Origin of the sequence: Comamonas sp. SCN 65-56 (assembly GCF_001724135.1) — a bacterium.
GTDB lineage: Bacteria > Pseudomonadota > Gammaproteobacteria > Burkholderiales > Burkholderiaceae_C > Comamonas_C.
The window spans coordinates 1-112248 of record NZ_MEDS01000004.1 but is presented as its reverse complement, the minus strand read 5'-3'; the positions used below and the strand labels follow the sequence as shown (position 1 = coordinate 112248).

General features: G+C 66.0%; 105 protein-coding genes, 1 tRNA gene and 1 pseudogene (1 of these 107 only partly in view). 52 read left to right on the top strand and 55 right to left on the bottom strand.

What is annotated here, in order from left to right; translation table 11 throughout:
- From ABS45_RS03040 to ABS45_RS03015, 6 genes are all read right to left on the bottom strand, one after another.
- Positions 1-297, bottom strand: the 5' portion of a protein-coding gene (locus tag ABS45_RS03040) for a hypothetical protein (protein ID WP_291552821.1). The gene continues 192 nt to the left of window position 1, outside the view; only the first 297 of its 489 coding nucleotides appear in the window; its start codon is at positions 295-297; its stop codon lies off the left edge, out of view.
- Entirely contained in the window at positions 281-1129 is an 849-nt protein-coding gene (locus ABS45_RS03035) for a 3-hydroxybutyryl-CoA dehydrogenase (protein ID WP_291552819.1), read from the bottom strand. The genes ABS45_RS03040 and ABS45_RS03035 overlap by 17 nt, the downstream gene beginning before the upstream one ends.
- Before the next feature lie 168 nt (positions 1130-1297).
- Positions 1298-2098, bottom strand: a complete 801-nt coding sequence (locus ABS45_RS03030) for an ABC transporter permease (protein WP_291552817.1) — start codon at positions 2096-2098, stop codon at positions 1298-1300.
- A 156-nt stretch (positions 2099-2254) separates the two neighbouring features.
- Positions 2255-3205, bottom strand: coding sequence for an ATP-binding cassette domain-containing protein (locus tag ABS45_RS03025; protein WP_291552815.1), 951 nt, complete (start codon positions 3203-3205; stop codon positions 2255-2257).
- A gap of 3 nt (positions 3206-3208) precedes the next feature.
- The gene (locus ABS45_RS03020) at positions 3209-4690 is read right to left on the bottom strand and encodes an AMP nucleosidase (RefSeq protein WP_291552813.1); all 1482 of its coding nucleotides are present in this window, start codon (positions 4688-4690) and stop codon (positions 3209-3211) included.
- 245 nt (positions 4691-4935) lie between these two features.
- Positions 4936-5382, bottom strand: a complete 447-nt coding sequence (locus tag ABS45_RS03015) for a MarR family winged helix-turn-helix transcriptional regulator (RefSeq protein ID WP_291552811.1) — start codon at positions 5380-5382, stop codon at positions 4936-4938.
- A gap of 260 nt (positions 5383-5642) precedes the next feature.
- Between ABS45_RS03015 and ABS45_RS03010 the strand changes: the two genes are divergently transcribed.
- The 9 genes from ABS45_RS03010 to ABS45_RS02970 are packed head-to-tail and all read left to right on the top strand — an operon-like array spanning position 5643 to position 15242.
- The gene (locus tag ABS45_RS03010) at positions 5643-6620 is read left to right on the top strand and encodes a PDR/VanB family oxidoreductase (RefSeq protein WP_291552809.1); all 978 of its coding nucleotides are present in this window, start codon (positions 5643-5645) and stop codon (positions 6618-6620) included.
- 22 nt (positions 6621-6642) lie between these two features.
- On the top strand, positions 6643-7986 hold the full coding sequence (locus tag ABS45_RS03005) for an aromatic ring-hydroxylating dioxygenase subunit alpha (RefSeq protein WP_291552805.1): 1344 nt from the start codon (positions 6643-6645) through the stop codon (positions 7984-7986).
- Positions 7983-8465, top strand: coding sequence for an aromatic-ring-hydroxylating dioxygenase subunit beta (locus tag ABS45_RS03000; protein ID WP_291552802.1), 483 nt, complete (start codon positions 7983-7985; stop codon positions 8463-8465). Before ABS45_RS03005 ends, ABS45_RS03000 begins: the two co-directional genes overlap by 4 nt.
- An 18-nt stretch (positions 8466-8483) precedes the next feature.
- On the top strand, positions 8484-10064 hold the full coding sequence (locus ABS45_RS02995; RefSeq protein ID WP_291552800.1) for an ATP-dependent acyl-CoA ligase: 1581 nt from the start codon (positions 8484-8486) through the stop codon (positions 10062-10064).
- A 1-nt stretch (position 10065) separates the two neighbouring features.
- Entirely contained in the window at positions 10066-11241 is a 1176-nt protein-coding gene (locus tag ABS45_RS02990; RefSeq protein WP_291552799.1) for a thiolase family protein, read from the top strand.
- Positions 11238-12491 (top strand): SDR family NAD(P)-dependent oxidoreductase, encoded by a 1254-nt coding sequence (locus tag ABS45_RS02985; protein ID WP_291552797.1) that lies wholly within the window; start codon positions 11238-11240, stop codon positions 12489-12491. The genes ABS45_RS02990 and ABS45_RS02985 overlap by 4 nt, the downstream gene beginning before the upstream one ends.
- A gap of 3 nt (positions 12492-12494) precedes the next feature.
- The gene (locus ABS45_RS02980; RefSeq protein ID WP_291552794.1) at positions 12495-13304 is read left to right on the top strand and encodes a cyclase family protein; all 810 of its coding nucleotides are present in this window, start codon (positions 12495-12497) and stop codon (positions 13302-13304) included.
- Positions 13305-13316: 12 nt separating this feature from the next.
- Positions 13317-14039, top strand: a complete 723-nt coding sequence (locus ABS45_RS02975; RefSeq protein WP_291552792.1) for an SDR family oxidoreductase — start codon at positions 13317-13319, stop codon at positions 14037-14039.
- Between the two features lie 36 nt (positions 14040-14075).
- Positions 14076-15242, top strand: a complete 1167-nt coding sequence (locus tag ABS45_RS02970) for an ABC transporter substrate-binding protein (RefSeq protein WP_291552789.1) — start codon at positions 14076-14078, stop codon at positions 15240-15242.
- 63 nt (positions 15243-15305) lie between these two features.
- Here the strand turns inward: ABS45_RS02970 and ABS45_RS02965 are convergent, their stop codons facing one another.
- The 6 genes from ABS45_RS02965 to ABS45_RS02940 all read right to left on the bottom strand — a co-directional run bounded on the left by ABS45_RS02965 (position 15306) and on the right by ABS45_RS02940 (position 22219).
- Positions 15306-15944: a 3-oxoacid CoA-transferase subunit B gene (locus ABS45_RS02965; protein ID WP_291552788.1), complete on the bottom strand. Its 639-nt coding sequence runs from the start codon at positions 15942-15944 to the stop codon at positions 15306-15308.
- Position 15945: 1 nt separating this feature from the next.
- Positions 15946-16653: a CoA transferase subunit A gene (locus tag ABS45_RS02960; protein ID WP_291552785.1), complete on the bottom strand. Its 708-nt coding sequence runs from the start codon at positions 16651-16653 to the stop codon at positions 15946-15948.
- Positions 16654-16810: 157 nt separating this feature from the next.
- Positions 16811-19453, bottom strand: a complete 2643-nt coding sequence (locus ABS45_RS02955) for an EAL domain-containing protein (protein WP_291552782.1) — start codon at positions 19451-19453, stop codon at positions 16811-16813.
- Positions 19450-20538 carry a TRAP transporter substrate-binding protein gene (locus ABS45_RS02950; protein ID WP_291552779.1) on the bottom strand — a complete coding sequence of 363 codons (1089 nt, stop codon included), beginning with the start codon at positions 20536-20538 and terminating at the stop codon, positions 19450-19452. Before ABS45_RS02950 ends, ABS45_RS02955 begins: the two co-directional genes overlap by 4 nt.
- A gap of 146 nt (positions 20539-20684) precedes the next feature.
- On the bottom strand, positions 20685-21521 hold the full coding sequence (locus tag ABS45_RS02945) for a TatD family hydrolase (RefSeq protein WP_291552777.1): 837 nt from the start codon (positions 21519-21521) through the stop codon (positions 20685-20687).
- On the bottom strand, positions 21518-22219 hold the full coding sequence (locus ABS45_RS02940; protein WP_291552774.1) for an SDR family NAD(P)-dependent oxidoreductase: 702 nt from the start codon (positions 22217-22219) through the stop codon (positions 21518-21520). The genes ABS45_RS02945 and ABS45_RS02940 overlap by 4 nt, the downstream gene beginning before the upstream one ends.
- A 92-nt stretch (positions 22220-22311) precedes the next feature.
- Between ABS45_RS02940 and ABS45_RS02935 the strand changes: the two genes are divergently transcribed.
- A complete protein-coding gene (locus ABS45_RS02935) occupies positions 22312-22680 on the top strand; it encodes a carboxymuconolactone decarboxylase family protein (protein WP_291552771.1) in 369 nt (122 codons plus the stop codon).
- A 60-nt stretch (positions 22681-22740) separates the two neighbouring features.
- Here the strand turns inward: ABS45_RS02935 and ABS45_RS02930 are convergent, their stop codons facing one another.
- From ABS45_RS02930 to ABS45_RS02920, 3 genes are all read right to left on the bottom strand, one after another.
- On the bottom strand, positions 22741-23853 hold the full coding sequence (locus tag ABS45_RS02930; protein WP_291552769.1) for an aromatic ring-hydroxylating dioxygenase subunit alpha: 1113 nt from the start codon (positions 23851-23853) through the stop codon (positions 22741-22743).
- Positions 23854-23974: 121 nt separating this feature from the next.
- Complete coding sequence (locus ABS45_RS02925; protein WP_291552766.1) at positions 23975-24946, bottom strand: PDR/VanB family oxidoreductase; 972 nt, start codon at positions 24944-24946, stop codon at positions 23975-23977.
- Positions 24947-25016: 70 nt separating this feature from the next.
- Positions 25017-25283, bottom strand: coding sequence for a hypothetical protein (locus ABS45_RS02920; protein ID WP_291552875.1), 267 nt, complete (start codon positions 25281-25283; stop codon positions 25017-25019).
- On the opposite strand from ABS45_RS02920, the gene ABS45_RS02915 reads away from it, so the two are divergent.
- Positions 25179-26957 carry a sigma-54-dependent Fis family transcriptional regulator gene (locus ABS45_RS02915; RefSeq protein WP_291552872.1) on the top strand — a complete coding sequence of 593 codons (1779 nt, stop codon included), beginning with the start codon at positions 25179-25181 and terminating at the stop codon, positions 26955-26957. The two genes, ABS45_RS02920 and ABS45_RS02915, sit on opposite strands and share 105 nt — an antisense overlap.
- Here the strand turns inward: ABS45_RS02915 and lolD are convergent.
- Together lolD and ABS45_RS02905 are read right to left on the bottom strand one after the other, a co-directional pair.
- Positions 26934-27635, bottom strand: a complete 702-nt coding sequence (lolD, locus tag ABS45_RS02910; protein ID WP_291552762.1) for a lipoprotein-releasing ABC transporter ATP-binding protein LolD — start codon at positions 27633-27635, stop codon at positions 26934-26936. The genes ABS45_RS02915 and lolD overlap by 24 nt on opposite strands.
- Positions 27628-28881, bottom strand: coding sequence for a lipoprotein-releasing ABC transporter permease subunit (locus tag ABS45_RS02905; RefSeq protein WP_291552759.1), 1254 nt, complete (start codon positions 28879-28881; stop codon positions 27628-27630). The genes lolD and ABS45_RS02905 overlap by 8 nt, the downstream gene beginning before the upstream one ends.
- Positions 28882-28943: 62 nt before the next feature.
- Here ABS45_RS02905 and ABS45_RS02900 point away from each other — a divergent pair, with 62 nt between their 5' ends.
- The 16 genes from ABS45_RS02900 (at position 28944) to ABS45_RS02825 (ending at position 48130) form a co-directional block, all read left to right on the top strand.
- Positions 28944-29864: a phosphoglycerate mutase gene (locus ABS45_RS02900; protein ID WP_291552756.1), complete on the top strand. Its 921-nt coding sequence runs from the start codon at positions 28944-28946 to the stop codon at positions 29862-29864.
- Positions 29861-31582 carry a single-stranded-DNA-specific exonuclease RecJ gene (gene recJ, locus ABS45_RS02895; RefSeq protein WP_291552753.1) on the top strand — a complete coding sequence of 574 codons (1722 nt, stop codon included), beginning with the start codon at positions 29861-29863 and terminating at the stop codon, positions 31580-31582. Before ABS45_RS02900 ends, recJ begins: the two co-directional genes overlap by 4 nt.
- Positions 31583-31671: 89 nt before the next feature.
- On the top strand, positions 31672-32541 hold the full coding sequence (locus tag ABS45_RS02890) for a 3',5'-nucleoside bisphosphate phosphatase (protein ID WP_291552750.1): 870 nt from the start codon (positions 31672-31674) through the stop codon (positions 32539-32541).
- 10 nt (positions 32542-32551) lie between these two features.
- Complete coding sequence (locus tag ABS45_RS02885; protein WP_291552747.1) at positions 32552-33187, top strand: L-threonylcarbamoyladenylate synthase; 636 nt, start codon at positions 32552-32554, stop codon at positions 33185-33187.
- A 36-nt stretch (positions 33188-33223) separates the two neighbouring features.
- On the top strand, positions 33224-33898 hold the full coding sequence (locus ABS45_RS02880) for a site-2 protease family protein (protein ID WP_291552870.1): 675 nt from the start codon (positions 33224-33226) through the stop codon (positions 33896-33898).
- A gap of 7 nt (positions 33899-33905) precedes the next feature.
- The gene (locus ABS45_RS02875) at positions 33906-35207 is read left to right on the top strand and encodes a tryptophan--tRNA ligase (protein WP_291552746.1); all 1302 of its coding nucleotides are present in this window, start codon (positions 33906-33908) and stop codon (positions 35205-35207) included.
- A gap of 80 nt (positions 35208-35287) precedes the next feature.
- On the top strand, positions 35288-35992 hold the full coding sequence (locus ABS45_RS02870) for a response regulator transcription factor (protein WP_291552743.1): 705 nt from the start codon (positions 35288-35290) through the stop codon (positions 35990-35992).
- Between the two features lie 89 nt (positions 35993-36081).
- Positions 36082-37050 (top strand): DUF808 domain-containing protein, encoded by a 969-nt coding sequence (locus ABS45_RS02865; protein WP_291552741.1) that lies wholly within the window; start codon positions 36082-36084, stop codon positions 37048-37050.
- A 112-nt stretch (positions 37051-37162) separates the two neighbouring features.
- Positions 37163-38851, top strand: a complete 1689-nt coding sequence (locus ABS45_RS02860; RefSeq protein ID WP_291552739.1) for a FecR domain-containing protein — start codon at positions 37163-37165, stop codon at positions 38849-38851.
- A 32-nt stretch (positions 38852-38883) separates the two neighbouring features.
- Positions 38884-41166 carry a CHASE2 and HATPase_c domain-containing protein gene (locus ABS45_RS02855; RefSeq protein WP_291552736.1) on the top strand — a complete coding sequence of 761 codons (2283 nt, stop codon included), beginning with the start codon at positions 38884-38886 and terminating at the stop codon, positions 41164-41166.
- Positions 41167-41297: 131 nt separating this feature from the next.
- A complete protein-coding gene (locus ABS45_RS02850; protein WP_291552733.1) occupies positions 41298-42104 on the top strand; it encodes an ABC transporter ATP-binding protein in 807 nt (268 codons plus the stop codon).
- Positions 42094-44070, top strand: coding sequence for an AMP-binding protein (locus ABS45_RS02845; RefSeq protein WP_291552730.1), 1977 nt, complete (start codon positions 42094-42096; stop codon positions 44068-44070). Before ABS45_RS02850 ends, ABS45_RS02845 begins: the two co-directional genes overlap by 11 nt.
- Positions 44067-44945, top strand: coding sequence for a branched-chain amino acid ABC transporter permease (locus ABS45_RS02840; RefSeq protein WP_291552727.1), 879 nt, complete (start codon positions 44067-44069; stop codon positions 44943-44945). The genes ABS45_RS02845 and ABS45_RS02840 overlap by 4 nt, the downstream gene beginning before the upstream one ends.
- 12 nt (positions 44946-44957) lie before the next feature.
- The gene (locus tag ABS45_RS02835; RefSeq protein ID WP_291552725.1) at positions 44958-46031 is read left to right on the top strand and encodes a branched-chain amino acid ABC transporter permease; all 1074 of its coding nucleotides are present in this window, start codon (positions 44958-44960) and stop codon (positions 46029-46031) included.
- 45 nt (positions 46032-46076) lie between these two features.
- Positions 46077-47342, top strand: coding sequence for an ABC transporter substrate-binding protein (locus ABS45_RS02830; RefSeq protein WP_291552723.1), 1266 nt, complete (start codon positions 46077-46079; stop codon positions 47340-47342).
- Complete coding sequence (locus tag ABS45_RS02825) at positions 47339-48130, top strand: ABC transporter ATP-binding protein (RefSeq protein WP_291552721.1); 792 nt, start codon at positions 47339-47341, stop codon at positions 48128-48130. Before ABS45_RS02830 ends, ABS45_RS02825 begins: the two co-directional genes overlap by 4 nt.
- Before the next feature lie 9 nt (positions 48131-48139).
- Here ABS45_RS02825 and ABS45_RS02820 read toward each other — a convergent pair whose 3' ends face one another.
- On the bottom strand, positions 48140-49210 hold the full coding sequence (locus tag ABS45_RS02820; protein ID WP_291552718.1) for an ADP-ribosylglycohydrolase family protein: 1071 nt from the start codon (positions 49208-49210) through the stop codon (positions 48140-48142).
- Between the two features lie 26 nt (positions 49211-49236).
- A complete protein-coding gene (locus tag ABS45_RS02815; protein ID WP_291552715.1) occupies positions 49237-50364 on the bottom strand; it encodes an alcohol dehydrogenase catalytic domain-containing protein in 1128 nt (375 codons plus the stop codon).
- Between the two features lie 154 nt (positions 50365-50518).
- Here ABS45_RS02815 and ABS45_RS02810 point away from each other — a divergent pair, with 154 nt between their 5' ends.
- Complete coding sequence (locus ABS45_RS02810; protein ID WP_291552714.1) at positions 50519-51991, top strand: NAD-dependent succinate-semialdehyde dehydrogenase; 1473 nt, start codon at positions 50519-50521, stop codon at positions 51989-51991.
- Between the two features lie 2 nt (positions 51992-51993).
- Here ABS45_RS02810 and ABS45_RS02805 read toward each other — a convergent pair whose 3' ends face one another.
- The 16 genes from ABS45_RS02805 to ABS45_RS02730 form a co-directional block, all read right to left on the bottom strand.
- Positions 51994-52998, bottom strand: a complete 1005-nt coding sequence (locus ABS45_RS02805; RefSeq protein WP_291552711.1) for a 2-dehydropantoate 2-reductase — start codon at positions 52996-52998, stop codon at positions 51994-51996.
- Positions 52999-53002: 4 nt separating this feature from the next.
- On the bottom strand, positions 53003-54640 hold the full coding sequence (locus ABS45_RS02800) for a thiamine pyrophosphate-binding protein (RefSeq protein WP_291552708.1): 1638 nt from the start codon (positions 54638-54640) through the stop codon (positions 53003-53005).
- 59 nt (positions 54641-54699) lie between these two features.
- A complete protein-coding gene (locus ABS45_RS02795; protein WP_291552705.1) occupies positions 54700-55455 on the bottom strand; it encodes a class II aldolase/adducin family protein in 756 nt (251 codons plus the stop codon).
- On the bottom strand, positions 55452-56300 hold the full coding sequence (yghU, locus tag ABS45_RS02790) for a glutathione-dependent disulfide-bond oxidoreductase (RefSeq protein WP_291552703.1): 849 nt from the start codon (positions 56298-56300) through the stop codon (positions 55452-55454). The genes ABS45_RS02795 and yghU overlap by 4 nt, the downstream gene beginning before the upstream one ends.
- 24 nt (positions 56301-56324) lie before the next feature.
- Positions 56325-57122, bottom strand: a complete 798-nt coding sequence (locus ABS45_RS02785) for an HpcH/HpaI aldolase/citrate lyase family protein (protein ID WP_291552701.1) — start codon at positions 57120-57122, stop codon at positions 56325-56327.
- A 6-nt stretch (positions 57123-57128) separates the two neighbouring features.
- Complete coding sequence (gene hpaH / locus ABS45_RS02780; protein ID WP_291552700.1) at positions 57129-57944, bottom strand: 2-oxo-hept-4-ene-1,7-dioate hydratase; 816 nt, start codon at positions 57942-57944, stop codon at positions 57129-57131.
- A 3-nt stretch (positions 57945-57947) separates the two neighbouring features.
- Positions 57948-58406, bottom strand: coding sequence for a 5-carboxymethyl-2-hydroxymuconate isomerase (locus ABS45_RS02775; protein WP_291552698.1), 459 nt, complete (start codon positions 58404-58406; stop codon positions 57948-57950).
- 24 nt (positions 58407-58430) lie between these two features.
- The gene (gene hpaD, locus ABS45_RS02770) at positions 58431-59354 is read right to left on the bottom strand and encodes a 3,4-dihydroxyphenylacetate 2,3-dioxygenase (RefSeq protein WP_291552695.1); all 924 of its coding nucleotides are present in this window, start codon (positions 59352-59354) and stop codon (positions 58431-58433) included.
- A gap of 42 nt (positions 59355-59396) precedes the next feature.
- Positions 59397-60866 (bottom strand): 5-carboxymethyl-2-hydroxymuconate semialdehyde dehydrogenase, encoded by a 1470-nt coding sequence (gene hpaE / locus ABS45_RS02765; RefSeq protein ID WP_291552692.1) that lies wholly within the window; start codon positions 60864-60866, stop codon positions 59397-59399.
- Positions 60867-60885: 19 nt separating this feature from the next.
- Positions 60886-61665 carry a fumarylacetoacetate hydrolase family protein gene (locus tag ABS45_RS02760; protein ID WP_291552690.1) on the bottom strand — a complete coding sequence of 260 codons (780 nt, stop codon included), beginning with the start codon at positions 61663-61665 and terminating at the stop codon, positions 60886-60888.
- Complete coding sequence (locus ABS45_RS02755; protein ID WP_291552689.1) at positions 61662-62360, bottom strand: fumarylacetoacetate hydrolase family protein; 699 nt, start codon at positions 62358-62360, stop codon at positions 61662-61664. The genes ABS45_RS02760 and ABS45_RS02755 overlap by 4 nt, the downstream gene beginning before the upstream one ends.
- Before the next feature lie 3 nt (positions 62361-62363).
- The gene (gene hpaR, locus ABS45_RS02750) at positions 62364-62834 is read right to left on the bottom strand and encodes a homoprotocatechuate degradation operon regulator HpaR (RefSeq protein ID WP_291552688.1); all 471 of its coding nucleotides are present in this window, start codon (positions 62832-62834) and stop codon (positions 62364-62366) included.
- Between the two features lie 108 nt (positions 62835-62942).
- Complete coding sequence (locus tag ABS45_RS02745) at positions 62943-63680, bottom strand: ABC transporter ATP-binding protein (RefSeq protein ID WP_291552687.1); 738 nt, start codon at positions 63678-63680, stop codon at positions 62943-62945.
- Complete coding sequence (locus tag ABS45_RS02740) at positions 63677-65506, bottom strand: branched-chain amino acid ABC transporter ATP-binding protein/permease (RefSeq protein WP_291552686.1); 1830 nt, start codon at positions 65504-65506, stop codon at positions 63677-63679. Before ABS45_RS02740 ends, ABS45_RS02745 begins: the two co-directional genes overlap by 4 nt.
- Positions 65503-66531 carry a branched-chain amino acid ABC transporter permease gene (locus ABS45_RS02735; protein WP_291552685.1) on the bottom strand — a complete coding sequence of 343 codons (1029 nt, stop codon included), beginning with the start codon at positions 66529-66531 and terminating at the stop codon, positions 65503-65505. Before ABS45_RS02735 ends, ABS45_RS02740 begins: the two co-directional genes overlap by 4 nt.
- Positions 66532-67051: 520 nt before the next feature.
- The gene (locus ABS45_RS02730; RefSeq protein ID WP_291552684.1) at positions 67052-67945 is read right to left on the bottom strand and encodes a LysR family transcriptional regulator; all 894 of its coding nucleotides are present in this window, start codon (positions 67943-67945) and stop codon (positions 67052-67054) included.
- A 214-nt stretch (positions 67946-68159) separates the two neighbouring features.
- On the opposite strand from ABS45_RS02730, the gene ABS45_RS02725 reads away from it, so the two are divergent.
- The 3 genes from ABS45_RS02725 (at position 68160) to ABS45_RS02715 (ending at position 71299) form a co-directional block, all read left to right on the top strand.
- The gene (locus tag ABS45_RS02725) at positions 68160-69371 is read left to right on the top strand and encodes an FAD-dependent monooxygenase (RefSeq protein WP_291552683.1); all 1212 of its coding nucleotides are present in this window, start codon (positions 68160-68162) and stop codon (positions 69369-69371) included.
- Positions 69372-69376: 5 nt separating this feature from the next.
- Entirely contained in the window at positions 69377-69994 is a 618-nt protein-coding gene (locus ABS45_RS02720) for an NAD(P)-binding domain-containing protein (RefSeq protein ID WP_291552682.1), read from the top strand.
- A 144-nt stretch (positions 69995-70138) separates the two neighbouring features.
- Positions 70139-71299, top strand: a complete 1161-nt coding sequence (locus tag ABS45_RS02715; protein ID WP_291552867.1) for an ABC transporter substrate-binding protein — start codon at positions 70139-70141, stop codon at positions 71297-71299.
- 138 nt (positions 71300-71437) lie between these two features.
- Here ABS45_RS02715 and glmS read toward each other — a convergent pair.
- Positions 71438-73264 (bottom strand): annotated as a pseudogene (gene glmS, locus ABS45_RS02710) (glutamine--fructose-6-phosphate transaminase (isomerizing)); the annotation flags it as partial.
- 133 nt (positions 73265-73397) lie between these two features.
- Between glmS and ABS45_RS02705 the strand changes: the two are divergent.
- The 3 genes from ABS45_RS02705 (at position 73398) to ABS45_RS02695 (ending at position 75347) form a co-directional block, all read left to right on the top strand.
- A complete protein-coding gene (locus ABS45_RS02705) occupies positions 73398-73949 on the top strand; it encodes an Lrp/AsnC family transcriptional regulator (RefSeq protein ID WP_291552681.1) in 552 nt (183 codons plus the stop codon).
- A gap of 71 nt (positions 73950-74020) precedes the next feature.
- On the top strand, positions 74021-75007 hold the full coding sequence (locus tag ABS45_RS02700; RefSeq protein WP_291552680.1) for a DnaJ C-terminal domain-containing protein: 987 nt from the start codon (positions 74021-74023) through the stop codon (positions 75005-75007).
- A 1-nt stretch (position 75008) separates the two neighbouring features.
- Positions 75009-75347, top strand: a complete 339-nt coding sequence (locus ABS45_RS02695) for a MerR family transcriptional regulator (RefSeq protein WP_291552679.1) — start codon at positions 75009-75011, stop codon at positions 75345-75347.
- On the opposite strand, the gene ABS45_RS02690 is transcribed toward ABS45_RS02695, so the two are convergent.
- The 3 genes from ABS45_RS02690 to tyrS all read right to left on the bottom strand — a co-directional run bounded on the left by ABS45_RS02690 (position 75348) and on the right by tyrS (position 78932).
- Positions 75348-76106 carry an ATP-binding protein gene (locus tag ABS45_RS02690; RefSeq protein WP_291552678.1) on the bottom strand — a complete coding sequence of 253 codons (759 nt, stop codon included), beginning with the start codon at positions 76104-76106 and terminating at the stop codon, positions 75348-75350.
- Between the two features lie 163 nt (positions 76107-76269).
- Positions 76270-77703: a bifunctional UDP-N-acetylglucosamine diphosphorylase/glucosamine-1-phosphate N-acetyltransferase GlmU gene (glmU, locus tag ABS45_RS02685; RefSeq protein WP_291552677.1), complete on the bottom strand. Its 1434-nt coding sequence runs from the start codon at positions 77701-77703 to the stop codon at positions 76270-76272.
- The gene (gene tyrS, locus ABS45_RS02680; protein WP_291552676.1) at positions 77700-78932 is read right to left on the bottom strand and encodes a tyrosine--tRNA ligase; all 1233 of its coding nucleotides are present in this window, start codon (positions 78930-78932) and stop codon (positions 77700-77702) included. The genes glmU and tyrS overlap by 4 nt, the downstream gene beginning before the upstream one ends.
- 187 nt (positions 78933-79119) lie before the next feature.
- Between tyrS and ABS45_RS02675 the strand changes: the two genes are divergently transcribed.
- Both ABS45_RS02675 and ABS45_RS02670 read left to right on the top strand, forming a co-directional pair.
- The gene (locus tag ABS45_RS02675) at positions 79120-80487 is read left to right on the top strand and encodes a M23 family metallopeptidase (protein WP_291552675.1); all 1368 of its coding nucleotides are present in this window, start codon (positions 79120-79122) and stop codon (positions 80485-80487) included.
- Between the two features lie 32 nt (positions 80488-80519).
- Positions 80520-81647, top strand: a complete 1128-nt coding sequence (locus ABS45_RS02670; protein WP_291552674.1) for an anhydro-N-acetylmuramic acid kinase — start codon at positions 80520-80522, stop codon at positions 81645-81647.
- 75 nt (positions 81648-81722) lie between these two features.
- On the opposite strand, the gene erpA is transcribed toward ABS45_RS02670, so the two are convergent.
- The 6 genes from erpA to metE all read right to left on the bottom strand — a co-directional run bounded on the left by erpA (position 81723) and on the right by metE (position 86777).
- The gene (gene erpA / locus ABS45_RS02665) at positions 81723-82064 is read right to left on the bottom strand and encodes an iron-sulfur cluster insertion protein ErpA (protein ID WP_291552866.1); all 342 of its coding nucleotides are present in this window, start codon (positions 82062-82064) and stop codon (positions 81723-81725) included.
- An 81-nt stretch (positions 82065-82145) separates the two neighbouring features.
- Positions 82146-82544 (bottom strand): polymer-forming cytoskeletal protein, encoded by a 399-nt coding sequence (locus ABS45_RS02660; protein WP_291552672.1) that lies wholly within the window; start codon positions 82542-82544, stop codon positions 82146-82148.
- A 54-nt stretch (positions 82545-82598) separates the two neighbouring features.
- Positions 82599-83318, bottom strand: a complete 720-nt coding sequence (locus ABS45_RS02655; RefSeq protein ID WP_291552671.1) for a DUF6776 family protein — start codon at positions 83316-83318, stop codon at positions 82599-82601.
- Between the two features lie 163 nt (positions 83319-83481).
- Complete coding sequence (gene rpsI, locus ABS45_RS02650) at positions 83482-83874, bottom strand: 30S ribosomal protein S9 (protein WP_291552669.1); 393 nt, start codon at positions 83872-83874, stop codon at positions 83482-83484.
- A gap of 11 nt (positions 83875-83885) precedes the next feature.
- Positions 83886-84314 carry a 50S ribosomal protein L13 gene (rplM, locus tag ABS45_RS02645; protein ID WP_291552667.1) on the bottom strand — a complete coding sequence of 143 codons (429 nt, stop codon included), beginning with the start codon at positions 84312-84314 and terminating at the stop codon, positions 83886-83888.
- Positions 84315-84473: 159 nt separating this feature from the next.
- Entirely contained in the window at positions 84474-86777 is a 2304-nt protein-coding gene (gene metE / locus ABS45_RS02640; RefSeq protein ID WP_291552665.1) for a 5-methyltetrahydropteroyltriglutamate--homocysteine S-methyltransferase, read from the bottom strand.
- A gap of 101 nt (positions 86778-86878) precedes the next feature.
- Between metE and ABS45_RS02635 the strand changes: the two genes are divergently transcribed.
- Complete coding sequence (locus ABS45_RS02635) at positions 86879-87778, top strand: LysR family transcriptional regulator (RefSeq protein WP_291552663.1); 900 nt, start codon at positions 86879-86881, stop codon at positions 87776-87778.
- On the opposite strand, the gene ABS45_RS02630 is transcribed toward ABS45_RS02635, so the two are convergent.
- Genes ABS45_RS02630 through ABS45_RS02620 form a run of 3 tightly spaced genes read right to left on the bottom strand, consistent with a single transcriptional unit; the run spans position 87756 to position 91369 of the window.
- Positions 87756-89141 carry an ATP-binding protein gene (locus tag ABS45_RS02630; protein ID WP_291552662.1) on the bottom strand — a complete coding sequence of 462 codons (1386 nt, stop codon included), beginning with the start codon at positions 89139-89141 and terminating at the stop codon, positions 87756-87758. The genes ABS45_RS02635 and ABS45_RS02630 overlap by 23 nt on opposite strands.
- Positions 89138-89794 carry a response regulator transcription factor gene (locus tag ABS45_RS02625; protein ID WP_291552660.1) on the bottom strand — a complete coding sequence of 219 codons (657 nt, stop codon included), beginning with the start codon at positions 89792-89794 and terminating at the stop codon, positions 89138-89140. Before ABS45_RS02625 ends, ABS45_RS02630 begins: the two co-directional genes overlap by 4 nt.
- Before the next feature lie 45 nt (positions 89795-89839).
- Positions 89840-91369 carry a DegQ family serine endoprotease gene (locus tag ABS45_RS02620; RefSeq protein WP_291552658.1) on the bottom strand — a complete coding sequence of 510 codons (1530 nt, stop codon included), beginning with the start codon at positions 91367-91369 and terminating at the stop codon, positions 89840-89842.
- A gap of 141 nt (positions 91370-91510) precedes the next feature.
- On the opposite strand from ABS45_RS02620, the gene ABS45_RS02615 reads away from it, so the two are divergent.
- The 3 genes from ABS45_RS02615 to ABS45_RS02605 all read left to right on the top strand — a co-directional run bounded on the left by ABS45_RS02615 (position 91511) and on the right by ABS45_RS02605 (position 94973).
- The gene (locus tag ABS45_RS02615; protein WP_291552655.1) at positions 91511-92398 is read left to right on the top strand and encodes a MaoC family dehydratase N-terminal domain-containing protein; all 888 of its coding nucleotides are present in this window, start codon (positions 91511-91513) and stop codon (positions 92396-92398) included.
- 71 nt (positions 92399-92469) lie between these two features.
- On the top strand, positions 92470-93636 hold the full coding sequence (locus ABS45_RS02610; RefSeq protein WP_291552654.1) for an acyl-CoA dehydrogenase family protein: 1167 nt from the start codon (positions 92470-92472) through the stop codon (positions 93634-93636).
- A 155-nt stretch (positions 93637-93791) separates the two neighbouring features.
- Complete coding sequence (locus ABS45_RS02605; RefSeq protein ID WP_291552652.1) at positions 93792-94973, top strand: CaiB/BaiF CoA-transferase family protein; 1182 nt, start codon at positions 93792-93794, stop codon at positions 94971-94973.
- 194 nt (positions 94974-95167) lie between these two features.
- Here the strand turns inward: ABS45_RS02605 and ABS45_RS02600 are convergent.
- A tRNA-Ser gene (locus ABS45_RS02600) sits at positions 95168-95257 on the bottom strand.
- 31 nt (positions 95258-95288) lie between these two features.
- A complete protein-coding gene (gene serS, locus ABS45_RS02595; RefSeq protein ID WP_291552651.1) occupies positions 95289-96605 on the bottom strand; it encodes a serine--tRNA ligase in 1317 nt (438 codons plus the stop codon).
- A 54-nt stretch (positions 96606-96659) separates the two neighbouring features.
- Here serS and ABS45_RS02590 point away from each other — a divergent pair, with 54 nt between their 5' ends.
- Complete coding sequence (locus tag ABS45_RS02590; RefSeq protein WP_291552649.1) at positions 96660-97334, top strand: CBS domain-containing protein; 675 nt, start codon at positions 96660-96662, stop codon at positions 97332-97334.
- 19 nt (positions 97335-97353) lie between these two features.
- On the opposite strand, the gene ABS45_RS02585 is transcribed toward ABS45_RS02590, so the two are convergent.
- Positions 97354-98781, bottom strand: a complete 1428-nt coding sequence (locus ABS45_RS02585; protein WP_291552647.1) for a short-chain fatty acyl-CoA regulator family protein — start codon at positions 98779-98781, stop codon at positions 97354-97356.
- A 175-nt stretch (positions 98782-98956) separates the two neighbouring features.
- On the opposite strand from ABS45_RS02585, the gene prpC reads away from it, so the two are divergent.
- The 4 genes from prpC to ABS45_RS02565 are packed head-to-tail and all read left to right on the top strand — an operon-like array spanning position 98957 to position 102956.
- Positions 98957-100111: a 2-methylcitrate synthase gene (prpC, locus tag ABS45_RS02580; RefSeq protein ID WP_291552645.1), complete on the top strand. Its 1155-nt coding sequence runs from the start codon at positions 98957-98959 to the stop codon at positions 100109-100111.
- Between the two features lie 4 nt (positions 100112-100115).
- Positions 100116-100631, top strand: coding sequence for a GIY-YIG nuclease family protein (locus tag ABS45_RS02575; protein ID WP_291552644.1), 516 nt, complete (start codon positions 100116-100118; stop codon positions 100629-100631).
- 5 nt (positions 100632-100636) lie between these two features.
- Positions 100637-102088 (top strand): bifunctional 2-methylcitrate dehydratase/aconitate hydratase, encoded by a 1452-nt coding sequence (locus ABS45_RS02570; protein WP_291552642.1) that lies wholly within the window; start codon positions 100637-100639, stop codon positions 102086-102088.
- A gap of 4 nt (positions 102089-102092) precedes the next feature.
- A complete protein-coding gene (locus tag ABS45_RS02565) occupies positions 102093-102956 on the top strand; it encodes an isocitrate lyase/PEP mutase family protein (RefSeq protein ID WP_291552641.1) in 864 nt (287 codons plus the stop codon).
- Here the strand turns inward: ABS45_RS02565 and ABS45_RS02560 are convergent.
- From ABS45_RS02560 to ABS45_RS02550, 3 genes are all read right to left on the bottom strand, one after another.
- On the bottom strand, positions 102947-104266 hold the full coding sequence (locus ABS45_RS02560; RefSeq protein ID WP_291552639.1) for a hemolysin family protein: 1320 nt from the start codon (positions 104264-104266) through the stop codon (positions 102947-102949). The two genes, ABS45_RS02565 and ABS45_RS02560, sit on opposite strands and share 10 nt — an antisense overlap.
- Before the next feature lie 112 nt (positions 104267-104378).
- Positions 104379-105377, bottom strand: a complete 999-nt coding sequence (gene ispH / locus ABS45_RS02555; RefSeq protein ID WP_291552864.1) for a 4-hydroxy-3-methylbut-2-enyl diphosphate reductase — start codon at positions 105375-105377, stop codon at positions 104379-104381.
- A gap of 2 nt (positions 105378-105379) precedes the next feature.
- Entirely contained in the window at positions 105380-105850 is a 471-nt protein-coding gene (locus tag ABS45_RS02550) for an FKBP-type peptidyl-prolyl cis-trans isomerase (RefSeq protein WP_291552637.1), read from the bottom strand.
- Positions 105851-106179: 329 nt separating this feature from the next.
- Between ABS45_RS02550 and radC the strand changes: the two genes are divergently transcribed.
- Genes radC through ABS45_RS02530 form a run of 4 tightly spaced genes read left to right on the top strand, consistent with a single transcriptional unit; the run spans position 106180 to position 109091 of the window.
- Complete coding sequence (radC, locus tag ABS45_RS02545) at positions 106180-106890, top strand: DNA repair protein RadC (protein ID WP_291552636.1); 711 nt, start codon at positions 106180-106182, stop codon at positions 106888-106890.
- Positions 106891-106894: 4 nt separating this feature from the next.
- The gene (locus ABS45_RS02540) at positions 106895-108049 is read left to right on the top strand and encodes an esterase-like activity of phytase family protein (protein ID WP_291552635.1); all 1155 of its coding nucleotides are present in this window, start codon (positions 106895-106897) and stop codon (positions 108047-108049) included.
- Complete coding sequence (locus ABS45_RS02535) at positions 108046-108696, top strand: Smr/MutS family protein (RefSeq protein WP_291552634.1); 651 nt, start codon at positions 108046-108048, stop codon at positions 108694-108696. Before ABS45_RS02540 ends, ABS45_RS02535 begins: the two co-directional genes overlap by 4 nt.
- On the top strand, positions 108696-109091 hold the full coding sequence (locus ABS45_RS02530; protein WP_291552632.1) for a DUF1232 domain-containing protein: 396 nt from the start codon (positions 108696-108698) through the stop codon (positions 109089-109091). Before ABS45_RS02535 ends, ABS45_RS02530 begins: the two co-directional genes overlap by 1 nt.
- 269 nt (positions 109092-109360) lie before the next feature.
- On the opposite strand, the gene ABS45_RS02525 is transcribed toward ABS45_RS02530, so the two are convergent.
- Entirely contained in the window at positions 109361-109735 is a 375-nt protein-coding gene (locus ABS45_RS02525) for a winged helix DNA-binding protein (RefSeq protein ID WP_291552631.1), read from the bottom strand.
- 269 nt (positions 109736-110004) lie between these two features.
- Here ABS45_RS02525 and ABS45_RS02520 point away from each other — a divergent pair, with 269 nt between their 5' ends.
- The 3 genes from ABS45_RS02520 (at position 110005) to ABS45_RS02510 (ending at position 112186) form a co-directional block, all read left to right on the top strand.
- Entirely contained in the window at positions 110005-110268 is a 264-nt protein-coding gene (locus ABS45_RS02520) for a thioredoxin family protein (protein WP_291552628.1), read from the top strand.
- 121 nt (positions 110269-110389) lie between these two features.
- The gene (locus ABS45_RS02515; RefSeq protein WP_291552626.1) at positions 110390-110803 is read left to right on the top strand and encodes a heavy metal-responsive transcriptional regulator; all 414 of its coding nucleotides are present in this window, start codon (positions 110390-110392) and stop codon (positions 110801-110803) included.
- A 168-nt stretch (positions 110804-110971) separates the two neighbouring features.
- Positions 110972-112186, top strand: coding sequence for an MFS transporter (locus ABS45_RS02510; RefSeq protein ID WP_291552624.1), 1215 nt, complete (start codon positions 110972-110974; stop codon positions 112184-112186).
- The last annotated feature ends 62 nt before the right edge of the window (positions 112187-112248 follow it).

Genomic DNA, 112248 nt, shown 5'->3' with positions numbered 1-112248 from the left:
CGCCAGGCGCGTGGCGTATTCGTCCGCCAGCAGCGCGATGCGCTCATGTTCCTGCAGATAGACCCTGGCAGCCCAGCGCGCCTCCAGGGGCAGATGCGGCAGCAGTTCGCGTTCTTCGACCGCGATATGGGCAGACAGCGCAGTGCGCCAATCTGCCAACCGGGCTGCCGCCTCTGCAAACTCGCCGCCGATCACCGCCAGCAGGTGCGCTTGCAACTGCGCCTCCAGCCGCTCGTGCTCGCGCACGAAAAAGCGCGCCGCGTCCAGCGGCGCAGGTGAGTCAATAGGTGTAGACACCCCGCCCCGTCTTGCGCCCCAGGTGGCCGGCGGCGACGTATTCGCGCAGCAGCGGGCAGGGGCGATATTTGCTGTCGCCAAACTGCTCCAGGTACACCTCCATCACCGCCAGACAGACGTCCAGGCCCACCATGTCGGCCAGCGCCAGCGGGCCGATCGGGTGGTTGCAGCCCAGGCGCATGCCGGCGTCGATGTCCTCGGGCGTGGCCAGGCCCTCGGCCAGCACGAAGAAGGCTTCGTTGATCATCGGCACCAGGATGCGGTTGACGACGAAGCCCGGTGCGTTCTTCACCGTGATCGGGCTCTTGCCCAGGCGCAGCGCCAGGTCCTTGACGGCGTCGTGCGTCGCATCGCTGGTCTGCAAGCCGCGGATGATCTCCACCAGCGCCATCATGGGCACCGGGTTGAAGAAGTGCATGCCGACGAAGCGTTCGGGGCGCTGGGTGACGGCGGCCAGTTGCGTGATCGAGATCGACGAGGTGTTGGTGGCGATCAGGACCTCGGGCGCGAGCAACGCGTCGAGCTGCTTGAGGATCTTGTTCTTGAGCTCGTGGTTCTCGGTCGCGGCCTCGATCACGAGCTCAGCGCCCTTCAAGTCGTCGTAGCTGGTCGAGCCCTTGATGCGCACCAGCGCCGCGGCCTTGTCGGCCTCGGTGATCTTTTCCTTGGCGATCAGGCGGTCCAGGCTCTTGGCGACGGTCGCCAGGCCCTTGTCCACAGCGGCCTGGGCGATGTCGATCATCACGACCTGGATGCCCGAGACGGCGCAGGCCTGCGCGATGCCGTTGCCCATGGTGCCGGCGCCGATGATGCCGACGGTGTTGATGTTCATGGTCTGCTCCACAAGAGTGTTCGATGGGGAAAGCGTGGATGGTAGCCGCGCGCCTGTACGCGCCAGGTTCCGGCCTTCTTGCCTGCGGCTTGGATCACACCCAAAAATTCAAGCAAAAAATGGCTACAGCGCTTTTGTATCAAGCGCTGCAAGCTATCAAATTATGAATCAGCGCCTGAAACGCTGACGCGTGAGCGCCAGCGCTACCCACAGCCCGACGACGGCAAACGCAGCCAGCAGCGCAGACCAACGCCAGGGCTGCGCCGGCCACTGGCCGAGGAACAGCGGGCGCGCCAGCTCCACCGCGGCCGTGAGCGGCAGCCAGTCGGTCACCACGCGTGCGGCCTCGGGCAGTTGCTCGCGCGGGAAGAACACGCCCGAGAGAAACATCATGGGCGAGAGCACCAGCGTGAAGTAGTAGTTGAAGAAATCGTAGCCCGGCGCCTTGGCGTTGAACACCAGCGCCATCGCGGCAAAGGTGATGCCCGACGCGAGCAGGATGGGCACAGCCAACCACATCAGCGGTGCACGGCTGATGTCAAGCAGCCAGATCACGCCCAGGATGATGGTGACGGAAAACAGCGCCTTGAAACCGGCCCAGAGCATCTCGGCCAGCACCACGTCGTCGAGCTGCACGGGGGTGTTGAGGATGCCGTCCCAGGTTTTCTGCACGTGCATGCGCGAGAAGGCCGAGTACAGCGCCTCGAAGCTCGCGGCGTTCATCGCGCTCATGCAGACCGAGCCGCTGGCGAGGAACAGGATGTAGGGCACGTTCTGCCCCAGCGTGGGTACCTGCCCGATCATGCTGCCCAGGCCGTAGCCGAAGGCCACGAGCCAGATCAGCGGCTCGACGATGTTGGCCAGCAGGCTGGGGATGGCGAGCTTGCGCCAGACCAGCCAGTTGCGCAGGAACACCGGCCACCAGCGCACGGAGAGGCGCGGCGGCGCCCAGAGGGAGGGAGCGCTCATGCCAGCCTTTCGCGGATTTGCCCCCTCCCCCTCTGGGGGAGGGAGGGGTGGGGGCCAGCGGTGCCCAACAAGGCTGGCTGTTGCAGTGGAGTGCAAGCCCCCATCCCGGCCTTCCCCCAGAGGGGGAAGGAGTGAATTGCAATGCGCCGGTACATGTCAGCCATCGTCCCTGATCTGGCGCCCGGTGAGCTTCAGGAACAGGTCTTCCAGATTCGCCGGGCGGTGCAGCGTGCGCAGCTGCGGGTGCGCCTGAAGCGCCTGCAAGAGCGCGCGCGCCTGGCGGGTGTAGAAGAACACCGTCTCGCCGCTGGTCTCCACGCGCTCGGCGTGCGCGGTCAGATCCGACTGGGCCAACGGCAGCGCGCCATTGCCATAGACCTCGACCACCTCTGGCTCCAGGTGTTCGGCAATCAGCGCGCGCGGCGACCCTTCGGCGATCTTGCGGCCGTGGTCCATCACCAGCAGGCGCTGGCACAGGCGCTCGGCTTCGTCCATGAAGTGTGTGGTCAGCAAGATGGACTTGCCCTGCGCCAGCAGAAGTTGCAGGCGCTCCCACATCAGGTGGCGCGCCTGCGGGTCCAGGCCGGTGGTGGGCTCGTCCAGCAACAGCAGATCGGGGTTGTTGATGAGCGCACGCGCCAGCGACAGGCGCCGGCGCATGCCGCCCGAGAGCTCGCCCGGCCGTGCGTCGGCCTTGTGCGCCAGCGCCGCAAATTCCAGCAGTTGGGGCACCCGCTCGGCCAGCTCGGCGCGCTGCAAGCCAAAGTAGCGACCAAAAACGAAGAGGTTCTCCGCGCAGGTGAAATCGGGGTCGAGAGAATCGAACTGCGACACCACGCCCAGGCGCGCCTTGATCGCCAGCGCATCGCGCGGCATGGCGAGGGCCGAGCCGACCGCCTCCGCGCCCTCTTGCACGAAGTAGCGAATCTCGCCGCCGTCGGGCGCGGTCAAGCCCAGGCACAGGCGGATGGTGGTGGTCTTGCCCGCGCCGTTGGGGCCGATCACGCCCAGGCATTCGCCCGGCGCGATGGCCAGCGACACGCCATCGACGGCGAGCGCCCCGCCATAGCGCTTGCGCAGGCCGGTGACCTGAAGCAGTGCAGCCATGGCTTACTGAAACGCCACCTCGGCAAAGCTGCGCAGCTTCCTGCTGTGCAGCCGCCCCACGCCGCCGGCCTGCAGCAGCTCGATGGCGCGCATGCCGATGCGCAGGTGCTGATCGACGCGCTCGCGGTAGAAGTGGTTGGCCATGCCGGGCAGCTTGATCTCGCCGTGCAGCGGTTTGTCGGAAACGCACAAGAGCGTGCCATAGGGCACGCGAAAGCGAAAGCCGTTGGCGGCGATGGTCGCGCTCTCCATGTCCAGCGCCACCGCGCGGCTCTGGCTGAAGCGCCGCTGCGGCGTGTTGTCCGGCAGCAGCTCCCAGTTGCGGTTGTCGGTGCTGGCCACGGTGCCGGTGCGCATGATGCGCTTGAGCTGGTCTTCGGGCATCTGCGCCACGTCGGCCACGGCTTGCTGCAACGCCACCTGGATTTCGGCCAGCGCCGGGATCGGTACCCAGATCGGCAACTCCTCATCGAGCACATGGTCTTCGCGCACGTAGGCGTGCGCCAGCACATAGTCGCCCAGCTGCTGGCTGTTGCGCAAGCCCGCGCAGTGCCCCAGCATCAGCCAGGCGTGCGGGCGCAGCACGGCGATGTGGTCGGTGATGGTCTTGGCATTGGCCGGGCCGACGCCGATGTTCACCATGGTGATGCCGCCGTGCCCCTGGCGCACCAAGTGGTAGGCCGGCATCTGCGGCAGGCGCGGCGGCGCGACCCCGAGCGCATCGCCCGGCTCAGCCGCCAGGCCCGTGCGGCGCGTGAGCACATTGCCGGGCTCGACAAAAGCGCTGTAGGGGCTGGCAGCATCCTGCATCGCCGCATGGCCCAGGCGCACGAACTCGTCGATGTAGAACTGGTAGTTGGTGAACAGCACGAAGTTCTGGAAATGCTCGGCCCGCGTACCGGTGTAATGGCGCAGGCGCTGCAACGAATAATCCACGCGCGGCGCCGTGAAGAGCGACAGCGGATGCGCCTCGCCGGCGCGCGGCTGCCAGGTGCCGTTGGCGATGCCGTCGTCCATCGCGGTGAGATCCGGCAGGTCAAACAGGTCGCGCAGCAGCAGGCGCTGCTGATGATCGAGCGTGCCTTCCAGCGGGTCGTCAGCGTCGAGCGCAAAGTAGACCGGAATCGGCTGCGTGCTGGTGCCCACCTCCAGCGCCACTGCGTGGTTGTGCGTCAGCAGTTCGAGCTGCTCCCGGTAATAGTGGGCGAACAGGTCGGGGCGGGTGAGCGTGGTTTCGTAGCGCCCCGGCCCTTGCACAAAGCCGTAGGCCAGGCCGGAGGATGCGCGTGCCACGGTGCTGGTGTGCAGGCGCACGAAGGGATAGAAGGCGCGCACCGGCGCCTCGGGCGTCTCGCCCGCGACAAAGCGCTGCATCGCGTTGCGCAGGTGTGACGTCTGCTGGGTGTAGATGCGCTGGATCTGCGCCAGCGCCTCGGCCGCATCACGGTGGTGCGAGGGAGCGATGAAATCAGGTGTCAAAGGCATGCCGCGATTGTCCACGCAGCCTCGCTCCCCAGCCCGCGATGCGACGCGCGCAAGCAACTATTTCAGCAGCGCACCAGCGTGGCTCAGAGGTTGAGAGTTTTTTGTCCGTGCCCGAAAGGCGCACCAAAACGCACCGGATCGAGGCGCAAAACGCAGCCATAGCTCGGGCTATGGCGAGTATTTGCAACGCGGAGCCGGGGTGTTTTGGGGTGCAAGGCGGGCATGAGTGAAAAGCTCTCAACCTCTCAGTGCGGCAATTGCACCAATTTGCGCAACAGGGCGATCAGCCGCGCGGCATCGCGCGCGCCCAGCGGCTTGACCACTCGGGACTGGTGTTCGAGCGCCAGCCGGGTGTGGCCTTTGGCTACCTCTTTGCCTTTGGCGGTCAGCGTCACCAGCGTCTGGCGCCGGTCAACGGCGGTATCGCTTCTGGCGACCAGCCCCTGGCGCTCCATGCGCTGCACGATCTTGCTCAGCGTCGGCTGCTTGGTCAGCGTGAGCTCGCTCAGGGCGCCAATGGTCTCGCCCGCGCTGCCGGACAGGCTGGCCAGCACGCGCCACTCGGTCACGGACAGGCCGGCGCCTTCCACCGCATGATGAAAAACACCCGAAACGCGATGGCTGGCCTGCGCCAGCAGGAAGGCCAGGTACTCGTCCACGAAGCGCGTCGTCCCGGCATCCGCGGCGGGCACAGCTCCGGACCGCGCAGCCGGGCCTTCGCCACGGCTGGGCAGAGAGGGGTTTGCGGCGGCTTTGGTCACTGTTCAAGCATAGCGCGCAGCGCTGAAATTTCACCCATGAAAGCTAGGGGTTTTCCCGTAATTTTGTATGATTTTTCATGTTTTTTATTGACATTTAAAGCATTCATTTCTACAGTCCGCATTTATCAACCTTCCCGTTGTCGCGCCCATTGCGCAGCGGCGGGCAGGCGCCACTTCCCACAAAGGTCCCCATGTCCGGTCCCTTGCTCCAGGTTTCTGAAATCCGCGCGGAAACGCCGCTGATTCGCCGCATCCGCCTGGTGGCGCCGCAAGGCGGCACCCTCGCGCCGCTGGCTTCGGGCACACATCTGCAATTCATGCTGCCTGGCGTTGCCGATCGGCGCTGCTACTCCATCGTGCAGCTCACGGCCGCCGAGGCGACCGACCCAGCCCCCACCGCCTGGTGGATCGCGGTGCGGCGCGAGGAAGCCAGCCGCGGCGGCTCGGCCTTCATGCACCAGCTCAAGGTCGGCGACACCATCGCCACCAACGAGCCGCGCAACGAGTTCCCGCTGCATGCAGCCACTGCGGGTGAGGCACCGACGGTACTGATCGCCGGCGGCATTGGCGTCACACCGCTGGCCAGCCACGCGGCAGCACTCAAGGCGGCCGGGCGTCCCTTTGCCCTGCACTACAGCAGCCGCAGCCGCGACCAACTGGCGATGGTGGACGAGTTGCAGGCGCTGTGCGGCGACGCACTGCATCTGCATGCCGACGACGATGCGGCGACGCGGCTCGATCTGGCGGTGCTGCTGAAGACCCTCAAGCCCAGCCAGCATCTGTACGTCTGCGGCCCCAAGGGCATGCTCGACGCGGCGATCGCTCTGGCCACGCAACAGGGCTGGCCCAAGGACCATGTCCATGTCGAACTGTTCGTCGAAGCCGGGACGCTGTCGGGCGACCAGCCGTTCGAAGTCGAGCTGCGCCAGTCCGGCAAGGTGTTGCAGGTACCGGCCAACAAGACCATTCTCGAGGTGATGGAAGAGGCTGGTCTTGATCCCATGTTCGATTGCCGCCGCGGCGAATGCGGCGTCTGTCAGGCCACGGTGCTCGAAGGCATTCCGGACCACCGCGATTACGTCCTGAGCGACGAAGAACGCGCCTCAGGCAAACTCATTCAGATTTGCATCTCGCGCGCCAAATCGCCGCGCCTCGTGCTGGATTTGTAGACCCCGCTGCAAGGAGATTCACATGGGCCGATACACCGACAACCCCGCCGCGATCCGCGCACTGGTGCGCGAGGCGGAGGTGCACAAAGACACCTACGTCGATCCCGAGATCTTCGATCTCGAGATGGAGCACCTGTTCGCCAACACCTGGGTCTACGTGGGCCACGCCAGCCAGGTGCCGAACAAGGGCGATTTCTACACCACCACCGTCGGCACCGAGCCGGTGGTGATGGTGCGCCACACCGACGACAGCATCCGCGTGCTCTACAACCGCTGCCCGCACAAGGGCGTCAAGGTGGCGGCCGAGACCTGCGGCAACACCGGCAAGTTCTTCCGCTGCCCCTACCACGCCTGGACCTTCAAGACCGACGGCTCGCTGCTCTCGGTCCCGTTCAAGAAGGGCTACGACAACACCGGCTTCGATTGCTGCGAGGCGAGCGGCGGCATGGCTGCGGTGCAGGCGGTCCATGTGTACCGCGACTTCGTCTTCTGCCGCATGAATCCCGAAGGCATCTCGTTCGAGGACTACTTCGGCCAGTCGCTGTCCACGATCGACTTCATGGTCGATCGCTCGCCCGTGGGCAAGCTCGAGGTCGTTGGCGGCGTGCTGCGCTACATCAACCGTTGCAACTGGAAGATGCTGGTGGACAACCAGACCGACACCACCCACCCCATGGTGGTACATGAATCGTCGGCCGGCACGGCCGCCTCGACCTGGAGCCAGGTACCCGACGGAACGCCCAAACCCATGGCGGTCGAGGTATTCACCCCCTTCGTCAGTTCCTATGAATTTTTCGATGAATCGGGGCTGCGCGTCTGGCCCAATGGCCACGGCCATGACGGCGTGGGCCGCTCCATCCACTCGGACTATTCAGGCATCCCCGGCTACACGGAAGCCATGGTGGCTGCCTATGGCGAGGAGCGCGCCCATGCCATCCTCGGCGAGGCCAGGCACAACACCATCCTGTTCCCCAACCTGACGATGAAGGGCCCCATCCAGACCATGCGGCTGTTCAAGCCGATCGCGGTCGACAAGACCCTGGTGGAATCCTGGACCTTCCGGCTCGTGGGCGCACCCGACAAGCTGCTGGAGCGCACGCTGATGTACAACCGCCTGATCAACGCGCCCACCTCGGTCGTCGCACACGACGACACCGAGGTCTACGAGCGCGCGCAGGAGGCGCTCAAGAGCCGCGGCCGCGACTGGATGAATCTGTACCGCTCGTACGACCCGAAGGAGCCGCGCAACGAGGCGCACTTCGAGACCAACGGCACCAACGAGTTGCAGATGCGCAACCAGATGCGCGCCTGGTCGCATTTCATGACCGTCAGCATGGAGCAAAAAAACCAAGGGAGCGCAGCATGAGCCAGATCACCGACAGCCAACTGATCGACTTCGTCTACCGCGAGGCCGATCTGATCGACACGCAGCAGCTGCACGAGTGGGAAGCGCTGTTCGCCGACGACGGTTACTACTGGATGCCACTGACCCACGGCCAGACCGATCCCATCCTGCAGGGTTCGCTGATGTACGAAGACAAGCTGCTGCTCAAGATCCGCATCGAGCGCTTCTTCGGCAAACGCACCTTCTCGCAGCAGCCGCACACGCGTTGCCACCACCTGCTGCAGGCCCCGCGCGTTGTCGCGCGCGACGACGCGGCCGGGCGCTACACGCTGCGCACCGCGTTCCACTTTGTCGAGACCCGCGTGGACGACCAGCTGTTGCTCGCCGCCTGGGCCACGCACGAGCTGGTGGTGGTCGATGGCCAGTTGCGCATCCGCCTCAAGCGCGTGGATTTGCTCAATTGCGACGCGGCGCTGCCCAACATCCAGTGCTTCATGTGACGAAAGACTGAGATTCCCATGAGCGACGCGATTGCCCGTTTTGCCCCTGCCGAGCGCACCCTGCCCGCCATGCTGGCGCAGCAATGCGCACGCTTTGCCGAACGCACCTTGCTGGTCTGCGGCGAGACGCGCTGGAGCTATGTCCATGCGTTGGGGGTCGCGCAGCGCATGGGCGCGCTGCTCAAGGCACACGGCATTCAGGCGGGCGACCGCGTGGCGCTGATGTGCGGCAACCGGCCCGAGTTCCTCCAGGTGTTCCTCGGCTGCGCCTGGATCGGCGCGATCACCGTGCCGATCAACACCTCGGCGCGCGGTGCCAACCTGCGCCACATCCTGAGCAATTCGGGCGCGCGCCTGTTCATCGGCGAGGGGGCCACGCTGCCCGCTCTGGCCGGCCTGGAAGGTCGCGAAAGCCTGGCACTGCAAGCCGTCTGGAGCGTCGATGGATCAAGCATCGCCAACGCGCAGCCCATGCCCGCACTCGGCGATGCGCTGACCGATCCCGCCGCCATCACGCCCGGCCACACGCTGGCCATCCTCTATACCTCGGGCACTACGGGTCTGTCCAAGGGCGTGTGCTGCCCGCATGCGCAGTATTACTGGTGGAGCCGCTATTCCAGCGAGCTGCTGGGCCTGCGCGATGGCGACGTGCTGCTCACCACACTGCCACTGTTTCACACCAACGCGCTCAACGCCTTCTTTCAGGCGCTGCTCACCGGCTCCACGCTGGTGGCCGAGGCGCGTTTTTCGGCATCAGACTTCTGGGCCGCCCTGGTGCGTCACCAGGCCACGGTCACCTATGTGCTGGGCGCCATGGTGCCCATCCTGCTGTCGAAAGAGTCCACGCCGCAAGATCGAGCGCACCAGGTGCGGATCGCGCTCGCGCCCGCCATTCCCACGCGTTTTCATGATGTCTTCAGCCAGCGCTTCGGCATGGCGCTGCTCGACGGCTACGGCTCGACCGAGAGCAACTTCGTCATCGGTCTTCATGCGGAGCAAAAGCCCGGCAGCATGGGCCGGCTCGTGCCCGGCTTCGAAGCGCGCGTGGCCGATGAATGGGACGAAGAAGTGCCCGACGGTACGTCCGGCGAGCTGCTGCTGCGCGCCACCGAGCCCTTCGCCTTTGCCTCGGGCTACTTCGGCATGCCGGAAAAGACCGTCGAAGCCTGGCGCAATCTGTGGTTTCATACCGGTGACCGCGTGGTGCGTGACGCAGACGGCTTCTACACATTTCTGGATCGGCTCAAGGACGCCATCCGCCGCCGCGGCGAGAACATCTCCTCCTACGAGGTCGAGCAGGTACTGCTCAGCCATCCGGCGGTGGCGCTCGCTGCCGTCTTTCCGGTGCAAAGCGAACTGGCCGAGGACGAAGTCATGGCCGCCATCGTCGCGCGCGAGGGCCAGGTGATTGACCCGGTGGAGTTGATCCGCTATTGCGAGCCGCGCATGGCCTACTTTGCCGTGCCGCGCTTTCTCGAATTCATGACCGAGCTGCCCAGCACCGAAAGCGGCAAGATCCAGAAATTCAAGCTGCGCGAACGCGGCACCACCGCCACCACCTGGGACCGCGAAGCGGCCGGCATCAAGGTCAAGCGCTGACATGGCCCATTTCCTCAAGCGCAAGGGCTACGAAGGCGTGGCCGTCACTGTGCCCGTCACCGTGCCCTATGAGCGCTATTCGACGCGCGGTGCGCACTGGTTCCTGGGCCAGGCGGTGCGCGCACTGGTGCAGCAATCGGGCCTGGCCAAGGAGCAGATCGACGGCCTCACGGTCAGCAGCTTCTCGCTCGGCCCCGACACCGCCGTCGGCGTCACCCAGCACCTGGGCCTGTCACCGCGCTGGCTCGATCACATCCCCACCGGCGGCGCCTCGGGCGTGATGGCACTGCGCCGCGCAGCGCGCGCGGTGCAGGCGGGGGACGCCGAGGTGGTGGCCTGCGTGGCCGCAGACACCAACCATGTGGACTCGTTCCGCCACACGCTGGGCGCGTTCAGCCATTTTTCACGCGACGCCAGCTACCCCTATGGCGCGGGTGGGCCGAACTCGATGTTCGCCTTCATCACCGCGCACTACATGCGCACCTATGGCGCGAAGCGCGAAGACTTCGGCCGTATCGCAGTGGCGCAACGCAGCAATGCACTGAAGAATCCGAATGCATTGTTCAAAAAGCCACTGAGCCTTGAGGAATACATGGCGGCGCGGCCGGTGTCCGACCCGATCCACCTGTTCGACTGCGTCATGCCCTGCGCCGGTGCCGAGGCCTTTCTCGTGATGTCGCCCGAGCGCGCGCGTGACCTGGGTCTGCCGCATGTGCTGCTGCGCGGCGCGATCGAGCGGCACAACGCCTTCAGCAGCGATCCGGTGATGGTCTGTGGCGGCTGGGCGATGGACCGCGACGACCTGTACGCGCAAGCGGCCGTCAAGCCGCAGGACATTGATGTGCTGCAGACCTACGACGACTACCCGGTGATCGTGATGATGCAGTTTGAAGACTTGGGGTTTTGCGCCAAGGGCGAGGGACCCGCCTTCGTGCGCAGCCACGACCTGACGCATGCGGGCAACTTTCCTCAGAACACCGGCGGCGCGCAACTCTCCTGCGGCCAGGCAGGCGCGGCCGGTGGTTTCATCGGCATGACCGAAACCATTCGCCAGCTCACCGCGCAGGCGGGCGAGCGCGCCGTGAAAAATGCCCGCTATGGCATGGTCGGCGGCTTCGGCATGGTGACTTACGACCGGTGCCTGTGCACCGGCGCGGTGATACTGGAGGCCGCATGACCGAGCCCCTGCAACGCCCGCCGCGCAAGAACCCCATTCTGCGCACGCCGCAGATGAACCTGCCGCCGAGCCAGCGCGGACGCGTGGCGCTGGGTATCACCGCCGGGGCGGCCGAGGGTCGCTTCGTACTGCAGGTATGCGCCGAATGCGGCGCAACCCAATATCCACCGCGCGAAGCCTGCTATCAATGTTTATCCCCAGAACTGCGCTGGCAGGCGCAGGACGGCCAGGGGGAGCTGCTCGCCGAGACCACGCTGTCCCACAGCAATGACCTGTACTTTCGCGAGCGCCTGCCCTGGCGCCTGGGCATGGTGCGCCTGGATGCCGGCCCCAGCGCCATGGTGCATCTGCATGGTGAAGTGGGGCATGCACCGGCACGCGTGCGTGTCGTCACGCGACTGGACCGCTCAGGGCAGGCGGTGCTGATCGCGTTGCCCGAAAAAGGATCCCCGCATATGCACGACGACCCCATGCTGCGCGAGATGGCGTGTGACCCGAAGCTGCGCAAGGTGCTGGTGACCGATGGCAAATCACCCGTCGGCCAGGCCATGGTGCGAGCGCTGATCGCAGCCGGCGCCGAGCATGTCTGGGTGGGCGCTGCCGAGCCGTGGAAGCAACCGCCCGGCTTCGCCGAGCGATCGCAATCGCCACAGGTCACCGTGGTGGCGCTGGACGTGCGCGACGAACGCTCGGTGCAGGAGACGGCCAGCCTGATTGGTGCCAAGGTGGACATCGTCATCAATACTGCCGAGATGCACCGCAGCGGCGGCATCACCCACCGGCGCGGTGTCGACGTGGTGCGCGAGGAGATGGACGTCAACTACCTCGGGCTGCTGCGCCTGGCGCAGGCCTTCGGCCCGGTGCTGCAAAGCCGTGCGGCCGATGGCAGCCTGCATGCCTGCGCCTGGGTCAATTTGCTGTCCATCTTCGCGCTGGCCAACCACCCGCCGGACGGCACCTTCTCGGCCTCCAAGGCTGCCGCGCTGTCGCTGGCGCAATGTCTGCGCGCGGAGATGCGTGGCGCGGGCATACGCGTGGTCAATGTTTTCCCGGGGCCCATCGACGACGAGTGGAACCAGAACCTGCCGCCGCCCAAGCTCGCCCCCAAGGCAGTGGCTACGGCCATCGTCAAGGCCTTGCAGAGCGGTGTCGAAGACGTCTATCCCGGCGACATCGCACAGGACTGGCTGGCGCGCTGGCGCGACAACCCCAAGGTGCTCGAACGCGAGCTGGCCGCCGGAGGCATGTAAGCGATGAACCCCACGACCTCCTCCGATCTGCTCGCCGGCTTTTCGCTGGGCCTTGCCAGCGGTGCAGTGCGCATCGTCGATCTTTCGCACACGCTGAGCACCGACTTCCCCACGCTCGGCCTGCCGCCCGAGCTCGGCCAGTGCGCGCCGTTTCGCGTCGAGCAGGTCTCGCGCTACGACGAACGCGGGGCAGCCTGGTACTGGAACAACATCTCCTGCAGCGAACACACCGGCACGCACTTTGACGCACCCATCCACTGGATCACCGGGCGCGATCTGCCGAACAACGCGGTGGATGCCATCCCTGCCAAGCACTTCATCGCGCCCGTCTGCGTCATCGACTGCAGCGCGCAGGCCGCCCAGAATGCCGACTATCTGATGACCGTCGGCGACATCGAGACCTTCGAGGCCGCGCACGGTCGCATTGCGGCCGGTGCCTGGGTTTTCATGCGCACCAACTGGTCGCACCACTGGAGCCACCGGCGCGATGCGCGCGCCTACCAGAACTACGACGCCAGCGGCCAGCACACGCCGGGGCCGAGCGTGGAGGCGGTGCGCTTTCTCGTCGAGCAGCGCGACGTGCTCGGCTTTGGCTCGGAAACCATAGGCACCGACGCCGGCCAGGCCGCGCACCTGCTGCCGCCCTACCCCTGCCACACGCTGATGCACGGGGCGGGCAAGTACGGACTTCAGTGCCTGGCGAATCTGGAACAGCTGCCGCCGACGGGCGCACTCATCATTGCCGCGCCGCTCAAGATCGAACATGGCAGCGGCAGCCCGCTGCGCGTCATCGCGCTGGTGCCGGGTCAGTAAGGAGACATTGCCATGCACTACACCGCATTGGTCACCGGCGGCTCAGCCGGCATCGGAGCAGACATCTGCCAGCGCATGCTGCAGGATGGCTGGAAGGTCATCAGCCTGGCACGCCGCGCGCCGCAGTGGTCGCACGCCAACTTCACCACCATCAATGTCGACCTGCTCGATGCCGCCGCCACCGCGCAAGCCGCGCAGGAAATCGTCCAGCGCTTTGAGGTTTCGCATTTCATCCACAACGCCGGCGTGATCTGGCCCCACCTGCTGCAAGACGCCACCGTGGACGAGCTGCAGGGTCTGACGCAAATCCACCTCGGAAGCGCTCTGACGCTGATGCAGTCCGTGCTTCCAGCTATGGAAAAACAAGCATTCGGGCGCGTGGTGCTGATGTCCTCGCGCGGCGCGCTGGGCCTGGCCACGCGCACCAACTACTCGGCGACCAAGGCCGGCATGATAGGCATGGCACGCACCTGGGCCCTGGAGCTTGCGCCCAAGGGCATCACCGTGAACGTCGTCGCGCCCGGCCCGATCCAGACACCGATGTTCTACGACGTCGTGCCCTCGGGCAGCGAGCGAGAGGCCAAGCTGGCAGCCAACATCCCCGTCGGCCGCATCGGCCGCCCGGACGACGTGACCCGCGCGGTGATGTTTTTCTCCGATCCCGCCAACAGCTTCGTCACCGGCCAGACCTTGTACGTCTGTGGCGGCGCGAGCGTGGGCACACTGACCATTTGATTTCCCAACCCTCCACAACACGACAGGAGACATTGCATGCGCATCCCACGCACACTCAAACTCGCCGCCCAGGCCGTGGCGCTGTCCGCCGCCCTGGGGCTGGGCAGCGGCGCCGCCGTCGCCCAGATCAAGGTTGGCGTCATCTATTCCGGCACCGGAGCCACCTCCTTCGTCGGTATCCCGCAGGGCAACACCATTGCTTTGTTGCCACAGAAGATCGGCGACTACACGGTGCAGTACATCGGCCTGGATGACGCCAGCGACCCGACGCAGACCGTCACCAACGTGCGCAAGCTGATCGACGAGCAGAAGATAGACGCGCTGATCGGGCCCAGCGGTTCGCCCAACGCCATGGGAGTGATCCAGTTCATCGCCGAAGCCGGCATTCCCATGCTGGCACCGGTGGGCACCGCCGCTGTCGTACAACCCATGGACGACAAGAAAAAATGGGTCTTCAAGACCACGCAGAACGACGAAATCATCGGCGCGGCGCTGTTCGACCAGATGAGCAAATCGGGGGTCAAGACCATTGGCTTCATTGGTCTCAACGACCCCTATGGCGAAAATTGGTACCGCGTCTCCACGGCTCTGGCGGAAAAGCACGGCATCAAGATCATCGCCAACGAGCGCTTCGCGCGCACCGACGCCTCGGTCACCGGCCAGACGCTCAAGCTCATCGGTGCCAAGCCGGATGCCGTCCTGATCGCCGCTGCCGGCGGCCCCACCGTGCTGCCCGAAGTGTCGCTGCGCGACCGCGGCTACAAGGGTCCCATCTACCAGACACACGGTGCGGCGCTGCCCGCCTTCATCAAGCTCGGCGGTGCCAAGGTTGAAGGCACCATCATGGCCGCCAGCCTGATGCTGGTGCTACCTGAAATCGCCGACAGCAACCCGTCCAAGAAGGTCGCCCAGAACTACATCGACGCCTACAAGAAGCAATACGGCGAGCCGCCAGCCACTTTTGGTGCCAACGTGTTTGATGCCGGTCTGCTGCTGCAAAACGCCATTCCCAAGGCCGCAGAAAAGGGCAAGCCTGGTACACCGGAGTTCCGCTCTGCGCTGCGCGATGCGCTGGAGCAGACCAAGGAACTCGTGGGCACGCAAGGCGTTTACAACATGACGCCCCAAGACCACAGCGGGTTTGACCAGCGTGGGCGTGAACTCATCACCGTCAAGGACGGACAGTTCCGCTTGCTCAAATAATCAGAGCACCGTACATAGAAAAACCGGGCGCCAGGCCCGGTTTTTTCATGGTGCCTGTCAGCTTCAGTTGAGCAGCTTCACACCCGTCTTGGACTGGATTTCGTCAAAGCTCACGTCCGGCGCCAGTTCGACGAGCTTCAGGCCCTGCGGCGTCACGTGCATCACGCCCAGGTCGGTGATGATCTCGTGGATCACGCCCACGCCCGTGAGCGGCAGCGTGCACTGCGGCAGGATCTTCAGATCGGTCGTTCCGTCCTTCTTCTTGGCCACATGCTCCATCAGCACGATGACCTTGGGAACGCCGCCGACAAGGTCCATCGCGCCGCCCATGCCCTTGACCATCTTGCCCGGGATCATCCAGTTGGCCAGATCGCCCTTCTCGCTCACCTGCATCGCGCCGAGGATGGCGAGGTTGATCTTGCCGCCGCGGATCATCGCGAAGCTGTCATGGCTGCCGAAGATGGCCGAACCGGGCAGCGTGGTCACGGTCTGCTTGCCGGCGTTGATCAGGTCTGCGTCCACCTGGTCTTCCGTCGGGAAGGGGCCGATGCCGAGCAGTCCGTTTTCCGATTGCAGCCAGACTTCCTTGTCACCGGTGTAGTTGGCCACCAGCGTCGGGATGCCGATCCCCAGATTCACGTAGAACCCGTCCTGCAATTCCTGGGCGGCACGCGCCGCCATCTGTTCCTTGGTCCACGGCATGTCAGGCTCCTGCTTTCTCGGTGATGGTGCGTTTCTCGATGTGCTTGCTCGGGTTGGTGTTGAGCACGATGCGGTGCACGTAGATGCCCGGCAGATGCACGTCGTCGGGCGCGAGTTCGCCTGGCTGCACGATTTTTTCGACTTCCACAACGCAGATCTTGCCCGCCATGGCCACCGCCGGATTGAAGTTGCGCGCGGTGAGGTTGAAGCGCAGATTGCCGGTGGTGTCGGCCACGGCGGCATGCACCAGCGACACACCGGGCACCAGCGAGCGCTCCATCAGATAGGTGTGGCCGTCGAACTCGCGCGTTTCCTTGCCCTCGGCCACGATGGTGCCCACGCCGGTGCGCGTGAAGAAGGCCGGAATGCCGGCGCCACCCGCGCGCAGCTTCTCGGCCAGCGTGCCCTGCGGGGTGAACTCCAGCTCCAGCTCCTTGGCCAGGTACTGGCGCTCGAATTCCTTGTTCTCACCCACGTAGGAGCTGATCATCTTCTTGATCTGGCGCGTGTTGAGCAGCTTGCCCAAGCCCACGCCGTCGATGCCGGCATTGTTGGAAATTGCGGTGAGGTTTTTCACGCCGGAAGCGCACAGCGCCTCGATCAGCGCCTCGGGAATGCCACACAGGCCGAAGCCGCCGACGGCGATCAGCTGGCCGTCGTGCACGATGCCCTTGAGGGCCTCGGCCGCGGAGGGATAAATCTTGTTCACAAATGTTTCTCCTGAATCTGAAGCGACTGCCCTACGATACTGCGAGTTCAATTTTGTTGCGTTGCACAATGGGTGTCAACAGCCGCGCAACGGGGTTATCCCTGAGTCTTGTGCGGCGCCTGCGCACCCGTCGCGCACACTAAGGCCGGGCGCCCGCTCACGCCGGGCGGGGCACGCCCAACTGCTCCACCGGCACGGGGCGAGAGAACCAATAGCCTTGGAACAGCAGACAACCGTGCGCGGCCAGAAAATCCCGCTGCGCCGCGGTTTCCACTCCCTCGGCGATCACCTCCAGCTCCAGCGTGCGCGCCATCGCGATGATGGTCTGCACGATCACGTCGGCCGCTTCCTGCCGACCGATCTGATGCGTGAAGGATTGGTCGATCTTGAGTTGGTGCAGCGGCAGTTGCGTGAGGTAGGCGAGCGACGAATGCCCGGTGCCGAAATCATCGATGGCGAAGCGCACGCCCTTGGCTCGCAGCTGGTGCATCTTCGCGATCGAACCCTGCATGTCTTCGAGCACCAGCGACTCGGTCAGCTCCAGCACCAGCTTTTGCACCGGTGCGCCGGTGCGCTGCAACGCCTCGACGGTCTGCGCAACAAAGTCCTCCTGGCGAAACTGGCGCGCACTGACGTTGACGGATACCTGCCAGTCCTCGCGGCCGGGCTCGCGTGCCCAGGCAGCCAGCTGGCTGCACGCCTGCTCCAGCACCCACTGCCCCAGGGCGACGATGAGACCGCTGTCCTCGGCTACCGCGATGAAGGCACCGGGCGCGATCAGGCCACGCTCGGGATGCTGCCAGCGCAGCAAGGCCTCCACACCCACGGTGCGGCCGTTGTGTGCAAACTGGGGCTGATAGTGCAGCACGAACTGCCCCCGCTCCAGCGCCGTCTGCAGGTCGGCCTCCAGCGCGGCACGCTGGTTGATGCGCTCCTGCATCTGCGGGTCAAAAAAGCACAGGCCATTGCCGCGACGCTGCTTGACCTGGTACATCGCGATGTCGGCGCGCTTGAGCAGCTCCTGCGCATCCAGGCCCGCCGCGTCGTCGTGGCCGAACAGGGCTACGCCCACGCTGCAACTGCTGCGCTGCACCTGCCCATCCAATTCATAGGGCTCGCCCAGGCTGGCCGTCAGCTTGTCACCCACGCGCCGTGTCTGCTCGGCCGCGCGTCCAGGCTCGGCGGCCAGCTGCGACAGCATGACGACAAACTCATCCCCGCCCAGCCGCGCCACGGTGTCGCAGCCACGCACCGCGGCTTGCAGGCGCTCGCCCACCTGGCGCAGCAGTTCATCGCCTACCTCGTGGCCGCGGGTGTCGTTGAGCAGCTTGAAATGGTCCAGGTCAATGAACAGCAGCGCGCCCATCTGCCGCTCGCGCCGCGCCTGCGCCACCGCCTGCGTGAGCCGGTCCAGCAGCAGGCGCCGATTGGGCAGATTGGTCAACGGATCGAAGAACGCCAGTTGCGCGATCTCGGCCGTGGCCTGGCGCAACTCGGTCACGTCGTGGTAGCTGATCATCAGGCCGCTCTCGGGAGCGGCACGCTCGCTCACCTGGATGCGGCGGCCCGTGGGCAGCTGCAGCTCATGGGTCGCGGCATCCCGGCGTTCCTGCCTCGCCAGGCGTTCACGCACCCAGTCGGCATGCGCCTCGGGTTGCGCATCCGGCATGTATGCCTGGGCCGAGGCGTCCAGCACCGCATGAAACGGCATGCCCACGCGCATCGCTGACTGCAGCCACGGGAACAGCTCAACAAAGCGCCGGTTCCACTGGACGACGTTGCGCTGTGCGTCCAGCAGCAGAAAGCCGCTGACGATCGCGCCCAGAGCCTGGTTCAGCATGGCACGCGAGCGCGCCGCTTGCCGGCGTGCCCGCTGCAGCCGCAACACGTAGGACTGCAGCAGCACACCCGTGACCACCAGCAGCGCGGCAAACAGCAGCGCCGCCGCCAGCACCGCGCGCATGTCCCGCCGCCAGCGCGCCAGCGCCGCCTGCTCGGGCAGGCTGGCGGTGATCCACAACTGCGGGTACAGCGTCGGCTGGGCCACCACCAGCGCGTGGCTCCCCGAAAGGCGCGCGCGCCCGCCCGAAGCATCGCTTTGCCGCAGCGGCGCAGCGCCCGCGGGCAGCCGCTCGGCCAAGGGCACGCCCAGCAGCAGCATGCCCCCCGTGTGCTCCAGGGTGACCTCCAGGCCCGGGATGTCAGCGCCCTGCATCAGCACCGGTTCCAGCCCCGCCAGCGGCACCTGGGCCACCATCAGCAGCCGCGAGCCGTCGGTGACGGGCACGGGCCGCGCCATGTAGACCACCCGCTCGGCACTGGCAAAGCTGACCTGGGGCTCGCTGATGACCATCGCCGGCACGATCTGCGCCAGCGCCTGGGCGGCAAAGCCCGTGGGCAGATCCACCGTCAATTGCTGGCCTGCCTGCTGGGTTGACGCAAGCACTCGGCCCTGGCCATCGAGCAGCGCCACGTAACGCACCAGCAGGTTCTGGCGCACGGCAACCTGCATGAAACGGTTGGCCTGCGCGGCATCGATGCCGGCGCCACCGGCGCTGCGCAAGCCTGGCAGGTCGTGGACGTTGGACAGCAGAACGTCAAGGCCCAGCAGTGCGCGATTGATGGACGCCCGCGCGCCCGCGGCAAAGCGCTCGGTCTGGGCGCGGCCATCGTCCAGCGCGCCCTGGCGCAGCGCCAGCGCCAAGCCACCGATAGCCAGCGCCATGATCACCACCAGCACCCCCACCGCGGACCAGATGCTGAACTTGACACGCAGGGCGGCGGGGGCGGCAGCGTTCATCGCGGCGCGGAGAGGTGAATGCCGGTCTCGGCGGCCAGCGTGCGGTCCCAGACCTGTGCGCAATCCGTCGCACAGCGCGCCACCCAGCGCGGCAGCACCACGGTTTGCAGGATTTCGCGGCGCAGCTGCGTATCGTGCAGCGACAGCGGCACCACCGTCATCTGGCCCTTGTCGTTCTTGCGGCATGCCGGCGCGCCGCTGTTGCAGACCACGCCCTCGGCGGTATCGCGCTCGGCTGCTGCCCAGATGTCACGCTCCAGCCGGGGCAGCTCGCGCCCGAGCAGCTCGCGCAAATCAGGCGGCAAGGCATCCCAGGCGGTCTGATTGGCGCCAAAGATGGCCAGCCCCCAGGTCACGGGCAGCGGGTAGAGATAGCGCGTGACCCGATACAACCCCAGCGAGTGGCCCGACATGGTGCCGGTGATGGCGCACTCGGTATCGCCCGACTCCAGGCTGCGCATGAGCTGCGCAAAACCAGTGTGCACCGGCACGCCGCCCAGCGCATCAATGAAGTCCGCCTGCCCCACCGAGGACACACGCACCCGCCGCCCTTTCAGATCCGCCAGCCGCGTCAGGGACCTCTTGCAGAACACCACCTGCGCCGGATAGACGTAGATGGCCAGCGTGCGCACGCCATGGCGCTCGCGCAGGGCGTTTTCCAGCCAGGGGCGAAACGCCGTGACGTTGGCGCGCAATTGCGGCATGTCGGCGCTCAGACCGGGAAGATCGATGGCCGCGTACTCCGGGTACTGCATGGTCGTCAAGCTCAGCAGCATGGTGCCGAAAGGCACGACGCCCAGCTCCATCAAGCGCAGCATCTCGGCGCCAGGCACCCCGGCGCGGTCAAACGGCACGATGTCCGCGCCATAGCGCCCACCGCTCAGGCGCGCCAGCTCCCTGGTCCAGAAGGGCTGCTCATACTCCTGATATTGCGTCAACCCCGCCAGGCCGCCGACGATTTGCAGCTTGAGTGCCGCCGCCTCGGATGGCGCGCTGGCTGCCGCCAATGGCAGCAGGCCGGCCAGCGCCAGCACGCCCGCACGAATCAGGCGCTGCAAGGGGCGACGAGGACGGGTGAAGGGCATGGGCAAACACCAGGGCGCGACATGTTCAGCCGCGCTGCAGCATACAACGCCAAACCCCTGTCCGTCACCAGAAAACCTACCAAAAAGCGAGCGCCCGACGCTGTGCATGCCAACGCCTCGGCACCAAAGAAGAGGGAGGCCAGGAGTCAGGATCGCTGCACGGCCAGCCGCCGACCCAGCCGCGGCAGCGCCGCGCCGGCGTTGCGCCAGCTGGCCTCGGCCAATGCCTCTGGCGCCATGCCGCGCAGCCCGGCGATCACGCCCGCGATGCGTGGCAGCTCGGCCGGGCTGTTGCGACCCTGGGGCACACCACCCGCACGCGCGGCGGCGTCGCGGTACAGCCAGTGCGGCGGAATGTCGGGCGCATCGGTTTCCAGCACCAGCGCCGAAAGCGGCAGCTCTGCTGCCAGGCGGCGCAGCTGCAGCGCGCGCTCAAACGTCACCGCGCCGCCGAAGCCGAGCTTGAAGCCCATGGCCATGAAGGCCTGTGCCTGCTGCAGGCTGCCGTTGAACGCGTGGGCGATGCCGCCCGCCACCGGCAGCTCGCGCAGCGCCTTGAGCACCCGGTCCACACTCCTGCGCACATGCAGCAACACCGGTAGATCAAAGCGCCGCGCCAGGCGCAGCTGCGCGCGCAACAGCCGCTCCTGGTGCGGGCCATCGAGCCCCGGAACGAAATAATCAAGACCGATCTCGCCCACGGCGACAAGATGCGCGTCCTCGCCGCAGGCGTGCATCAGAGCCCCGAGCGCGTCGATATCCGCATCGGTGGCATCCGGCGTGCACATGGGGTGTATGCCCAGCGCATAGCTGTCGCCCCACGCATGGGCCAGCGTGCGCACCGCACCCCAGTTGGAGCGCGCCACCGCCGGGATCACGCAATGCACCACTCCCACGGAGCGCGCTGCCGCGCGCATGGCCGCGCGGTCGGTGTCGAACTCCGCTGCGTCCAGATGGCAATGGGTATCGACGAAAACCGTCACACCCGGCCCAGCACCGGCACCAGCGCGCCATGCACCGCGCGTGCCGCGTCCGAGGCCAGAAAGCCGATGATCTCGGCCAGCGCCTCGGGCGCGACCCAGCGCGAAAAATCCGCATCGGGCATGGCAACGCGGTTGGGCAGCGTGTCGATGATGGAGGGCAGCACGGCATTGACGTTGATGCCGTCGTCGCGCAGTTCGGCCGACATGGATTCCACCAGGCGCATGAGCGCGCTCTTGGATGCGGCATAGGCTCCCGTCGAGGCACCGCCCTTGAGCCCCCCGGCAGCCCCGACCGCCACGATGCGGCCGCGCGTTTGCCGGCGCATGTGCGGTACGACGGCAGCCGCCATGTGGATGAAGCTGCGCGCGTTCAGGTCCATCATGAAATCCCAGGCACTGGCTGGTGTCTCGTGCACCGGCTCACCCATGTGAAAGCCGCCGGCGAGGTGGCACAGCACATCAATGTGGTGCACCCGCGGCAATGCCTGCGCCACGGCCTGCACCAGCGCGTCGCGATCGAGCAGATCGACTGGCAGCAGCAGCGCATCGGCCAGTCCACCGTAGCGCGATTGCAGCGCCTGGGCATCGCGGTCCAGCAGCACCAGGCGCGCACCCTGGCGTTCAAACCATGCGGCGGTGGCCACTCCCAAATTGCCGGCCGCGCCGGTGATGCAGACCACGTCTCTATCGGTACCCATGACATTCCTCCAGCTGAGACTGTGGATCATAGAAGCGGCGCCGGTCGGCTACGCTTGCGCTCTCGCCCATTTCTTTTTACCGAGGAGCTCCGATGACCGCCGCACTCACCACCACCGATTACAAGCAGCTGACCAGCACCATCTCCGCCAACGTGCGCACGCTCAAGGACAGCGTGCCGGACGTGCTGGCCGGCTTCAACGCCATGGGCAAAGCCGCGCTGGCGCCCGGTGCCATTGATGCCAAGACCAAGGAATTGATAGCACTTGCCATCGGCGTGGCCGCGCGTTGCGATGGCTGTTTGGGTTTTCACACGCAGGCGCTGGTGCGCCTGGGCGCCACGCGCGAGGAAGTCCACGAAATGCTCGGCGTCGCCGTTTACATGGGCGGCGGGCCTTCGCTGATGTACGCGGCCAGCACGGTGGCCGCGTTTGACGAGGCCCTGGCGGCCAGGAAGGCCTGAGCTTCGAGGCGGCCGGGCCTCGGGCTCCCACGCACCCGTGGGGTCGAGGCGCCACGAGGCCTACGCCGCGACCTTGCCCGACGCCGCTGTCCGGGTCTGCTCTTGCACGATGGCCGCTTCCAGTGTGCGACGCATGCGCACGGCAGCCACATCGTTGCTCATCAGCACCGGACTCATGGAGAAAAAGTCATCCACGTCGTGGCTCACGCCCATGCGCTCTTGCACGGCTTCGGCCAGCGGCACGTCTTCGTCGACGAAAGCCTTGCGCATGGCGTCGATCTTGAATTGGTTGAATTCCGCGTCATCGACATTGTGGTTGCGCCGGGTGACGAAGAAGTAATGGGTGCTCCCATTGGTTTCAGGGGTCACCGTGTGCAAGTCGTACTGGCCCGTGGTGCCAACCAAATCGAGGGGCGCACCCGCGTCTTGCGTGGCACCGACGGACAGCTGGATGTTGCCGGGCATCAGGTAGGTGATGTCGAAGAAGTGGCGCGCTGCGGCCTTGGGGTCTGGCAGGAAGCCGGCAAAAATCATCATTGCCGGGGTCTGAGACCATTCCCAGCGCGCGGCGAAAGCGTCTCCCACTGGACGCACCTGCGGCACCAGCGGCGAGAGCTGACCGCGCGTGGTGATGATCTCGCCGTGGACATGGTCGATATGGCTCAAGTCCATGACGTTGTCCAGGATGAGCTTGTAATTGCATTTCACGTGGATGTGGGTGTAGCCCACGCCGCTTTCCGGCCCTTCGGTCAACGGACTGAAATCGTGCAGCTTGGCTTCGTCGGCGGGTGCGTCACCCATCCAGATCCAGATCAGACCATTGCGCTCGCGCAGCGTGAAACTGGGCACGGTGGCCGCCGCAGGAATATGCTGGTTACCATGCGGATTGTGGGTGCAGGCTCCGTTGCAGTCGAACTGCAGACCATGGTATTTGCAGGTCACGGTGTCGCCGTTGCGATCACCCATGTGCAGGGGCAGGAAGCGGTGCGGGCAGCGGTCGAGCATGGCGACCGGTTCGCCACTGCCCTTCTTGCGGTAGATGAGGACAGGGGTGTCCAGCAGCGTGCGATGGAACAGCGCTTCTGCATCGACTTCCGTGCTGAGCGCTGCCACGTACCAGGCGTTCATGAGGTAGGGCTTGGGCTGGGTCAGCGGCTGGGCGAGATTGGACATGGGGGTCTCCTGAATTTTCAAACGTCAAATTGAAAGAAACTGTGGCGTGCCGCCGCAACACACGGCCGTTCACCACGGGCGATGCCTGCTGCGCCGTACCCTGGGCCACGGCGCGGCAAACCTAGATGCGCTCCAGAACGAGGCGCGTTGATCTGGAGCGCGAACAGCAGGGCGTGAAGAGCCCGCTCTGGTGTTCACTGTCGGTGAAGAACATGTCGCGGTGGTCTGGCTCGCCCGACACCACGCGCATGGCGCAGGTGCCGCAAATGCCTTGTTCGCAGGACATGGACAGCTCCACGCCTTGCTTGGTGAGGCATTGCAGGATGCTTTGGTCCGGCGCAACCGTGAAAATCCCATCCACCCCTTGCACTACCACTTCAAAACGGTCGCCCGGATCGCAAGCGGCTTGAGGGTCGGCGCTGAAGCGTTCGAAATGAATCTGTGCGTCGTGCCAGCCTTGCGCGTGCGCGGCGCCGCACACGTAATCGATGAACCCCGCCGGACCGCAAACGTAGAGCCGAGCGTGTTGCGACGGACCCGCCAGCACGCGCCCGGCATCCAGCTTCTGCCCGGCTGCGCCATCATCCTCGTGCAGATGAACGCGATCCGCGTACGGGCGCGCACTCAATCGGTCCAGAAACGCTGCACGGTTACGGCTCCTCACGCAGTAGTGCAGTTCGAAGGATTGGCCAGCGGCATGCAGCTGCTCAGCCATCGCCAGCAGCGGCGTGATGCCGATACCCCCAGCCAGCAGCACCGTGTGCTCAGCCGGCTGCAGCGCAAAGTGGTTGCGCGGGCCGCGCACACGCACGCGCGCACCCACGGTCAGATCTTCATGCACGCTGCGCGAGCCGCCCCGCCCGCCCGGTTCCAGCAGGATGCCCAGCTCGTAGCGATAGACATCGCCAGGCGCATTGCACAGGGAAAAATTGCGCACCACACCTGCCGGCGTTTCCAGGTCGATGTGCGAGCCAGCGTCAAACGCTGGCAACCTGTCTCCGCTCGCGCTGCGCAGCTCCAAACCAACGACCTGCTCGGCAAGCGCCTGGTGTGAGGTCACCACAAGTTCAAACCAACCGGCATCTGACTGCATGACTGTCTCCTTGTTCTTTCAACCCTACGCAGGGGTTGATGAGCAATCGACGTGCCACGCCACAGAGGTTTCATAAGTCATTGATTTTCAATGATAATTTATTCACAACCATCCTGCCGACTCTCATCTGGCTTGGAAATTTCACCTGTGCATTAATATTTGAAGGAAATTTCTCTTCAGGCGAAATTTCAGCCTCAACACCAACAGATGCGCCATGAAGCCACGCACCGCCATCCCTGTTGCCGACCCTGACGCACAAGACTTGCTGCGCAACTTGCAGTTCACGCCAGAGACCGGTGAAGTGCACTTTCTGGGTCACCGCATGCTGCTGCTGCACGCAAGCTCCCTCGACGAGTTGCGCCATGGGCTGATAGACCGGCTGGGGTCGGACGTCACTCAGGAGCTGTTCATGCGCATGGGCTACCAGCAAGGATTCGCCGACGCCCTCAAGATCAAGGAACTGCACGGCTCGGAACCACTTTCAAGACAGCTCGCCCTCGGTCCGCGCGTGAGAGAGCTTGAGGGTTTCGTAAAGAACCTGCCCATCGAACACATGGAACTGGACTCCACCAACGGCGCCTTCCGGGGCGACTTTTTTTGGGAACATTCGTGGGAAGCCACGGCCCACCTGAACCACTTCGGCCTCAGCGGCTCGCCGACCTGCTGGATCATGACCGGCTACGCGAACGGATATTGCACGGCGATCACCGGCGTTCCCATTCACTGGCACGAAGAAGAATGCTGCGCGATGGGCCACGCCCGCTGCCGCGTCATCGCCCGCCCGTTGGCCGAATGGAAGAACCTCGGCGAGACCGAGATCGCCTACCTTCGGACCAGCCAGCTCACTGCCGGCACGGAGGCAGGCAGCGCGGCACCGATTCAACGCAAAGCCACCTCCAAGGGCGAACCGTCCGCCGCCAATGCACCACCGCCGCAGGCGATGAACCTCCCGGGCTTTGAAGACATGGTAGGCACGTCAACAGGGTTTCTTGCAGCCGCCGCGCTCACCAGCCGTGTTGCGCCGACCAATGCCACCGTGCTGCTCAATGGAGAAACCGGCACCGGCAAGGAAGGCTTCGCGCGCGCCGTGCACCGGCTGAGCGAACGCAGAGACGCAACGCTGGTAACAGTCAATTGCGCCGCCATCCCGAGCGAACTCGTGGAGGCAGAACTGTTCGGCGTTGAACGCGGCGCCTACACCGGTGCCACAACATCCCGCGAAGGCCGATTCGAACGCGCCCATCTCGGCACGCTGTTCCTCGATGAGGTGGCCAGCCTGCCGTTGGCGGCCCAGGGCAAGTTGTTGCGTGCGCTGCAGCAGCAGGAGATCGAACGGGTCGGCGGTACGCAGGTCTTCAAGGTCGACGTGCGCCTCATCGCCGCGGCCAATCGCGATCTCTACCAAGAGGTCCTGGCCGGGCGGTTCAGAGAGGATCTGTACTACCGGCTCAACGTCGTTCCGGTGCAGATTCCGCCACTGCGTGAGCGGCGCAGCGACATTCTCTTGCTGGCTTCGGTTTTCATGCAGCGCTTTCAGCACCAGCTCAACAAGCATGTGCACGGCCTGTCGCCACGCGCCAGCGATCTGCTCCTGAAATACGATTGGCCCGGCAATGTCCGCGAACTTGAAAACACGATGGAGCGCGGCATCGTCCTGGCCAACCCCGGGGGCGTCGTCGACATCCAGCATCTGCTGCTGCCGCAGGAAGTTGACAGCCCGCAGGACTCCCAGCTCCAACACCGAGATGCCAGAAGCAGCGCAAGCCCCAGCGCCGCTGCACGGGAGAGCTCCGAGCCATCGCCTGCCACGCTGATCGATGCGCTGCTGGCCGATACTCCTCGGTTCGAGGATATTGAGCGCCTCGTCCTCTGCCGCACCCTGGCCTTGTGCAAGGGCAACATCTCAGCCACTGCGCGCGCTTTGGGTTTGGGCCGCGCGCAAGTCGAATTCCGCTTGAAGCGCCACGGCTTGCACGCCAGCAAGTCGTCAGGCGAGGGGGGCGCCGCCTGAGCCCCAGCGCAACACGCCAGCGACCAGCGGCACGGTCTTGTCGCACTGCGCCGCCAGCTGCTCATCGTGCGTCACCACGATGAAGGCCGTGCCTTGTTCGCGCGCCAGGCGCAGCATCAGCGCAAACACCTGCTGTGCGGTGCTGCGGTCCAGGTTGCCCGTGGGCTCATCGGCCAGCACGCAGGCCGGGCGCGTCACCAGCGCGCGAGCGATGGCCACGCGCTGACGCTCGCCACCCGAGAGCTCCGCCGGGCGGTGCGCCAGGCGCTCGGCCAGGCCGACCTGGGCCAGCATCTGCGCCGCCTGGCGCATGCACTCAACCTGTGGCAAGCGCCGGATGCGCAGCGGCATGGCGACGTTCTCCTGCGCGGTGAATTCCGGCAGCAGGTGATGAAACTGGTAGATAAAGCCCAGCTTTTCATTGCGCAGCCGCCCCTGCGCGCTGGGCGCGAGCTGCAGCAGGCGCTGGCCTTCAAGAACGACGCTGCCACTGCTGGGCGCATCCAGCCCGCCCAGCAGGTGCAGCAGCGTGCTCTTGCCCGAACCCGAGGCGCCGACGATGGCCAGCGTCTCGCCGGCATGCACCACCAGATCCACACCGGCGAGCACCTGCACATCCAGCGGTCCCTCGGTGTAGCGCTTGGCAAGGCCACTGGCCTCAAGTACCACGTCACTCATAGCGCAGCGCCTGTGCGGGGTTGACGCGGCTGGCACGCCAGCTCGGGTAGAGCGTGGCGACAAACGCCAGCAGCAGCGAGATGATGGCAATCGGCACGATATCGCCCTCCTGCGGGTCGCTGGGCATGCGACTGATGAGGTAGATGTCCTTGGGCAGGAAGTGCACGCCCAGCAGGTGCTCGATGGCCGGCACGATCACATCGATGTTGAAGGCCACCAGCAGGCCCAGCGCCAGACCCGCCAGCGTGCCGATCACGCCCACCATCGCGCCCTGCACCACGAACACCCCCATGATGCTCGCCGGGCTGGCGCCCAGGGTGCGCAGGATGGCGATGTCGGCGCGCTTGTCCTGCACGCTCATCACCAGCGTGCTCACGAGGTTGAAGGCGGCGACGGCAACGATCAGCGTGAGGATGATGAACATCATGCGTTTTTCCACCTGCACCGCGGCAAACCAGGTGCGGTTTTGCTGTGTCCAGTCGCGGATCAGCAGATTGCCCGAGAGCGTCTGCGCCAGCTCCTGCGTCACGCGCGGCGCCTGGTGCAGATCCCGAAGGCGCAGGCGTACGCCCGTCGGACCTTCCAGCCGGAAGATGCGTTCGGCATCCTCATGCTGCATCAGCACCAGCGTGGAGTCGTACTCGTAATGGCCCGAATGGAACAAGCCCGAGACCGTCACCTGCTTGAGGCGCGGCACGATGCCCGCCGGCGTGACCTGCCCGCTGGGCGCGACCACGGTGACCTTGTCGCCGGGACGCACGCCGAGCGAGCGCGCCAGGTCCGTGCCCAGCACCGCGTTGAAGCTGCCGGGCGTCAGGGTATCCACTGCCCGGCGGTTGGCATCGGCGATCTCGGTCACCGCGCCTTCCTGCGCCGGATCAATGCCGCGCACCAGTACGCCTTTCATGTCTTCGCCGCGCGCCAGCAGTGCCTGCGCCGAGTCGAACGGCGCCGCGCCCACCACCTCGGGATTGGCCCGTACCTCGGCCAGCGTGCGCGCCAGATCGGGCAACGCACCGCCGTCTGGTGAAAAGACCTCGATATGCGCCACCACGCTGAGCATGCGGTCACGCACCTCTTTCTGAAAGCCGTTCATCACCGACAGCACGATGATCAGCGCCGCCACGCCAAGCGCAATGCCCAGCATCGAGACGCCCGAGATGAAGGAGATGAAGCCGTTGCGCCGCGTCGCGCGCCCGGCCCGGGTGTAGCGCCAGCCCAGGGCCAGCTCGTAGGGGATGTGCATGATCGAAAAGGAACCACCCTGAGAGGGCGGGGGCGATTGTGGCATCCCGCAAAATAGCCGGCATGTCCCCTCACCTGCTGATTCCCATGGCGGCAAGCCAGGCGCCCGGCTGCGACGCGGTGGCTGCCGGTCTCAAGCTGCCGCAACTCGACCGCCTGCTCTCGCGCCTGACGCTCAGCCACACCGACGCGGGCCAGGAAACCGATTTCGCCCCCCCGCACGAACGCGCGCTGGCGCGTGCGCTCGGCCTGCCGGAACCCGCCACGCCCTGGGCCGCGGCAACGCAACCGCTGGATAGCGGGGGCTGGGCCTACCTCACACCCTGCCATTGGCAGGTGGGCGCGGACCATGTCACGCTGCTGCACCCGGCGCAGTTGCAACTGGACGAAGCCGATGCGCGCGCACTGGTGGACATCCTCGCGCCTTGGCTGGCGCAGGACGGCATCGCCCTGAGCTACGAGCAGCCGACTCGCTGGCTGGCGCACGGCGAAATCTTCGAAGGCCTGGAATGCGCGTCGCTGGACCGCGTCATCGGCCGCGACGTGCGTGCCTGGATGCCGCGAGGCCCGCGCTCCACCGAAGTGCAGCGCCTGCACAGCGAGGTGCAGATGCTGCTCTATACCCACGCCTTCAGCGAAGCACGCGCCGCCAAAGGGCAGCTGGCGGTGAATGCCTTCTGGGTGCATGGTGCGGGCAGACTCGCCGCGCTGCCGGCGCAGCACGATGCGCCCGACATGCCGGGCGCGCTGTTCGACGCCGCACTGCAGCAGGATTGGAGAGCCTGGGCCCGCGCCTGGCAGCAGCTGGACAGCGGGCCGGTGGCTGAACTGCTGCGCCAGGCAGCAGCAGGCGCCCCCGTCACGCTCACCCTCTGCGGTGACGCCAGGGCGCTGACCTTCACCAGCGAGCACCGCGGGCTGGGTGCGAAAATTCATGGTATTTTCAGTCGCCAGCGCTTTGCTGACCTGCGCAAGCAGCTATGAAAATAATCACCCGGGACGTGCCGCCCCGCCAGGCCTGGGCGCTGGAGCAGGCGGGCGTGCATCCGCTGCTGGCGCGGCTGTATGCTGCTCGCGGCGTGCGCAGCGCCGCCGAGCTCGACGACGGGCTCCGGCACCTGCTGCCACCAGAGGGCCTCAAGGGCCTGGCGCCGGCCGCCCGCCTGCTGGCTGATGCGATCGCACGCGACGCCCGCATCTGCATCGTCGCCGATTACGACTGCGACGGCGCCACCGCCTGCGCCGTGGCGCTGCGCGGTCTGCGCCTCTTGGGTGCGCGCCACGTCGACTACCTCGTACCCGATCGCGTGGTCGATGGCTACGGCCTCACACCGCCGATTGCGCAGCGCGTTGCCGCCAGGGGCGCCGATCTGCTCGTCACCGTGGACAACGGCATTGCCAGCGTCGCGGGCGTCGCCGCCGCCAAGGCGCTGGGCCTGCAGGTGCTGGTGACCGATCACCACCTGCCAGGCTCCGAACTGCCCGCGGCCGACGCGATCGTCAACCCCAACCAGCCCGGTTGTGGCTTTGCCAGCAAGGCACTGGCAGGCGTGGGCGTGATGCTGTATGTGCTGATGCAGCTGCGCACGGAACTGCGCGCGCGCGGCCGCTTTGATGCCGCCAGCCAGCCGCGTCTGGAGCCGCTGCTGCCGCTCGTTGCCCTGGGCACGGTGGCCGACGTGGTGCCGCTGGACGAAAACAACCGCCGCCTGGTGGCTCAGGGGCTCAAGCGCGTACGCGCTGGCCAGATGCCTGCGGGCATGGCCGCCCTGTTTGCCGCCGCCGGACGCAAGGCGCAGCAAGCCGCCACCTTTGACTTCGGCTTTGCGCTCGGCCCGCGCATCAACGCCGCCGGGCGGCTGGCGGACATGACGCTGGGCATCGAATGCCTCAGCACCGACGATACGGGCCGCGCCCGGGAGCTCGCGCAACAGCTCGATGCCATCAACCGCGAACGCCGCGAGATCGAAGGCGGCATGCGCGAGCAGGCGCTGCAGATCGCCGCCGGGCTGCTGGATGTGGACGAAGCACCGCCGCCCGCGATCAGCGTGTTCGATGGCGAATTCCACGAGGGCGTGGTCGGCATCGTCGCCTCGCGCCTGAAGGACCAGTTCCATCGCCCCACCTTCGTCTTCGCACCCAGCGCTGCGCCGGGGCACACGCATGAGCTCAAAGGTTCTGGGCGTTCCATTCCCGGCTTTCACCTGCGCGACGCGCTGGACCTGGTGGCCAAACGCCATCCCGACGTGCTGCTGCGCTTCGGCGGCCACGCGATGGCCGCCGGCTGCACCATTGCCGAGGCGCATTTCGAGGTCTTTGAGCAGGCCCTGGCGCAGGTGGCCCAGGAGTGGCTGGATGCCGCCACGCTGCTGCGCCGGCTGGAAACCGATGGCCCGCTGGCACCCGAATACCTGCGCCCGGACCTGGTGGACATGCTCGCGCACGAGGTCTGGGGCCAGGGCTTTGCGCCGCCCACCTTCAGCGACCGGGTACAGGTGCAAAGCCAGCGCCTGGTGGGCGAGGCGAAAAACCACCTGCAGGTCAAGCTGCTGCACCAGGGCCAGCCGGTGGACGCGATCTGGTTCAACCACACCGAGCCCCTGCCGCAGCAGGTGCTGCTGGCCTATCGTCTGGACATCAACGAATGGCGCGGCGAGCGGCGCGTGCAATGGCTGGTGGAAGGAATGCAGGAGGGAGGTTGAGCGTTGAGCGTGAATACCGCGATGCGCCCCGACTTTCCCACGCTGAACGCTCAACACCCAACACTCAACCTCCTCCTAAAATGGACCGCATGTCTACCCCCTTGCGCGCCGACCTCCACTGCCACTCCACCATCTCCGACGGCACACTCACGCCCGAGCAGGTGGCCGAGCGCGCGCAGGGCCGCGGCGTGCAGCTCTGGGCGTTGACGGACCACGACGAAGTGGCTGGCCAGCAGCGCGCCGCAGCGCGTGCGCGCGCACTGGGCATGGATTACCTGGCAGGCGTGGAAATCTCCATCACTTTTGCCGATACCACGGTGCACATCGTCGGGCTGGGGGTAGACCCGGAAAACGCCGCACTCGTTGAGGGCCTGCGCGCCACGCGCGAGGGTCGCGACGAGCGCGGGCGCGAGATGGCCGCGCAGCTGGAAGCTGTGGGCATACGCGGCGCCTACGAGGGCGCGCTGCGCTACGCCGGCAACCCGGCGCTGCTGGCGCGGCCGCACTTTGCGCGCTACCTGGTCGAGCGCGGCGTGTGCCACGAGGTCAGCGAAGTGTTTCGCAAATACCTGACCGAGGGCAAGCCCGGCTACGTGCCGCACCGCTGGGCCAGCCTGGCGGATGCGGTGCACTGGATCCGCGGTGCGGGTGGCGTGGCGGTGATCGCCCATCCGGGGCGCTACCGCTTCACCGCCAATGAGGAATACGCGCTTTTCACCGATTTCAAGGCGCACGGCGGGCAAGGCGTGGAGGTGGTGACCGGCAGCCACACCACGGCCGAATACCAGGAGTACGCCGACATGGCGCGCGAATTTGACCTGGCGGCATCGACCGGCAGCGATTTTCACAGCCCGGACGAATCGCATGCCGATCTCGGCTCTCTGCCGCCGCTGCCCGCCGGTCTCACGCCCATCTGGGAATTGCTGCAGGAGCGCATCCAGCGCGCAGCGGCACACTGAATCTCCTCCCATGGCCCAGTATTTCGAAGTCCATCCCGACAACCCGCAGCCGCGCCTGCTCAAACAGGCGGCGGCGCTGCTGGCCGGTGGCGGCATCCTTGCGGTGCCCACCGATTCCAGCTACGCCTTCGTCTGCCAGCTCGACGACAAGAGCGCCGTGGACCGCATCCGCCGCCTGCGCCAGGTCGATGAAAAGCACCACCTCACGCTGATCTGCCGCGATCTGTCGGAGCTCGCCACCTACGCGCACGTGGACAACCGCCAGTACCGCTTGCTCAAGCTCGCCACGCCCGGCCCCTACACCTTCATCCTGGACGCGACCAAAGAGGTGCCACGGCGGCTGAGCCATCCGCAGCGAAAGACCATTGGCCTGCGCGTGCCCACGCGCGCCACCACGCTGCAATTGCTCGAGGCACACGGCGCGCCGCTGTTGGCCACCACCCTGATCCCGCCCGGCGAGACCGAGCCGCTCAATGACCCGGAAGAAATCCGTGAGCGCTTTGAAAAGCTCATCGACGGCATCATTGACGCCGGCGCCTGCCCGCTGGAGCCGACCACGGTGCTGGACCTCACGCCCATGGGCAGCGGCGGCGAGCCGGTGGTGCTGCGCGAAGGCCGGGGCACCCTGCAGGCGCTGGGCTTGTAACAAACGCCCGTCACGGCAGACCGCCGGTCTGCGAAAATCCCCCGCGTGAACGCCGACGCCATTCAAACCATCCTCATCTACGCCCTGCCCGTGCTGTTGTCCATCACGGTGCACGAGGCAGCCCACGGCTACGCCGCGCGCCACTTCGGCGACCGCACGGCGGAAATGATGGGGCGCATCACCCTCAACCCGCTCAAGCACATCGACCCCATCGGCACCATCGTGATGCCGCTGTTCCTGTACTTCGCCACCTCGGGCGCCTTCCTCTTCGGCTACGCCAAGCCGGTGCCAGTGAATTTCGGCAAGCTGCGCAACCCCAAGCGCGACATGGTCTGGGTGGCGCTGGCCGGGCCGGCCTCCAACCTGGCGCAGGCCATAGGCTGGGCGCTGCTGCTGGTGGTCTACGCGACCCTCGGCGTCACCGAGCCCTTCTTCGTCAAGATGGCCCAGGGCGGCATCCTCGCCAATCTGGTGATGTGGGCCTTCAACCTGTTCCCGCTGCCGCCGCTCGACGGTGGCCGCATCCTCGTCGGGCTGCTGCCCTGGCGCCAGGCGCAAGCCGTAGCCCGGCTGGAGCCCTGGGGCTTTTTCATCGTCATGGCGCTGGTGCTCGTCGGCATCGTCGGCACCTGGTGGCTGCAGCCGCTGATGGAGCTGGGCTACTGGATGATCCACCTGCTGTTGATGCCGTTTGCCGCGCTGCTGAGTTGATTTTTTTATGTCCATCACCCGTTTTCTCACCGGCATCACCCCCTCCGGCACACCGCACCTGGGCAACTTCGTCGGCTCCATCCGCCCCTCCGTGGCCGCCAGCCGCAACCCGCAGGTGCAGAGTTTTTACTTTCTCGCCGACTACCACGCGCTCATCAAGACGCAGGAGCCCGCGCGGGTCAACCGCTCCACGCTGGAAATCGCCGCGAGCTGGCTGGCCTGCGGGCTCGATCCCGAGAAGGTCACGTTCTACCGCCAGTCCGATGTGCCGGAGATCCCCGAGTTGACCTGGCTGCTGACCTGCGTGACCGGCAAGGGTCTGCTCAACCGCGCCCACGCCTACAAGGCTGCGCAAGACAAGAACCACGAAGCCGGGCGCGACCTGGACGACGGCGTCAATGCCGGCCTGTTCATGTACCCGGTGCTGATGGCCGCCGACATCCTGATGTTCAACGCGCACAAGGTGCCCGTGGGGCGCGACCAGGTGCAGCACCTGGAGATGGCGCGCGACATTGCGTCGAGTTTCAACCACCTCTACGGCGAGCATTTCACGCTGCCCGAGGCGGCGATCGAGGACAACGTCGCCACGCTGGCCGGCCTCGATGGCCGCAAGATGAGCAAGAGCTACGACAACACGATTCCGCTGTTTGCCTCGCGCGCACAGTTGCAGAAGCTGATTGCCACCATCGTCACCGATTCGCGCATGCCCGGCGAACCCAAGGAGGTGGAAGGCTCGGCGCTGTTCCAGATCTACCAGGCCTTTGCCACGGCCGAGGAGACGGCGGCGATGCGCCAGGCCTATGCTCAGGGCATCGCCTGGGGCGAGGCCAAGCAGTTGCTGTTCGAGCGCGTCGACCGCGAGCTGGCCCCGATGCGCGCGCGCTACGAGGCGCTGATGGCGCAGCCCGATCAGGTCGAGGCGGCGCTGGTCGCCGGCGGCGAGCGTGCACGCGCACTCTCGCGCCCCTTTATCGAGCGCCTGCGCGCGGCCGTCGGCCTGCGCTCGGTGGCGGCGAAGGTGGAGCACAAGGGCAAGGCCAGGGCATCCGCCCAGCTGCCCAGCTTCAAGCAGTACCGCGAAAAGGACGGCAAGTTCTATTTCAAGTTCGTCGCGGCCGACGGCCAGTTGCTGCTGCAAAGCACCGGCTTTGACGCCCCGCGCGAAGCCGGTCAGGCCATCGCCCGCCTGCAGCACGAGGCCGGCGCGCTGCAGGCACTGGCAGCGCAATTGCAGCCCGCCGAGGGGGTTGCGCCAGCCACCATCGCGGCGGCATTGGCGTTGTTGGGTGCGTCGCTCAACGATCAATGATTTACTTGCTTTGATAGCACATACCGCATACCTATATTGCGCAAATACCATAAATCATTGGTATTTTTCAAGGAGTCGCCATGCGCATCGCAGCGGTAGATGACGATCCGCTTCAGCTGGAGTTCTACGCCCGGGTCCTGGACACCCAGGGCCATGGCTTTCACGGCTTTGCCAACGGCGCCGAGCTGCGCCGCCAGTGGCGCCGCGAGACCTTTGACCTCCTGATCGTCGACTGGCAGTTGCCCGATGCCAGCGGCCCCGAGCTGGTGGCCGAATTGCGTGCGCAGTCGGGCGCCGCGATGCCCATCCTGTTCGTCACCCACCGCGACAGCGAAGCCGACATCGTCGAAGGCCTGGCCCGGGGCGCCGACGACTACATGACCAAGCCGGTGCGCGTGGGCGAGCTCACCGCCCGCATCACCGCGCTGCTGCGCCGCGCCTGGCCTGCGCCGGCGCAGGAGACGCTGAATCTCGGGCGCTACCGCTTTCTCACCACGCAACGCGTGCTGCAACTGGACGGCCAGCCGCTGGCCTTGACCGGGCGCGAGTACGACCTGGCGCTGCTGCTGTTTTCCAACCTCGGGCGGCTGCTCTCGCGCGACCACCTGCGCGAGGCGGTCTGGGGCCACAGCGCGGAGGTGATCTCGCGCACACTCGACACCCACGTCTCGCGCCTGCGCCAGCTGCTCGATCTGCAACCCGCCGGCGGGCTGGTGATTACCGCCGTCTACGGCATTGGCTATCGCCTGGAGCAGGTCGCCGCCGACACCCCAAGCGCTCGATGAGCGCGCTCTCGAACTCACAAAAATCATAGCTTATTGCGCATGCTGGTCATGCGCAAACGCCTGTTTCAACCCTTAACACTGAATCAACCATGGCCGGAGCCACCCTTCTGACCCTGCTGGACGACATCGCCGCGCTGCTGGACGACGTGGCGCTGATGACCAAGGTGGCGGCCAACAAATCCACCGCGATGGCCGACGATGTCGCCGTCCTAAGCAAGGTGGCGGCGCAAAAGACCGCCGGCGTGCTGGGGGACGACCTGGCGCTCAATGCCGAGCAGGTCTCGGGCGTGCGCGCCGAGCGCGAGCTGCCCGTGGTCTGGGCCGTCGCCAAGGGCTCGCTGGTGAACAAGGTGATCCTGGTGCCGGCGGCGCTGGCGATCAGCGCGCTGGCGTCCTGGCTTATCACGCCGCTGCTGATGCTCGGCGGTGCCTACCTGTGCTTCGAGGGCGTGGAAAAACTCGCGCACAAGCTGCTGCACCACGGCGCGCCCCATGACGCCGGTGCCCCGCCGGCCCAGGCCCATGCGGCCACCGATCTGGCGGCGTTTGAGAAAGAGCGCGTCAAGGGCGCCATCCGCACCGATTTCATCCTCTCGGCCGAGATCATCGTCATCGCCCTGGGCATCGTGGCGCTGGCGCCGCTGTCGCAGCAGGTGGCCACCCTCAGCGTGGTGGCGCTGGCAATGACGATCGGCGTCTATGGGCTGGTGGGCGGCATCGTCAAGCTCGACGACATCGGCTTCTGGCTGCTGCGCAAACGCGGCGCGCCGGCGCAGGCGCTGGGCCGGGCGCTGGTGGCGGCCGCGCCCCGGCTGATGCGTTTTCTCTCCGTTGCCGGCACCGCCGCCATGTTTCTCGTCGGCGGCGGCATTCTGGTGCACGGTGTGGCGCCGCTGCACCACGCGGTGGAGGCTGCGGCGGCCGCCGTGGCGCAGGGCGCGCTAGGCGGGCTGTGGCGGCTGCTCGCCACCAACCTGCTGAACGCCGTCGCCGGCATGGCGGCCGGTGCGCTGGTGCTGGGTCTGGTCTCGGTGGTTCAAAAGCTGCGCGGCGCCTGAGCACGTGCCAGCGCTCCTCGCCGGAGCCAAACGTCAACAATGGTGAAGCGCTGCCCATCGGTCGCCCTGGGCACGCGCCAGCGACTAGCATTGGGCTGAAGGGACGACAGGCGTGTTTCATATCCAATCCCGGCTTGCAGAGCGTGCTGGCGCGGCACCCGCGGTGCTCGCGCTTTTGGCGCTGGCGTTGTCCGTCCCTTTCGCCACGCGCGCCCAGGATGCAGGGGCGGATGGTCTGGAACATACCGTCGTGGCGGGCGACACGCTGGAGGCACTGGCGCGCAACTACCTGGATGACGCTCGCCAATGGCCCGCCCTGCAGCAGGCCAACCGGATCGCCGATCCGCGCCGGCTGCAGCCTGGCAGCCGCATCCTGATCCCGAACGCGCTGCTGCCCACGCGCCCTGCCCGGGTGCAATTCACGCACGGACAGGTGCAGGCCACGCTCCCCGGCACGCAAGCCCCTCACACCCCTGCGGCAGACCAAGCCCTGCCCGAGGGCACGCGGCTGCAGACTGGCAGCGACGGCTTCATCAGCATCCGCCTGTTCGATGGCAGCACCGTGCGCGTGCAGGCCGATACCGAGCTGCGCCTCTCGCGCCTGCGCAAACAGGCCCGGCCCGGCAGCGCACAGTCCGTCATCGAGCTGCAGCGTGGCGTGATCGAGCCTTCGGTGCCTGCGGCCCGCGATGGTTCACGCCGGCTTGACATCCGCACACCGAGCGCCACCGCCAGCGTGCGCGGCACGCGGTTTTCGGTCGGCGCGGAGGAAGATGCGCGAACGCTCACCGCCGTCACCGAGGGCACGGTGGCGGTCCAGGGCAGCGTGGGCGCCACCGCCCTGGTGCCGCACGGCCAAGGGTTGGCGGTGGCGGCCAATGGCCAGGCCGGCTCGCCACAGGCCCTGCTGCCCGCGCCTGACCCCACGCACTGGCCGGCAAGCGTGCACGATGCCGACTTCCTGCGTCTGCACCTGCCGCCCGTGCCGGGCGCCAGCGCCTACGAAGTGCAACTGGCACGCGATGCCGATTTGACCCAGGTGCTGCGCGCCGCCACCAGCCGCAGCAGCGATGCCACGCTGCCCGCCGTCGAGGACGGCGACTATCAATTGGCGCTGCGCGCCATCGATGTGCAGGGCCTGCCTGGCCAGAGGACGGTGCGGCCGCTGCGCGTCAAGGCGCACCCCATCCCGCCGCTGTACGCCGCGCCCGCCAGCGGAGCCATCCTGGCAGCCGGAAAGCTGCGTCTGGTCTGCACCGGCGTCGCCGAAGCCGGGCGCTACCGCCTCCAGCTGGCGAGCGGCGGCGATTTCGGCCAGCCTCTGCTGGACACCAGCACCGACGGCGCCTGCGAAGCCACTACCCCGGCGCTGCCACCGGGCCGCTACCAATGGCGCGTCGCCAGCCTGCGCCGGCTGGCCGACGGCCACTGGGACCAGGGTCCGTTTGCCGCGGCGCAAGGCTTTTCCGCAGTCGCACCACCGCAGGCGCCGGCCACTGTTGAAGTGCGCGGCGCCACCCATCTCTTCTGGCCGGCCCAGCCGGGGCAGCGCTTTGAACTGCAGGCCGCTGCCAACGCCGATTTTTCACCACTGCTGGTCGATGCCACCCTGGATCGGCCGGAATGGTCTGCCGCCGCGCTGCCGCCGGGCCGCATCTGGGTGCGCATCCGCACACTGGATACCTCGGGCCTGACGAGCGCGTTCTCCACGCCGCACCTGCTGACCATTCCCGCCCGGGTACAGGCGGGCGACGGCCTGCCCGTCACCAGCGGCGATGGCCAGTCGCTGCAACGCCCCTGAACGTCACGCAGCCAAGGCTGTAAGCTCGCCGGATGATGCAAGCCAGTAGGCGCGAGCGACGCCCCTACCTGCGCGAATGGCTGACGCTCTCGCTCGCGCTGCTGGTCTTCGTGGCGCTGGCCAGCAGCCGCGGATCGCTGGCGCGGCTGGACCACCTCGTGCAAGACTTGGGCAGCCGGCTGCTGGCGCAAGCCGCCGCGCAGGACATCGCCGTGGTCGCCATGGATGACCGCAGCATTGCTGCCATCGGGCGCTGGCCCTGGCGGCGCGCACTGCACGCCGAGCTGGTGAACCGCATCAGCGCCCAGCACCCGCGCGCCATCGGCCTGGACATCCTGCTGGGCGAAGACGACCCGGACTATCCGCAGGACGACGCCTTGTTGGCACACGCGATCGCGCGCAGTGGCCGCGTGGTGCTGCCGGTGGCGCAGCGCGGCCAGGGCAGCACCGACGCGGCCGACCTGCCGCTGCCGGCGCTGCGCCAAGCGGCGCGCCAGATCGGCCACGTACAAGCCCAGGTGGATGCCGACGGCATCACGCGCGGCGTCTTCGAGTACGAGGGGCCGCAGCCAGCGCCCTGGCCGCATTTCAGCACCGCGCTGCGCTGCGCCGGCGCCCAGGCCGAGCCTGCCGCCTGCCGTGGCAACGCACTGCCCGCAGCCGGCCCCTGGGTGCGCGAGGAGCTGCGCTTGTTGCGGTTTGCGCGCGGTACGCCGCCCTTTCCCACCTATGCCTACATCGACGTGCTCAAGGGCCGCGTGCCGGTCGACGCGTTTCTCGGCAAGTACGTGCTGGTGGGCGCTACCGCCACGGGGCTGGGGGATTTTTTCGCCGCTCCCGTCGCCTCGGGCTCCGAGCGCATTGCCGGGGTAGAGCTGCTGGCGCACGCACTGCATACGCAGCTCTCGGGGCTGGACATCCGGGCAGCCAGTGCGGCGCAGGCCACCGCATTCAACACCGCACTGGTTGCCGCCGCCCTCGCCGGGCTGTGGCTGCTCGGCCCCTTGGGCAGCCTGCTCGCCTGCGCCCTGCTCTGGTTGGCGGCCATCGCCCTCACCCTGCTGGCGCCCGGGCTGTGGGGGCTGCAATTGGCGCCGGCTGCGGCGCTGGTGGGCATTCTTGCCGCCTACCCGCTCTGGAGCTGGAGGCGCCTGAGCTTTGCCGCGCACTTTCTGCAGCGCGAGCTGCGCGCCTTGCGCCAGGACGGCATGCCGGCGGCGCAGGACAGCACGCCGCCGCTGCTTTCCGCCGACCGACTGGAACAGCGCATCCACGCGGTGGAATCGGCAACGCAGCAGTTGCGCGATCTGCACCGCTTCATCGCCGGCAGCCTTGAGCACCTGCCCTCGCCCACTTTTGTCTGCGACCAGGCCGGGCGCATCACCTTGGCCAACCAGGCGGCACAGGCCTTCGCACAGCAACAAGGCAGCCTGCAACACCAGCCATTGATGGAGGTGCTCGCCCCCCTCGTGCGCCCGGAAGGCAGCCAGCCACTGCTCAGCCAGTGGCCGCCCCAGCCCTTGTCCCAGGAGGGGCGCGACCGCCAGGGCCGGCGCTGGCTCATGCTGACCAATGCCTTCGCCCAGCAGACCGAGCAGCACTGGCTGGTCACGCTGGTGGACTTGACGGAAATGCGCCAGGCGCAAGAGCAGCGCGACCGCGCGCTGCACTTCATCTCGCACGACCTGCGCGCTCCGGTCGCCTCCATCCTGACCCTGCTGGAGATGCAGCGCGAACTGCCCAACCCCATGCCGGAGTCCGAGTTGCGTGCGCGCATCGAACGCCATGCGCGCACTGCGCTGGAGATGGCGCAAAACTTCATGCAGCTTGCCAGCGCGCAGACGCAGGCACTGCGGCGCACGCCGCTGGACCTGGCCATGCTGCTGCAGGAGGTAGTGCAGCAATGCTGGGCCCTGGCGCAGGCACGCCAGGTGACGCTGACCTGCGCCGCCCTGCCTGCGCAAGCGCCGTGCGAAGGCGACCGCCATCTGCTGCAGCGCACCCTCACCAACCTGCTGACCAACGCCATCAAGTTCACCGCGCCGGGCACCGAGGTGGCCTGCAGCCTGCGACCGCAGGGCGCGCTGTGGGAGATCGCCGTGCGCGACCAGGGTCCGGGCATCGCGCCCGAGAGGCAGACTGAGTTGTTTCAACCGTTTCGGCGCCTGCATGGCGCCAGTCATCCGCAGATCGAGGGCGTGGGGCTGGGGCTGGCCTTCGTGCATGAAGTCGCGCGCCGCCACGGCGGCAGCATCCAGGCGCAAAGCGACGGCCTGCACGGCAGCACCTTTGTGCTGCGCCTGCCGATGGCATGAGCGCCTGACGAGACAGTTTCGGGGTTTTCCCTGTATCGCTTCGACACACTGGGGTTGGTGCAGCATCAGGCACTACACTTGTTCGCAAAACAACAGCAGCGCCGGCGTGCGCTCACTCAAGGGGACATTTGTTGGCAACGCAAAGTGCAGGTGCGCCGGCAGAAGGCGCGGTGCTGACCTGCGAAAAGGTCAGCCGCTGGTTCGGCGGGGTCAGGGCACTGTCGGAAGTCTCACTGGACATCCGCCAGGGCGAGATTTTCGGCCTGGTCGGCCCCAATGGCTCGGGCAAGACCACGCTGGTCAATTCCATCACCGGCTTTTATCCGCCGCAGGAAGGCGTGATCCACTTCGAGGGGCAACAGATCAACGGCGTGCGTCCGCACCGCATCGCCGCGCTGGGCATCGCGCGCACCTTCCAGAACGTCGCGCTGTTCAAGGGCATGAGCGTGCTCGACAACATCCTGATGGGCCGCCACACCTTCATGCACCCGAGCGCGCTGGCGGCGCTGTTTTACTGGTGGTGGGCGCAGAAGGAAGAGCTGCGCCACCGCGACAAGGTGGAAGAGATCATCGACCTGCTGCAGCTGGAAAGCGTGCGCGATGAACCGGTCGAAGTGATCCCGCTGGGCATGCAGAAACGCGTCGAGCTGGCGCGCGCGCTCGCCGCCGAGCCGCGCATGCTGGTGCTGGACGAGCCCATGGCCGGCATGAATCAGGAAGAAAAGGAATACATCGTGCGCTTCATCCTGGACGCCAAGGAAGCGCTCAACCTCACGGTGCTCATCATCGAGCACCACATGGACGTGATCACCGCCATCTGCGACCGTGCGCTGGTGCTGAACAACGGCCGCATGATCGCCCAGGGGCCGGTGCGCGAAGCGGTGAACCATCCGGACGTGATTGCCGCCTACATCGGAGGAGGCCAGGATGCTGCGTGAAGATGCCTCGGGCCTGCAAGCCGCCCAGCCGGGCAACCCGCACACCAGCGCCAATCCCGGTGACCACCTGATTGCAGCGCTGGCCGCCAACGCCAAGAACCACGGCAACAAGATTGCCATGCGCGAGCGCGATCGCGGCATCTGGCAGGAAACGACCTGGGAAGACTACCTGCAGCACACGCTGGAGGCCGCCGCCGGTTTGCAAACGCTGGGCCTGGCCGCGCACGACAAGGTGCTGGTCGTCGGTGACAACCGCCCGGCGCTGTACTTCGGCATGCTGGGCGCCATCACGCTGCGCGCCATCCCCTCGCCCGCCTACCCCGACTTCACGCCCGAGCAACTGCTCGGGCAGCTGCAGCGCGAAGGCGTGCGCTTTGCCATCGCCGAAGACCAGGAGCAGGTCGACAAGCTGGTGGCGCTGCGCGAGCAGTACAAGGGCCTGCAGTGGATCATCTACGACGATCCGCGCGGCCTGGCAGGCCATGAACCCGAAGGCACGATGGCCTTCACCGAGCTCGCCCGGCGCGGACGCGAACGCCTCCAGGCCGAACCCACGCTGGCCGACAATCTGCAACGCCGCCCGCAGGCGGACGATGTCGCCATCCTGCTGCACTCTTCGGGCACCACCGGCGCGCCCAAGGGCATTCCGCTCAAGCACCGCCATGTGCTGTTCGCCGTGCGCAGCGCGGCCCAGGCCGGCTACTTTCGCACTGGCGAGACGCACATGGCCTACATGCCGATCGCCTGGGTGGGCGATTTCATCTTCACCATCGCGGCGGCGCTGGCGCTGCAGTTCTCGGTCAACATCCCGGAAAAGCAGGAGACGGTGCAGCGCGACCTGCGCGAGATCGCGCCCACGGTGTACTTCACCTCGCCGCGCGCCTGGTCCACCATGCTCACGCGCGTGCAAGTGGGCATCGCCGAATCCACGCCGCTCAAGCGCTGGCTGTACCAGCGCTTCATGCCGCTGGCGGTGGATATCGAACGCGCGCGCCTGAAGGGCCGGGAGCCTGGCATCGGCCAGCGTTTCATGCGCGCGCTCGGCGAGTTGCTGGTCTACGGTCCCGTCAAGGACCAGCTCGGCCTCTCGCGCGCGCAGCACGCCTACACCGCCGGCGAGGCCATTGGCGAAGAAATTTTCCTGTTTTTTCGTGCGCTCGGCCTGCCACTGCGCCAGTTCTACGGCCAGACGGAAAATTCCGCCTTATGCGCCGCGCAGGAAATGGGTTCCGTCAAGCTGCACACCGTGGGCAAGCCCTTCCCCGGCATCGACTTGAAGATCAGCGACAGCGGCGAGATTCTGGTGCGCGGCGGCAACGTCTTCGACGGCTACTTCCAGGACGATGCCGCGACCGCCGAATCACTGCAAGGCGGCTGGCTGCATACGGGCGACGCGGGCTACCTGGAAGATGACGGCCAGCTCGTCGTGCTCGGACGCGTCTCGGAGGTGATCTATACCAAGGGTGGCCAGCGCTTCATCCCCACCTTCATCGAGAACCAGCTCAAGTTCAGCCCTTACATCAAGGACGTGTGCGTGCTGGGCGACGGGCGCGATTACCTCGCGGCGCTGCTGGCCATCGACTGGGAGGCGGTGGGCCACTGGGCGCAGGAACGCGGCGTGACCTACACCTCATTCTCCGAACTGTCGCAGCAAAGCGGCGTGTACGACCTCATGGCGGGTGTGTTCGCCGCGGTCAACGCCAAGCTGCCCGAAGGCACGCGCATCCGCCGCTTCGTCAATCTGCACAAGGAGTTCGATCCGGATGATGGCGAAGTCACACGCACGCGCAAGCTGCGCCGAGGGGTGATCGCCGAGCACTATGCGGACATCATCGAGGCGATTTACGCCGGCAAGAGCGATATTGAATCCATAGCGCACATCACTTATGAAACGGGCGAAACAGGCGTATTGAAGCGTCATCTCGCGATCCGTGACGTGCCTGTGAACGCGGGGGCTGCCGCATGAGCTATTTTCTTGAACTGCTGGTCAACGGTGCACTGACCGGCCTGATGTACAGCATGGTGGCGCTCGGCATCGTGCTGATCTACAAATCGTCGGGCGTGCTCAATTTCGCGCAAGGAGCGCTGGTGATGATGGCCGGTTATGGCGTCTGGCTCTTCACCAGCTGGGGGTTGCCGCTATGGCTTGGGGCCATCGCGGCACTGGTGGCGATGTTCGTGCTCGGTCTGGTGATCGAGCGCTTTCTGCTGCGCACCATGGTGGGTCAGCCCATCATCATGGTCGTGATGCTGACACTGGGGCTGGATGTCTTCCTGCGCGGCTTCGGCCCCGGGCTGCTCGGAACCGAACCCAAGCAACTCGACATCGGCCTGGGTCTGGCGCCCCTCATCATGGGCGATGTCCTGGCCAATCGCACCTATGTGGTGGGCGGTGCCATCGCGCTGGTTCTGATCGGACTGGCGCTGGCGTTCTTTCGCACCCGCCTGGGCACCAAACTGCGCGCCGTTTCCGACGATCACGTTTCCAGCTGGTCCGTCGGCATTTCCGTGGAGCATGCGGTGGCCGTCTCGTGGGGCCTGGCCGGCATCTGCGCGGTGGCCGCGGGCACGATGTGGGGCTCGGCGCAGGGGGTGGATTGGTCACTCACCGCGCTGCTCTTTCCGGCCGTGGCGGTGGTGATTCTGGGCGGCATCGACAGCATCGTCGGCGCGCTGCTCGGCGGCCTCATCCTGGGCATCCTGGGCAGCGTGATTCCGGGCTATGTCGATTCACTGGTGGGCGGCAGCACGCGCGACGTGGTCACTTCGGTCGTGATCCTGCTCACCATCCTGTTCCGGCCGTACGGCATGTTCGGCCGCGAAGACATCGAACGCATCTGAGGGACTCCTGTCATGTTCTACCGCCTCTCCGGTGTCTACCACACGCGCTACAGCCAGACGCGCCAGCTCTGGCCGATTCCCGCCGACCGCTGGCAGGTCGGCATCGTGGCTGCCCTAGCCCTGCTGGCGCCGCTGTACATGTCCACCCTGTACCTGTCCAGCTACATGCTGCCGTGGCTGATCTTCAGCAGCGCCACGCTGGCGCTGACCCTGCTGATGGGCCTGGCCGGGCAGTTGCACTTCGGCTTTGCAGCCGTCATGGCGATCGGTGCCTACACCAGCATTCACCTCACGCGCTTTGGCGTGCCCCTCGAATTGGCGTTGCTCGGCGCCGGTCTGATGTCGGCCGTGATCGGCTGCGTCTTCGGCGCGGCGGCGCTGCGCGTCAAGGGTCTGTACCTGGTGATGGCGACGCTTGCCATGCAGTTCCTTGTGGACTGGGTCATCACCAACGTCACCGTGATTTCCGGCGGCGCAACGGCAACGCTGCAAACCCCCAACGTACGCTTTTTGTTCATCCCGCTGGAGAGCCTCACGGCGCGCTACTACCTGGCACTCGCCTGGACGGTAATCGTGGTGCTGTTCATCCTCAACATCAAGCGCACCAGCTTTGGCCGCGCCCTCGTGGCAGTGCGCGACAAGGACTTTGCCGCCGCCGTGATCGGCGTGAACATTTTCAAGTACAAGCTGCTCGCGTTTTTCGCCAGCTCGTTCCTGGGCGGCATCAGCGGCGCCATCCTGGCCTTTTGCTTCTACAAGGCGGTCACGCCCTCACAGTTCAATTTCGACGTGACCATCCAGCTCGTCGCGATGGCGCTGGTGGGCGGCCTGGGCAGCGTGATCGGCGGCTTCCTGGGGACTGGTTTCGTGCTCTTGATTCCGATAGTGCTGCTCAACCTGATTTCCTGGATCGTCAGCAACGGCTGGCTCGACGTCTCGACCTCCCTGATGGCACACATCCCGATGATGCTCTATGGCGCGATGATCATCGGCTTCCTGCTGTTCGAGCCGCTCGGACTGGCAAAGATTTACGATAACGCGCGCAAGTACCTTCTGGTCTGGCCCTTCCGCCATACCCAGAGTTGATTTCCCAGAGCTGATTTTCGTCAACCACCCCAAGGAGACATCACCATGAACCATACCGATCTGGCACTGCGCCGCCGTACCGTGCTCGGGGCCGCAGCGGCTTCCAGCTTGGGCGCCGCGCTGCCCGTCTGGGCCCAGGGCAAGGACCCCATCCAGTTCGCCACGCTGCTGGATTTCACCCGCGTCTACACCTTCCTGACCGATGAATACAGCCAGGGTCAGCAGGACTACATCAAGCTCGCCAACCTGGAAGGCGGCATTGCCGGTCACCCGATCAAGATGATCATCAAGGATCACGCCAGCTACCCGGAGCGCGGCATCGCGCTGTACAACGAGGCCAAGGCAGCGGGCGCGGTGTTCTTCGACTTTCTCAGTTCGCCGGTGGCCAACGCGCTGATGCCGCGCTGCGACGAGGACCACCTGCCGATGATCGCCTTTGCCCACGGGCGCGCCGACGCGGCCGACGGTACCGCGTTTCCCTATGTATTCCCCTCGGCCGCGATCTACCGCTCCCAGGCAGCGCTACTGCTCAACTACATCGACGAGCATGAAGGTGGCCTCAAGGGCAAGAAGATCGCCTTCGTGCACATCGATTCGGCCTTCGGCAAAGAACCGATCGAACTGCTGGAGCGCGTGGCCAAGACCAAGGGCTTCGAGGTCAAGCTCTACCCCTACCCGGTGCCCGGCACCGAGCAGGCCGCCACCTGGAGCGAGGTGCGCAAGAACCGTCCGGACAAGGTCATCATCTGGGGGGCGGGCCCGGGTCAGGCGGTGTCGATTCGCGGTGCAGTCACCAACGGGATTTCCCCCAAGGACATCCACTCGGTGCTCTGGCTCTCGGAGAGCGACATGTCCGCCTTCAAGGGCAACGAAGTCGTCGGCGTCAAGCGCGTGACCCTGGTGCATACCGGCACCAACAACTCCATCCTCAGGCGCATCCTGGACAAGGTCGTGGCGCCCGGCAACGGCAGTGGCGACAAGAAGCGCGTCGGCTGGAGCGGCTACAACATTGGCGTGGCAAGCATGGCCATCGCCGTGGAAGCCGCCCGCCTGGCCATGAAGAACGGCAGCGGTCCGCTCACGGGCGAGAGGTTCAAGGCGGGCTTCGAGATGCTCAAGAACTACAACGCCGAAGGCATGATGCCGCCGATCACCATCACCGCACAGGACCACCAGGGCGGGGGCATGGGCATCATTTCCGAGTGGGACGGCAAGCAATGGGCGCCCAAGTCCGACTGGGCAGCCGCCTACCAGGACGTGGTCTGGGAGCTGATCAAGGAAGACCAAGCCAAGGCCAAGGCGAAGAAATGAGCCTGCTCAACCTGAACAACGTCGAGGTCGCCTACGACCGGGTGTTCCTTGCCATCAAGGGCGTTTCGCTCGAAGTTCAGGAGGGCTCGGTGGTGGCCCTGCTCGGTGCCAATGGCGCCGGCAAGTCCACCACACTCAAGACCGTCAGCGGTCTGCTGGCACCCGAGCGCGGCGAGGTGCGCCGCGGCGAGGTGCACTTCATGGGCCAGGATATCGCCCACCTCTCACCGCCCGAGCGCGTGCACATGGGCCTGGTGCATGTGATGGAGGGGCGACGCATCTTCGGCCACCTCACGCCCGACGAAAATCTGCTTGCTGCCTATCGCGGGCGTGGCGCCAAAAAGAGCTTTGACGAGTTGCGTGAGCAGGCCTACACCTACTTCCCGCGCCTGAAGGAGCGTATCCGCAGCAAGGCGGGCTACCTCTCAGGCGGCGAGCAGCAGATGCTGGCGATCGCGCGCGCGCTCGTCACCGAGCCCAAGCTCATCATGCTTGACGAGCCCTCGCTGGGATTGGCCCCGGTGCTGGTCAAGGAAATTTTTGCCATCATCCGCGAGATCAACCGCACGCAGAAACTCAGCGTGCTGCTGGTGGAGCAGAACGCCACCGCGGCGCTGAACGTGGCCGACCACGCCTACCTGATCGAGAACGGCAACATCGTGATGAGCGGCGAAGCCGCCGAACTCAAGAAAAATCCTGATATCCAGGAGTTCTATCTGGGCGGCGGCGAGCGCGTGGATTACCACAACGTCAAGCACTACCGCCGCCGCAAGCGCTGGCTGGCTTGACGCGCTCGCTCAAGCGCGCACCGCCAAGGCCTGCTGCGCCAGTTTTTGCGTCAGCGCAAGATACTCGTCGCGCTGCTGCAGGCCCTCCAGGAAACGCTGCGGAATCGCCTCCATGCCTCCAATCGCCCCGCTGAGTGCACCCGTGAGCACCGCGCGCGACTGGTTCTGGCCGCCGCCGTTGACGGCATGCAGCACCGCCTGCTCAAAATCGCCTTGGAACCGCGCCGCCAGGTAATAGCTTGAAGGCAGCACAAAGTAGGCCGCGCACTGCAGGCCATGCACCTGGGCGATGCTGCTTGCGGGCTCCACGCGAATCTGCGGGTTGGCGGCCATGCGCGCCGCCGTTGATGCCATCAGCAGTGGCTCCGGCGTAGGGAACTGCCCTGCCACCGCAGGCTTGCCATCCACCGGCGTCGATCCCTGAAAGCGCAATTGCCCGCCACGCGCCGCCGTGACCAGCCCGCCCGAGAGCGCACCATCGAGCGAGGCACCCGACATCAAAGCGCCGAGCACGATGCCGTAGGCCGTGGTCATCGCTGCCACCGTGGTATCGCGCTGCAGCAGCACGGTATTGCTGCTCACGTGGTCGGCGATCTGATTGGCATCCAGTGCGTAGCGCGCAGCGATCGCGATGATGCGCTCGACCGCATCGGTGTTGTCTGCCAGGCGCGCCACCTGCCCCCAGGGTTGGCCCGCGTAGCGCCCTGCCCAGCCCTCGCGGATGGACTGGTTGGTATAGCCGCCGGGGCCCGAGTTCGGCGTTCCATCCATGCGGGCAAAGAGTTCTTCATCCATGCGGCGGCAGAAATCCGCCTCGTCGTAGCCGCCCTTCTCGACCAGCGAGCGCAGCGTCAGCGCCAGGATGTAACCCGATTGCGAGGATGCCCCCGCAGGCAGCCCACCGTGATAACGCCCCGCCTTGGGCGCCGTATAGCCATCCACCCAGGCGCCGTAATCGCGGCGCATTTCGTCCAGGTCGTAATACCAGTGCGGCCCGAGCGCCAGCGCATCGCCAATGAAGGCGCCCATCAGCGCGCCCTGAATGCGGCTTTGCATCGAGGGTTGAACCACAGCGTTCATCGCAGTCTCCTTTCAAGAATCACGCATCACTCCATGACGATGCAGTCGCGCAGGCCGGAGCCGCTGGCCAGGTGGTCAAAGCCTTCGTTGACCGTCTCCAGCGTGAACGCCTCGCCCAGCAATTGGTCCACCGGCAGCTTGCCGGCCTGGTACAGGTCGATGTAGCGCGGGATATCGATGGCGGGCACGCCCGAGCCCAGGTAGCTGCCACGCACCTCGCGCTCCTCACCGACGAGTTGCGAGATCGGCAGCGCAAAGGTGGTTTTGGGGTGCGGCAGACCCGAGGTGATGGTCATGCCGCCGCGGCGGGTGAGCTTGTAGGCCGATTCAAACGCTGCCAGCACGCCGGCCGTGTCGTAGCCGAAATCCACCGCACCACCCGCCGCCGCCAGCAGATCGGCATCCGATCCCATCGCCTTTGGATCGACCACATGCGTTGCTCCGAGCGCTTTGGCCAGCTCGCGTTTGCGGGCGTCCGGCTCCACCGCCACGACGCGCCGCGCGCCGCCAGCGACAGCGGCCAGCAACGCACTCAGGCCGACACCGCCCAGCCCGACGATGGCGATGGTGTCTCCTGCCTTCAGGTGTGCCCGGTTGATGACCGCCCCAGCACCGGTGAGCACCGCACAGCCGAACAGTGCGGCTTCGCGGTGCGACAGCGGCGTTGACACCTTGACGCAGGAGCGGGCGGAGACCACCGCGTATTCGGCGAAACAGGACACGCCCAGATGGTGATTGAGCGCCTCGCCACCGGCGCGCAGACGCCGCCCGCCACCGAGCAGCTCGCCCACGGTATTGGCGCGCGCACCGGGTTCGCACAGTGCCGGCCGCCCGGACATGCAGGGGGTGCAGTCGCCGCAGCTTGGGACAAACACCGTCACCACATGATCGCCCGCGCGCAGACGTGAAACGCCCGGACCCACCTCGACCACCTCGCCAGAAGACTCGTGCCCCATGGCCAGCGGCATCACGCGCGGTCGGTCGCCGTTGATCACCGAAAGATCGGAATGACAGAGCCCGGCCACCTTGATTTTCACCAGCACCTCGTCCGGGCCGGGTGAATCAAGCTCCACGGTTTCGATCTGCACCGGTTTGCTCTGCGCGTAAGGCGCGGGCAATCCCATGGTTCTGAGCACGGCGGAACGCATTTTCATTGTCTGTTTCCTTGTCCACTCTGTCTGCTGGATTTATGGTGCAGCGCCCGGCAATGCAGCCGGGAACGCACTACATTTATTTCATCAGTATGCGCCTGTCGCAAACGCTGCGCGCCGCACGCTTTCAACACCCTTCAACACCAGGAGATTTTCAATGGACATGCCCGCCTCCCCCCTAGCCCAACTGGCCGACGCCAGCCTGCTGGTGACCGACAGCCTGATCAACGGCAAATGGCTCAAGGGCAAGCAGCGTTTTGACGTGACCGACCCGGCGACCGGCCTCAAGCTGGCCGACGTGGCCGATCTGGGCGCCAGGGAAACCAGGACGGCCGTGGATGCAGCCAATGCCGCGTTGCCCGCCTGGCGCGCCAGAACGGCCAAGGAGCGTCACGCGATCCTGATGAAGTGGTATGAGCTGCTTGTTGCCAACCAGGAAGATCTGGCTCGGCTGATGACGGCCGAACAAGGCAAGCCCCTGGCGGAGGCGCGCGGCGAAGTAGCCTATGGCGCGAGCTTTGTGCAATGGTTTGCCGAGGAAGCCAAGCGCGTGAACGGCCAGACACTGGCCACCTACGACGGCAACAAGCGTTACATGGTGCTCAAGCAGCCCATAGGCGTGTGTGCCGCGATCACGCCGTGGAATTTCCCGCTGGCGATGATCACGCGCAAGGTGGCGCCGGCACTGGCCGCAGGCTGCACCGTGGTCATCAAGCCGGCCGAGCTCACGCCGCTCACCGCGCTGGCAGCGGCAGAGCTGGCACAGCGCGCGGGTTTTCCCGCCGGCGTCATCAACGTTGTCACCGGCATGGACGCGCCTGCCATTGGCGGCGTGTTGTGCGAGAGCGACATCGTGCGCCATCTCTCGTTCACCGGCTCGACCGAGGTCGGCCGCATCCTGATGGCGCAGTGCGCGCCGACGGTGAAAAAATTGGCGCTGGAGTTGGGCGGCAACGCGCCCTTCATCGTGTTCGACGATGCCGATCTGGATTCCGCCGTGGAAGGCGCGCTGGTGAGCAAATACCGCAATGCCGGCCAGACCTGCGTTTGCGCCAACCGCCTGTACGTGCAGGACGGGGTATATGAGGCCTTCGTCAAGAAACTCGCCGCCAAGGTCAAGGCCATGAAGGTGGGCAACGGCTTTGACGAAGGCGTGACCGTAGGCCCGCTGATCGAACCGGCGGCGCTGGTCAAAGTCGACAAGCATGTGAAAGATGCGCTGAAGAAGGGCGGGCGTGTGCTGGCTGGCGGCAGCAAGCTCAAGGGCCAGTTCTTCGAGCCCACGGTCATCGCGGACGCCAACGCCAAGATGCTGGTGGCGCGCGAAGAGACTTTCGGGCCGGTCGCTCCGGTGTTCCGCTTCAAGACTGAGCAGGAGGCGATCGACGCCGCCAACGCCACCGAGTTTGGCCTGGCGAGCTACTTCTACGCGCGTGACATCGGCCGCATCACACGCGTGAGCGAAGGCCTGGAATACGGCATGGTGGGCATCAATACCGGCCTGATCTCGACCGAGCATGTGCCGTTTGGCGGCGTGAAGCAGTCGGGCCTGGGGCGCGAGGGTTCGAGCCACGGCATGGAGGAGTACCTCGAGATGAAGTACCTCTGCATCGCCGACGTGACGAAATAGGGTTACTGCGGGTACAGCCCCCACTGGCGCGCATGCAGGCGCGCCAGCCCGAGCAGCGCATCGGTGAATGGCGTTTGCACTCCCGTGAGCTGACCGAGTTCGCGCACCGAAGCGACGAGGGCATCGAGCTCCACCGCCCGCCCGGCGCGCACGTCCTGCAGCATGGACGGGCTGAAATCGCCCAGCTTGGCCGTCACCTGATGGCGGTCTTCGGGCGAATCCGTGATCGGCACGCCGATGCGAGCGCCGATCTCGCGCGCTTCCAGCATCACGCGGCTCATGAAATCGCGCACCAGTGGGTCGGCGAGTACCGGCCCGGCGCTCGATCCCGTGAGTGCGCAGATCGGGTTCATCGTCATGTTGCCCCAGAGCTTGTACCAGATCTCTTTTTGAATTTCGGCGGTGAACCGCGCGTCCAGCCCCGCGCTGCGCGCCAGCGCCACCAGCGCCTGCGCGCGTTCGCTGTCGGCGCCGGAAGGCTCGCCGATGATGAGTTCGTTGCCGAAACGATGGCGCACCACACCCGGGGCATCCAGCGCGCAACTGGCGTGCACCACGCAGCCCAGCACATGCGCCAGTGGAATTTCACGCGCAATACTTCCGTCCGGATCGACGCTGCTCAGGCGCTGGCCGGCCACCGCGCCGCCAAAGCCTTGGAGAAACCACCAGGGCACACCGTTCATCGCCGTGAGCACCACCGTGTGCGGCGCCAGCAGCGGGGCGATTTGCGCCGCCACGCCAGCCAGTGCCGGGGCCTTGACGGCAACGACCACCAGGTCTTGCGTGCCAAGCTGCGCCGGATCCTCGCTGGCGCGCACGGCATGAGCGCTCTCCTGCTCCACCCCATCAGCACCCTTGCCGCGCAGACGCAGGCCGTGCGCCTGCAAGGCCTGCAGCGTGGCGCCGCGCGCCACGGCGCTCAGCACCACGCCGGGTTGGGTGGCAAGGTGTGCGCCGATCCAGCCACCGATCGCGCCTGCGCCGTAAATGGCAATTTTTTCGAACATGGCGTCAGAAGGTGCGCGGCATGGTTGCGGGATCAAGCTTGAGATCGATCAGCAGCGGCTTGCCGCGTGAACGGCTGCGGATCACCTCCTGCATCACGCCCAGATCGGCGAGGGTGCGCACGATCACGCCCTGCCCGCCCATGGTGCTTGCCACCTCGGAGAACTCCGGCCAATCAAACAACGCCAGGCTCGGGTCCATGCCGTAGTCGGTGAAGTGCAGGTATTCGGCACCATAGCCGCCATCGTTGCAGAGCACGACGATGAGGTCGAGTTTCTCGCGCACGGCCGTATGAAATTCCGTCAGCCCTCCCAGCATGAACCCGCCATCGCCGACCACCGCCAGCGTCGGCAGGCCGCGCTCGGCCACCGCAGCGCCGATCGCGTAGCCGATGCCGGTGCCGATCGCACCGAACAGGTTGCCGGCAATGAAATGCCGCGGGTGCTGCACGCGCATCAGCTGCCAGGGCTGGCGCATGAAACGCCCGCCATCGGTCACCAGCAGGCGCTGCTGCTGCACCGCATGTTCGACGGCGAGCAGCGCTTGCCCGATGGTGATGGGCGCGTCAGAGGGCGCGGGCAGCGACGCATCGTAGGAGGCGTTGATCGCTGCCACGGCCTGCGTCACCACCTCCTCGCTGGCGAATTGCGACGACGGAATTTCCGCTTCGTCCAGCCAGTACAGCATGCGCTCGGCCACCGCGCCCGGCTCACCGAGGATGGCTGCATCCACCGCCATGGTGCGCCCGATTTCGCTGCGGTCATCGGTGACCATCACCAAGCGCTTCTTGGCCAGCAGCGTGCCATTGGCGGTGGTGAACATGTGCAGGCTTGCGCCAAAGGCGATCACGCAATCGCTCACGCCCACGGCCTCCGTCACCTCTTCGCGCCCGGAGATGCCGAGTACGCCGAGGTTGTTCGGCTCGCCACGGTACAGGTCCTTGGTGCGCAGCGTGGTCATGACGGGCGCATCCAGACGCCTGGCGAGCTTCAGCACGGCGTCCGCCTGCCCGCTCGTCACCACGCCGTAGCCCGCGAGCACGATGGGGCGCTTGCTGCTGGCGATGATGCCGACGGCCAGTTCCAGCGCCTCGGTATCGAGCTGCGTGCCAGCGCGATCGGGCGTCTGCAGGCGCGGCGGCTGGTACTCGCCCAGATCCTCCCACTGCAGGTCGTAGGAGGGGAAGTTGAAGACGATGGGCCTGCGCTCAGCCCAGGCGCGCTGGAAGGCATGGACCAGATCGCGCGGCACATCCTCGATGCGCCGCGGCGCCTCATAACCTGCGCCCGTTGCCAGCACAAATTCGCGGTGCGAGGCGCTCTGCGGGTGGTACTTGAATTTGGACAGGCTGTCGCCGGTGACGATCACCATGGGCACATGGCCCTTGACCGCCTCGACCATGGGCATCAGCGCATTGACCAGCCCGGGCCCGCAGGTCACCGTCGCCACACCGGTCTTGCCGGTCACCTGAGCCCAGCCCGAGGCCATCAGCACCGCCGCCGATTCCGTCGTCGCGCTGGTGTACTTGCCACCCTCCTTCATGAAGCGATCGACGATGAACAGGTTCACATCGCCGATCACGCCAAACATCTGCGCCACGCCGATGTCCTTGAGCAGACGGGCGATGGTGTCGTTCATCTTCATGCAGCAATCCTTTGAAACGTTTTATGGCCGTAGCGCTTGCCACACAAGCGCTGACAGCTTCATTGTTTGTAGCTGTCGTCGATGCGGTCGATCTGGCGCACCAGCGCGTCGAACACGTCTTGCCCCGCACCCCGGCGCGGATCGAACTGGAAGGAGTCGCGCGTGCATTGCGCCGCGATCGCCTCGGGGATGGGCAGCGGCGCACCCATGCTTTGCGTGGCGAGCTGGATTTCGCAGGCGCGCTGCAGCGTCCAGAGCACCGCGAAGGCCAGCGGCAGCGTCTCGCCCCAGGACAGCAGTCCGTGGTTGCGCAGGATCACCGCCTTGCGCCCGGCGATGCTCGCCACCACGCGCGGGCCTTCCTCGGCGCGGATGGTGATGCCTTCGAAATCGTGCATCGCCACCATGCCGTGGAGCTGGGCGCTATAAAAATTGCTTTGCGACAGTCCCGAGGCCAGTGACGCCACCGCCACGCCCGCCGTGGTGTGGGTATGCATCACGCAGTGCGCGCCGGGCACGCCGTCGTGGATGCAGCTGTGCAGCACGAAACCGGCCGGGTTGATCGGATGACTGCTGTCCGAGAGGATTTCGCCTGCCAGGTTCACCTTGACCAGGTTGCTCGCCGTCACCTCGCTGTAGTGCAGGCCAAACGGGTTGATGAGGAACTGCTTCTCATCGCCGCTCGCGCTTTCTGGCACACGCAGCGTGATGTGGTTGTAGATCATCTCCGTCCAGCCCAGCAGGGCGAAGATGCGGTAGCAGGCGGCGAGCTGCTGGCGCGCCACCCATTCGTCGGGGTGCACGCGCACTTTCATGCCTGGCCTTCGGGCAGCAGGCCATCGAAGTCGCTCGCCGCATGGCGCTCGCGCAGGCCCTTGTGGCGGCGGTTGACGATGCGCCCGCGCTGTACCGCGGGACGGGCCGCAATCTGCTTTTGCCAGCGCAGCAGGTTGATGTACGAGGCTGCATCGAGAAACTCCGCCGCGCCATAGGCCTCGTTCACCACCAGCGCGCCATACCAAGGCCAGATCGCCATGTCGGCGATGGTGTAGTCGCTGCCGGTGATGTATTCATGCTGCGCCAGCTGCTGATCCAGCAGGTCGAGCTGGCGCTTGACTTCCATCGTGAAGCGGTCGATCGGGTAGGCCTGCTTCTCGTTGGCGTAGGCATAAAAGTGGCCAAATCCCCCGCCCAGGTAGGGCGTTGCGCCCATCTGCCAGAACAGCCACGACAGCACCCGCGCGCGCGCGGCGGGCTCGGTGGGGACAAAGGCACCGAATTTCTCGGCCAGGTAGAGCAGGATGGCGCCCGACTCGAACACCGGGATCGCCGTACCGCTGCTGCGATCGACCAGCGCCGGAATCTTGGAGTTGGGGTTGACCGCAACAAAGCCGCTGCTGAACTGGTCGCTTTCGCCGATATCGATCAGCCAGGCATCGTATTCGGCGCCTTTGACGCCACGCGCCAGCAGTTCTTCGAGCAGGATGGTGACCTTCTGTCCATTGGGCGTGGCCAGCGAATACAGTTGCAGCGGATGCTGGCCGACGGGCAGCTCGCGTTCAAAGCGGGCCCCGGCGGTGGGGCGATTGATGCTGGCGAACTGGTTGTCTTCCTTGGGTTCCCAGTGCCAGACTTTGGGCGGAACATAAGCGGTACTCATGCGTGTCTCCCTTGTCGTTCGTGGTTACTGCTTCGCATCGGCAAAGCGCTCGGCCAGCGCCGTCGTGCCACGCGCGAGCAGGGTCATGTCTATGCCCACGGCCATGAAGCTTGCGCCCCAATCCATGAAGCGACGCGCCAGCGTTTCATCAATCGCCAGGCTGCCCGCAGCCTTGCCGCTCTTGACGATACGACGGATCGCATCCTCGATCGCCGCCTGTACATCCGCATGCCCCGGGTTGCCCAGATGCCCCAGGCTGGCCGAGAGATCGGCCGGGCCGATGAACACACCATCGACACCGTCCACCGCGGCAATCGCCTCGATGTTCTTCAGCGCCGTGCCGGTCTCCACCTGCACCAGCACGCACAGGCGTTCGTTGGCCTCGTGCAGGTAGCGCGGGTAACGCCCCCAGCGCGAGGCGCGCGCGCCGCCGATGCCGCGGATGCCGCCCTGGCCGTTGGCGTCGGGGTAGCGTGCGGCGCGCACCACGGCGGCGGCCTGTTCGGCCGTATCGACCATGGGCACGAGGATGGTCTGCGCGCCGATGTCGAGCACGCGCTTGATCCACATCTCGCCCACTCGGCCATGCCCCATGGGCACGCGTACGATGGGGTGCACGCCGGGGTAGGCGGCGACGGCCTGCAGTTGCGCCTGCACGCCAGCCACGTCATTGGGCGCGTGCTCGCAATCGATGAGCAGCCAGTCAAAGCCCGCTCCGGCGCAGATTTCCGCCGTCGTGGCGTTGGCCAACGTGAGCCAGAAGCCGAGCTGCCGGCGCCCGGCCTGCAGGCCTTGCTTGAAAGGGTTGGGGGGTGTTTGCATGGTGTTTCAGACAAATTCAAAGGACAGCGTGCCGAGCGGCCCGTAATCGGCCTGGAAGGCATCGCCCTTTTTGGCCGCGACCGGGCGCGTGAACGAGCCCGCCAGCACGATCTGCCCAGCCTTGAGCGTCTCGCCCCAGGGCGCGAGCTTGTTGGCCAGCCAGGCGATGCCGATGGCCGGGTCGCCCTGCACGCCGGCCGCCAGGCCGGTTTCCTCGACCACGCCGTTCTGGCACAGGATGGCGCCGACCCAGGGACGGTCGATCGCACGCGCATCGGCCCGCCCGGCGCCGACGACGATGCCGGCATTGGCCGCGTTGTCGCTGATGGTGTCGTAGACCTTGCGCATCACCTTGGTGTGGCGGTCAAACTGCTCGATGCGCGCATCGATGATTTCGATCGCCGGCGTGACGTAGTCCGTCGCCGCCAGCACGTCTTCGACACCGATATCCGGCCCCTGGAGATCGGATTTCAGGACGAAGGCCAGCTCCACCTCGACGCGCGGTGCGATGAAACGCTCCGTGGGCAGGCGCAGCACCTGACCCGGTGTGGCCGTGAACAGCATCGAATCGAGCAGCGTGCCGTAGTCGGGCTCGGTGATCTGGCTGCTGATCTGCATCGCGCGGCTGGTGAGGCCGATCTTGTGGCCGATCACCGTGCGGCCCTGCGCCAGCTGCAGCGCCACCCAGGCGCGGCTCACGCGGTAGCCGTCCTCGATGGTCATGTCGGAAAAGCGCTTGGAAAAATGCTCCACCTGCTGACGCGATTGCTCGCTGGCCTGCAGCTCGGCGGCGAGCTGCGTGATCTGTGCTTCGGTCAACATGGCTCAGGGTTTCTTGAACAAGGGATGAATGGTGCTGTGCTTGGCGTCGAACACTTCCATGCCTTCATCCACCTGCACCGTCAGGCCGATGTGGCGCGTCGCCATCGCCGGGTCCAGGTGCATGCGAATGGCCGTCACCACCGCCTCGCCGGCCTTTTGCTGCGACGCGGCACTTCGCCCGCGCGCCATGCGCAGGTTGGCGTACATGAAGCCGTACTCGCCCGGGTCATCGCTCGTCAGGCCGGTCTTGCCGGCACCCGCCGCGCGGCCGGCCGCGCCGCCGTCGGCCAGCGCGAAGTGCGGCGCGGGAAAGGCCAGCACGCGCGTGCCGCCGGTGGGGAAGACCTGCTTGCCCTCCTCATCGCGCACGGCCAGCATGGCATCGGCGCAATCGCGGCACAGGCGCGGCATGTCGAGCACGGCATCGAGATTGCCGGAGTAATTGATCACGAGATGGGGCATGGTGCGGTCTCCAATCCAGACATTTCACAAACGGGGAAAGGCTTTGTAGCTGCCGGCGCGCGAGGCTTCGGGCTCCGGCACCGCACTGCCGTCCTGCGGCGTGACGGGGAAGATGGCATTCAGCTGCCCGGTGCCCGAGGCCGCGAAGTACGGCGTGATGACTTCCGCCTTGCCGTCGTAGGCCGACCAGCCGAGCGCGCCCAGCAGCATCGCGGTGTCGTGCATCATGCCCTCGCCATGGCCCTTGACGGCGTATTCGGGCAGCATAGCGCAGAAGTCCTGCCACTCACCGCTTTGCCACATCCGCACGACATCATGGTCCAGACGCTCAAGGAAGGGGCTCCAGATCTTGAAGGCAAATTCCGGCGCCAGGCCGTTTTGCGCAAAACGATGCGACAGCGAGCCGCTGGCCAGGAAGGCCACCGTGCCGTCGTAATGCTTTTCCACCGCCTCGCGCATGGCCCATCCGAGGCGCGCGCTATCGTTGAGATAGTGGCTGGTACACAGCGCCGAGACCGAGACCACCTTGAATTTTTCGTCCTGGTTCATGTAGCGCATCGGCACCAGCGTGCCGTACTCGGGCGCCAGCGTGGTGGCATCGTGCGCCAGGGTTTCCACGCCCTGCGCGTTGCACACCTGGGCCAGCAGCCTGCCAAGTTCCGGATTGCCGGCAAAGCTGTAGCGCATGTTGCTGATGAAATGCGGCAGCTCGTTGCTGGTGTAGGTGCCCGACCAGTGTGGTGCGCAGTTGAGGTGGTAGTTGGCATTGACCAGCCAGTGGGTGTCAAACACCACCAGCGTATCCACGCCCAGCGCGCGGCAGCGGCGGCTGATCTCCTGGTGACCTTCGATGGCGTCCTTGCGCGTGCCCTGGCGCGGGCCGGGCAGCTCCGAAAGGTACATGCTGGGCACGTGGGTGATCTTGGCAGCGAGAGCAAGGGTTCCCATGACGATCTCCTTGAGTGAAGCAGGCGGGCCGGCGCGAAGGCGTCAGGCACCCCAATGTGGAATGTGGTGCGAGCCCATCGACACCGCGACGTTCTTGGGCTCCAGAAAGACTTCATAGCTCCAGGTGCCGCCCTCGCGCCCGGTGCCGCTGGCCTTGGTGCCGCCGAAGGGCTGGCGCAAATCGCGCACGTTCTGGCTGTTGACGAAGCACATGCCGGCCTCGATCGCGGCGGCCACGCGGTGCGCGCGGCCGATGTTCTCGCTCCAGACATAGCTGGACAGCCCGTACTGGATGTCATTGGCCAGTTCGATCGCGTGCGCCTCGTCCTTGAACGGAATCAGGCAAGCCACCGGGCCGAAGATTTCCTCTTGCGCAATCTTCATGCGGTTGTCGACATCGGCAAACACCGTCGGCCAGACGAAGTTGCCGTCCTTCACGCGCTCCGCCAATGTTGGCGCGTAGCTGGGCCTGTCAATGCCGCCGCACAGCAGGGTCGCGCCCTCTTTGGGACCCAGCTCGATATAGCTACGCACCTTGGCGAGATGGTTCTTGCTGACCATCGGGCCGACGATGGTCTTTTCATCCTGCGGATCGCCGACGATGATCCTCCTGGCGCGCTCGGCGAACTTCTGCGCAAAGTCCGCGTAAATGCTCTGCTGCACCAGGATGCGGCTGCCCGCGGTGCAACGCTCGCCGTTGTTGGAAAAGATCATGAACACGGCGGCATCCAGCGCGCGTTCGAAATCGGCGTCGTCAAAAATGACGAACGGGCTCTTGCCGCCCAGCTCCATGCTGAATTTCTTCAGGCCTGCCGTCTTGACGATACGGTTGCCGGTGGCGGTCGATCCGGTGAAGCTGATGGCGCGCACATCCGGATGGGCGCACAGCGGCTCGCCGGCTTCCTTGCCAAAGCCATGCACGATGTTGAGCACGCCGGCCGGGATGCCGGCCTCCAGCGCCAGCTCGCCCAGGCGCGCGGCCGTCAGGGGCGAGAGTTCGCTCATCTTGAGCACCGCCGTGTTGCCGAACGCCAGACACGGCGCGACCTTCCAGGTCGAGGTCATGAACGGCACGTTCCAGGGGCTGATGAGCGCGCACACGCCCACCGGGTGAAACAGCGTGTAGTTCAGGTGCGTGGGCGTGGGGTAGGTGTGGCCGTCCACGCGCGTGCACATCTCGGCGAAGTAGTAGAAATTGTCGGCGGCGCGCGGGATCAGGGCCTTGCCGGTCTGCGCTATGACCTGGCCGGTATCGTCGGTCTCGGTGCGGGCGATTTCGGGCACATGTCTGGCGATCAGATCGCCCAGCGCGCGTACCTTTTTGGCGCGCTCGGGCGCAGCCATGCTGGCCCATTTCGGAAAGGCGGCTTTGGCGGCAGCGACGGCGGCCTGCACCTCGGCCTCGCCGCCCGAAGCCACCTCGGCCAGCACCTGCTGCGTGGCGGGGTTGACGGTCTCGAAGTAGTCGCTGCCGGCAACGCTTTTGCCGTCGATCAGATGGTCAATTTTCATAGCTGTCCTCGCGCGGATATCAAGGGGTGGAGTGGTGTTGCGCCACCATGGTGGTTGCCAGGCTGCCAATACCTTCGATGCTGCAGACCACATGGCTGCCGACCGGGCAGTCAACCACACCGTCGGGCGTGCCGGTCAGGATCAGATCGCCGGGGTAGAGCGTCATGAAACCGGTGAAATACTCGATCAGCGTCGGCACGTCGAAGACCATGTCGGCGGTACTTCCCTGCTGCGTGATCTGACCGTCGACCGTGGTCTGCAAGCCGAGCGCCATCGGGTCAGGCACATCGGACGCATCGACCAGCCAGGGGCCGATCGGCGTGCAGGTGTCGCGGTTCTTCACGCGCAGATTGGGGCGGTACCAGTTCTCCAGGTAGTCGCGGATGGCGAAATCGTTGGCCACGGTGTAGCCGCGCACGAAATCGTAGGCATCGGCCTTGCGCACTCGCCGGGCTTCGCGGCCAATCACCACCGCCAATTCGCATTCGTAATGCATGTTGGCCACGCCATCGGGGCGCACGGTGTGGGCGCGGTGGCCGATCAGCGAGGCTGCGCCCTTGGCAAAGGCCAGCGGCTCCTCGGGCGGCTTGAAGGCCAGCTCGCGCGCATGGTCGGCATAGTTCAAACCCAGCGCGAGCACGGTGCGCGCGCGTGGCGTGGGCGCCAGCGGCGGCAGCCAGGTAACTTCATCCAGTGACAGGCGCCTTCCCTGGAAGGCGGGCGTTTGCAGCTCCAGCTGACCGTCACGCTCGATGGCGTGGTGAACGGCGCCAGCCCAGGCGATGCGGGCGTGCTTCATGCGGCCTCCTGAATCAGGGTGTGGTGCAGCGCGGCCAGGCCGGGCGCACGGATGTCAATGCGGTCTCCCGCCTTGGCCAGCGGGCGCGTGCCATCGGGCAGGCAGTCGGTGCCCAGCATCAGCACATCGCCGGGCTGCAGCGTCATGAATTCGGACACATCGGCCAGCAGCGCCGCTGCGTCGCGCACCAGCGTGGACAAATCCTGGGTTTGCACCAGCGTGCCGTTGATGCGGGTTTCGATTTGCAGCCCGGCCAGCTCAGCCAGCGCCAGCGGCGTGACCGCCGGGGCACACACCAGAAATCCGTCGCGGTTGCGGAATTTGATCGGCGGGCGGTAATAACTCTCGTGCGGCAGGCTCAGATCGGCCAGCAAAACGCAGCCGATGACGCCAGGCAAACTACCTGTTTTGATAGCTGCTTGCGCTTGCCCATATTGCGCCAACGCCCTGTTTTGATCTGAATTTCCGACCACCAAACCCAGCGAAGCGCTGACCCAGACTTCACCCGGCACTGACACGGCCGCGCCATAGTGCGCAAAGGTATTGGCGGTCTTCACGTACAACACCGGCGCCTTCGGTGCCGCCTTGTAGGGCGCCTCGGCCATCCTTGGCGCCCACAGCGCATGCTCACGCTGAAAGTTCAGCAAGGTGCCGTAGACGGTGCCCCGGGGCTGCCAGGGTGCGGGGGTGGTCATGGTTCATTCCTCCACGGATTTTTGGAGCTCCACCGCATGCGCCGGCAAGGCGAGCAGCCCGTCCAGCAAGCGGTAGAGCTGTTGCAGCGGTTCAGCGCCCAGATGCTGGGCCAGGTCTTCGTACTGCGCGGCAATCGAGCCCGACAGCGCATCCGCCAATGCCCGCCCCTGCCGAGTGGCCCGCACTACGCTTCGGCGCGCATCCTCGCCGCTGCGCTCGCGTGTGACCAGGCCCGCACGCTGCATGCGCGCAAGAATGCCGGTGAGGCTGGGGCCAAGAATGAACGCCTGCTCCGCCAGCCGCCCGGTCTCCAAGCCATCGGACTGCTCGCGCAGCACACGCAGCACGCGCCACTGCTGGTCCGACAGACCGTGCTCGCGCAAGGTGGGACGCCAGTGCTGCATCAGCGCCTCGCGCGCCTGCAGCAGCAAAAGCGGCAGGTTGCGATAGTGCAGATGGGTTTTCTGAAGCATTTATTTAATATATTAAATAATTGAACGAAAAGCAAGCGGCCGGAGCATGGATTGAAAAAAAGGGCAGTACGCCTGCCCCGATAGCGAAAACCCGGCGCAGGCGCTGCGTCAAGCCGCCTTCTTGCCCGCGCCCAGATAGGTCTCGATCACGCGCTTGTCGCTCATCAGCATGCTGGCCTCGCCGCTGAGCGCCACCGCGCCCATCTCGAGCACGTAGCCACGGTCCGCCACCTGCAGCGCGCCGCGTGCGTTCTGCTCCACCAGCAGCACGGAAACCCCCATGCCGCGCAGTGAGGCGACGATTTGCAGCACCTCGCGCACGATGAGCGGTGCCAGGCCCAGTGAGGGCTCATCCAGCATCAAGAGGCGCGGGCGCGCCATCAGCGCGCGGCCGATCGCCAGCATCTGGCGTTCACCGCCGGAGAGCGTGGCCGCCAGCTGCGCCCGGCGCTCCTTCAGGCGCGGGAACAGCACGAACACCTCTTCCATGCGCTGCGCCTGGTCGCGCTGGCCGCGGCGCCAACGCGCAAAGCCGCCCAGCAGCAGGTTGTCCTCGACCGACATCTCGCCGAACAGCTCGCGCTTCTCGGGCACCAGGCCTACGCCATGCGCCACCATGGCCTCGACCGAGGGGCGATCGATCGTCTTGCCCTCGAACTGCATCTCGCCGCGCGAACCCAACAGGCCCATGGCGGCATTGAGCAGCGTCGACTTGCCGGCGCCATTGGGGCCGATGACGGTGACGATCTCACCTTCGTTGACCGTGAGGTCCACCTGGTGCACCGCCTCCACCGGGCCGTAGGAGACGGAAAAACCCTTCAACTGCAACAGCGCGTTGGTACTCATGCCGGGGCTCCTTCGGTATCTTCCACGCCCAGATAGGCTTCCATCACGCGCGGGTTGGCCTGCACCTCGGCCGGGTTGCCGATCGCGATCACCTTGCCGAATTCCAGCACCGTGATGCGGTCGGCCAGGTTCATCACGAACTCCATGTCGTGCTCCACCACCAGCAGGGCCATGCCCTCGCCACGCAGCTGGGTGAGCAGCTCGGTCAGCGCCTGCTTCTCCAGGTGGCGCAGGCCGGCTGCCGGTTCATCGAGCAGCAAGATGGTGGGCTGCGCTGCCAGTGCGCGGGCGATTTCCACCACGCGTTGCTGTCCGAGCGGCAGCGAGGCCGCAGGGGTATCGATGTAGCTCATCAGACCGCAGCGCTCGATCTGCTTGCGCGCCTCGGCCAGCAGCGCTGCCTCTTCATGGCGGTCGCGGCGCAGCATGGCGGCGATCCAACCCTTTTTGCCGCGCAGGTGGGCGCCCAGCGCGACGTTTTCGAGCACGCTGCGCTGACCCAGCAAGCGCACGTGCTGGAAGGTGCGGCCCATGCCCAACCCCGCAAACGCACGCGAAGGCTTGCCCGCCATGGATTGGCCCATCAGCGTCACGCTGCCCGAGGTGGGGTCGTCCACACCTGAAATCATGTTGAAGAAGGTGCTCTTGCCTGCGCCGTTGGGGCCGATCAGCGCATGCACTTCGCCAGCCTTCACGTTCAGGTCCACCGCATCGTTGGCCACCAGGCCGGCGAAGCGCTTGGTCACCTGGGTGGCATCCAGCACCACCTGCCCCGCCGGCGGCAACTTGCGCCGCGCCAGCACGGCCTGCGTGACATGGGCGCTCGCCGTCGCAGTGCTGGCAGGCTTGACCCAGCGCTTGGCGCGTGCGGCGATCAAGGGCCAAAGACCATCGGCCGCGCGCTGCAGGATCAGCAGCATCAAGATGCCGAAGACGATGACTTCGAAGTTGCCGCTCGTGCCCAGGAGCTTGGGCAGCAGATCCTGCAGCTGCTCCTTGAGCAGCGTGATCAGCGTCGCGCCCAGTACCGCACCCCAGAGGTGGCCCGAGCCGCCGACCACCGCCATGAACAGGTATTCGATGCTGATGTTCAGGCTGAAGGGCGTGGGGTTGACGAAGCGCTGCAGATGAGCGTACAGCCAGCCCGAGACGGCCGCCAGCAGCGCCGCCAGCAGGAACAGCTTCATGCGCTGGCGCGAGGTATCAACGCCCATGGATTCGGCCATCACCCGGCCGCTCTTGAGCGCGCGGATCGCCCGGCCCTCGCGCGAATCGAGCAGATTGTTCATCGCCAGGATGCCCAGCAGCAGCACCGCCCAGATGATGATGCCAAACAGCCGCGGCGATGTCAGTTCGTAGCCGGCAATCGACAAGGCCTGGATGCCGGAAATGCCGGTAAAGCCCCCCAGCCCCTCCAGATTGCCGAAGACGTAGTACAGGCTCAAGCCCCAGGCAAGCGTGCCCAGCGCCAGAAAGTGACCCGACAGCGGCAGTGTCACGGCGCCCAGCACCCAGGCGATCACGCCGGTGACCAGCAGCCCCAGCACCAGCCCGAGCCACGGCAGCACATCAGCATGCACCCAGGACAGCGCCTGGGCCGCCACCGGCGAGGTGCAGATCCACGCCGTGGCGTAAGCACCCAGGCCGACGAAAGCCGCCTGCCCGAAAGAGGTGATGCCACCCACGCCGGTGAGCATCACCAGACCCAGTGCGACCATGGCGTACAGGCCGATGTAGTTGAGCAGCGTGACAGAAAACGGCGACAGCAGCGGCCAGGCGACGGCCAGCAGGACAATCGCCAGCAAGGTCCATTGACGATGGGTCATTCCTCGTCCTCCACGTGACGGGTATTGAGCGAGCGCCACCAGAGCACCGGGATGATGAGCGTAAAGACGATGACCTCTTTGTAGGCACTGGCCCAGAACGAAGAGAACGATTCGAGCTGCCCCACCAGCACGGCGCCGGCCACAGCGCCCGGATAGCCCGTCAGCCCGCCGATGATGGCCGCCACGAAGCCTTTGAGACCGATCAGGAAGCCGGTGTCGTAGTAGATCGTCGTCACCGGCGCGATCAGGATGCCCGAGGCGGCCCCGATCAGCGCGGCCAGCGCAAAGCAGACATCACCCGACAGGTCGGTGGGTATGCCCATGAGGCGCGCCCCAACCCGGTTGATGGCGGTGGCGCGCAGCGCCTTGCCGATGATGGAGCGGCCGAAGAACCAGAACATCACGATCAGCAGCACGATGGCGGTGGCCACCACCACCAGCGACTGGCCACTGACCGGCACCCCGCCCAGATCCCAGGACGCATCCCAGATCGCATTGGTACGCGAGCCTTCGGCGCCGAAGTAGTACAGGCCCAGACCCACCATCACCAGATGCAGCGCCACCGACACGATGAGCAGGAACAGCACCGAGGCATGGGCCAGCGGGCGAAACACCAGCCGGTACACCAGTGGCCCCATCGGCGTGATCAGCGCCAGAACCACCAGCGTCTGCATCCAGCCGCTCTTGGGCTGGAGGCCGAACACCAGCCCCGCCGCAATCGCCGGCACCACCACCGCCCAGACCAGCGTGGATTTCCAGTCCACCCGCACGCCGCGGCTGTGGCGCCAGGCCTCCACGATGAGCACCAGCACCGCCAGCGTGATCAGCAGCCAGACGATGGACGGGAGCTTGCCCGCCTGAATGGCCGCCATCGACAGTGCCGCGTAGGTGACGAACTCCCCCTGCGGAATGAGGATGACGCGCGTCACCGAGAACACCAGCACGAGCGCCAGTGCCATCAGGGCGTAGATGGCGCCATTCACCATCCCGTCCTGCCCCAGCATCAAAGCAATCTGTAAATCCATGGATGCCACACCGCCTTTGCAACTTGAAAACGCGACTGCAGGGCCACCCCTGTCCGGGAAACACGAAACCCGCGTTTATAGCTGAATAAATGGTTATTGAATATCAGTAAATACCCGATGATTACAGCACGAAATTACAGGAAAATTCATGCATTTTCGAACCTGGCGTCGCGCGGGTTTGACAGCAGGAGTATCGGCGAACCCCCGTCTTGCCACAAGCCGGATCGCGCAAATGTCGCAGCGCAAGCCTTGGCCAGGCAGTCGGTTGTCGCTGTTGCCCAATCCTCCATGGTCCGGCACCCGTTGGGCAGATGCAGCACCACGGCCACTGACGTGGCGCATTCTAGGCAAGGCCGACACCCCGAATGGGCGAACAAAATGTCCGCACCGCTGGACAATCGTGCCCTTCAGCCTTCATACGGCTTTGCATTCAGGCGTAGAACAAGGTGGGAAGCCGCAGGCAGTGCTGTAGCACGACAAGGCGATCCAACGCAGTCATACGTTTGAAGGCAAAGCCGTATCAGTGCTGGGTGCGCGCGTAGTCGGCCAGTGCATCGAGGAAGTGCCGCACCTTCTCGGGTACCAGGCGTTTGCCCGGCAGCAGTGCATACACGCGCAGCGGCTCGCAGGCATAACCCGGCATGGGCAGGCGCACCAGAGCACCGCTGGCCAGCAGCGGCGCGCAGAAAGTCGCCGTGACGCGCGTCACGCCCAGCCCGGCGATGGCCGCCTTGACGCGGAAGTCGGCGTTGTTGCTGACGATGCGCGCCGCCTTGAGCGGCACGTGGTGGTCTATGCCGTGGCCGTCGGCAAACGACCATTGGGCGTCCACCGTGCTGGCCAGCAGCGGCCATTGCTGCAGGTCATCGGGCGATTGCGGCTGGCCCAGCGCCTGCACCAGCTGCGGCGCGGCGAACAGGCCGCGTTCGAGCGAGAACATGCGCCGGATGACGACCGTGGACGCAGGCAAGGGACTCTCCAGCATGGCGAACACGATGTCGTAGGGTTCGGTCAGCGGGTTGATGGGACGGTGCTCGACTTCGAGATGCACCTGCAGCCCCGGAAACGCCGCCATCACCTTGCAGGCCACCGGCCCGACATGGTGGGCACCGAACTCGTAGGGCGCGGCGATGCGCAGCGTGCCGGCCACCTCGCGCCCCGAGGTCAAGGTCTCATCGCAGGCTTCGCGCAGGCGGGTGAACAGGTGCGCGGTGCGCTGGTAGAGCAAGTCGCCGGATTCCGTCACACGCACGCTGCGCGTGGTGCGCTCCAGCAGCCGGGTGTCCAGCTCCTGCTCCAGGCGCTGGACGGCACTGCTGATGCTGGACTTGGGCTGCCCGAGGAAGTTGCCAGCGGCAGAAAAGCCGCCGTGCTCGACCACATGGCAAAAAATTTCGCAGTCATTCCAGTTCATAGTGTCGATTATCCAAACTGTTGAACAGTCTGTCCGACATTGCCCCGTTGATCGCGCACAGTCATCTTTCTAGACTGCAGGCTGCATGTTTGGCGGTTCACCAAAAACATTGCCATGGGCACCCAAGATACCGTCGAGATGCTCCCCAAGGGCTGTTGGCACGCAGTGGCCTCAAACGGGCAGACCATGCGCGTGAAACCGTAAAGGAGATCAAATGCTAGATAAGGCAACGAGGATTGGGATTGTTGGCGGGGGGCTGGGCGGGCTCTCCGCCGCAATCGCGCTGAAGAAAATTGCGGGGATTCAAGCCACCGTATTCGAGCAGTCCGACAAGCACGACGAGGTCGGCGCCGGGGTGACGATTGCACCCAATGCGTGCCGGGTGCTCGACAAACTGGGCTTGCTAAAAGCGATGCAAGACGCTGGTGCGATTCCGGACGGGCACGGTCTTTATCTGGACGCCCTGGGCAATGTGGTCACCGACGCCGCCTGGGAAGACACCTCCGGGCAATACAAGAACATCGGCATGTACCGGCCGGACATGATCGACATTCTGGCCAAAGCCGTCGACCCCGCAGCGATTCGTCTGCATCACAGGGCCAAGTCGGTGGAAATGATCGGCTCCGGCGTGCGCGTTCATTTCGAAAATGGCGCGCAGGAAGATTTCGATGCCGTCATCGGCGCGGACGGCATTCGCTCGGTGGTTCGCCAGGCCGTGGGGCAGCCCACGAATTTCGTGTATTCGGGCTATATGGCGTACCGCGGGGTGATCGATGCCGACGACCTTCCCAAGGACTGGAAGAGGGTCAGCCAGACCTGGATGGGCAACGACCGGCACTTGATGACCTATCCCCTGCAGCAGCACAAGCTGTACAACTACGTCGCTTGCGTGCCCAGCGACCGGCCGCTCAAGGGCCATTGGTCCGGCCCTGCCGACGTGGCCGAAGTGCATGCCGAATTCAGCCGGCAGAAATGGGACCCGAAAGTCGAGCAATTCCTTTCGGCGATCAAGGAAACCTTCTGGTGGGGTTTGTTCGACATCGAACCGCTCACCAATTGGTCACGCGGCCCCATCGCGCTACTCGGCGACGCCGCGCACAGCATGATCCCGCACCAGGGCCAGGGCGTAAACCAGGCGTTCGAGGACTGCATCACGCTGGCCTACTTCCTCAAGGAAGCCAACAGCATCAGCGACATTCCCGAAGCCTTCCGGCGCTATACCGCCGCGCGCATGCAACGCGCGGTGATCTTGCAGGTGGGCTCACGCAGAGCCGGCGCGATGTTCGACTCGCAATTGCAATTCACCAATACCAGGAAGCGCAATGTCGACATCACTTCCGGTCGCGATTTCCGCCGGGCGGTGGTATTTGATTACGACGCGCTGAAAGTGGCCGAGAACACATTGCAACGATTCAAGAAAGCTTAATTCATATGACATCGATCAGCATCATTGGCAGGGGAAAGATGGGCTCGGCGATTGCGAACATCGCTGAACTTGCCGAGACCCACGTACAAATCGTCAATCGCAGCGCCACCCCCAGCAAGGATCACCCGAATGCGACCTACTCGGTTCTCGGCGACGACCTGACGGGCGAGCTCGTCGTGTTCGCGATTCCCTACGGGGCCTATTCGAGCGTACTGGAGCATTACCGCAATCGCCTCGGCGGCAAAGTCGTGATCGACATCAGCAACCCCATCGACTTCACGACCTACGAGCAGCCGCAGGCCCTGCTCGGCTCCTCCACGGCGCTGGAGCTTGCCAAGCAACTGCCTGCAGACGTGGGTGTACTGAAGGCCTTCAACGTCAACCTCGCCGACACCCTCATCACGCGCACCAACGGCACCACGGCGACGACCGTGCTGTTTGCCGGAGACCACGCCGAAGGGAAGATCGCACTCGCCGGGCTGCTGCAGGCCGCGGGGCTTCGCGCCATCGACGCCGGCCCCCTGCAGCGCTCGCGGCAACTGGAAGCCATCGGCTTTCTGCAGATGGTGCTGGCGTCGTCGGGAAAGACGCACTTCGAATCTGGCTTCACGTTGCTGCCTTGAGCGCGGTGATTGTCCACATTCATGGACATTTTGTTCGCCAGATTCCCGTTTATCTACTGATCTCGCTCAGCTAAGGTAATCCATCCCCCGTCGCGCAACGGCGACGCGGGGTGTCAACGTCCGCAGACAACCCAGGAGACAACAATGACATACACACAACTATTGCGCGGTGCCTGTGCACTCGCCGCCCTCGCCCTGGCCACCGCCAGCGCCCAGGCGCAGATCAAGATCGGGGTGGTGCTGTCCACCACCGGCCCGGCCGCCTCGCTCGGCATTCCGGAGCAAAAGACCGTCGAGCTCTTCCCCAAGGAAATCGGGGGCGAGAAGGTGCAGTACATCATCCTGGACGACGCATCCGATCCGACCGGCGCCGTCAAGGCGACCAAGAAGCTGGTGCTGGAAGACGGCGTGCACGCGGTGATCGGCTCGACCACGACGCCGAGCACGCTGGCGATGCGCGACGTGGTGGCAGAGGCGGGCGTGCCCGAGATTTCCGTCGCCGCCGGGCGCTCCATCGTCTACCCGATGGACGACAAGCGCAAATGGGTTTTCAACACCGCGCCCTCGACCGCGCTGATGGCCACCGCCATCGCCAATTTCATGAAAAGCAAGGGCGCCAAAACCGCCGCCTACATCGGCTTTGACGATGCCTTCGGCGAAGACTGGGCGGTGAACTTCGCCGAATCGGCCAAGGCCGCCGGCATCGCCATCGTCGCCAACGAACGCTACAGCCGCGCCGCCACCTCGGTGACCGGCCAGGCGCTGCACATCAAGGCCGCCAAGCCCGACGTGGTGATGATCGGCGCCTCGGGCACCGCCGCGGCGCTGCCCGAGCGCGCGCTCAACCAAGTCGGCTACAAGGGCACGATGTACCAGAGCGGCGGCGTCGCCAACCCTGACTTCCTGCGCATCTGCGGCGCCGACTGCAACGGCACCATCGTCGCCGCCGCACCCGGCCTGGTCGCGCACCAGTTGCCGGAATCCGCCTCCTTCAAGCAGGCCGCGATGCGCTACGCCAAGACCTATGAGGATGCCTACGGTCCCAAGACGCTGACCCAGTTCAGCGCCAACGCGTGGGACTCCGGCGTCCTGCTTGAACACGCGATCCCGGTCGCGCTCAAGAAAGCCCAGCCGAGCGATCGCAAGGCCTTCAGCGCCGCGTTGCGCGACGCACTCGAAGGCCTCACCAAGGTACCCGCCGCCGGCGGCGTCTACACCATGACGCCGACCGAGCACAACGGTCTGGACGAGCAAGGCGTGGTGCTGGTCGAGATCGTCAACGGCGACTGGAAGCTGCTGAAGTAACCGCACCCAGCAACGCTCTGCAAGAAACGATGGGATTGTGTCGCCGCATCGACTTCGCTGCGCGAAGTGTGCAGCGACCAAACCGCGCCACCTGGGCGCTGCGCGCAGCGGCTGCGCCGCCCCAAGCGCGTGCCGGTCAGTGTGATACGCCAGCAATTGCAGCGGCACCACATGCAATAACGGGCTGAGCTGCCCATAGTGCTCCGGCATGCGGATGACGTGCATGCCATCGCTGCTTTCAATGCGCGTATCGGCATCGGCCAGCACGTAGAGCACGCCGCCGCGCGCGCGCACCTCCTGCAGGTTGCTCTTGAGCTTCTCCAGCAGTGCGTCGTGCGGCGCCACGGCCACCACCGGCATGCTGCTCGTCACCAGCGCCAGCGGTCCGTGCTTGAGTTCACCCGCCGGATAGGCCTCGGCGTGGATGTAGCTGATTTCCTTGAGTTTCAGCGCGCCTTCGAGCGCGATCGGGTAGTGCAGGCCACGGCCCAGGAACAGCGCGTTCTCCTTCTTGGCGAAGTCTTCCGACCAGTCAATGAGCTGCGGCTCCAGCGCCAGCACCGCTTGCAGCGCGACGGGCAGGTGGCGCATGGCCTTGAGGTGCGCTGACTCTTGCTCCGGCGTGAGCCGCCCGCGCGATTGCGCCAGCGCCAGCGTCAGCAGGAACAGCCCGGCGAGTTGCGTGGTGAAGGCCTTGGTGCTGGCCACGCCGATCTCGACCCCGGCGCGCGTGACGTAGGCCAGTTCGCACTCGCGCACCATGGCGCTGGTGGCGACGTTGCAAATCGTCAGCGTGTGGCGCATGCCCAGACTTTGCGCGTGGCGCAGCGCCGCCAGGGTGTCGGCGGTTTCACCGCTCTGGCTGATGGTGACGACCAGTGTGCACGGGTCAGGCACGCTGGTGCGGTAGCGGTACTCGCTCGCCACCTCGACCTGTGTCGGGATGCCTGCGATCTCTTCCAGCCAATACTTGGCCGTGCAGCCGCTGTAGTAGCTGGTGCCGCAGGCGAGGATCAGCACGCGGTCGATTTCCTTGAACACGCGCCAGGCAGCGGCATTGGCACCATCGAACAGCTCGGGCACGACGGATTCGATGCCGTCCAGCGTGTCGGCAATCGCGCGCGGCTGCTCGAAGATCTCTTTTTGCATGTAGTGGCGATACGGCCCCAGCTCCGCTGCGCCGCTGTGCGCGACCACCGTGCGCACCGGGCGTTGTTCGGCAGGCAGCGGTTTGCCCGCGCGATCGGTGATCCAGTAGCGCCCGAGCTGGAGATCGACGAGGTCGCCCTCTTCCAGATAGACGATCTGGTCGGTCACGCCCGCCAGTGCCATCGCGTCGCTGGCAAGAAAATGTTCCCCCTGGCCCACGCCGAGCACCAGCGGCGAGCCCGCACGCGCGCCCACCACGCGGTGCGGCTCATCCTTGTGGATCACGGCGATCGCGTAGGCGCCGCGCAGTTCGGCCGTGGCAGCGCGCACGGCAGCGAACAGATCGCCGTCGTACAGGCTGTCGATCAGGTGGGCGATGACTTCGGTATCGGTCTGGCTGGCGAACTGGTAGCCGCGCGCCTGCAGACGGGTGCGCAGCGCCTCGTAGTTTTCGATGATGCCGTTGTGCACCAGGGCCACATGACCGGCCTGCGTCGTATCTGCTGGGGATACGCCCGGACCGTAGCTCGCATGCGGGTGGGCATTGTTCACGGCCGGCGCGCCATGCGTGGCCCAGCGCGTGTGCGCTATGCCGGTCGCGCCTTGCAGCTGTTCCTGCTCCACCTGCGTCAACAGCTCTGCCACGCGCGCGGTGCTGCGGGCGCGGCGCAAGCCCCCTGCGCCCGTGCCGCCCAGACTCGCCTCGTGCACTGCCACGCCGCAGGAGTCATAGCCACGGTATTCCAGACGCTGCAGGCCCTGCACCAGGATGGGAACAATGTTGCGCGAGGAAACCGCGCCGACGATGCCACACATGGGAAAACTCCTGAAGAAACACAGCAGATGCTAGCCATGTCGCAAAGAATGATTGATTCAATTTTTGAATGTTTTTGAATGTTTATTTCATTGACTAAATAAAATTCAATAATCATTCATTTTTGATAAAAATATGAAATTTTCAATCTCTCCAGATGCCATCGATCTGCAGCTGATGGATCTGTTGCAGCGCGATGCGACACTGAACAACCAGCAGCTGGCGCAACGCATCGGCGTCTCACCCGCCACCTGCCTGCGGCGCGTGGCACGGCTGCGCGAGAGCGGCCTGATCGAGCGCCAGGTGGCACTGCTGTCGCACGACGCATTGGCGCAGGTGCAAGGTCATGGGCTGGCGGCGATCGTCGAGGTCTCGCTGGACCGCCAGGGCGCCGAGCACCTCGCCGCCTTTGAAGCTCGGGCGGTAGAGGAAGACGCCGTGCAACAGTGCTGGCGCGTGTCGCCCGGGCCCGATTTCATCCTGGTGGTGCAGGTACGCGACATGCCCGGCTACCTGGCGCTGGCGCAGCGCCTGTTCACCCAGAACGCCAACGTGCGCAACGTCAAGGCCTTCTTTGCCACGCACCGCGCAAAATTTGATACAAAAATGCCGCTGGCGCTCTCTGGTCAAGCGCAACCAGCTATCAATTCAGGAAAAACCGCCGATCGATCCTCCTCTGCCTCTTGACCTGCGCCGCATTCACCATCATCTTGTGGGCATGACCGGCTGCCGATGCGGCAGCACAGGGGGCACGACACATGGAGTTCAAGGACTACTACAAGGCACTGGGCGTGGAACGCACTGCCGATGCCGACGCGATCAAGAAGGCCTATCGCAAGCTGGCACGCAAATACCATCCGGACGTCAGCAAGGAAAAAGACGCCGCCGTGCACATGGCGGAGGTGAACGAGGCCAACGCGGTGCTCTCCGACCCGGAGAAACGCGCCGCCTATGACGCGCTGGGCAGCGGCGCGGCGCATGCCGGCGGGCAGGATTTTCGCCCGCCACCCCACTGGGATGCGGGCTACGAATTTTCCGGCGCGCCCGGGGGCGACACCGGCATGGACGAAGCCCGGTTCAGCGATTTCTTCGAACAATTGTTTGGCCACGCGGCGCAGGCGCGCCAGGCCGCAGGCCGCGCACGCGGCGGTGCTGGTGGTGAAGGCGGCGCGCAGCGCGGTGCGGACCACCACGCGCGCATCGAGCTCGAACTGCGTGACGCCTACCTGGGCGGCGAACGGCTGCTGACGCTGCGCGGCGCGCGCCTGGATGCGCAAGGCCGGTTGGTGCAGCACGAGCGCCAGGTGCAGGTCGCCATTCCCAAGGGGGTGCGCGAAGGCCAGCTCATCCGCTTGAGCGGCCAGGGTGGGCCGGGGCTGGGCGCAGCGCCGGCCGGCGACCTGTTTCTGGAAGTGGAGTTCAAGCCCGACGCGCGCTGGCACACGCAAGACCGCGATGTGTACCTGCGCCTGCCCGTCGCCCCTTGGGAAGCCGAGCTGGGCGGCCCCATCGAGGTGCAAACCCCGAGCGGCGCCACCGTGGAAGTGACGGTGCCCGCGCATTTCAAGCCCGGGCGCAAGCTGCGCCTGAAAGGGCGCGGCATTCCAGCGGCCACGCCGGGCGATCTGTATCTGGAGCTGCAGCTGGTGCTGCCCACCGCGCACACCGAGGCGCAGCAGCAGGCGTATCGCACGCTGGCGCAGGCCTTTGCCGGTTTCGCGCCGCGCGCTTCCCAAGGAGTTTGAAATGGCAAACCATTCCCCTGCGACCGCAGTGCACGCCGTGGCCGAAATTCTGGGTGATGCCCCCTGCCTGAGCGCGCAGGATCTGGCGCAGGCCTGTCGCATGCAGCTGAGTTGGGTGACCGAGCGGCTTTCCGCCGGTCTGCTGCAAGGCGAGCTGCAGGCTGGCCACTGGCGCTGCAGCGCCGCCACCATCGTGCGCGCGCGGCGCCTGGCGCAGTTTGAGACCACCTTTGACGCCGACCCGCAATTGGCCGCGCTCACCACCGATCTGATCGAAGAGGTCGCGCAGCTGCGCCAGCAGCTCAGACGCCTGAATGCACGCCTGGGCTTGGCCGACTGATCAGGCGGCAGGCGGCGCCGGCCAATCCAGCGTGATGGTGCAGCCCGCGCCTGGCTGCGCAGCGGCGCTGATGTGCGCGCCGTGGCGTTCGGCGATCAGCTTGCACAGCGCAAGGCCCGCGCCGACGCCATCGAACTCGCCCTCTCGGTGCAGGCGCTGGAACACGCCAAACAGGCCTTGCGCATGCGCCGGGTCAAACCCCACGCCGTTGTCACGGATGGCAAAAGCCACGCGCTTCGGTGGCGCTGCCACGGGCGCGATGTCGACACGCGCCGGCGCCTGGCGGCTGGAAAACTTGGCGGCGTTGTCCAGCAACTGCTGCAGCAGCTGCTGCAGCAAGGCGGGATCGGCCTGCAGGGTGGGCAGTGGCTGAACCACATTCCACGCCACGGCGGCGCCACGCGGCAAGCCCGCGACCACGTCCCACACCGCGCGTGCGAGATCGACCGGCACCCGATGCACGGGCGCGCGCGCTGCGCGGCTCAGGGCCTGCAGGCCGTCGATCATCGCGGCCATGCGGCGTGCCGACCGCTCCATCGTGGCGGCAAAGCCCAGCGCCTCCAGCACCTGGTCGGGGGGCTCGGGCAGCTCCTGCAATACCTCGCGCAGGAGCGCTGCATACGAGGTGACATGGCGCAGCGGCGCCCGCAGATCATGCGACGCGGCGCGCAGAAACTCGTCCTGCGCGGCCGTCAGCTCCTGTACGCGGGCCCGCAGCGCATCGCGCTCGGCGGTGAGGCGCTCGAGGTCCGAGGTCATCTCAGAGCTTGAGAGGAAATTGTCCGTGCCCGAAAGGTGCGTCAAAACGCTGCCAATCGAGGCGCAAAACGCAGTCATAGCTCGGGCTATGACGAGTATTTGCAACGAAGAGTGGTGGTGTTTTGGCGTGCAGGGCGTGCATGGGGGATTGCCTCTCAAGCTCTCAGTTTTTCAGCGGCTTGGCGGGCCTGTGCCACTCGGTCTTGCTCACCTGCCGCCCGCGGCCCAGCGTGAGCACGCCCGGCGGCGCATCTTCGGTGACGACCGAGCCTGCACCCACCACGCCATCGGCACCGATGGTGACCGGCGCCACCAGCACGCAGTTGCTGCCCACATGCACGTCGTGCTCGATCACGGTGCGGTGCTTGTTCACGCCGTCGTAGTTGGCGGTAATCGAGCCCGCGCCGTAGTTCACGCGCTCACCCACGCTGGCATCGCCGAGGTAGGCCAGGTGGTTGGCCTTGGCGCCATCGGCGAGTTGCGAATTCTTGATTTCGACGAAATTGCCCACGTGCACCGCACGCCCCAGCACCGCCCCGGGGCGCAGCCGCGAGAAGGGACCGACCCGCGCGCCCACACCCACCTGAACCCCGGCCTTTTCGCCGTCGATGTGGGTGAAGGGCTGGATCACCGCACCCGCTTCGATCACCGCGTTGGCAATGCAGCAATAGGCGCCGACCTGCACGCCCTCGCCCAGCTCCACGCGGCCGGTGAAGATGCAGCCGACATCGATCTCCACATCCTGCGCGCAGAGGAGTTCGCCGCGTGTGCCACGCGCCGCATCGTCGCGCAGCTCAAAACGCGCCGGGTCCGCCAGGCGCACGCCCTGCTCCATCAGCGCATCGGCCTGGCGCCTCTGACAGGCCCGCTCCAGCTCGGCCAGCTGCAGAGGGTTGTTCACGCCCGCCACCTGCACGGCGTCGTCAATGCAATGCGCCACCACCGGCACGCCCTCGGCCACCGCCAGCGCCACCACGTCGGTGAGGTAGTACTCCTGCTGCGCGTTGTCGTTCCTGAGCTGGCCTACCCAGCGCCGCAGCAGCCGGGTGGGCACGGCCATGATGCCGCTGTAGATTTCATCGATGGCGCGCTCGGCGTCGCTGGCGTCCTTGTGCTCGACGATGCGCTGCACCTGCCCGCCGGCGGCGCGCACGATGCGCCCGTAACCGGCAGGGTCCGGCAGGCGCACCGTCAGCAAGGCGAGCCGCGCGCCGCCACTCGCGGCCAGCAGCGCCTGCAGCGTATCCCGCTGCGTGAGCGGCACATCGCCCGACAGCACCAGCACCAGCCCGTCGTCCTGCAGTTGCGGCAGCGCCTGCTGCACAGCATGACCCGTGCCAAGCTGCGGCTGTTGCAGTGCAAATTTAAGATCAAATGTGCCTTCAGCGCTTGCCACGCCTACGCAAGCAGCTTCCACTTGCATAGCATCATGACCGGTGATCAGCACCACCCGCCTGGCCTTGAGCCCGCCGGCCTGCTCCAGCACATGAAACACCAGCGGCCGCCCGGCGAGGCGCTGCAGCACCTTCGGGATCCGGCTCTTCATCCGCGTGCCCTTGCCCGCGGCCATCACCACCACGTCGACGGGCATGGTCATGACAGCAGCACCCGCGCGAACTTGCGCTTGCCGACCTGCACCACATAGCTGCCCGCGGCGAGCTTGAGCGCCTTGTCGCTCACGCTGGCGCCATCGACGCGCACGCCGCCGCCGTCGATCAGGCGGTTCGCCTCGCTCGTCGAAGGCGCAAGCCCGGCCTGCTTCAGCAAGGCGCCCACGCCCAGCGGCGCGCCCGAGAGGCGCACCTGCGGGATATCGTCCGGAATGCCGCCCTTGGCGCGGTTGGCAAAATCCTGCTCGGCCGCATCGGCGGCTGCCGCGTTGTGAAAGCGCGTGGTGATCTCCCGGGCCAGCATCACCTTCGCATCCTTGGGGTTGCGCCCACCCGCTACCTCTTTTTTCAAGGCCGCAATCTCTGCCAGACTCTTGAACGACAGCAGCGTGTACCAGTCCCACATCAAATCATCCGAGATCGAGAGCACCTTGGCGAACATCGAATTGGCCTCTTCGGTGATGCCAATGTAGTTGTTCTTGCTCTTGGACATCTTGTCCACGCCGTCCAGCCCCACCAGCAGCGGCATGGTCAGGATGCACTGCGGCTCCTGGCCGTATTCCTGCTGCAGGTGCCGCCCTACCAGCAGGTTGAATTTCTGGTCGGTGCCACCCAGCTCCAGATCGCTCTTGAGCGCCACCGAGTCGTAGCCCTGCATCAGCGGGTAGAGGAATTCGTGCACGCTGATCGACTGCCCGGCCTTGAAGCGCTTGTCAAAGTCGTCGCGTTCCATCATGCGCGCCACGGTGTACCTGGCGGCCAGCTGGATCATGCCGCGCGCGCCCAGCGGATCGCTCCATTCGCTGTTGTAGCGGATCTCGGTTTTCGACTCATCCAGCACCAGCCTGGCCTGGTCGAAATAGGTCTCGGCATTGGTGCGGATTTGCTCGGCGGTCAGCGGCGGGCGCGTGGCGTTGCGCCCGGAGGGGTCGCCGATCAGGGTGGTGAAGTCACCGATCAGAAAAATCACCTGATGGCCCAAATCCTGCAGCTGGCGCATCTTGTTGAGCACCACGGTGTGACCGATATGAATGTCGGGCGCCGTCGGATCCAGCCCGAGCTTGATGCGCAGCGGCTGGCCGGTGGCTTCGGAGCGCGCCAGCTTTTGCGTCCAGTCGTGCTGCGGCAGCAGTTCGCTGGCGCCGCGCAGGGAGATTTCCAGCGCATGGCGCACGCCGTCCGTGACCGGGTATTTTGTAACAACAGGCTGATTCATAAGGGTTTTCGCGCTGGTGCGCAAGGCGGGAAGACTATACTCTTGCGGTTTTCGCAGTGGCGGATTCTAGTGACCACCTGTTTCGGCAGGCCGCTGTCGCACCGCCACCTTCGTTTTTTGTCGCCACACTGCAAGCGAGCACCTGCATGATGCCGCAGCGCTGGCGCCCATTTGCCTGGGGCCGAGATTGACCAACGGATTGAACAACGCCGCTACGGCATTTCTGAGTTCACTCAAGGTTTCGGTCCAGAAACACCCCCAACGCATCACCGCCATCCTGGCCGCCGCGCTGCTCACCGGCGGCGGCGGTGCCTTTGCAGTGGCATCCCTCGGCCCGGACCCTGCGGACCTGCCCATGGTCACCATCACCGAAAGCGTTCCCTCGCTGGCGGTGGATACCGAACTCGCCGATCTGTCCGGCATCGGCGCTCTGGCACTCTATCGCTCGGACATTACGCGCAGCAATGACACGCCCGAGGCCATCCTGCAGCGCCTGGGCATTGCCGACCCGGTCGCCTCCGGCTTCCTGCGCAGCGACGCGCTCAGCCAGCAAAACCTGCTGGGGCGCGCCGGCCGCGTGCTGTCGGCCGAAGCCGGCAGCGATCAGGCGCTGATCCGCTTGACCGCACGCTGGGCGCCCGACGACAGCGGCACGTTCAAGCGCCTGGTCGTGCAGCGCCAGGAAGGTGGCACCTTTGCCTCGCGCATCGAGAGCGCGCCGCTCAGCGTGGGCACACGCCTGGGCAGCGGCGCCATCACCAGCTCGCTGTTTGCAGCCACCGATGCCGCCAACATCCCCGACGCGGTGGCCGTGCAACTGGCGGAACTCTTTTCCGGCAGCATCGATTTTCGCCGTGCCCTGCGCAAGGGCGACCATTTCAGCGTGGTGTACGAATCGCTCGAAGCCGACGGCGAGCCCATGCGCACCGGCCGCGTGCTGAGCGCCGAGTTCTTCAACAACGGCAAGACCTACAGCGCCGTCTGGTTCCAGGACAGCCCCCAGGCCAAAGGCGCGTACTACACGCTGGACGGCCACAGCATGAACCGCGCCTACCTCACCTCGCCCGTCGCCTTCACGCGCGTGACGAGCAGCTTCAAGATGCGCTTTCACCCCATCCTGCAAACCTGGCGCGCCCACCTGGGCACCGATCTGGCCGCCCCCTCGGGCACGCCGGTGCGCACCATAGGCGACGGCACGGTGAGCTTTGCCGGCGTGCAGAACGGCTACGGCAACGTCGTGCACATTCAGCATGCCAACCAGCACGAGACGGTCTACGCTCACCTGAGCCGCATCGACGTGCGCCAGGGCCAGGCGGTCTCGCAAGGGCAGACGATTGGCGCCGTCGGCCAGACCGGCTGGGCCACCGGGCCGCACCTGCACTTCGAGTTCAAGGACCATGGCAAGCAGGTCGATCCCATGGCCACCGCGCTGCGCAGCCAGGAGGCCGCGCCGATTGCCCAGTCTCAGCGACCGGCGTTTGACCGCCTGGCCGCGCAGATGCGCATCGAACTGTCGGCCGCCGACCAGACCCTGCTGACCGCGCGGGCCGACTGAGCACGCGCTCATCCCGCCCACGCCCGCAGCCCATGGGCGCACACACTCCGCGCTGGTTCATCGGGCTGATGTCCGGCACCTCGCTCGATGGAGTGGACGGTGTGCTTGCGGATTTATCTGAAGAAAAATGCCGTGTAGCGCAGTCTGCATCTGCGTCGCTAGCTCCTGAATTGAAAGCAGAACTGCTCGCCCTCAACCGCAGTGGCAGCAACGAACTGCACCGCGCCCAGTTGGCCGCCAACGCGCTGGCGCGCACGTATGCCGCCGTCGTGCAGCGCCTGCTGGCACAGGCCGGGCTGCCAGCCCATGAGGTCGAGGCCATCGGCGCCCATGGGCAGACCGTGCGCCACCAGCCCCAGGCCTTTGACGGCACAGGCTACACGCTGCAATTGAACAACCCCGCCCTGCTGGCCGAGCTGACCGGCATCACGGTGGTCGCCGACCTGCGCAGCCGCGACGTCGCCGCTGGCGGGCAGGGTGCGCCGCTGGTTCCGGCGTTCCATCGCCATGTCTTCGGCCAGCCGGGGCAAACCGTCGCGGTACTCAACATTGGCGGCATGGCCAACCTGAGCATTCTGGCCGCCGATGGCACGACCGCGGGCCTGGATTGCGGCCCCGGCAACGTGCTGATGGACGGCTGGTGCCAGGCGCACACCGGCAAGCCCTACGACGCCGAAGGCCGCTGGGCGCGCAGCGGGCACGTGCTCCCCGCCCTGTTGCGCGCGCTGCTGGCCGAGCCGTTTTTTGCCCAGGCGCCGCCCAAGAGCACCGGGCGCAACCTGTTTCACCCGCAATGGCTTGCCACCCACCTGCAGGCGAGCGGCGCCGCGAACGCACGCCCCGAGGACGTGCAAGCCACCCTGCTGGAACTGACGGCGCGTACCTGCGCGGCCGATGTGCAGCGCCACGCCGCCGGTGCCACCACGCTCATCGTCTGCGGCGGCGGCGCGCGCAACACGGCTCTGCTGCAGCGGTTGAGTGCCCTGCTTTCCGGCCTGCGGGTGGATGTCTCGGACGACCACGGTCTGCCGGCGCAACAGGTGGAGGCGGCCGCCTTCGCCTGGCTGGCCCAGCGCTGCATCGACGGCCTTCCGGGCAATCTGGCCGCGGTGACGGGTGCCCGCGGCCCGCGTGTGCTCGGGGCCATCTACCCTGCGTGAATCACTGCGTCAGCGCGGTGCCGGCACAAAAAAGCCGCCCTCACGGCGGCCTGATGCCATCGGCATGCGCAGCTCTCAGCAACCGGCCGGCGAAAAACTCGTGCCGCAACCGCAGGTCGCCTCGGCGTTGGGGTTGCGCACGACAAACTGCGCGCCTTGCAAGCTCTGCTCGCAGTCGATTTCCGCGCCCTCGAGAAACGGGTAGCTCAAGGCATCGATCACCAGCGTCGCACCATTCTTGACCAGCGTGGTATCGCCTTCGCGGCTGTCGGCATCGAGCGAAAACTTGTATTGCATGCCGGAACATCCGCCGCCCTGCACCAGCACCCGCAGCTTGAGCGCCGGGTTGCCTTCTGCCGCCACCAAGTGGGCCACCCGCGCAGCCGCGCCATCGCTCATTTGAATTGGGATCGGCAGGTTTGCAGTCACGAAACGTCCTCACAGGCACGAAAGGGCTGGATGGTAGACCAAGGCCGGCTTTTCTGCCGGCACCGCCGCTCAACCGGAGGTCGCGGCCAGCTTGAGGGCGGGTTTGTCGTCCGCCAAAACATCGCCCACGGGGCACATCTGACCGGAAATCACGGCCCCCTGGTGCATCTCCAGCGCCTTGTAGTGCACATCGCCGGTCACGCGTGCGCGTGGCTGCAGCTCCAGCAGGTCACGCACATGCACCGGGCCGTCCACCACGCCATCGATGATCGCGTGCGCCGCCACGATGGCGCCGCGCACCTTGGCCGACTCGGAGATGACGACGATGCTGTGCTCGCCCTCGGCCCGCACATCGCCGCACACCTCACCATCGATGCGCAAGCCATCGGTGAAGGTGATATCCCCCTGCACGCTGGTACCGCGCGCGATCAGGGTCTTGATGAGCAGAGGTTTCTTGCGCGAAAACATGGGCTGGGCTCCAGCAGGTGGCGAAGACGCGTCAGGCGCATCCGCGGCCATGGGTCATTCCAGATTCACCGTTTGCAGGGCTCGCACCGAGCCCTCCTGCGTCAGGCGGACGGTGACGGTTTTTACCACAGCCCGCTCGGGCACCTGCACCACGCCTTCCACGCGCCGGTACTGCTGCAGCTGCAGCGGGCGTGCCACTGCCGGAGGATCGGAGGTCCACGGCTTGCCATCGCGCAATCCTGCCAGCAGCAGTTCCAGCTGGCCCTTGAACTCCGGCGCATTGCGCATCGGCTGTATCACCAGCACCTGCCAGCGCAGCTGCACGCCGCCGCCCATGAGCTCGGCCTGAAGGCCGCGGATATCCATGGCGGCGCCCTTGCCGGACGACGCGGGGATGAGTTTTTCGAAGAAGGCCAGGTCGTCGCGCAGGCTGCGGTTGTCGGCTTCGAGCTGGCGCAAGCGCTCGGCCAGCGTGTCCATCGCGGCCCGCTCCGTGACGCGCAGGCTCTCGGCGGCGATCGCGCCCTCTTTCATGCGGCTGATCTGGGCGTGCAGGTCTCTGGATTCGGTGCGCAGGTATTTCAGCTCCTGGCGTGCGCCCGCGTCCAGTCCGGCCAGTGATTTGCCGAATTCAAACGCCCACAGCGCCACGGCAGCGCTCAGGCCCAGCACCAGTGCCGCCGCCAGCCAGCGCAAGGGCCAGGGCATGGCGCGGCGCACCGCCAGTCGCGGACCGGTCAGCGCAAAACGACGACGCAAGCGGCGCAGACGCATGGTTCAGAGCCCTGCCAGAAACGCAAAAACCGCCCAGAAGGCGGTTTTTGCTGTGGTCAAGCCGGTAGCGCTGCATGCACCGTCCAGGCGCCGCTGCAGCGCGGGGTGCTGGCTGCAGGGATGCGGCGGCATGGCAGGGTGCTGCGCAGCGAGCCGCTGCCAATCAGCGCTTGGAGAACTGCTTGGCGCGGCGTGCGGAGTGCAGGCCGACCTTCTTGCGTTCCACTTCGCGCGCGTCACGCGTGACGAAGCCGGCCGCGCTGAGCTGGGGCTTGAGCGCGGTGTCGTAGTCGATCAGCGCACGGGTGATGCCGTGGCGCGCCGCGCCGGCCTGGCCGGACTCGCCGCCGCCATGCACGTTGATCTGGATGTCGAAGGTTTCGCCATGCCCCGTCAGCATCAGCGGTTGCCTGGCGATCATGATCGAGGTCTCGCGGCCAAAATACTGCTGAATGTCCTTGCCATTCACCGTGATCTTGCCGCTGCCTTTTTTCAGAAACACGCGGGCGACGCTGGATTTGCGACGGCCGGTGCCATTGTTCCATTCACCAATCATTGCCTGGCTCCTCAGATTTCAAGCAGCTTGGGCTGCTGGGCGGTATGGGGATGCTCGGCGCCGCCGTAGACCTTGAGCTTCTTGACCATGGCGTAACCGAGCGGGCCCTTGGGCAGCATGCCCTTGACGGCCTTCTCGAGCGCGCGGCCGGGGTGCTTGGCCTGCATGTCGCGGAAGTTGGTCGCGCGGATACCGCCCGGGAAGCCCGAGTGGCGGTAGTACATCTTGTCGATGGACTTGGTGCCAGTGACCTTGAGTTTGGAGGCGTTGATGACGACGATGTAATCGCCCGTATCGACGTGAGGCGTGTAAATGGCTTTGTGCTTGCCGCGCAGACGGTGGGCCACTTCGCTGGCGACCCTGCCGAGCACCTTGTCGGTGGCGTCAATCACAAACCACTCGTGCACGACCTCAGCGGGTTTTGCGCTGAAAGTTGTCATGAGTTTTCTCTTTGAAGAGGGTTTGAAGGCCCTTTTCCACGGTCGGTGCTCCTCTTGAATCGGGAGCCTCTTAGGTGGGGTTCAAACTCCGCCGCGGGGCCATGAATTCGCTGCGAAGCCGGGCATTATAGCGAAAACCCGGCTTCGCCCGTCTCCTGCTCAGGCAGCGCGGCGCAGCTCGTGGGCGGCCGCCACCATGTGCGCCAGCGACGGCCGCACCTCGCTCCATTGACGCGTTTTCAGACCGCAGTCGGGATTCACCCAAAGCTGGTTGGCCGGGATGCGCCGCGCCGCCTGACGCATGCGCTGAACGATGGCCTCCTGCGTCGGCACATTGGGCGAATGGATGTCATACACCCCCGGGCCAATGCCGTTGGGATAGGCGAAGTGCTCGAAGGCGCCAAGCAGCTCCTGGCCCGAGCGCGAATTCTCGATGGTGATCACGTCGGCATCCATTGCGGCGATCGCGGCAATGATGTCGTTGAACTCGGAATAGCACATGTGGCTGTGGATCTGGGTCTCGTCGCGCACGCCGTTGGCCATCAATCGAAATGACGCGATCGCCCAGTCCAGATACTCCTGCCAGTGCGCGCGGCGCAGCGGCAAGCCTTCGCGGAACGCCGCCTCGTCGATCTGGATGATGGGCACGCCTGCGGCTTCCAGGTCCAGCACCTCACCACGCAGCGCCAGTGCGAGTTGGCGGCAGGTAATGGCGCGCGGCTGGTCGTCGCGCACGAAAGACCAGTTGAGCATGGTGACCGGCCCGGTCAGCATGCCCTTCATCGGGCGCCGGGTGAGTGACTGCGCGTAGCGAATCCATTCGACGGTGATCGGGTGCGGGCGGCTCACGTCGCCATACAGAATCGGCGGCTTCACGCAGCGCGAGCCATAGGACTGCACCCAGCCCTGGCTGCTGAAGGCATAACCAGCAAGCTGCTCGCCGAAGTACTCGACCATGTCATTGCGCTCGGCCTCGCCATGCACCAGCACATCCAGACCCAGCGCCTCCTGCTCGCGCACGCCGTGGGCGATCTCGGCGCGCATCGCCGCCTGGTACTGCGCGTCGCTCAGGCGGCCCGCCTTGTATTCCTTGCGCGCGTGGCGAATCTCAGGCGTTTGCGGAAACGAGCCTATGGTCGTGGTCGGGAAGGCGGGCAGATGCAGCTTGGCCGCCTGCAGCGGCGCGCGTACTGCGTAAGCGCTGTGGCGCTGCTCCAGCGCGGGCGTGGCGTGCGCCAATGCCTGCTGCACGGCCGCGTCGTGCACGCGCGGCGAAGCGTGGCGACTGGCGAGCGCCGCCGCGTTGTCCGCCAGCGCTTGCGCCACCGCGGCGCGGCCCTCATTCAGCGCGCGACCGAGCAGGCGCAGCTCCTCCAGCTTTTGCAGCGCGAATGCAAGCCAGGAGCGGATTTCGGGATCCAGTCGGGTTTCGCTTTGCAGATCGACCGGCACATGCAGCAGGGAGCAGGTGGGCGCGAGCCACAGACTACCGCCCAGGCGCGCAGCGATCGGCTCCAGCCAGTCGAGCAACGCTCCCAGGTCGCTCTTCCAGATGTTGCGCCCGTCGATCACGCCCAGCGACAACACCTTGTGCGCGGGCAGCAGCCCGATCAGTTGCTCGGCATCGGCGCGGTCGGCAAGCGCATCGATATGCAGCCCCGCCACCGGCAGGTTGGCCGCGAGGTATTTGTTGTCCAGCAGCGCACCGAAGTAGCTCGCCAGCAGGATCTTCACGCGGCTGCTCTTGAGCTGGTGGTAGGCGGTGTTGAAGGCGTGCTGCCAATCGGCGTCCAGCTCGGTCACGAGGATGGGTTCGTCGATCTGCACCCACTCCACACCCTGCGCAGCCAGCTGCCCAAGCAGCTCGCCATAGACGGTCAGCAGGCGTGGCAACAAGTCGAGCTTGACCGAACCATCGTGCGCCTTGCCCAGCGCCAGATAGCTCACCGGCCCGATCAGCACCGGCTTGGCGCGCACGCCTTGCCCCTTGGCCTCGGCCAGTTGATCGAGCAGGCGCGAGGCGTTCAGCTTGAACTGCGTGGCGGCCGTGAGCTCGGGGACGATGTAGTGGTAATTGGTGTTGAACCACTTGGTCATCTCGCCGGCGGCCACGCCGCCGCAGCAATCGTGGTGCGCATCGTGGTCATGCTGCTCACTGTCCGCACTTCTGCCGCGCGCCACGCGAAAGTAGTTGTCGAGTGTGTCGCCGTGGTAGCCGCGCACGCGCTCGGGCAGGTTGCCGAGCAGAAAACTCATGTCCAGCACCTGGTCGTAGAGCGAAAAATCACCCACCGGGACAAGGTCCAGCCCCTGCTGCGCCGTCCAGTGGCGCGCGCGCAGCTCTGCGGCCGTGGCCAACAGCACGTCGCGTCCCTGCTCGCCCTTCCAGTAGCGCTCCAGCGCCCATTTGAGTTCACGCCCCGCTCCGATGCGCGGGAACCCCAGGTTGTGCAAAGTCACCATTGTTTCTTCCTCCGGATGTCTGACTTGAGCGCATCGTAGGAAAACCAACCGATGAAGTAAAATGGTATTAATTCAATATTCAATGAATTTTATTCATCAATATGCTGGAGCGCATCCATCTCGCCATCGTGGCCGAGGTTGAACGCCAGGGCTCGCTCACCGCCGCCGCCCAGCAGCTGTGTCTGACGCAATCGGCGCTGAGCCACAGCATGCGCAAGCTCGAGGAGCAGCTGGGCACCGCCATCTGGCTGCGCGAAGGCCGCGGCCTGCGCCTGACGCAGGCCGGGCGCTACCTGTTGGCGACGGCGCAGCGCATCCTGCCGCAGCTCGCGCTCACCGAGGAACGCCTGGCTCAGTACGCACGCGGCGCGCGCGGCAGCCTGCGCATCGGCATGGAATGCCATCCCTGCTATCAATGGCTGCTGAAGATCGTCTCGCCCTACCTCAGCACCTGGCCCGACGTGGATGTGGACGTGCGCCAGAAATTCCAGTTTGGCGGCATAGCAGCGCTGCGCAATTACGAGATCGACCTGCTGGTGACGCCCGACCCGGTGCACCACGAAGGCCTGGTGTTCACGCCGGTGTTTGACTACGAGCAGGTGCTGCTGGTCGCCGCCTCGCACCCGCTGGTCGGGCACGAATACCTGCGCCCCGCCGACCTGGCGGCCGAGACCCTGATCACCTACCCCGTGCCCAGGGACCGGCTGGACGTCTACACCCAATTCCTGCTGCCCGCCGGCCAGGCGCCTCGCGAGCACAAGACCATAGAGACCACCGACATCATGGTGCAGATGGTGGAAAGCGGCCGCGGCGTGGCGGCGCTGCCGCGCTGGCTGGCGCTGGAGTATGCCGAGCGCATGGCGGTGGCGGCGTTGCGCCTGGGCAAGAAGGGCATCGCCAAGCAGATTCACCTGGGCGTGCGCGAGGGCGAGCTGGCGGTGGACTACCTGGCCGCCTTCATCCGGATTGCAAGCGATTTCAGCCTCCAGCGCCCGTCTTGATTGCGCCGCCAGCTATTGGATCAGAAGCAAGCGTCGAAAACACCAGCTGCACGCACAGCCCGCCCAGGCGCTCGGAGTGCTGCAGCGTCAGCCGGGCGCCGTGGCGCTCGGCCACGGCCTGCACGATGGCCAGACCCAGGCCGCTGCCCGGCGCCTGCTGGGCGCTCTGCGGCGAGCGGTAAAAACGCCCCAGCACGCGCTCGCGTTCGGCCTCGGGAATGCCGGGGCCACTGTCCTGCACGCGCAGTTGCACCGTGGCGCCGTCGTGCGCCAGGTCGACATCCACGCGCCCGCCTTCGGGGCTGTACTTGATCGCGTTGTCCAGCAGGTTGCGCACCAGCAGGCGCAACTCCTCGGCCACGCCGCTCACGCTGCAAGCGCACACCTGCGGGTTCGCAAGCCCGACGTCGATACCGCGCGCCTGCGCCTCGGGCGCGACATCGGCCAGTGCCAGCGCCACTACCTGCCGCAGATCGACCGCCACCATGGGCGCGCCTCCCGCCTCCTGGCGCGCCAGCATCAGCAACTGCTCCACCAGCCGGCTGGCTCTATCGATGCCGGCCTCCAGCCGGGCCACGGCGCGCGCGCGCGTGGCTTCGTCCCCGGCATGGCGCAGACCCTGCACCTGCAGCTTCAGCGCCGCCAGCGGCGAGCGCAGTTCGTGCGCGGCATCGGCGACGAAATCCTGCTGCGCGGCAAACGCCCGGCGCACCCGGCCGAACAGGGCATTGAGCTCCTGCACCAGCGGCTGCACCTCGGCGGGCAAGTCGCCCTCGTCCACCGACGACAGGTCTTGCGCCTGGCGCCGCGCCACCTGCGCACGCACGCGGTCGACCGGCACAAACAAGCGCCCCAGCAGCCACCACACCGCCAGCGCCAGCAGCGGCGCCATCACCGCCATCGGCAGCAGCGAACGCCAGGCCATGCCGCGCGCCAGCTTGCGCCGCACCGCCATGTCCTGCGCCACCTGGATGACCTGCGAGCGCGTCTGCAGTGAGAACACGCGATAGGTGCTGCCCCGTGCGCGCACGTCCTGAAACCCGAGCACCGCCCGCTGCGGCAGCAGATCGCCCATGGCCGATTCAAAGATGCGCAGGCCCTCGTTGGTCCAGACCTGGACGATGAATTCATTGTTCTGGTACTCCGGGCGCAGGCTGCCCAGCCCTTTGGCATCCGTCGGCAGGCCCGCGCGCAGCGCGAACGCTGTCTGCTGCATGTGGTAGTCGAACAAGGCATCCGCTTCACTCAAGGCCGATTTATAGGCAAAAATGCCTTGCGCGCAGGCTGTGATTGCGATTGCAGCTATCAAAAATACCAGCAGCCGGAGGCGCAGCGACTGCGGCAGGCGCCAGCGCATGCTCATTTCGGCACCATGTAGCCGACACCGCGCACATTGAGCACCGCACCGGCTCCCAGCTTTTTGCGCAGGCTGTGGATGAAGACCTCCACCGCGTTGCTGCCGATCTCCTCGCCCCAGCCGTAGAGCTTGTCTTCCAGCTGCTGGCGCGAAAGCACCAGGCCGGGGCGCGCGATCAGCGGCTCCAGCACCGCCCATTCGCGCGCCGAAAGCACCACGCTGGCGCCCTGCACCAGCACCTCGCGCGTGGCCGGGTTGATGCTCACGCCCCGGTGCTCGTACACCGGCTCGGCACGCCCGGCGGCGCGGCGCAGCAGAGCGCGAATGCGGGCCAGCAGTTCGCCCGCGTCGTAGGGCTTGAGCACGTAGTCGTCGGCTCCCGCGTCCAGCCCCTCGATGCGCTGCGCCACCCCATCGCGCGCGGTGGCGATCAGCACCGGCGTGCGATCGCGACGCGCACGCATCGCCCGCAGCACCGACAGGCCATCGCGCACCGGCAAGCCCAGGTCCAGCAGCACCAGGTCGTAGCGCTGGGCGGCCAGCGCCGCATCGGCCTGAGCACCATCGCGCGCCCAATCAACCGCATAGTCTTCGGCGCGCAGCAGATCGTGCACGGCTTCGCCGATCATGATGTCGTCTTCCACAAGCAAAAGGCGCATGGGATTCAGGATACGCCATGCGCCTTTGCTTTCAACCCGGGCGGATCAACCCATGTTGACCGGCACGAAGATGCGGTTGCCATCACGCTCGATCAACAGCGCGACCGACTTGCCCGATTTGTCCAGCGCCGCGCGCACCTGGTCCATGTTCTTGACCGAAGTGCCGTTGATAGCCAGCAGCACATCGCCGCCCTGCACCCCCGCCAGCGCCGCCGGACCGCGTGCATCCTCGATCAGCATGCCTTGCTCAACGCCCGCCTCGCGCGCCTCCTGCGGCTGCAGCGGGCGCAGTGCCAGGCCGATCTGCCCCTTCTTCACGCCCTGGTCTGCCTGCGCCACCTTGCCGCTCTTGTCGTTGGCGTTGCCCAGCGTCGCCACCAGCGTCTTGGCCTCGCCATTGCGCCAGACTTCGAGTTGCACCTTCTGCCCCGGCAGCGACTGGCCGATGTAGGCCGGCAGATCGCCGGAGGTGATGATGGGCTCGTCGTTGATCTTGAGGATCACGTCGCCGGTCTTCAGCCCGGCCTTGGCCGCCGGGCCGCTGTCGTCCACGTTCGCCACCAGCGCACCCTCGGGCTTGGCCAGCTTGAAGGAGTTGGCAAAGGTCTGGTTCACGCCCTGCACCGTCACGCCCAGGCGCGCATGCTCGACCTTGCCGGTCTCGACGATCTGCTGCTCCACATGCCTGGCAACCTCGATCGGGATGGCAAACGAGACCCCCTGGTAACCGCCGGTGCGGCTGTAGATCTGCGAGTTGATGCCCACCACTTCGCCGCGCGTGTTGAACAGCGGGCCGCCCGAGTTGCCGGGATTCACCGCCGCATCCGTCTGGATGAAGGGCACATAGCTGTCGTCCGGCAGCGTGCGGCCCTTGGCGCTCACCACGCCGGCCGTCACGGAATTCTCAAAGCCGAAGGGCGATCCGATGGCCAGCACCCACTCACCGACCTTGAGATTGTTCGAATCGCCCAGCTTCACGGTGGGCAAGTCCTTGGCATCAATCTTGAGCACGGCAATGTCCGTCTTGGGGTCCGAACCCAGGACTTTGGCCTTGAACTCGCGCCGATCCGTCAGCTTGACGGTAACGCGGTCCGCGCCCTTGACCACATGGGCATTGGTCAGCACGATGCCGTTGGGATCGATGATGAAGCCCGAGCCCTCGCCGCGCATCGGCTGCTGCATCTGCGGGCCACGGCCATTGCCAGGTACGCCAAAGTAGCGAAAGAACGGCGCAAACGGGTCATCCGGGTCGATTTGCGGCCCCTGACGCTGGCGCGACGCAGCGCCCGAATCGCCATCGTCACCGTTGTCCGAGACGTTGCGCATGCCACTCACGCTGATGTTGACCACCGCGGCCCCGTAGCGCTGCGTGATCTGCGAAAAGTCGGGCAGCGTCACCAGCGCCGGTGCAGGCGCCGGCGTACCTGCCACCGCAGCCGCCACCGGGGCGGGACTGCCGAAGGAGAACGCATGCGCGGTGCGCGCCGTCAACAGCCCGGCACCGGTGGCGCCCAGCATGCCCGCGGCAATCAGAGCCGCGACCAAGCGGCGCGGCGTGGAAATCAAGGTGTTCATGGTGTGTCCTTCCGTCGGTTGCTTCAATGGAAGAGCAGTGTGCGAGCGCGGGCTTAGAGGAAACTTAAGGTAAGTACGTGAAAGCAGTGCTTCAGTGAAGAGCGATTGCGTTGACACGCGCCAGCGCCGAAGATTACGGGCATGACGCAAACCCCCATGCTCGACGCTGTCGCCCTGGCCCACCTGGAGACTTGGCAGGGCAAGAGCGAAACCCTGCACGACAGCATCACGGCCGCGTCGCTGGCTGCGCTGTCGGCCACGCTGGATCGGGATGACCCCGCGCCCGCGCCCGGCACCGCCGTGCCGCCGCTGTGGCACTGGCTGTACTTTCTGCCGCATGCCCGCGCCAGCGAGATCGGGCCCGACGGCCACCCCCGGCGCGGCGGCTTTCTGCCGCCCGTGCCGCTGCCACGACGCATGTGGGCGGGCGGGCGCCTGCACTGGGACGTCGGCAACCCGCTGCAGGTGGGGCAGGAGGTGCAGCGCCAATCGACCATCGAGTCCGTCAAGCACAAGGCCGGCCGCACGGGCGAGCTGCTGTTCGTGCTGGTCGAGCACCGATTTTCCAACGCCAATGGCCTGGCGCTGACCGAAGAGCACGACATCGTTTACCGCTCTGCCGCGCAGCCGGGCGAGGCCGCGCCCGCGCCGCAAAAGTCGCCGCTGGCAGGCCAGGCTGCCTGGTCGCGCGCCATCGTGCCCGATGATGTGCTGCTGTTTCGCTACTCGGCGCTCACCTTCAACGGCCACCGCATCCACTACGACCGCAAGTACGTCACCGAGGTCGAGGGCTACCCCGGCCTGATCGTGCATGGCCCGCTGATCGCCACGCTGCTGCTGGACCTGCTGCGCCGCCAACTGCCGCAGGCGCAGGTGACGCGCTTTGAATTCCGCGCCGTGCGGCCCACGTTCGACCTGCACCCGTTCAGCGTGCACGGCAGGCCCAGCCCCGACGGCAAGACCGTGGAGCTGTGGGCCCAGGACCACGAGGGCTGGCTGACCATGCAGGGCCAGGCCACGTTGGCCTGATTACTCCTTTATCAATAGCTGTCAGCGCTTGATGGACGGGCGCTAGAGGCATAAAACACTTCAAAACCATCATGATCCAGCACACCAGCTCCGACAACCACCACGAGATCCGCGACGCCATCCGCGCGCTGTGCGCCGAGTTCCCCGACGAGTACTTCCGCAAGATCGACGAGCAGCGCGCCTACCCCGCCGAGTTCGTCGATGCGCTGACAAAGGCAGGCTGGATGGCGGCGCTGATCCCGCACGAATACGGCGGCTCCGGCCTGGGGCTGACCGAGGCCAGCGTGATCATGGAGGAGATCAACCGCTGTGGCGGCAACTCGGGCGCCTGCCACGGCCAGATGTACAACATGGGCACGCTGCTGCGCCATGGTTCGACGGCGCAGAAGGAAAAGTACCTGCCGAAGATTGCATCCGGCGAATGGCGCCTGCAATCGATGGGCGTGACCGAGCCCAGCACCGGCACCGACACCACCAAGATCAAGACCACGGCGGTGAAAAAAGACGGCCGCTACGTCATCAACGGGCAAAAGGTCTGGATCAGCCGCATCCAGCACAGCGACTGGATGATTCTGCTGGCGCGCACCACGCCGCTGGCCGAGGTGACGAAGAAGAGCGAGGGCATGTCGATCTTCATGGTGGATCTGCGCGAAGCCGAGAAGAGCGGCATGACGGTGCGCCCGATTCTCAACATGGTCAACCACGAGACCAACGAGCTGTTCTTCGAAAACCTGGAGATCCCCGAGGAGAACCTGATCGGCCAGGAGGGCAAGGGCTTCAAGTACATCCTGGACGGCCTGAACGCCGAGCGCACGCTGATCGCCGCCGAGTGCATCGGCGACGGCTACTGGTTCCTCGACCGCGTGACGAACTACGTGCGCGACCGCCAGGTGTTCGGCCGGCCCATCGGCCAGAACCAGGGCGTGCAGTTCCCCATCGCCGACGCCTTCATCGAGGTCGAGGCCGCCAACCTGATGCGCTGGAAGGCCTGCGAGCTGTTCGACGCGCACCAGAGCATGGGGGCGCAAGCCAACATGGCCAAGTACCTGGCGGCCAAGGCCAGCTGGGAGGCGGCCAACGCCTGCCTGCAGTTCCACGGCGGCTTCGGTTTTGCCTGCGAGTACGACGTGGAGCGCAAGTTCCGTGAGACGCGCCTGTACCAGGTGGCGCCGATCTCCACCAACCTGATCTATTCCTACGTGGCCGAGCACATCCTGGGCCTGCCGCGATCGTTCTGACGGCTTTCACTCCCTCTCCCGCTGGCGGGAGAGGGCAGGGGTGAGGGTGACTACCAGCGTCCGCGCCAGGCTCCACCCCCTCACCCCTGCCCTCTCCCCCAAGGGGGCGAGGGAGAAACAGCCCGCCCTGTTTTGATATTGCACGGGAGCCCTTCATGACCCGCCCCCTCGACGGCATCACCGTCATCTCCCTCGAACACGCCGTCGCCGCGCCCTTTGCCACGCGCCAGCTCGCCGACCTGGGCGCGCGCGTGATCAAGGTCGAGCGCCCCGGCAGCGGCGACTTCGCGCGCGGCTACGACCAGCGTGTGCACGGCCAGTCGTCGCACTTCACCTGGCTCAACCGCAACAAGGAGAGCCTGGCGCTGGACGTGAAACAACCCCAGGCAAAAGAGGCGCTGTTGCAGCTATTGAAGACGGCCGACGTGCTGGTGCAGAACCTGGCGCCCGGCGCCGCGGCGCGCATGGGGCTGTCCTACGCGGCCCTGAAAGAACACAACCCAAAGCTGATCGTCTGCGACATCAGCGGCTATGGCGCCGACGGCCCGTACCGCGACAAGAAGGCCTACGACCTGTTGATCCAGAGCGAGGCCGGCTTCCTGTCCGTCACCGGCACGCCGGACACGCCAGCCAAGTCCGGCATCTCGGTGGCCGACATCGCCGCCGGCATGTACGCCTATACCAACATCCTCTCGGCCCTGCTGCTGCGCGGCAAGACGGGGGAGGGCAGCCAGATCGATGTCTCCATGCTGGAAGCCATGGGCGAGTGGATGGGCTACCCGCTGTACTACGCGTTTGAAGGCGCGCCACCGCCGCCGCGCACCGGCGCATCGCACGCCAGCATCTACCCCTACGGGCCGTTCCAGGCAGGCGACGGTGGCACGGTGATGCTGGGCCTGCAGAACGAGCGCGAATGGCAGGCGTTCTGCGACGGCGTCCTCCAACGCCCCGAGGTCGCAGCCGACCCACGCTTCTGCTCCAACGCCCTGCGCAACCAGCACCGCGCCGAGTTGCAGGCACTGATCCTGGAAACCTTTGCGCGGCTCACCGCCGCCCAGGTGGTGGAGCGCCTGGACGCCGCGTCAATAGCCAACGCCCGCGTGAACGACATGGCGGATCTGTGGGCGCACCCGCAACTCAAGGCGCGCGGGCGCTGGCGCAGCGTGGGCACGCCCGCCGGCGCGGTGCCGGCCCTGTTGCCGCCGGGCGTGAACAGCGCCTTCGACTACCGCATGGAGGCCGTGCCCGCCGTGGGCCAGCACAACGCCGCCATCCTGGCCGAGCTGGGATGGTCGGCGGAGCAGATCAGCGCTCTGCAGACACAGCAGGCCATTTGATGGTGTAGACACTGAGCGACTTGACTCGCGTCACCTCCCCTCCCGGAGCTAGAGCGAGTGAAGGCGCCAGCCCCGCCAAACCCACCAACGGCCAAGGTACGCGCGGCCACTGCGCGTCCTGGACGAGGATCAGCCCAATCACCCTGAAAAACAAAAGCCTTGCAAATCATTGATTTGCAAGGCTTTTTTACTCTTGGCGGAGAGGGTGGGATTCGAACCCACGGTAGGGTTGCCCCTACGCCTGATTTCGAGTCAGGTACATTCGACCACTCTGCCACCTCTCCGCGACTCGAACCGGCGATTGTAGCGGTGATTTCAGGCGCTCAAGCGCTCCAAGCCGCCCATGTAAGGGCGCAGCACCTCGGGAACAGTGATCGACCCATCGGCCTGCTGGTTGTTTTCCATCACCGCCACCAGCGCGCGGCCGACGGCGACACCCGAGCCGTTCAGGGTGTGCACGAGCTCGTTCTTGCCCTGTGCGTTCTTGAAGCGCGCCTGCATGCGCCGCGCCTGGAAGGCTTCGCAGTTGCTCACCGAGCTGATCTCGCGGTAGGTGTTTTGCGCCGGCAGCCACACTTCCAGGTCATAGGTCTTGGCGGCGCCGAAGCCCATGTCGCCGGTGCTCAGGCTCACCACGCGATACGGCAGACCGAGCTTTTGCAGTATGGCTTCGGCGTGCCGAGTCATCTGCTCCAGCACCTCGTAGCTCTTTTCAGGGTGCGCGATCTGCACCATTTCAACCTTGTCAAACTGGTGCTGGCGGATCATGCCGCGCGTGTCGCGCCCGTAGCTACCCGCTTCCGAGCGAAAGCACGGCGTGTGCGCGGTCAGGCGTATCGGCAAGTCGGATTCAGGCACCACCACATCGCGCATGAAGTTGGTCAGCGGCACTTCGGCCGTGGGGATGAGGTAGAGCTGGGCATGGTCCGGAACGGGTTCGGCATCTTGTCCGCCCTTTTGCGCGGCAAACAGGTCAGCCTCGAATTTGGGCAGCTGACCGGTACCGCGCAGGGTGTCGGCGTTGACGATGTAGGGCACGTAACACTCGGTGTAGCCGTGCTCGGCGGTGTGCACGTCCAGCATGAACTGGGCCAGCGCCCGGTGCAGCCGGGCCATGCCGCCCTTCATCACGGCAAAACGCGCGCCGGTGAGCTTGGTGGCAAGGTCAAAGTCCAGCCCCAGCGCGGCACCCAGATCGACATGGTCTTTCACCGCGAAGTCAAAGCTGCGCGGCGTGCCCCAGCGGCGCACCTCGATATTGGCCGATTCGTCCGCACCCACGGGCACACTCGCGTGCGGCAAGTTGGGCACGGCGGCGAGCATGGCCGAGAGCTCGCCCTGGATCTGCTCCAGGCGTGCGGCTGAACGCTCCAGCTCCCCCTTGAGCGCGGAGACCTCGGCCTTGGCCGCCTCGGCAGCGTCTTTGTCGCCCTTGCCCATGAGCTGGCCGACCTGCTTGGAGAGGCGGTTGCGCGTCGATTGCAGCTCTTCGGTGCGGGTCTGGATGGCCTTGCGCTCAGCCTCCAGGGTCTCGAAGGCGGTGACGTTGAGCCAGGGTTGGGGGGTTTTGCGGCTTTGCAAACGCGCAACGACCGACGCCAAGTCTTTGCGCAGCATAAGAATGTCAAGCATAGTGTGCGATTTTAGGCGGCAGATGCCCGCCGGCAGAGGCAGGGGGATGCAGCGATGTTCTTCGTCTTCGGCCCCACGGGGCGCGTACTCAGAGGCGATGCAGAGGCCGTGGCGCAGGTCGGCGGCCCGCGGCGCGTCGGACGCCCGCAGGCCCTGCGCACACGCTCGCAGGATGGCCAGGCCTTCGAGCCGCCCGATGCGCTCGCCCAGCGCGGGCAGCCACGCGAGCCGTTGCCGGCCCGCTCTGCCCCCATCGCCGCCTACGAGCAGACCGCGCGCGGCCCGGCACAGCCGCGCCAGCCGCTCAAGCTGGTCGGCGAAGTGATGACGCAGGGCGCGATCACCGTGGCGCCGCAGACGCGCGTGAACGATGCCTGGCAGGCCATGGCGCAGCACCGGGTGGCGCAGGCGCCAGTGGTGGACGACAAGAATCAGGTGATAGGCCTGCTGATGCGCGCCGACATGGCGCCGCTGGATCTGCTGCCCGAGCCCGGCGCCATTCAGCAGGCGATCGCCCTGGCGCGCCGGCCGGTCTCGGAGGTGATGGTCAGCCCCGTGGCCACCGTCTCCGCCGATACTGATCTGAGACGCGTGGCACAGGTGTTCCTCGATACCGGCCTGCCGGCGCTGCCGGTGACCGACGAGGACGGCCGCTGCAGCGGCTTCATCTCGCGCACCGACATCCTGCGCGCGATGGTGGCCGACCCGCCGCTGGATCTCTGGAGCTGAGAGCGCCCGCGCGGCCCGGTCAAACCACACCGCGCGGCGGCACGCTGCCGTAGGGCGAATGGCGGCTTGCGTTCTCGTCCACCTCCAGCCGCCGCCCGGCAAACGGGAATGCGCGCTGCGGGCAGTTCGCCCGCTCGCAGACCTTGCAACCCATGCCAATCGGCGTCGCGGCGCCGGGATCGTTCAAATCCAGCCCTTTGGCGTAGACGAGGCGCGGCGCGTGGCGCAAGTCGCACCCAAGGCCGATGGAAAACATCTGCCGTGGCGCGCCCCAGCCGCCCTGCTGATTGCCCACGGTGCGCGCGATCCACAGGTAGCTGCGCCCATCGGGCATGCGCGCCAGCTGCGCCAGGATGCGCCCCGGCTGGGCAAACGCCTCGTACACATTCCACAGCGGGCAGGTGCCGCCGGTGCGGCTGAAGTGAAAGTGCGTGGCCGACTGGCGCTTGGAGATGTTGCCCGCGCGATCCACGCGCACGAAGAAGAACGGCACGCCCGGCGCGCCCGGGCGCTGCAGCGTCGAGAGGCGATGGCAGACGGTTTCAAATCCCACGCCAAAGCGCTGGCCGAGCAGATCGATGTCGTAGCGCAGCGATTCGGCAGCGGCCAGAAAGCGTGCGTAGGGCAGCAGCAGCGCACCGGCAAAGTAGTTCGCCAGGCCCACGCGCGCGAGCTGGCGCGCGGCGCCATCGTGCGCCAGCATGGGCGCGGCGATGAGCGGCTGCAAGAGCGCGTCGCACTCGAGCAGCGCCAGCTGCGTGGCCAGCTGGAACGCCTGCTGCGCGGGCGCAAGGCTCGCGGCCACGCTGAGCGTGCGCGCCGCACTGTCATAGCAGCGCTTGCCGTCGGCCTCGTCGCTGCTGCGCACGAGCCGCACGCCGTGGCGCGCGCGCAGCCGCTCGGCCAGCCATGCGAGCAGCGGCGCGCCGCTCGCGTCGGCCTCGGCCGCCTGCGCCTCGGCGGTGCGATCCACCGCATCAAAGTAGTTCTGATTGGAAAAAAAGAAATCGCGCACCAGCTCGAACGGCATGGCCTGCGGCGGGGCGTAGACGCTGCGATCACCCCCCAGGTGCGCCGCCATCACCTCGACCTGCGCCTGCGTGGCTTGCTGGCGCCGGTGCAGCGCGAGGATGGCGCGGCTGAGCTGCGGCATCTGCGCGGCGGCGTGCTCCAACTCGGGCTCGGGCACGTCGCCGTCCACGCCCGCGAGCGCCGCGCGCAGGTCGGTCGCCAGGCGCGCCTTGCCATCGCCCGCGAACTGCGCCGCATCCACACCGTACACCGCCTGCAACTGGCGCAGCACCGCAGCGCTGAGCGGGCGCTGGTCTTTTTCAAGCTGGTTGAAGTAGCTGGGCGAAAGCCCCAGCGCCTGCGCCATGGCCGCCTGCGTGAGGCCGTGGCGCGCGCGCAGGCTGCGCAGCCGCACGCCGATGTAGGGTTTGCTCATGGCGAGGGTCTCCTGGGCGTTTTGTTCGCAATCTTCGCGATTTTTGCATGAGGTCTTTGCAGAGATTGGCCTTGCTTCACCTGTTCAAACCGAAACGGCAGCCCTATCGTGCGAAGTATTGCAACACCACGCGGCGCCTTCCGTGCCACGTTCGATGATCAAAGGAGACCCTGCCATGACCACCCCCGTGCAAACCCCGACCGCCCCGCCCAAGAAATCCGTTGCGCTCTCTGGCGTGGCCGCGGGCAACACCGCGCTGTGCAGCGTCGGGCGCACCGGCAACGACCTGCACTACCGCGGCTACGACATCCTCGATATCGCCGAAGTGTGCGAGTTCGAGGAAATCGCCCACCTGCTGGTGCATGGCAAGCTGCCTGACCGCGCCGAGCTCGTGAACTACAAGGCACGCCTGAAGGCGCTGCGCGGCCTGCCGATGAGCGTGCGCGAGGTGCTTGAAAAGCTCCCGGCCAACGCCAATCCGATGGACGTGATGCGTACCGGCGTTTCCACGCTGGGCTGCGTGCTGCCCGAAAAGGACGACCAGAGCCTGGCCGGCGGCCGCGAGATCGCCGACCGGCTGCTCGCCTCGCTCGGCTCCATGCTCTTGTACTGGTACCACTGGAGCACGCAGGGCAAGCGCATCGAAGTGGAGACCGATGACGATTCCATTGGCGGGCACTTTCTGCACCTGCTGCACGGCAAGGCACCCTCGCACAGCTGGGTGCATGCGATGCATACGTCGCTGAACCTCTACGCCGAGCATGAGTTCAACGCCTCCACCTTCACCGCGCGGGTGATCGCCGGTACCGGCAGCGACATGTATTCGTGCGTCGCGGGCGCCATCGGCGCGCTGCGCGGGCCCAGGCACGGCGGCGCCAACGAAGTCTCCTACGCAATTCAGCACCGCTATGAAACGCCGGCCGACGCCGAAGCCGACATCCGCCGGCGCGTGGAGGCCAAGGAAAAGATCATCGGCTTTGGCCACCCCGTCTACACCGTGAGCGATCCGCGCAACGTCGTGATCAAGCGCGTGGCCAAGCGCCTGTCCGAGGAAGCCGGAACCACCCGCATGTACGACATCGCCGCGCGCATCGAAACGGTGATGTGGGACGCCAAGCACATGTTCCCCAACCTCGACTGGTTCAGCGCCGTGAGCTACGCCATGATGCGAGTGCCCACCGCCATGTTCACGCCGCTGTTCGTCGTCTCGCGCTGCGCCGGCTGGGCCGCGCACGTGATCGAGCAGCGCCAGGACGGCAAGATCATTCGCCCCAGCGCCCACTACATGGGGCCGGAAGATCAACAATTCATACCAATCAAGGAGAGATAAACACATGCCTTTGCACGACTGCCCCTACAGTTTTCATGAATTGGCAAACGACGTCCTGCCCGGACTGATGACCAAGCTGCGTGAACAAATGGAGCAACCGTGCAACGCCTCGACTGCGTTGAACGATCCGGAGGCCATCCCGGACGTACGTGGAGCATATGTATGGCTGATGAAAGGCAAGCCCATCTACGTTGGAATTGCCAACAAGCTTCGTCGGCGCATCAAAGACCATCTTCGCCCCGACCCGTCCCGCGCCAATCTGGCGGCACGCATGGCTGCTCGCCAACTTGGTGTCGCCATCTCCACAGTCAAACGTCACCAAGGATTTGCAGACGCATTTACGGACGCGCAAGCCATGTTGGCACAAGCGCAACTGGCATTTGTCGAAATTCCCAACCCTCTGGTACTTTATTTTTTTGAACCTTACTGCGCAATGGAATTGGACACGAGCGAATTCAACCGTTTCGACACGCTGCAAATTCTCTCGCCTCGCAGTGGTTCTCATTCCCTTTCGAAGTGAACAACATGTCTTCCCTCATCTCCAACATCCGCCCCGACTACGACCAGGTCATCCAGGACATCGTTGACTACGCCCTGGGCTACGAAATCACGTCCGGCCTGGCGATCGAAACCGCCCGCCACATCCTCATCGACACCCTGGGCTGCGGGCTGGAAGCGCTCTCCTACCCGGCGGCCTGCAAGCTTCTCGGCCCCGTGGTCAAGGGCACGGTGGTGCCCCATGGCGCGCGCGTGCCGGGCACGCAATTCCAGCTCGACCCGGTGCAGGCGGCGTTCAACATCGGCACGCTCATCCGCTGGCTGGACTTCAACGACACCTGGCTGGCGGCCGAATGGGGCCACCCCAGCGACAACCTGGGCGCCATCCTGGCCGTGGCCGACTGGCTGAGCCGCAACGCCGTGGCCGCGGGCAAGCCGCCGCTCACGATGAATGAGGTGCTGCATGGCATCGTCAAGGCGCATGAGATCCAGGGCGTGATCGCGCTGGAAAACTCCTTCAACCAGGTGGGGCTGGACCACGTGCTGCTGGTCAAGGTGGCCTCCACCGCCGTGGTCAGCCGCCTGCTGGGTCTCACCCGGGACGAAGCGCTGGCCGCCGTCTCGCTCGCCTGGGTGGACGGGCAAAGCCTGCGCACCTACCGCCACGCGCCCAACGCCGGCAGCCGCAAGAGCTGGGCCGCGGGCGACGCCACCAGCCGCGCGGTGCGCCTGGCGCTGATGGCGCAAACCGGCGAGATGGGCTACCCCAGCGCGCTCACCGCCAGGACCTGGGGCTTCTACGACGTGCTGTTCAAGGGCCAGCCGTTCAAGTTCCAGCGCTCCTACGGCAGCTACGTGAGCGAGAACGTGCTGTTCAAGATCAGCTTCCCGGCCGAATTCCACAGCCAGACCGCGGTGGAGGCGGCCGTGACGCTGCACCAGCAGTTGAAAGACGCGGGCAAGAGCATCGACGACATCGAGCGGATCACCATCCGCACGCACGAGGCCTGCATCCGCATCATCGACAAGCAGGGGCCTTTGAACAACCCGGCCGCGCGAGACCATTGCATTCAGTACATGGTGGCGGTGGCGCTGATCAAAGGCAACCTGACAGCACTTGACTACGAAGACGCCGCCGCGGCCGACCCGCGCATCGACGCGCTGCGTGCGCGCATCCAGTGCGAGGAAGACCCGCAATACACGCGCGACTACCACGACCCGGACAAGCGCAGCATCGCCAATGCACTGACCGTGCAGTTCAAGGACGGCAGCCACCTGCCCGAGGTGGCGGTGCAGTACCCGATCGGCCACCAGCGCCGCCGCGCCGAAGGTATTCCACTACTGGAAGCGAAGTTCCGCACCAACCTGGCGCGGCGCTTTCCGCAAAAACAGCAGGACGCCATCCTTGCCGCGTCGCAGAACACGCGCACGCTGGCGGCGATGCCGGTGCACGAATACGTTGATCTGTACGTGATCTGACGCCATGACCAGCACCAAGCAGACACTCAAGGCACTGATCGCGCAGCGTCGCGGCACCCTCGTGCCCGGCGCATTCAACGCGCTGTCGGCCAGGGTCATTGAAGACCTGGGCTTTGAAGCCATCTACGTGACCGGCGCGGGCGTGACCAACATGCACTTCGGCCTGCCCGACCAGGGCTTCATGGGCCTCGCTGATATTGCCGAGCACACCGCGCGCATCCGTGATGCGGTGGCGCTGCCCTTGCTCGTCGATGCCGACACCGGCTTTGGCAACGCGCTGAACGTGCGCCACACGGTGCGCGTGCTGGAGCGCGCCGGGGCGGACTGCATCCAGTTCGAAGACCAGGTGGCGCCCAAGCGCTGCGGCCACTTCAGCGGCAAGCAGGTGATCGCCGATGACGAGGCCGTGGCCAAGATCAAGGCGGCGGTCGATGCGCGCACCGACCCCGACCTGCTCATCATGGCGCGCACCGACGCGGCGGCGACACTCGGTTTTGACGCCGCGATAGCGCGCGCCCAGCGCTTTGCCGAGGCGGGCGCCGACCTGCTTTTTGTTGAGGCGCTCACCAGCGCCGAGCAGCTGAGCGCGCTGCCCAAGCGCCTTGGGGCGCCGCTGCTGGCGAACATGGTGATCGGCGGGCGCACACCCATCCTGGGCGCGCCCGAGCTCTCCCAACTCGGCTACGCCCTCGTGCTCTACGCCAACGCGGCGCTGCAGGGCGCGGTGATGGGCATGCAAAAGGCGCTCACCGCGCTGCGCGACGGCAAGGAGTTGCTGGAGACAAGCGGCCTGGTCACGCCGTTTGCCGAGCGCCAGCGCCTGGTGGGCAAGCCCGCGTGGGATGCGCTGGAAAAGCGCTACACCTGAGCCTGCGCCCCGGCGGGCGCTTCAGGCGGCGTGCGCGACGCCAGCACCTTGTCGATGGTCTTGCCGTCCATGTCCACGATCTCCAGCCGCCAGCCTTCCCAAAACACCACGTCGGTCTCGGCGGGCAGCTTGCCGGTGAGCAGCATCAGCATGCCGCTCAGCGTCTGGTAACGGCCCTTGTCCTCCTCGGGCACGCTCGCCAGGCCCAGGCAGTCCTTGAGCTCGGGCACGGGAATGTGGCCGTCGAGCAGCCAGGAGCCATCGGCGCGCTGCACTGCCCAGGCGTCGCCCGGGTCGTGCGTCTTGAATTCGCCGGTGATCGCCTCTACCAGGTCCTGCACGGTGACGATGCCCTGCACCTCGCCGTACTCATCGACGACAAAGGCCATGTGCACACCCGAGCGGCGAAAGTCGTGCAGCAGCTCCATGCCATCTATGGTTTCGGGCACGTACAGCGGCGGGTGCAGCAGCTCGGCATCGAGCACCTGCGCGGCCGGCTCGCGCAGCACGCGGGCGAGCCACTGGCGCGCGCGCACCACGCCCAGGATGTTTTCCATGCCGCCGCGCACCACCGGAAAGTGCGCATGGCTGGAGCGCTCGATCTTGGCGAGGTTGTGCTCGAACGGCGCCTCGACATCCAGGAACACCACGTCGGCGCGCGGCACCATCAGCGAGCCGATCTGGCGCTCGTCGAGGCGAAAGACGTTGCGCACCATCTGGTGCTCGTCGCGCTCGATCACGCCGGCGCTCGTGCCCTCGGCCAGCATGGCGTGGATTTCGTCCTCGGTCACCGTCTCGCGGCCTTCGTGCACGCCCAGCAGGCGCAGCAGTCCTTCGGTGGACGCCGTGAGCAGCCGCACGAAAGGCCGCGTGGCACGTGCCAGACCGTTGATGGGACGGGCGACGATGCGCGCCAGCTGCTCCGGGTAGCTCTGGCCCAGGCGCTTGGGCACGAGCTCGCCGACGACGATGGAAAAATAGGTGATGACGACCACCGCGATGCCGAGCGCGACGTAGCCCGCGGTCTTCTCCTGCATGCCCGCCTGCATCAGCCATGCCGCGACCGGCTGCGCCAGCGCCGATTCACCGACGATGCCGTTGAGCACGCCAATCGACGTGATGCCGATCTGGATGGTGGAGAGAAAGCGCGTCGGGTTCTCGCCCAGCTTGGCGGCGGCGATCGCGCCCGCGTCGCCCTCGTCGATCAGTTTTTGCAGCCGCGCGCGGCGAGCGGAAACCAGCGCCAACTCGGACATGGCGAAGACCCCGTTGAGCAGGATCAGCGCAAAAAGAATTGCAATTTCAACCATGGGACCAGAGCGCGAAGGACAGCCCTGATTGTGCTTTCAATGGGTGCGACGCCAATTTTTCAGATGAATATGCCGTTGGCGCTTGATACATAAGCGTCAGTAGCTATGATTTTTATAAAATAGAACTCGCCTGCCCGCGCACGTGCAGGGCCGAGCGCTGCGGCGGCTCGTCGCCGTCCAGCTTGAGCCCCTTGGGCAGCGGAAAGCGCATGTCCTCCGTCACGCCGTCCATGGTGCGCACGGCCACGCCGCTGATCTCGTGGATGCGCGCGATCACCTCCTGCACCAGCACCTCAGGTGCCGACGCGCCCGCTGTCAGGCCTATGGTGGTTACGCCTTCAAACCATTGGGGCTGCAGCTCGTGTGCGCCATCGATCATGTGCGCCGGCGTGCCCATGCGCCGGGCCAGCTCCAGCAGGCGGTTGCTGTTGGAACTCGTCTGACTGCCGACGACGATGATCATCTGCACTTGGCGTGTCAGCATCTTCACCGCATCCTGGCGGTTCTGCGTGGCGTAGCAGATGTCTTGTTGCTTGGGTTCACGCACGGCGGGAAAGCGCGCGCGGATCGCGGCGGTGATCTCGCGCGCATCGTCGACCGAGAGCGTGGTCTGCGTCACCAGCGCGAGCTTCTCGGTCTGGCGCGGCGCGATGGTTGCCACATCGGCCAGGTCCTGCACCAGGTAGATGCCCTCCTGAAGCTGCCCCATCGTGCCTTCCACCTCGGGGTGGCCGGCGTGGCCGATCATGATGAATTCATAGCCTTCCCTGGCCAGTTTGGCGACTTCCACATGCACCTTGGTGACCAGCGGGCAGGTGGCGTCATACACCTGGAGCCCGCGTGCCACGGCTTCTTCCTGCAGTGCGCGGCTCACGCCGTGGGCCGAGAAGATGACGATGGAACCTTTGGGGATGCCGTCCAGCTCCTCGACAAAGATCGCGCCCTTGGCCTTGAGGTCATTGACCACGTAGGTGTTGTGCACGATCTCATGGCGCACGTAGATCGGCGCGCCGAACTTGACCAGCGCACGCTCGACGATCTCGATCGCGCGATCGACGCCGGCACAAAACCCGCGCGGCTGCGCCAGGACGACTTCCTTGGGTAGGTTCACGCTCATAGCACCCCGATGATCTGCACCTCGAAGGTGACTGGTTGGCCCGCGAGCGGGTGATTGAAATCCATGCGCAGCGCGCCATCGCCGCGCACCTGCAGCACGGCACCGGCGTAGGTGCCCATGCCGTCGGGCGTGGCAAACTCGACCACCTCGCCGACGTGGTACTCATCCTGCGGGTCGCCCATTTCGTCCAGCAGCTTTTTCGCCACCCATTGCTGCATTTGCGGGTTGCGCTCGCCGAAGGCCTCGCCCGCGGGCAGTTCGAACTTCGCGCGCGCACCTTCCGCGAGGCCGATGAGGCGAGCCTCCAGCGCCGGCGAGAGCTCGCCCGTGCCGACCGACAAGGTGGCAGGCTTGCCCCCGAACGTGTTGATGACGTCCCCTGCCGGGCCAGCTAGGCGGTAGTGCAGCGTCAGAAAAGAGCCCTGCTCGACCTGGGCGGTGGCAGTGGCGGCGGCGGGTTCGGTCATGGCAAGCGCTCTGGATAAACTGCTGCATTTTATGGAAGGTGTTCAAGACCCTATGCGGGTCGCGTTTGTGAGATATGGGGCTGACACGTAGGCACGCTGCGAAGGTCGGGCTTCCAGCCCGAAGCCGAGCAGCGCAACACCCGTGCCGGCCCCATATCTCGCAAACCCTTCGGGCCATCGGCTTTTCGGGCGCATCGCGGCGTTGCACGCCTTGCTCAGGCCACCAGCCTGATCTGCGCCGTGCGCCTTGCGCTGCCTCCCGAGAAGCCGCGGCGCGACCTGCGTAGGGTCTTGAACACCTTCCAAAATACGGGCAAACCCCTACCACCATGCCGCTCAAAGACCTGCCTCCCGAAAGCCAGCCGCGCGAAAAGCTGCTGGCGCGCGGCCCCGCAGCGCTCTCGGATGCCGAGCTGCTGGCGCTGCTGCTGCGCACCGGCATCCAGGGCAAGGGCGTGCTGCAACTGGCGCAGGAGCTGCTGGCTGCGCCCGCGCGCGACGGCAAGGCCACGGGCCCTGGCGGCTTTGGCGGCATCGCCGGCCTGCTGAACGCCAGCAGCGACGATTTGAAGCGCATCAAGGGCCTGGGCCCGGCCAAGCGCGCCGAGCTGCTGGCAGTGCTGGAGCTCGCCCGCCGGGCGCTGGCTCAGCAACTGCGCCAGCGCCCGGCCGTCGACACGCCGCAGGCGGTGCGCGAGTATGTGCAACTTCAGCTGGGCGCGCAGCCGCACGAGGTCTTCGCGCTGCTGCTGCTCGACAGCCAGCACCGGCTGATCGCGCTCGAAGAGCTGTTTCGCGGCACGCTCACGCAGACCGCCGTCTACCCGCGCGAAGTGGTGCTGCGCGCGCTGCACCACCAGGCGGCCGCGGTGGTGCTGGCGCACAACCACCCCAGCGGCAACGTAGAGCCCAGCCGCGCCGACGAGCTGCTGACGCAGACGCTCAAGAGCGCGCTGGCGCTGATCGATGTGCGCGTGCTGGACCACATCATCGTGGCGCCGGGCGCGTCGCTCTCGATGGCCGAGCGCGGACTGATCTGAAGCCATGCGCGCCTGGGCAAGCCTGGCCCTGCTGCTGAGCGGCTGCACGCTGCCACTCACGCCGCCCGCGCCACAACCGGCGCAGGCGCCCTGGCTGCGCCTGATCGGCAGCGCGGAGCTGCCTGCCGCCACCGAGTTCGGCGGCAGCACCGTCGGCGGCCTGTCGGGCATCGATTACAGCCCGGAGCAGGACGAGTACCTGTTGATCAGCGACGACCGCGGCAACGACGGCCCGGCGCGCGTCTACAGCGCGCGCATCCGCTACGACGCCGGCCAGCTGCAGACGCCGCAATTCACCGCCGTCCATCACCCGCGCCACGCCAGCGGCGAGCCCTTCGCGCCCTGGTGGCGCCCCGAAGCCGGCATGGACCGGCCGGACGCCGAAGCCGTGCGCTGGCTCCCCGGCGGCACGCAGTACCTGTGGAGCAGCGAAGGCGATTTTTCGCGCGACTTCGGCCCGCAACTGCGGGTCAACGCGCTGCAGGGCGACTTCATCCGCGCCATCGCGCTGCCCACCGGCATGCAGCCGCAAAAAGGTGAGCACGGGCCGCGCGGCAACGGCACGCTGGAGGGTCTTGCGCTCACGCCGAACGGCTGCTGCGCATGGCTTGCCATGGAGCTGCCGCTGAAGCAGGACGGGGAGCAAGCCACGCCCGACGACGCCGGCGCGCCGGTGCGCATGACCCAGATCGAACTGGCCAGCGGCCGGGTGCTGCGCCAGATCGCCTACCAGCCCGAGCCCGTGCCCTACCGCCGCATGCTGCCCGGCCCGCAGCTCAACGGCGTCAGCGAGATCCTGATGGAAGGCCGTCACCACCTGCTGGTGCTGGAGCGCTCCTACAGCGCCGGCCGCGGTTTTGGCGCGCGGCTGTACCGCATCGACACGCGCACCGGCAGCGACACGCAGGCACTCGATGCCTTGACCCCCGCCAACCACCAGACCGCACCCAAGCAGCTGATCGGCGACCTGGCGGCGCTCGGCATCCGGCTGGACAACATCGAGGGCATGAGCTGGGGCCCGCGCCTGCCCGATGGCGGCTGCGTGCTGCTGTTCGTGGCCGACGACAACTTCAACCCGGCCGAAATCACGCAATTCATCGCCGCGCGGTATCTGGAGCCGCCCGGGGGCGAAGGCCGCTGCCCCGCGAGCGCGCCATGAGAGAACCCGCCGCACGCTCCTTCGCCGAGCTGGCACTGCTGCGCCGCCGGCTGCGCGCCCTGCAGGAACAGGAGCTGGCGCGCCAGCAGGCCGAACGCGAAGCGCGCGAGCGCGCCTGGGCCGAGCAGCACCTGTTTGAAAGCACCGTGGGGGCCGTGGTGCCGCTCAGGAACGAGGCCCGCCACTGGAGCACACCGCCGCAGCCCGCACCGCACCCGGTGCAGCGCGCGCGCGACGAGCAACAGGTGCTGGCCGAGTCCCTCAGCGACGAGTTCGACATCAGCACGCTGCTGGATGTGGACGATCAGCTGAGCTTTCGCCGCCCCGGCATAGGCCTGGATGTGACGCGCAAGCTGCGCGCGGGCCACTGGAGCATCCAGCGCCAGCTGGACCTGCACGGCCTGCGCCAGGGCGAGGCGCGCGAAGCGCTCGCGCAGTTCATCCGCCTGGCGCGGCGCACCGGCCTGCGCTGCGTGCGCATCATCCACGGCAAGGGTCTGGGCTCGCCTGGCAAGACGCCGGTGCTCAAGGGCCGTGTGCAGGCCTGGCTGGTGCAAAAGCGCGAGGTGCTGGCCTTTGTGCAGGCCAAACCGGCCGATGGCGGCGCTGGCGCCCTGGTGGTGCTGCTGCAGCCGGGGGGGCGGTAATGGGCTGGCTAGGCCGTCTCGCGGCACTCAAGCTCTGGGCACGGCGTCTGCGGCTGGAGGTGGTGGCCATCTACTTTGCGGCACGTGATCCGCGCACGCCGCGCAGCCTGCGCTGGCTGGCGCTGCTGGTCGCGGCCTACGCCCTGAGCCCGATCGATCTGATTCCGGATTTCATCCCCGTGCTGGGCTGGCTCGACGAGCTGGTGCTGGTGCCGCTCGGCATCTGGCTCATCATGCGCTGGCTGCCGCCCGAGGTGTTGCAAACCGCGCGCCTCAAGGCCGAGGCGCTGTGGCGCAAGCCGCGCAGTCTGATGGCGGCGGCGTTCATCGTGCTGCTATGGGCACTGGCGGCGCTGGCAGCAGGCGTGGTGCTGTGGCGCTGGCTTGCCCGCTGAATCGCTTCAAGACTCAGCCTAGAAACGGCAGTTGGATGCGCCCACCAGTGCCACTGGTGGCGTGCCAGGCAAGACGCTAGCGCTTTCACCCAAGCGGTGAACGCGATCGAAGCCAAAAAACTCAGCATTCATGCGGGTTGCCCAACAATGACAAGCGGTCAACTGCCGTTTCTAGGCTCAATGATTGAGGTCTGTCAGGGTTTGTCCTGATGGCGGAATTGCCCCATCAAAACAACAATTGAATTTCAAATTGATTTTTTATTTGAAATTCAATCATGATCGCCTGCACCGCTCTTGGCGGACAGTCCCAGCGACCGGCGGTGGAAGGTTGTTACTTCCCGCGTGATGGATTCGTAGAGGCGCTCCAGCACTTCGAGCTGATCGCGCAGCGCGCCCGCGCCGGCCACAAAGCCGGGCAGCCCCTGCGCCCCCTTGAGCAGCAGCTTTTCGCGCAACCGGGCGTAATCCTCGCAAACCCGCATGCCCTCGGCGGTGCCGGCGTAGAACACCCCCTTGCGCGCGCTGCCGCTCTTGGTGACGAAGCCCAGTTGCATCAGCTTGCGCAAGGCGTACTGCACATTGGGCACATCACCGCGGTTGGTCATCTGCATCAGCTCGCGCACCGTCTTGGGCTGCTCGTGCATGCAGATCACATGGGGGTCGTCTCAGAAAACGGAAATTAAAGCACGCTAAGGCACGACAAGCGTGCGCATATGCTGCTTCACGGACTGAAGGGGCTGTTTTCCTGTTCCCGGTGCGGGCGATCCGGGCGTTGCGCGAAACCGCATAACCCGCTCAGTTAGTACTTGACGTTGAAGTAAGGGCCAAGGTCTATCGTAATGACGCGCGGCGCTCATGGCTTCTCCGGCCGGGAGTTCTCGCGCACCTGACCACACTTTTTTGGAGAAATACCATGACTACCAAACGCAAAGTCGAAGTTTTCAGCGCGGGATGCCCCTCCTGCCAGACCGCCATTGAACTCGTCAATCGCCTCGCATGCGGTTCGTGCGAGGTCTCAATCCTCGATATGAACGACATCAATGTGGCCAAACGCGCCCGTGATCTCGGTGTTCGGTCGGTGCCGGCGGTCGCCATCAACGGCCAGCTGGCTTCGTGCTGCTCCGGCAGCGGCATCGAGGAACAGGCGCTTCGCGCCGCTGGCCTCGGCCAAGCCTAGGCCTCCCCATCGGGCGCGCGCGTGCCTCTCGCTGGAAGCTCGCGATTAATTTCTTAGGCGGAACTCTTGACCATGGTGTTCACTCCAAAGTTTATATTAACACTTACAAATGGAGGACACCATGCACACCATCGGCAAGGTGGCAACGCTAGCCGGAGTCAGCACCGATACGCTGCGCTACTATGAAAAAGAGCACCTGATCGAACCTGCATCTAGAACCGCTGCGGGCTACCGGCTGTACAACGATGAAGCGGTGCGGCGCATCCGTTTTATCAAAACCGCTCAGCACTGCGGATTCTCGTTGTCGGACATTCAGGAGTTGCTGACGCTGAAGCGAACTGATAGTGCCTGTTGCGAGGATGTGCGCAGCGTGGCCATCGAGAAGAGGCTGCGCATCGCGCGCAAACTACGGGTCTTGCAGGCCATGTCGGCCGCCCTCAATGACTTGATCCAGAGTTGCGAAGGCGGTGCTGCAGCGACCGACGACTGCCCCATTCTGGCTGCGCTGGAAAACAGCTTGCACAGGGTGTCGTGATGACGGTCAAAATTGAAGTCATTGCCGCGCCAGGGTGCAACCGGTGCGCAGCAGCACAGGATGAGCTGCGGACCATCGCGACTTCTACATGCTGAACGCGTATTTCTTTGTCATTCCGGCGCTGGCGATCTAGAGCCGGTGCCGTATCCCACTTCACGGAGAATCAACATGATGCATGGTGCTGTACCGCATGCCCTTGAGCATCAAGAGCGAGAGCGCCTGCTTCGAATGCTCTCAGCCGCGACCTTTATCATCTTTTTCCAGGCGTACATGGTCGCGCCGATCATACCTTCACTCTCGAGCGCCTTCGGCACCTCGGTGCAAACGGCCGGTCTGGTGGTTCCGGCCTACTTGATTCCGTATGGCATCGCGACCTTAATCTTTGGCCTCCTGGCGGATCGGCTTGGCGTCCAACGCGTCATGTTCGCCTCGCTGGCAGCGTTCGCAGTGCTCACAGCGTTGACGGCGAGCGCGACGACCATCGCACAAATCACGCTGTGGCGAGTTGTCACGGGCCTTGGCGCCAGTGGTGTCGTACCACTCGCACTCGTCCTCGTCGGCAAGCTGTTCCCCTATGAACAACGAGGCCGCCCGCTGGGCTGGCTGTTTGGCGCCATGGCTGGCGGGATGGCCTTCGGCTCGCCATTGGGCGTGATGCTGGTGCCGTTCATCGGCTGGCGAGGACTGTTCCTGATGGTGGGAGTGGCTGGAGGCGTTGTCCTACTATTGTTCCTGCCCTATCGTCGCATGATTGCCGCTGCGATGCAGCCAGTGGGCGGTACGTTCGGCGAGCTGTTTCGCGGCTACGCGAACCTGCTCGGCACCCCGAGGGGACAGCGCACCTACGCCTATGTGCTGGTCAACTCGATGTTTCATTCCGGCGTCTTCACCTGGCTCGGCGTGTATCTCGAACGGCGCTACGGTCTTGGGCCGGTCGGCATCGGCCTCGCGTTACTTGGATATGGCATCCCCGGACTTCTCTTCGGACCATTGATCGGTCGCGCGGCGGATAAGTGGGGGAGAGCCAGGTTGCTGCCCATCGGGCTAGGACTTAGCACTCTCGGTGCCGCAGCTTTACTGTGGGACTTCCCTTTGATTCTCGCACCCATCGTAGCGATGGTGTTGTCCCTTGGCTACGACATGACGCAGCCGCTATTTGCGGGCATTGTTACTTCACTCGGAGGCAAGCGACCAGGGCAAGCCATGGGTTTGAACGTATTCGCTCTGTTCGTTGGCTTTGGTTTGGGCAGCCTCATCTTCGGCGAGATGCTTCGCTTCGGCTTCGGGGCAGCGCTGGGGACATTCGCTGCGGTCGAGCTGATGGCTGCGCTGTTCGCCCTCCGATTGTTCCGTTCAGAGCGTCGCGCCAGCGCAAAAGGATAGTCCCCGCCAGGCCCCTAAGGGGACGAACTAAACGAACAACCGTCATTTTGAGCTATACCCTA

Bases quoted from the DNA above. Each gene is read 5' to 3' on its own strand.
- ABS45_RS02980 (WP_291552794.1), top strand. From the start codon at position 12,495: ATGAACCCCACGACCTCCTCCGATCTGCTCGCCGGCTTTTCGCTGGGC.
- ABS45_RS02690 (WP_291552678.1), bottom strand. From the start codon at position 76,106: ATGACCTCGGACCTCGAGCGCCTCACCGCCGAGCGCGATGCGCTGCGG.
- ABS45_RS02865 (WP_291552741.1), top strand. From the start codon at position 36,082: ATGGCCGGAGCCACCCTTCTGACCCTGCTGGACGACATCGCCGCGCTG.
- ABS45_RS02725 (WP_291552683.1), top strand. From the start codon at position 68,160: ATGCTAGATAAGGCAACGAGGATTGGGATTGTTGGCGGGGGGCTGGGC.
- hpaE (WP_291552692.1), bottom strand. From the start codon at position 60,866: ATGAAAATTGACCATCTGATCGACGGCAAAAGCGTTGCCGGCAGCGAC.
- ABS45_RS02560 (WP_291552639.1), bottom strand. From the start codon at position 104,266: ATGGTTGAAATTGCAATTCTTTTTGCGCTGATCCTGCTCAACGGGGTC.
- ABS45_RS02705 (WP_291552681.1), top strand. From the start codon at position 73,398: ATGAAATTTTCAATCTCTCCAGATGCCATCGATCTGCAGCTGATGGAT.
- ABS45_RS02815 (WP_291552715.1), bottom strand. From the start codon at position 50,364: ATGAAAATGCGTTCCGCCGTGCTCAGAACCATGGGATTGCCCGCGCCT.
- ABS45_RS02670 (WP_291552674.1), top strand. From the start codon at position 80,520: ATGGGCGCACACACTCCGCGCTGGTTCATCGGGCTGATGTCCGGCACC.
- hpaD (WP_291552695.1), bottom strand. From the start codon at position 59,354: ATGGGAACCCTTGCTCTCGCTGCCAAGATCACCCACGTGCCCAGCATG.
- glmU (WP_291552677.1), bottom strand. From the start codon at position 77,703: ATGACCATGCCCGTCGACGTGGTGGTGATGGCCGCGGGCAAGGGCACG.
- ABS45_RS02800 (WP_291552708.1), bottom strand. From the start codon at position 54,640: ATGAAGATGAACGACACCATCGCCCGTCTGCTCAAGGACATCGGCGTG.
- ABS45_RS02565 (WP_291552641.1), top strand. From the start codon at position 102,093: ATGACCAGCACCAAGCAGACACTCAAGGCACTGATCGCGCAGCGTCGC.
- ABS45_RS02540 (WP_291552635.1), top strand. From the start codon at position 106,895: ATGCGCGCCTGGGCAAGCCTGGCCCTGCTGCTGAGCGGCTGCACGCTG.
- ABS45_RS02755 (WP_291552689.1), bottom strand. From the start codon at position 62,360: ATGACCACCCCCGCACCCTGGCAGCCCCGGGGCACCGTCTACGGCACC.
- ABS45_RS02585 (WP_291552647.1), bottom strand. From the start codon at position 98,781: ATGAGCAAACCCTACATCGGCGTGCGGCTGCGCAGCCTGCGCGCGCGC.
- ABS45_RS02515 (WP_291552626.1), top strand. From the start codon at position 110,390: ATGCACACCATCGGCAAGGTGGCAACGCTAGCCGGAGTCAGCACCGAT.
- ABS45_RS02630 (WP_291552662.1), bottom strand. From the start codon at position 89,141: ATGAGCATGCGCTGGCGCCTGCCGCAGTCGCTGCGCCTCCGGCTGCTG.
- ABS45_RS02720 (WP_291552682.1), top strand. From the start codon at position 69,377: ATGACATCGATCAGCATCATTGGCAGGGGAAAGATGGGCTCGGCGATT.
- rplM (WP_291552667.1), bottom strand. From the start codon at position 84,314: ATGACAACTTTCAGCGCAAAACCCGCTGAGGTCGTGCACGAGTGGTTT.
- ABS45_RS02995 (WP_291552800.1), top strand. From the start codon at position 8,484: ATGAGCGACGCGATTGCCCGTTTTGCCCCTGCCGAGCGCACCCTGCCC.
- ABS45_RS02620 (WP_291552658.1), bottom strand. From the start codon at position 91,369: ATGAACACCTTGATTTCCACGCCGCGCCGCTTGGTCGCGGCTCTGATT.
- ABS45_RS02930 (WP_291552769.1), bottom strand. From the start codon at position 23,853: ATGTCCAATCTCGCCCAGCCGCTGACCCAGCCCAAGCCCTACCTCATG.
- ABS45_RS02730 (WP_291552684.1), bottom strand. From the start codon at position 67,945: ATGAACTGGAATGACTGCGAAATTTTTTGCCATGTGGTCGAGCACGGC.
- ABS45_RS02655 (WP_291552671.1), bottom strand. From the start codon at position 83,318: ATGCGTCTGCGCCGCTTGCGTCGTCGTTTTGCGCTGACCGGTCCGCGA.
- ABS45_RS02775 (WP_291552698.1), bottom strand. From the start codon at position 58,406: ATGCCCCATCTCGTGATCAATTACTCCGGCAATCTCGATGCCGTGCTC.
- ABS45_RS02830 (WP_291552723.1), top strand. From the start codon at position 46,077: ATGAACCATACCGATCTGGCACTGCGCCGCCGTACCGTGCTCGGGGCC.
- ABS45_RS02925 (WP_291552766.1), bottom strand. From the start codon at position 24,946: ATGCAGTCAGATGCCGGTTGGTTTGAACTTGTGGTGACCTCACACCAG.
- hpaH (WP_291552700.1), bottom strand. From the start codon at position 57,944: ATGTTGACCGAAGCACAGATCACGCAGCTCGCCGCCGAGCTGCAGGCC.
- yghU (WP_291552703.1), bottom strand. From the start codon at position 56,300: ATGAGTACCGCTTATGTTCCGCCCAAAGTCTGGCACTGGGAACCCAAG.
- ABS45_RS02875 (WP_291552746.1), top strand. From the start codon at position 33,906: ATGTCCATCACCCGTTTTCTCACCGGCATCACCCCCTCCGGCACACCG.
- ABS45_RS02605 (WP_291552652.1), top strand. From the start codon at position 93,792: ATGACCCGCCCCCTCGACGGCATCACCGTCATCTCCCTCGAACACGCC.
- ABS45_RS03010 (WP_291552809.1), top strand. From the start codon at position 5,643: ATGTCCGGTCCCTTGCTCCAGGTTTCTGAAATCCGCGCGGAAACGCCG.
- serS (WP_291552651.1), bottom strand. From the start codon at position 96,605: ATGCTTGACATTCTTATGCTGCGCAAAGACTTGGCGTCGGTCGTTGCG.
- ABS45_RS02715 (WP_291552867.1), top strand. From the start codon at position 70,139: ATGACATACACACAACTATTGCGCGGTGCCTGTGCACTCGCCGCCCTC.
- prpC (WP_291552645.1), top strand. From the start codon at position 98,957: ATGACCACCCCCGTGCAAACCCCGACCGCCCCGCCCAAGAAATCCGTT.
- ABS45_RS02760 (WP_291552690.1), bottom strand. From the start codon at position 61,665: ATGAAGCACGCCCGCATCGCCTGGGCTGGCGCCGTTCACCACGCCATC.
- ABS45_RS02890 (WP_291552750.1), top strand. From the start codon at position 31,672: ATGTCTACCCCCTTGCGCGCCGACCTCCACTGCCACTCCACCATCTCC.
- ABS45_RS02745 (WP_291552687.1), bottom strand. From the start codon at position 63,680: ATGAGTACCAACGCGCTGTTGCAGTTGAAGGGTTTTTCCGTCTCCTAC.
- ABS45_RS02625 (WP_291552660.1), bottom strand. From the start codon at position 89,794: ATGCGCCTTTTGCTTGTGGAAGACGACATCATGATCGGCGAAGCCGTG.
- ABS45_RS03020 (WP_291552813.1), bottom strand. From the start codon at position 4,690: ATGCCTTTGACACCTGATTTCATCGCTCCCTCGCACCACCGTGATGCG.
- ABS45_RS02900 (WP_291552756.1), top strand. From the start codon at position 28,944: ATGTCCCCTCACCTGCTGATTCCCATGGCGGCAAGCCAGGCGCCCGGC.
- ABS45_RS02835 (WP_291552725.1), top strand. From the start codon at position 44,958: ATGTTCTACCGCCTCTCCGGTGTCTACCACACGCGCTACAGCCAGACG.
- ABS45_RS02695 (WP_291552679.1), top strand. From the start codon at position 75,009: ATGGCAAACCATTCCCCTGCGACCGCAGTGCACGCCGTGGCCGAAATT.
- ABS45_RS02975 (WP_291552792.1), top strand. From the start codon at position 13,317: ATGCACTACACCGCATTGGTCACCGGCGGCTCAGCCGGCATCGGAGCA.
- ABS45_RS03005 (WP_291552805.1), top strand. From the start codon at position 6,643: ATGGGCCGATACACCGACAACCCCGCCGCGATCCGCGCACTGGTGCGC.
- radC (WP_291552636.1), top strand. From the start codon at position 106,180: ATGCCGCTCAAAGACCTGCCTCCCGAAAGCCAGCCGCGCGAAAAGCTG.
- ABS45_RS03000 (WP_291552802.1), top strand. From the start codon at position 7,983: ATGAGCCAGATCACCGACAGCCAACTGATCGACTTCGTCTACCGCGAG.
- ABS45_RS02570 (WP_291552642.1), top strand. From the start codon at position 100,637: ATGTCTTCCCTCATCTCCAACATCCGCCCCGACTACGACCAGGTCATC.
- ABS45_RS02885 (WP_291552747.1), top strand. From the start codon at position 32,552: ATGGCCCAGTATTTCGAAGTCCATCCCGACAACCCGCAGCCGCGCCTG.
- ABS45_RS02905 (WP_291552759.1), bottom strand. From the start codon at position 28,881: ATGCACATCCCCTACGAGCTGGCCCTGGGCTGGCGCTACACCCGGGCC.
- metE (WP_291552665.1), bottom strand. From the start codon at position 86,777: ATGGTGACTTTGCACAACCTGGGGTTCCCGCGCATCGGAGCGGGGCGT.
- ABS45_RS02520 (WP_291552628.1), top strand. From the start codon at position 110,005: ATGACTACCAAACGCAAAGTCGAAGTTTTCAGCGCGGGATGCCCCTCC.
- ABS45_RS02990 (WP_291552799.1), top strand. From the start codon at position 10,066: ATGGCCCATTTCCTCAAGCGCAAGGGCTACGAAGGCGTGGCCGTCACT.
- ABS45_RS02510 (WP_291552624.1), top strand. From the start codon at position 110,972: ATGATGCATGGTGCTGTACCGCATGCCCTTGAGCATCAAGAGCGAGAG.
- ABS45_RS02940 (WP_291552774.1), bottom strand. From the start codon at position 22,219: ATGGGTACCGATAGAGACGTGGTCTGCATCACCGGCGCGGCCGGCAAT.
- ABS45_RS02740 (WP_291552686.1), bottom strand. From the start codon at position 65,506: ATGACCCATCGTCAATGGACCTTGCTGGCGATTGTCCTGCTGGCCGTC.
- ABS45_RS02855 (WP_291552736.1), top strand. From the start codon at position 38,884: ATGATGCAAGCCAGTAGGCGCGAGCGACGCCCCTACCTGCGCGAATGG.
- ABS45_RS02820 (WP_291552718.1), bottom strand. From the start codon at position 49,210: ATGAACGCTGTGGTTCAACCCTCGATGCAAAGCCGCATTCAGGGCGCG.
- recJ (WP_291552753.1), top strand. From the start codon at position 29,861: ATGAAAATAATCACCCGGGACGTGCCGCCCCGCCAGGCCTGGGCGCTG.
- ABS45_RS02795 (WP_291552705.1), bottom strand. From the start codon at position 55,455: ATGAAAGTGCGCGTGCACCCCGACGAATGGGTGGCGCGCCAGCAGCTC.
- ABS45_RS02660 (WP_291552672.1), bottom strand. From the start codon at position 82,544: ATGTTTTCGCGCAAGAAACCTCTGCTCATCAAGACCCTGATCGCGCGC.
- hpaR (WP_291552688.1), bottom strand. From the start codon at position 62,834: ATGCTTCAGAAAACCCATCTGCACTATCGCAACCTGCCGCTTTTGCTG.
- ABS45_RS02810 (WP_291552714.1), top strand. From the start codon at position 50,519: ATGGACATGCCCGCCTCCCCCCTAGCCCAACTGGCCGACGCCAGCCTG.
- ABS45_RS02970 (WP_291552789.1), top strand. From the start codon at position 14,076: ATGCGCATCCCACGCACACTCAAACTCGCCGCCCAGGCCGTGGCGCTG.
- ABS45_RS02950 (WP_291552779.1), bottom strand. From the start codon at position 20,538: ATGCCCTTCACCCGTCCTCGTCGCCCCTTGCAGCGCCTGATTCGTGCG.
- ABS45_RS02635 (WP_291552663.1), top strand. From the start codon at position 86,879: ATGCTGGAGCGCATCCATCTCGCCATCGTGGCCGAGGTTGAACGCCAG.
- ABS45_RS03030 (WP_291552817.1), bottom strand. From the start codon at position 2,098: ATGAGCGCTCCCTCCCTCTGGGCGCCGCCGCGCCTCTCCGTGCGCTGG.
- lolD (WP_291552762.1), bottom strand. From the start codon at position 27,635: ATGAGTGACGTGGTACTTGAGGCCAGTGGCCTTGCCAAGCGCTACACC.
- ABS45_RS02870 (WP_291552743.1), top strand. From the start codon at position 35,288: ATGCGCATCGCAGCGGTAGATGACGATCCGCTTCAGCTGGAGTTCTAC.
- ABS45_RS02610 (WP_291552654.1), top strand. From the start codon at position 92,470: ATGATCCAGCACACCAGCTCCGACAACCACCACGAGATCCGCGACGCC.
- ABS45_RS02735 (WP_291552685.1), bottom strand. From the start codon at position 66,531: ATGGATTTACAGATTGCTTTGATGCTGGGGCAGGACGGGATGGTGAAT.
- ABS45_RS02525 (WP_291552631.1), bottom strand. From the start codon at position 109,735: ATGCACGAGCAGCCCAAGACGGTGCGCGAGCTGATGCAGATGACCAAC.
- ABS45_RS02840 (WP_291552727.1), top strand. From the start codon at position 44,067: ATGAGCTATTTTCTTGAACTGCTGGTCAACGGTGCACTGACCGGCCTG.
- ABS45_RS02955 (WP_291552782.1), bottom strand. From the start codon at position 19,453: ATGAACGCTGCCGCCCCCGCCGCCCTGCGTGTCAAGTTCAGCATCTGG.
- ABS45_RS02535 (WP_291552634.1), top strand. From the start codon at position 108,046: ATGAGAGAACCCGCCGCACGCTCCTTCGCCGAGCTGGCACTGCTGCGC.
- ABS45_RS02845 (WP_291552730.1), top strand. From the start codon at position 42,094: ATGCTGCGTGAAGATGCCTCGGGCCTGCAAGCCGCCCAGCCGGGCAAC.
- ABS45_RS02530 (WP_291552632.1), top strand. From the start codon at position 108,696: ATGGGCTGGCTAGGCCGTCTCGCGGCACTCAAGCTCTGGGCACGGCGT.
- ABS45_RS02700 (WP_291552680.1), top strand. From the start codon at position 74,021: ATGGAGTTCAAGGACTACTACAAGGCACTGGGCGTGGAACGCACTGCC.
- ABS45_RS02985 (WP_291552797.1), top strand. From the start codon at position 11,238: ATGACCGAGCCCCTGCAACGCCCGCCGCGCAAGAACCCCATTCTGCGC.
- ABS45_RS02575 (WP_291552644.1), top strand. From the start codon at position 100,116: ATGCCTTTGCACGACTGCCCCTACAGTTTTCATGAATTGGCAAACGAC.
- ABS45_RS02785 (WP_291552701.1), bottom strand. From the start codon at position 57,122: ATGCAAACACCCCCCAACCCTTTCAAGCAAGGCCTGCAGGCCGGGCGC.
- ABS45_RS02805 (WP_291552711.1), bottom strand. From the start codon at position 52,998: ATGTTCGAAAAAATTGCCATTTACGGCGCAGGCGCGATCGGTGGCTGG.
- ABS45_RS02550 (WP_291552637.1), bottom strand. From the start codon at position 105,850: ATGACCGAACCCGCCGCCGCCACTGCCACCGCCCAGGTCGAGCAGGGC.
- ABS45_RS03025 (WP_291552815.1), bottom strand. From the start codon at position 3,205: ATGGCTGCACTGCTTCAGGTCACCGGCCTGCGCAAGCGCTATGGCGGG.
- ABS45_RS02965 (WP_291552788.1), bottom strand. From the start codon at position 15,944: ATGCCGTGGACCAAGGAACAGATGGCGGCGCGTGCCGCCCAGGAATTG.
- rpsI (WP_291552669.1), bottom strand. From the start codon at position 83,874: ATGATTGGTGAATGGAACAATGGCACCGGCCGTCGCAAATCCAGCGTC.
- ABS45_RS02615 (WP_291552655.1), top strand. From the start codon at position 91,511: ATGACGCAAACCCCCATGCTCGACGCTGTCGCCCTGGCCCACCTGGAG.
- ABS45_RS03035 (WP_291552819.1), bottom strand. From the start codon at position 1,129: ATGAACATCAACACCGTCGGCATCATCGGCGCCGGCACCATGGGCAAC.
- tyrS (WP_291552676.1), bottom strand. From the start codon at position 78,932: ATGAATCAGCCTGTTGTTACAAAATACCCGGTCACGGACGGCGTGCGC.
- ABS45_RS02825 (WP_291552721.1), top strand. From the start codon at position 47,339: ATGAGCCTGCTCAACCTGAACAACGTCGAGGTCGCCTACGACCGGGTG.
- ABS45_RS02935 (WP_291552771.1), top strand. From the start codon at position 22,312: ATGACCGCCGCACTCACCACCACCGATTACAAGCAGCTGACCAGCACC.
- ABS45_RS02590 (WP_291552649.1), top strand. From the start codon at position 96,660: ATGTTCTTCGTCTTCGGCCCCACGGGGCGCGTACTCAGAGGCGATGCA.